Annotated in this window: 114 protein-coding genes, 1 riboswitch and 2 other annotated features (2 of these 117 only partly in view); of the genes, 40 read left to right on the top strand and 74 right to left on the bottom strand. The window is 52.0% G+C overall.

What is annotated here, in order from left to right; genetic code table 11:
• Positions 1-833 carry the 5' portion of an ABC transporter permease gene (locus FYJ51_RS01105; protein ID WP_154502266.1) on the bottom strand. Its footprint begins 124 nt before the window's first position, so only the first 833 of its 957 coding nucleotides appear in the window; the start codon lies at positions 831-833; the stop codon falls past the left edge of the window.
• 6 nt (positions 834-839) lie between these two features.
• A complete protein-coding gene (locus FYJ51_RS01100; protein WP_205946094.1) occupies positions 840-1,880 on the bottom strand; it encodes an ABC transporter substrate-binding protein in 1,041 nt (346 codons plus the stop codon).
• Positions 1,881-2,026: 146 nt separating this feature from the next.
• Positions 2,027-2,232: a binding site (T-box leader), on the top strand.
• 39 nt (positions 2,233-2,271) lie between these two features.
• Here FYJ51_RS01100 and alaS point away from each other — a divergent pair.
• The 23 genes from alaS (at position 2,272) to FYJ51_RS00985 (ending at position 23,775) form a co-directional block, all read left to right on the top strand.
• Positions 2,272-4,917, top strand: a complete 2,646-nt coding sequence (alaS, locus tag FYJ51_RS01095; RefSeq protein WP_154502262.1) for an alanine--tRNA ligase — start codon at positions 2,272-2,274, stop codon at positions 4,915-4,917.
• Positions 4,918-5,053: 136 nt separating this feature from the next.
• Positions 5,054-5,329: an IreB family regulatory phosphoprotein gene (locus FYJ51_RS01090; protein ID WP_105304901.1), complete on the top strand. Its 276-nt coding sequence runs from the start codon at positions 5,054-5,056 to the stop codon at positions 5,327-5,329.
• Entirely contained in the window at positions 5,326-5,739 is a 414-nt protein-coding gene (ruvX, locus tag FYJ51_RS01085; RefSeq protein WP_105303767.1) for a Holliday junction resolvase RuvX, read from the top strand. Before FYJ51_RS01090 ends, ruvX begins: the two co-directional genes overlap by 4 nt.
• 52 nt (positions 5,740-5,791) lie before the next feature.
• Entirely contained in the window at positions 5,792-6,055 is a 264-nt protein-coding gene (locus FYJ51_RS01080; RefSeq protein ID WP_105303766.1) for a DUF1292 domain-containing protein, read from the top strand.
• Positions 6,042-7,151, top strand: a complete 1,110-nt coding sequence (gene mltG / locus FYJ51_RS01075) for an endolytic transglycosylase MltG (RefSeq protein ID WP_154502260.1) — start codon at positions 6,042-6,044, stop codon at positions 7,149-7,151. Before FYJ51_RS01080 ends, mltG begins: the two co-directional genes overlap by 14 nt.
• The gene (locus FYJ51_RS01070; protein WP_105303764.1) at positions 7,148-7,621 is read left to right on the top strand and encodes an NUDIX hydrolase; all 474 of its coding nucleotides are present in this window, start codon (positions 7,148-7,150) and stop codon (positions 7,619-7,621) included. The genes mltG and FYJ51_RS01070 overlap by 4 nt, the downstream gene beginning before the upstream one ends.
• The gene (gene udk, locus FYJ51_RS01065; protein ID WP_105303763.1) at positions 7,618-8,247 is read left to right on the top strand and encodes a uridine kinase; all 630 of its coding nucleotides are present in this window, start codon (positions 7,618-7,620) and stop codon (positions 8,245-8,247) included. Before FYJ51_RS01070 ends, udk begins: the two co-directional genes overlap by 4 nt.
• Before the next feature lie 30 nt (positions 8,248-8,277).
• Positions 8,278-8,751, top strand: coding sequence for a transcription elongation factor GreA (gene greA, locus FYJ51_RS01060; RefSeq protein ID WP_154502258.1), 474 nt, complete (start codon positions 8,278-8,280; stop codon positions 8,749-8,751).
• Between the two features lie 49 nt (positions 8,752-8,800).
• A complete protein-coding gene (locus tag FYJ51_RS01055; RefSeq protein WP_154502257.1) occupies positions 8,801-9,277 on the top strand; it encodes a helix-hairpin-helix domain-containing protein in 477 nt (158 codons plus the stop codon).
• A complete protein-coding gene (locus FYJ51_RS01050; RefSeq protein WP_154502256.1) occupies positions 9,274-11,187 on the top strand; it encodes a ComEC/Rec2 family competence protein in 1,914 nt (637 codons plus the stop codon). The genes FYJ51_RS01055 and FYJ51_RS01050 overlap by 4 nt, the downstream gene beginning before the upstream one ends.
• Positions 11,188-11,197: 10 nt before the next feature.
• On the top strand, positions 11,198-12,190 hold the full coding sequence (gene holA, locus FYJ51_RS01045) for a DNA polymerase III subunit delta (RefSeq protein ID WP_154502255.1): 993 nt from the start codon (positions 11,198-11,200) through the stop codon (positions 12,188-12,190).
• Positions 12,180-12,674: a DNA-deoxyinosine glycosylase gene (locus tag FYJ51_RS01040; protein WP_105303758.1), complete on the top strand. Its 495-nt coding sequence runs from the start codon at positions 12,180-12,182 to the stop codon at positions 12,672-12,674. Before holA ends, FYJ51_RS01040 begins: the two co-directional genes overlap by 11 nt.
• Positions 12,655-14,838, top strand: a complete 2,184-nt coding sequence (locus FYJ51_RS01035) for a peptidase U32 family protein (protein WP_167836520.1) — start codon at positions 12,655-12,657, stop codon at positions 14,836-14,838. Before FYJ51_RS01040 ends, FYJ51_RS01035 begins: the two co-directional genes overlap by 20 nt.
• Positions 14,825-15,217 carry a large conductance mechanosensitive channel protein MscL gene (gene mscL / locus FYJ51_RS01030; RefSeq protein ID WP_235897182.1) on the top strand — a complete coding sequence of 131 codons (393 nt, stop codon included), beginning with the start codon at positions 14,825-14,827 and terminating at the stop codon, positions 15,215-15,217. Before FYJ51_RS01035 ends, mscL begins: the two co-directional genes overlap by 14 nt.
• Positions 15,218-15,300: 83 nt before the next feature.
• Positions 15,301-18,252, top strand: coding sequence for an AAA family ATPase (locus FYJ51_RS01025; protein ID WP_154502253.1), 2,952 nt, complete (start codon positions 15,301-15,303; stop codon positions 18,250-18,252).
• Positions 18,249-19,223, top strand: coding sequence for a signal recognition particle-docking protein FtsY (gene ftsY, locus FYJ51_RS01020; RefSeq protein ID WP_154502252.1), 975 nt, complete (start codon positions 18,249-18,251; stop codon positions 19,221-19,223). The genes FYJ51_RS01025 and ftsY overlap by 4 nt, the downstream gene beginning before the upstream one ends.
• Positions 19,216-19,551 (top strand): YlxM family DNA-binding protein, encoded by a 336-nt coding sequence (gene ylxM, locus FYJ51_RS01015; protein ID WP_105303753.1) that lies wholly within the window; start codon positions 19,216-19,218, stop codon positions 19,549-19,551. Before ftsY ends, ylxM begins: the two co-directional genes overlap by 8 nt.
• Positions 19,544-20,740, top strand: coding sequence for an acetate kinase (locus FYJ51_RS01010; RefSeq protein ID WP_105303752.1), 1,197 nt, complete (start codon positions 19,544-19,546; stop codon positions 20,738-20,740). The genes ylxM and FYJ51_RS01010 overlap by 8 nt, the downstream gene beginning before the upstream one ends.
• A 1-nt stretch (position 20,741) precedes the next feature.
• Positions 20,742-21,689: a DHH family phosphoesterase gene (locus tag FYJ51_RS01005; protein ID WP_105303751.1), complete on the top strand. Its 948-nt coding sequence runs from the start codon at positions 20,742-20,744 to the stop codon at positions 21,687-21,689.
• Between the two features lie 82 nt (positions 21,690-21,771).
• The gene (locus FYJ51_RS01000) at positions 21,772-22,053 is read left to right on the top strand and encodes an HU family DNA-binding protein (RefSeq protein ID WP_105303750.1); all 282 of its coding nucleotides are present in this window, start codon (positions 21,772-21,774) and stop codon (positions 22,051-22,053) included.
• 118 nt (positions 22,054-22,171) lie between these two features.
• Positions 22,172-22,543, top strand: coding sequence for a helix-turn-helix domain-containing protein (locus FYJ51_RS00995; RefSeq protein ID WP_105303749.1), 372 nt, complete (start codon positions 22,172-22,174; stop codon positions 22,541-22,543).
• 141 nt (positions 22,544-22,684) lie between these two features.
• Complete coding sequence (locus tag FYJ51_RS00990; RefSeq protein ID WP_135358190.1) at positions 22,685-22,882, top strand: hypothetical protein; 198 nt, start codon at positions 22,685-22,687, stop codon at positions 22,880-22,882.
• A 689-nt stretch (positions 22,883-23,571) separates the two neighbouring features.
• Positions 23,572-23,775, top strand: a complete 204-nt coding sequence (locus FYJ51_RS00985) for a hypothetical protein (protein ID WP_154502250.1) — start codon at positions 23,572-23,574, stop codon at positions 23,773-23,775.
• Between the two features lie 1,175 nt (positions 23,776-24,950).
• On the opposite strand, the gene FYJ51_RS13430 is transcribed toward FYJ51_RS00985, so the two are convergent.
• Together FYJ51_RS13430 and FYJ51_RS13425 are read right to left on the bottom strand one after the other, a co-directional pair.
• Positions 24,951-25,577 (bottom strand): peptidase dimerization domain-containing protein, encoded by a 627-nt coding sequence (locus FYJ51_RS13430; RefSeq protein WP_205946093.1) that lies wholly within the window; start codon positions 25,575-25,577, stop codon positions 24,951-24,953.
• A 9-nt stretch (positions 25,578-25,586) separates the two neighbouring features.
• Positions 25,587-25,811 (bottom strand): hypothetical protein, encoded by a 225-nt coding sequence (locus tag FYJ51_RS13425; protein WP_205946092.1) that lies wholly within the window; start codon positions 25,809-25,811, stop codon positions 25,587-25,589.
• Between the two features lie 142 nt (positions 25,812-25,953).
• Here FYJ51_RS13425 and FYJ51_RS00975 point away from each other — a divergent pair, with 142 nt between their 5' ends.
• The gene (locus tag FYJ51_RS00975; RefSeq protein ID WP_154502247.1) at positions 25,954-26,355 is read left to right on the top strand and encodes a hypothetical protein; all 402 of its coding nucleotides are present in this window, start codon (positions 25,954-25,956) and stop codon (positions 26,353-26,355) included.
• A 22-nt stretch (positions 26,356-26,377) separates the two neighbouring features.
• Here the strand turns inward: FYJ51_RS00975 and FYJ51_RS00970 are convergent, their stop codons facing one another.
• Genes FYJ51_RS00970 through nusB form a run of 8 tightly spaced genes read right to left on the bottom strand, consistent with a single transcriptional unit; the run spans position 26,378 to position 34,759 of the window.
• A complete protein-coding gene (locus FYJ51_RS00970; RefSeq protein ID WP_154502245.1) occupies positions 26,378-27,322 on the bottom strand; it encodes a tyrosine-type recombinase/integrase in 945 nt (314 codons plus the stop codon).
• Positions 27,312-28,481, bottom strand: a complete 1,170-nt coding sequence (locus tag FYJ51_RS00965; protein WP_105303744.1) for a DNA polymerase IV — start codon at positions 28,479-28,481, stop codon at positions 27,312-27,314. Before FYJ51_RS00965 ends, FYJ51_RS00970 begins: the two co-directional genes overlap by 11 nt.
• A gap of 3 nt (positions 28,482-28,484) precedes the next feature.
• Entirely contained in the window at positions 28,485-30,131 is a 1,647-nt protein-coding gene (gene recN / locus FYJ51_RS00960) for a DNA repair protein RecN (RefSeq protein WP_105303743.1), read from the bottom strand.
• Complete coding sequence (dxs, locus tag FYJ51_RS00955) at positions 30,128-31,987, bottom strand: 1-deoxy-D-xylulose-5-phosphate synthase (protein WP_154502242.1); 1,860 nt, start codon at positions 31,985-31,987, stop codon at positions 30,128-30,130. Before dxs ends, recN begins: the two co-directional genes overlap by 4 nt.
• Before the next feature lie 13 nt (positions 31,988-32,000).
• Positions 32,001-32,840 (bottom strand): polyprenyl synthetase family protein, encoded by an 840-nt coding sequence (locus FYJ51_RS00950; protein ID WP_154502239.1) that lies wholly within the window; start codon positions 32,838-32,840, stop codon positions 32,001-32,003.
• Complete coding sequence (xseB, locus tag FYJ51_RS00945) at positions 32,837-33,046, bottom strand: exodeoxyribonuclease VII small subunit (protein WP_105303740.1); 210 nt, start codon at positions 33,044-33,046, stop codon at positions 32,837-32,839. Before xseB ends, FYJ51_RS00950 begins: the two co-directional genes overlap by 4 nt.
• Positions 33,021-34,385 (bottom strand): exodeoxyribonuclease VII large subunit, encoded by a 1,365-nt coding sequence (gene xseA / locus FYJ51_RS00940; RefSeq protein WP_154502236.1) that lies wholly within the window; start codon positions 34,383-34,385, stop codon positions 33,021-33,023. Before xseA ends, xseB begins: the two co-directional genes overlap by 26 nt.
• Positions 34,382-34,759, bottom strand: coding sequence for a transcription antitermination factor NusB (gene nusB, locus FYJ51_RS00935; protein WP_105303738.1), 378 nt, complete (start codon positions 34,757-34,759; stop codon positions 34,382-34,384). Before nusB ends, xseA begins: the two co-directional genes overlap by 4 nt.
• Before the next feature lie 113 nt (positions 34,760-34,872).
• On the opposite strand from nusB, the gene FYJ51_RS00930 reads away from it, so the two are divergent.
• Positions 34,873-35,436 carry a DUF5662 family protein gene (locus FYJ51_RS00930; protein ID WP_205946091.1) on the top strand — a complete coding sequence of 188 codons (564 nt, stop codon included), beginning with the start codon at positions 34,873-34,875 and terminating at the stop codon, positions 35,434-35,436.
• Here the strand turns inward: FYJ51_RS00930 and FYJ51_RS00925 are convergent.
• The 7 genes from FYJ51_RS00925 to FYJ51_RS00895 form a co-directional block, all read right to left on the bottom strand.
• Positions 35,433-36,416, bottom strand: a complete 984-nt coding sequence (locus tag FYJ51_RS00925) for an ABC transporter ATP-binding protein (protein WP_154502233.1) — start codon at positions 36,414-36,416, stop codon at positions 35,433-35,435. The two genes, FYJ51_RS00930 and FYJ51_RS00925, sit on opposite strands and share 4 nt — an antisense overlap.
• Positions 36,409-37,437 carry an ABC transporter ATP-binding protein gene (locus tag FYJ51_RS00920; RefSeq protein ID WP_154502231.1) on the bottom strand — a complete coding sequence of 343 codons (1,029 nt, stop codon included), beginning with the start codon at positions 37,435-37,437 and terminating at the stop codon, positions 36,409-36,411. Before FYJ51_RS00920 ends, FYJ51_RS00925 begins: the two co-directional genes overlap by 8 nt.
• Before the next feature lie 3 nt (positions 37,438-37,440).
• The gene (locus FYJ51_RS00915; protein WP_204378587.1) at positions 37,441-38,388 is read right to left on the bottom strand and encodes an ABC transporter permease; all 948 of its coding nucleotides are present in this window, start codon (positions 38,386-38,388) and stop codon (positions 37,441-37,443) included.
• Entirely contained in the window at positions 38,388-39,347 is a 960-nt protein-coding gene (locus FYJ51_RS00910) for an ABC transporter permease (RefSeq protein WP_154502228.1), read from the bottom strand. Before FYJ51_RS00910 ends, FYJ51_RS00915 begins: the two co-directional genes overlap by 1 nt.
• A 63-nt stretch (positions 39,348-39,410) precedes the next feature.
• A complete protein-coding gene (locus FYJ51_RS00905; RefSeq protein ID WP_154502225.1) occupies positions 39,411-41,174 on the bottom strand; it encodes a peptide ABC transporter substrate-binding protein in 1,764 nt (587 codons plus the stop codon).
• Between the two features lie 234 nt (positions 41,175-41,408).
• Positions 41,409-42,164, bottom strand: a complete 756-nt coding sequence (locus FYJ51_RS13845) for a CPBP family intramembrane glutamic endopeptidase (RefSeq protein WP_154502222.1) — start codon at positions 42,162-42,164, stop codon at positions 41,409-41,411.
• A 66-nt stretch (positions 42,165-42,230) separates the two neighbouring features.
• Positions 42,231-43,739, bottom strand: a complete 1,509-nt coding sequence (locus FYJ51_RS00895) for an IMP dehydrogenase (RefSeq protein WP_105303732.1) — start codon at positions 43,737-43,739, stop codon at positions 42,231-42,233.
• Positions 43,740-43,834: 95 nt separating this feature from the next.
• Between FYJ51_RS00895 and FYJ51_RS00890 the strand changes: the two genes are divergently transcribed.
• Positions 43,835-45,547, top strand: a complete 1,713-nt coding sequence (locus tag FYJ51_RS00890) for a proline--tRNA ligase (protein WP_154502219.1) — start codon at positions 43,835-43,837, stop codon at positions 45,545-45,547.
• A gap of 88 nt (positions 45,548-45,635) precedes the next feature.
• Here FYJ51_RS00890 and FYJ51_RS00885 read toward each other — a convergent pair whose 3' ends face one another.
• The 18 genes from FYJ51_RS00885 to FYJ51_RS00800 form a co-directional block, all read right to left on the bottom strand.
• Positions 45,636-45,809 (bottom strand): hypothetical protein, encoded by a 174-nt coding sequence (locus FYJ51_RS00885; protein ID WP_154502216.1) that lies wholly within the window; start codon positions 45,807-45,809, stop codon positions 45,636-45,638.
• Between the two features lie 200 nt (positions 45,810-46,009).
• Complete coding sequence (locus FYJ51_RS00880; RefSeq protein WP_105303729.1) at positions 46,010-47,776, bottom strand: NADH-dependent [FeFe] hydrogenase, group A6; 1,767 nt, start codon at positions 47,774-47,776, stop codon at positions 46,010-46,012.
• 18 nt (positions 47,777-47,794) lie between these two features.
• Complete coding sequence (gene nuoF / locus FYJ51_RS00875) at positions 47,795-49,591, bottom strand: NADH-quinone oxidoreductase subunit NuoF (RefSeq protein WP_105303728.1); 1,797 nt, start codon at positions 49,589-49,591, stop codon at positions 47,795-47,797.
• Positions 49,592-49,597: 6 nt separating this feature from the next.
• Positions 49,598-49,975: a (2Fe-2S) ferredoxin domain-containing protein gene (locus tag FYJ51_RS00870; RefSeq protein WP_154502213.1), complete on the bottom strand. Its 378-nt coding sequence runs from the start codon at positions 49,973-49,975 to the stop codon at positions 49,598-49,600.
• On the bottom strand, positions 49,972-50,526 hold the full coding sequence (locus FYJ51_RS00865; RefSeq protein ID WP_205946090.1) for an ATP-binding protein: 555 nt from the start codon (positions 50,524-50,526) through the stop codon (positions 49,972-49,974). The genes FYJ51_RS00870 and FYJ51_RS00865 overlap by 4 nt, the downstream gene beginning before the upstream one ends.
• Complete coding sequence (locus FYJ51_RS00860) at positions 50,523-51,224, bottom strand: PHP domain-containing protein (protein WP_154502207.1); 702 nt, start codon at positions 51,222-51,224, stop codon at positions 50,523-50,525. The genes FYJ51_RS00865 and FYJ51_RS00860 overlap by 4 nt, the downstream gene beginning before the upstream one ends.
• Positions 51,224-51,553 carry an AraC family transcriptional regulator gene (locus FYJ51_RS00855; protein WP_154502204.1) on the bottom strand — a complete coding sequence of 110 codons (330 nt, stop codon included), beginning with the start codon at positions 51,551-51,553 and terminating at the stop codon, positions 51,224-51,226. The genes FYJ51_RS00860 and FYJ51_RS00855 overlap by 1 nt, the downstream gene beginning before the upstream one ends.
• Positions 51,531-52,739 carry a [Fe-Fe] hydrogenase large subunit C-terminal domain-containing protein gene (locus FYJ51_RS00850; protein ID WP_154502201.1) on the bottom strand — a complete coding sequence of 403 codons (1,209 nt, stop codon included), beginning with the start codon at positions 52,737-52,739 and terminating at the stop codon, positions 51,531-51,533. The genes FYJ51_RS00855 and FYJ51_RS00850 overlap by 23 nt, the downstream gene beginning before the upstream one ends.
• The gene (locus tag FYJ51_RS00845) at positions 52,736-53,164 is read right to left on the bottom strand and encodes an ATP-binding protein (RefSeq protein WP_154502198.1); all 429 of its coding nucleotides are present in this window, start codon (positions 53,162-53,164) and stop codon (positions 52,736-52,738) included. The genes FYJ51_RS00850 and FYJ51_RS00845 overlap by 4 nt, the downstream gene beginning before the upstream one ends.
• Positions 53,161-53,517, bottom strand: coding sequence for a hypothetical protein (locus FYJ51_RS00840; protein WP_105303721.1), 357 nt, complete (start codon positions 53,515-53,517; stop codon positions 53,161-53,163). The genes FYJ51_RS00845 and FYJ51_RS00840 overlap by 4 nt, the downstream gene beginning before the upstream one ends.
• Positions 53,518-53,529: 12 nt before the next feature.
• The gene (locus tag FYJ51_RS00835) at positions 53,530-54,018 is read right to left on the bottom strand and encodes an NADH-quinone oxidoreductase subunit NuoE family protein (RefSeq protein ID WP_105303720.1); all 489 of its coding nucleotides are present in this window, start codon (positions 54,016-54,018) and stop codon (positions 53,530-53,532) included.
• A gap of 238 nt (positions 54,019-54,256) precedes the next feature.
• A complete protein-coding gene (locus tag FYJ51_RS00830) occupies positions 54,257-54,508 on the bottom strand; it encodes a TM1266 family iron-only hydrogenase system putative regulator (RefSeq protein ID WP_154502195.1) in 252 nt (83 codons plus the stop codon).
• 5 nt (positions 54,509-54,513) lie between these two features.
• Entirely contained in the window at positions 54,514-56,286 is a 1,773-nt protein-coding gene (gene thrS, locus FYJ51_RS00825) for a threonine--tRNA ligase (RefSeq protein ID WP_154502192.1), read from the bottom strand.
• A gap of 270 nt (positions 56,287-56,556) precedes the next feature.
• On the bottom strand, positions 56,557-58,059 hold the full coding sequence (gene glpK / locus FYJ51_RS00820; RefSeq protein WP_154502189.1) for a glycerol kinase GlpK: 1,503 nt from the start codon (positions 58,057-58,059) through the stop codon (positions 56,557-56,559).
• A gap of 168 nt (positions 58,060-58,227) precedes the next feature.
• Positions 58,228-61,062, bottom strand: coding sequence for a pyruvate, phosphate dikinase (gene ppdK, locus FYJ51_RS00815; RefSeq protein WP_154502186.1), 2,835 nt, complete (start codon positions 61,060-61,062; stop codon positions 58,228-58,230).
• Between the two features lie 212 nt (positions 61,063-61,274).
• Entirely contained in the window at positions 61,275-62,222 is a 948-nt protein-coding gene (locus FYJ51_RS00810; RefSeq protein ID WP_105303716.1) for an alpha/beta hydrolase, read from the bottom strand.
• A gap of 58 nt (positions 62,223-62,280) precedes the next feature.
• Positions 62,281-64,893, bottom strand: coding sequence for a valine--tRNA ligase (locus FYJ51_RS00805; protein WP_154502183.1), 2,613 nt, complete (start codon positions 64,891-64,893; stop codon positions 62,281-62,283).
• 216 nt (positions 64,894-65,109) lie between these two features.
• The gene (locus FYJ51_RS00800; protein WP_154502180.1) at positions 65,110-65,829 is read right to left on the bottom strand and encodes a hypothetical protein; all 720 of its coding nucleotides are present in this window, start codon (positions 65,827-65,829) and stop codon (positions 65,110-65,112) included.
• An 85-nt stretch (positions 65,830-65,914) separates the two neighbouring features.
• Between FYJ51_RS00800 and FYJ51_RS00795 the strand changes: the two genes are divergently transcribed.
• A complete protein-coding gene (locus tag FYJ51_RS00795; protein ID WP_154502177.1) occupies positions 65,915-66,478 on the top strand; it encodes an SOS response-associated peptidase family protein in 564 nt (187 codons plus the stop codon).
• Here the strand turns inward: FYJ51_RS00795 and ruvB are convergent.
• The 6 genes from ruvB to rplU form a co-directional block, all read right to left on the bottom strand.
• Positions 66,475-67,497 carry a Holliday junction branch migration DNA helicase RuvB gene (gene ruvB / locus FYJ51_RS00790; protein WP_105303711.1) on the bottom strand — a complete coding sequence of 341 codons (1,023 nt, stop codon included), beginning with the start codon at positions 67,495-67,497 and terminating at the stop codon, positions 66,475-66,477. The two genes, FYJ51_RS00795 and ruvB, sit on opposite strands and share 4 nt — an antisense overlap.
• Before the next feature lie 11 nt (positions 67,498-67,508).
• Positions 67,509-68,096: a Holliday junction branch migration protein RuvA gene (ruvA, locus tag FYJ51_RS00785; RefSeq protein ID WP_105303710.1), complete on the bottom strand. Its 588-nt coding sequence runs from the start codon at positions 68,094-68,096 to the stop codon at positions 67,509-67,511.
• Between the two features lie 8 nt (positions 68,097-68,104).
• The gene (obgE, locus tag FYJ51_RS00780) at positions 68,105-69,376 is read right to left on the bottom strand and encodes a GTPase ObgE (RefSeq protein WP_154502174.1); all 1,272 of its coding nucleotides are present in this window, start codon (positions 69,374-69,376) and stop codon (positions 68,105-68,107) included.
• Between the two features lie 121 nt (positions 69,377-69,497).
• Positions 69,498-69,782: a 50S ribosomal protein L27 gene (rpmA, locus tag FYJ51_RS00775; protein WP_105303708.1), complete on the bottom strand. Its 285-nt coding sequence runs from the start codon at positions 69,780-69,782 to the stop codon at positions 69,498-69,500.
• A 4-nt stretch (positions 69,783-69,786) separates the two neighbouring features.
• Positions 69,787-70,098, bottom strand: coding sequence for a ribosomal-processing cysteine protease Prp (locus FYJ51_RS00770; RefSeq protein WP_154502171.1), 312 nt, complete (start codon positions 70,096-70,098; stop codon positions 69,787-69,789).
• Position 70,099: 1 nt separating this feature from the next.
• The gene (gene rplU / locus FYJ51_RS00765; RefSeq protein WP_105303706.1) at positions 70,100-70,411 is read right to left on the bottom strand and encodes a 50S ribosomal protein L21; all 312 of its coding nucleotides are present in this window, start codon (positions 70,409-70,411) and stop codon (positions 70,100-70,102) included.
• Positions 70,412-70,638: 227 nt separating this feature from the next.
• Between rplU and FYJ51_RS00760 the strand changes: the two genes are divergently transcribed.
• Complete coding sequence (locus tag FYJ51_RS00760; protein WP_205946089.1) at positions 70,639-72,060, top strand: aminotransferase class I/II-fold pyridoxal phosphate-dependent enzyme; 1,422 nt, start codon at positions 70,639-70,641, stop codon at positions 72,058-72,060.
• Positions 72,061-72,093: 33 nt separating this feature from the next.
• Here FYJ51_RS00760 and scfB read toward each other — a convergent pair whose 3' ends face one another.
• Positions 72,094-73,548 (bottom strand): thioether cross-link-forming SCIFF peptide maturase, encoded by a 1,455-nt coding sequence (scfB, locus tag FYJ51_RS00755; protein ID WP_105303704.1) that lies wholly within the window; start codon positions 73,546-73,548, stop codon positions 72,094-72,096.
• Between the two features lie 80 nt (positions 73,549-73,628).
• Positions 73,629-73,775: a six-cysteine ranthipeptide SCIFF gene (gene scfA, locus FYJ51_RS00750; protein WP_105303703.1), complete on the bottom strand. Its 147-nt coding sequence runs from the start codon at positions 73,773-73,775 to the stop codon at positions 73,629-73,631.
• 282 nt (positions 73,776-74,057) lie between these two features.
• Between scfA and FYJ51_RS00745 the strand changes: the two genes are divergently transcribed.
• The gene (locus tag FYJ51_RS00745; RefSeq protein WP_105303702.1) at positions 74,058-74,315 is read left to right on the top strand and encodes a hypothetical protein; all 258 of its coding nucleotides are present in this window, start codon (positions 74,058-74,060) and stop codon (positions 74,313-74,315) included.
• 208 nt (positions 74,316-74,523) lie between these two features.
• Positions 74,524-75,549, top strand: a complete 1,026-nt coding sequence (locus FYJ51_RS00740; protein WP_154502165.1) for an IS1/IS1595 family N-terminal zinc-binding domain-containing protein — start codon at positions 74,524-74,526, stop codon at positions 75,547-75,549.
• A 45-nt stretch (positions 75,550-75,594) separates the two neighbouring features.
• Here FYJ51_RS00740 and FYJ51_RS00735 read toward each other — a convergent pair whose 3' ends face one another.
• Genes FYJ51_RS00735 through FYJ51_RS00720 form a run of 4 tightly spaced genes read right to left on the bottom strand, consistent with a single transcriptional unit; the run spans position 75,595 to position 81,474 of the window.
• Entirely contained in the window at positions 75,595-76,257 is a 663-nt protein-coding gene (locus FYJ51_RS00735; RefSeq protein WP_205946088.1) for a tRNA1(Val) (adenine(37)-N6)-methyltransferase, read from the bottom strand.
• Entirely contained in the window at positions 76,247-77,734 is a 1,488-nt protein-coding gene (locus tag FYJ51_RS00730; RefSeq protein WP_154502159.1) for a sensor histidine kinase, read from the bottom strand. The genes FYJ51_RS00735 and FYJ51_RS00730 overlap by 11 nt, the downstream gene beginning before the upstream one ends.
• A complete protein-coding gene (locus FYJ51_RS00725) occupies positions 77,724-78,392 on the bottom strand; it encodes a response regulator transcription factor (protein ID WP_105303699.1) in 669 nt (222 codons plus the stop codon). Before FYJ51_RS00725 ends, FYJ51_RS00730 begins: the two co-directional genes overlap by 11 nt.
• Positions 78,370-81,474, bottom strand: a complete 3,105-nt coding sequence (locus FYJ51_RS00720; protein WP_154502156.1) for a DNA polymerase III subunit alpha — start codon at positions 81,472-81,474, stop codon at positions 78,370-78,372. The genes FYJ51_RS00725 and FYJ51_RS00720 overlap by 23 nt, the downstream gene beginning before the upstream one ends.
• A gap of 78 nt (positions 81,475-81,552) precedes the next feature.
• On the opposite strand from FYJ51_RS00720, the gene FYJ51_RS00715 reads away from it, so the two are divergent.
• Positions 81,553-82,401: a DegV family protein gene (locus tag FYJ51_RS00715; protein ID WP_205946087.1), complete on the top strand. Its 849-nt coding sequence runs from the start codon at positions 81,553-81,555 to the stop codon at positions 82,399-82,401.
• A gap of 66 nt (positions 82,402-82,467) precedes the next feature.
• On the opposite strand, the gene FYJ51_RS00710 is transcribed toward FYJ51_RS00715, so the two are convergent.
• The 6 genes from FYJ51_RS00710 to efp all read right to left on the bottom strand — a co-directional run bounded on the left by FYJ51_RS00710 (position 82,468) and on the right by efp (position 87,935).
• Complete coding sequence (locus FYJ51_RS00710) at positions 82,468-83,463, bottom strand: NAD(P)H-dependent glycerol-3-phosphate dehydrogenase (RefSeq protein ID WP_154502150.1); 996 nt, start codon at positions 83,461-83,463, stop codon at positions 82,468-82,470.
• Positions 83,460-84,776: a ribosome biogenesis GTPase Der gene (der, locus tag FYJ51_RS00705; protein ID WP_154502147.1), complete on the bottom strand. Its 1,317-nt coding sequence runs from the start codon at positions 84,774-84,776 to the stop codon at positions 83,460-83,462. Before der ends, FYJ51_RS00710 begins: the two co-directional genes overlap by 4 nt.
• A complete protein-coding gene (cmk, locus tag FYJ51_RS00700; protein ID WP_154502145.1) occupies positions 84,773-85,450 on the bottom strand; it encodes a (d)CMP kinase in 678 nt (225 codons plus the stop codon). Before cmk ends, der begins: the two co-directional genes overlap by 4 nt.
• Positions 85,450-86,406 carry a hypothetical protein gene (locus FYJ51_RS00695; protein ID WP_154502142.1) on the bottom strand — a complete coding sequence of 319 codons (957 nt, stop codon included), beginning with the start codon at positions 86,404-86,406 and terminating at the stop codon, positions 85,450-85,452. The genes cmk and FYJ51_RS00695 overlap by 1 nt, the downstream gene beginning before the upstream one ends.
• A gap of 101 nt (positions 86,407-86,507) precedes the next feature.
• Complete coding sequence (locus tag FYJ51_RS00690; protein WP_154502139.1) at positions 86,508-87,125, bottom strand: ECF transporter S component; 618 nt, start codon at positions 87,123-87,125, stop codon at positions 86,508-86,510.
• An 89-nt stretch (positions 87,126-87,214) separates the two neighbouring features.
• Positions 87,215-87,333: riboswitch (FMN riboswitch) on the bottom strand.
• A 44-nt stretch (positions 87,334-87,377) separates the two neighbouring features.
• Entirely contained in the window at positions 87,378-87,935 is a 558-nt protein-coding gene (efp, locus tag FYJ51_RS00685) for an elongation factor P (protein WP_105303693.1), read from the bottom strand.
• A gap of 118 nt (positions 87,936-88,053) precedes the next feature.
• Here efp and FYJ51_RS00680 point away from each other — a divergent pair, with 118 nt between their 5' ends.
• Genes FYJ51_RS00680 through FYJ51_RS00655 form a run of 7 tightly spaced genes read left to right on the top strand, consistent with a single transcriptional unit; the run spans position 88,054 to position 91,568 of the window.
• On the top strand, positions 88,054-89,031 hold the full coding sequence (locus tag FYJ51_RS00680; protein ID WP_205946086.1) for an ATPase, T2SS/T4P/T4SS family: 978 nt from the start codon (positions 88,054-88,056) through the stop codon (positions 89,029-89,031).
• A complete protein-coding gene (locus FYJ51_RS00675; RefSeq protein ID WP_205946085.1) occupies positions 89,024-89,998 on the top strand; it encodes a type II secretion system F family protein in 975 nt (324 codons plus the stop codon). Before FYJ51_RS00680 ends, FYJ51_RS00675 begins: the two co-directional genes overlap by 8 nt.
• 20 nt (positions 89,999-90,018) lie before the next feature.
• Entirely contained in the window at positions 90,019-90,327 is a 309-nt protein-coding gene (gene comGC, locus FYJ51_RS00670) for a competence type IV pilus major pilin ComGC (RefSeq protein WP_105303690.1), read from the top strand.
• Positions 90,278-90,634, top strand: coding sequence for a pilus assembly FimT family protein (locus FYJ51_RS00665; protein WP_205946084.1), 357 nt, complete (start codon positions 90,278-90,280; stop codon positions 90,632-90,634). The genes comGC and FYJ51_RS00665 overlap by 50 nt, the downstream gene beginning before the upstream one ends.
• A complete protein-coding gene (locus FYJ51_RS13420; protein ID WP_205946083.1) occupies positions 90,573-90,854 on the top strand; it encodes a hypothetical protein in 282 nt (93 codons plus the stop codon). The genes FYJ51_RS00665 and FYJ51_RS13420 overlap by 62 nt, the downstream gene beginning before the upstream one ends.
• Positions 90,800-91,207 (top strand): ComGF family competence protein, encoded by a 408-nt coding sequence (locus FYJ51_RS00660; protein WP_105303688.1) that lies wholly within the window; start codon positions 90,800-90,802, stop codon positions 91,205-91,207. The genes FYJ51_RS13420 and FYJ51_RS00660 overlap by 55 nt, the downstream gene beginning before the upstream one ends.
• Positions 91,200-91,568 carry a hypothetical protein gene (locus FYJ51_RS00655; RefSeq protein ID WP_105303687.1) on the top strand — a complete coding sequence of 123 codons (369 nt, stop codon included), beginning with the start codon at positions 91,200-91,202 and terminating at the stop codon, positions 91,566-91,568. Before FYJ51_RS00660 ends, FYJ51_RS00655 begins: the two co-directional genes overlap by 8 nt.
• Positions 91,569-91,586: 18 nt before the next feature.
• Here FYJ51_RS00655 and FYJ51_RS00650 read toward each other — a convergent pair whose 3' ends face one another.
• From FYJ51_RS00650 to rpmG, 5 genes are all read right to left on the bottom strand, one after another.
• Entirely contained in the window at positions 91,587-92,033 is a 447-nt protein-coding gene (locus FYJ51_RS00650) for a winged helix-turn-helix transcriptional regulator (RefSeq protein WP_154502127.1), read from the bottom strand.
• 96 nt (positions 92,034-92,129) lie between these two features.
• On the bottom strand, positions 92,130-93,941 hold the full coding sequence (locus FYJ51_RS00645) for an FAD-dependent oxidoreductase (RefSeq protein WP_105303685.1): 1,812 nt from the start codon (positions 93,939-93,941) through the stop codon (positions 92,130-92,132).
• A gap of 177 nt (positions 93,942-94,118) precedes the next feature.
• Positions 94,119-94,718: an MBL fold metallo-hydrolase gene (locus tag FYJ51_RS00640; protein WP_154502124.1), complete on the bottom strand. Its 600-nt coding sequence runs from the start codon at positions 94,716-94,718 to the stop codon at positions 94,119-94,121.
• A gap of 150 nt (positions 94,719-94,868) precedes the next feature.
• A complete protein-coding gene (locus tag FYJ51_RS00635) occupies positions 94,869-96,350 on the bottom strand; it encodes an IS1182 family transposase (protein WP_154502342.1) in 1,482 nt (493 codons plus the stop codon).
• Positions 96,351-96,572: 222 nt separating this feature from the next.
• Positions 96,573-96,725, bottom strand: coding sequence for a 50S ribosomal protein L33 (rpmG, locus tag FYJ51_RS00630; protein ID WP_105303683.1), 153 nt, complete (start codon positions 96,723-96,725; stop codon positions 96,573-96,575).
• A 188-nt stretch (positions 96,726-96,913) separates the two neighbouring features.
• On the opposite strand from rpmG, the gene ispG reads away from it, so the two are divergent.
• Positions 96,914-97,984, top strand: coding sequence for a flavodoxin-dependent (E)-4-hydroxy-3-methylbut-2-enyl-diphosphate synthase (gene ispG, locus FYJ51_RS00625; RefSeq protein ID WP_154502121.1), 1,071 nt, complete (start codon positions 96,914-96,916; stop codon positions 97,982-97,984).
• 273 nt (positions 97,985-98,257) lie between these two features.
• On the opposite strand, the gene FYJ51_RS00620 is transcribed toward ispG, so the two are convergent.
• A complete protein-coding gene (locus FYJ51_RS00620) occupies positions 98,258-99,184 on the bottom strand; it encodes a deoxyribonuclease IV (protein ID WP_408022615.1) in 927 nt (308 codons plus the stop codon).
• Positions 99,156-100,526 carry a DEAD/DEAH box helicase gene (locus tag FYJ51_RS00615; RefSeq protein WP_105303680.1) on the bottom strand — a complete coding sequence of 457 codons (1,371 nt, stop codon included), beginning with the start codon at positions 100,524-100,526 and terminating at the stop codon, positions 99,156-99,158. The genes FYJ51_RS00620 and FYJ51_RS00615 overlap by 29 nt, the downstream gene beginning before the upstream one ends.
• A gap of 58 nt (positions 100,527-100,584) precedes the next feature.
• On the opposite strand from FYJ51_RS00615, the gene ispH reads away from it, so the two are divergent.
• On the top strand, positions 100,585-101,493 hold the full coding sequence (gene ispH, locus FYJ51_RS00610; RefSeq protein ID WP_105303679.1) for a 4-hydroxy-3-methylbut-2-enyl diphosphate reductase: 909 nt from the start codon (positions 100,585-100,587) through the stop codon (positions 101,491-101,493).
• Here the strand turns inward: ispH and FYJ51_RS00605 are convergent.
• From FYJ51_RS00605 to pnp, 12 genes are all read right to left on the bottom strand, one after another.
• Positions 101,439-102,167 carry a pseudouridine synthase gene (locus FYJ51_RS00605; RefSeq protein WP_328597257.1) on the bottom strand — a complete coding sequence of 243 codons (729 nt, stop codon included), beginning with the start codon at positions 102,165-102,167 and terminating at the stop codon, positions 101,439-101,441. The genes ispH and FYJ51_RS00605 overlap by 55 nt on opposite strands.
• On the bottom strand, positions 102,164-103,813 hold the full coding sequence (locus tag FYJ51_RS00600; RefSeq protein ID WP_154502118.1) for an oligosaccharide flippase family protein: 1,650 nt from the start codon (positions 103,811-103,813) through the stop codon (positions 102,164-102,166). Before FYJ51_RS00600 ends, FYJ51_RS00605 begins: the two co-directional genes overlap by 4 nt.
• A 3-nt stretch (positions 103,814-103,816) precedes the next feature.
• Positions 103,817-104,368, bottom strand: a complete 552-nt coding sequence (locus FYJ51_RS00595; RefSeq protein WP_154502115.1) for a hypothetical protein — start codon at positions 104,366-104,368, stop codon at positions 103,817-103,819.
• Positions 104,369-104,461: 93 nt separating this feature from the next.
• Complete coding sequence (gene tyrS / locus FYJ51_RS00590; RefSeq protein WP_154502112.1) at positions 104,462-105,709, bottom strand: tyrosine--tRNA ligase; 1,248 nt, start codon at positions 105,707-105,709, stop codon at positions 104,462-104,464.
• Positions 105,710-105,755: 46 nt separating this feature from the next.
• Positions 105,756-105,963: a binding site (T-box leader), on the bottom strand.
• A gap of 25 nt (positions 105,964-105,988) precedes the next feature.
• Complete coding sequence (locus FYJ51_RS00585) at positions 105,989-106,981, bottom strand: LacI family DNA-binding transcriptional regulator (RefSeq protein WP_105303674.1); 993 nt, start codon at positions 106,979-106,981, stop codon at positions 105,989-105,991.
• Between the two features lie 12 nt (positions 106,982-106,993).
• Positions 106,994-107,692: a hypothetical protein gene (locus FYJ51_RS00580; RefSeq protein ID WP_105303673.1), complete on the bottom strand. Its 699-nt coding sequence runs from the start codon at positions 107,690-107,692 to the stop codon at positions 106,994-106,996.
• Positions 107,685-108,092, bottom strand: coding sequence for a hypothetical protein (locus FYJ51_RS00575; protein WP_105303672.1), 408 nt, complete (start codon positions 108,090-108,092; stop codon positions 107,685-107,687). The genes FYJ51_RS00580 and FYJ51_RS00575 overlap by 8 nt, the downstream gene beginning before the upstream one ends.
• A 90-nt stretch (positions 108,093-108,182) precedes the next feature.
• Entirely contained in the window at positions 108,183-109,496 is a 1,314-nt protein-coding gene (murC, locus tag FYJ51_RS00570; protein WP_154502109.1) for a UDP-N-acetylmuramate--L-alanine ligase, read from the bottom strand.
• Entirely contained in the window at positions 109,493-110,392 is a 900-nt protein-coding gene (locus FYJ51_RS00565) for a hypothetical protein (RefSeq protein ID WP_154502106.1), read from the bottom strand. Before FYJ51_RS00565 ends, murC begins: the two co-directional genes overlap by 4 nt.
• A 67-nt stretch (positions 110,393-110,459) precedes the next feature.
• Positions 110,460-111,296, bottom strand: a complete 837-nt coding sequence (locus FYJ51_RS00560; protein ID WP_154502103.1) for a hypothetical protein — start codon at positions 111,294-111,296, stop codon at positions 110,460-110,462.
• Entirely contained in the window at positions 111,289-111,948 is a 660-nt protein-coding gene (gene trmB, locus FYJ51_RS00555) for a tRNA (guanosine(46)-N7)-methyltransferase TrmB (protein WP_328597256.1), read from the bottom strand. Before trmB ends, FYJ51_RS00560 begins: the two co-directional genes overlap by 8 nt.
• Positions 111,949-112,026: 78 nt before the next feature.
• Positions 112,027-114,240, bottom strand: partial view of a polyribonucleotide nucleotidyltransferase gene (gene pnp / locus FYJ51_RS00550; RefSeq protein WP_154502339.1) — the 3' portion only. The gene runs 18 nt beyond the window's last position; only the last 2,214 of its 2,232 coding nucleotides appear in the window; the start codon falls outside the window, past its right edge — the gene reads right to left on this strand; its stop codon occupies positions 112,027-112,029.

Raw genomic sequence — 114,240 nt, 5'->3', positions numbered from 1 at the left:
GGAAGCTTCATCCAGAGGACTAAGACGACGACCAGGTAGTAGATAACCCCGCCCAGCACAATCAGCAGAAGCCTGAACCCGAAGTTGAACTTTTTCGGATTCACTGCTGCCGCAATGACTTCGCCGATGATGACTGCCGCAAGACCGATGACGATTGCGCCGCGGCCCATGTTGATATCAGAGAATCCCTGGAACTGAGCCATCAGTCCGCCAGAGAACGCAACAAGGCCATTCGAGAGGGCAAGGCCGATGACTTTCATCGCATTGATGGAAATGCCCTGGGCTTTTGCCATCTCGGGGTTGCAGCCGGTTGCACGCATGGCAGAACCATGTTCCGTGCCGAAGTACCAGTAGAGCACAGCAACCAGGATCACACTCAGAATGACGCCGATCAGGATTGCCGAAGGAACCTCTCTCGAGGTCACGGCCAGATCATACTGATCCACGCTCAGCGCTTTGTTGGCTGACATGCCCATGATCGCAAGGTTGATGGAATACAAGGCAAACTGGGTCAGGATTCCGGAGAGAATTCCCGGAATGCCAAGAGCCGTATGCAGCAGTCCGGTAACCAGACCAGCCGCAATTCCGGCCGCAAATGCCACGAGCATCGCTGCCCATGGGTTCCATCCCGCCAGTATCAGCATGACCGTGACGGCACCGCCGGTCGTGAACGCGCCGTCAACCGTCATATCCGCAAAATCCAGCATCCGGAACGTGATGTAGACGCCGAGTGCCATAATGCCCCAGATCAGACCCTGGGCAATGCCTGCCGGCATCGAAGCCAGCAGCTTGGCGGGATCCAGAGCAGGATAAACAGTTACAAGAGGAGCCATTCCGAATCAGCCCTCGTAAGCAGTGTAATCATCCGGAACCGTGATTCCGTATGCTTCGCAGCGATCTGCTGCATATTTCTTGACCGGGTTCTGATAGTATTCAATCGGCATCGTGCTGATATCGGATTCTCCCGTCAGGATCCTGACTGCCATCTTTCCGGTCGTAACGCCGAGTTCATAGTAGTCAATCGTCAGGGAAGCAATTCCGCAGCCGCTCATGATTCCTTCTTCCCCAGCGATGATCGGGGTCTTGGATTCCGAAGCGACGTTGTTGATGGATTCTGCGCAGGAAGCAGCGGTATTGTCAGTCGGAATATAGAGGGCATCATTCTCCGAGCAGGCAGATCTGGTCACGGATGCGACATCGTTGGAGTCCGTGAAAGTGTAGATCGTTACCVTCTTGCCAGCAGCTTCCAGAGCCTTCTGGACAACGTTTGCCTGATAGACGGAGTTTGCTTCAGCCGAGCAGTAGAGGATGCCGATCTTCGTCGCATCCGGAAGCAGTTCATCAAACATTGCGGCCTGCTGATCCAGAGGTGCCAGATCAGAAGTACCGGAAATATTGCCGCCGACGGTTCCGCTGAAATCGGAAATGCCGAGTGCTGTTCCGTATTCGGTGACAGAAGTTCCGAGAATCGGAATCGTATTGGTTGCGGCAGCTGCTGCCTGCAGGGCAGGGGTCGCATTGGCCATGATCAGATCGACGCCTTCGGTGACGAACTGGTTGGCAATGGTCGTGCAGGTTGCCGAATCGCCGGCTGCGTTCTGCACATCGAACGTGACTGCATCTTCGCCGAGTTCCGCTTTGACTTCATCCTGGAAGCCCTTGGTAGCCGCATCGAGAGCCTCATGCTGAACAAGCTGAACGATACCGATCGTATACGTTTTCCCAGTCGTGTCTGCAGCTGCTGCCGAAGCAGAAGCTGCAGGTGCTTCAGAAGCTGCAGCAGAAGCAACTGCGGCAGTGGCGGAGGAGGCGGAAGAACCGCATCCAGCAAGGCTCGTACAGAGTACGGAGCTCAGTAATGCTGCTGTAAATTTCTTCATAGTTTTCATTCCCCTTACTGTAATTTCTTACAATATATGAAATATATTGCATCCTATGCATTTCGTCAATCGAAAAGTCCTGGGAACTGCCTGGTTTCCGGCATGATTTCTGCTTTCTTTGAAAATCGTTTCGTGATAGGATATGCAGGAACTCAGTGAAGAAGACAAGTAATATGCGCAGGTCCTAAGAAGAGAGAAAGCGGTCGGTGGAAGCTTTCAGGGAGGCGGATACGAAGCTGCTTCGGAGAGGCATCCAATCCATGCCGCGGGATCGGCGTTATGATCAGAATCAAGTGCATGTTCCTTCCTGGAACATGAATCAGGATGGTACCGCGTGAAGAGCGTTCCTGCAGAGATTTCTGCAGGTTTTTTATTTCATCAGGAGGAAGATATGAGCGAAACAAAAAAAGTACCGACGGGAAATCAGGTGCGTCAGATGTTCCTGGATTTCTTTGCCCAGAAGGGATTCCAGGTTGAGCCGAGTGCCAGCCTGATCCCGCACAATGATCCGACGCTGCTCTGGATCAATGCAGGGGTTTCTACCCTGAAGAAGTATTTTGACGGAACTGAGAAACCGAAGTGCAACCGCATCGTCAATGCCCAGAAATGCATTCGCACGAATGACATTGAGAATGTCGGCCGTACTTCCAGACATCTGACGATGTTCGAGATGCTCGGCGATTTCTCGATCGGAGACTTCTTCAAGAAAGAAGCGATTCCGTGGGCATGGGAATTTTTGACCTCGAAAGACTGGATCGGATTCGATCCGGAGCGTCTGTATGTCACGGTCTATCCGGATGATCAGGAAGCGTATGACATCTGGGTGAAAACCGGCATGAATCCGAAGCATATCCATAAGTCCATGGATAACTTCTGGGAAATCGGCAGAGGACCTGGCGGACCGGATACCGAGATCTATTACGACCGCGGCGAGAAGTATGATCCGGATCATATCGGAGAGAAGCTGTTCTTCGAAGACATCGACAATGACCGTTACATCGAAGTATGGAACATCGTCTTCTCACAGTATGACTGCCGTCCTGGCGAAGTTCCGCGTACCGAGTACAAGGAGCTGCCGCAGAAGAACATCGATACCGGCATGGGCCTGGAACGTCTGGTATGCCTTGTGCAGGACAAGGAAACCAACTTCGATACCGACCTCTTCATGCCGATCATCGAAGCAGCCGAAAAATTCGCAAAGCATCCGTATTCCGATCCGGAATACAAGATGGCTTACCGGGTCATCGCTGACCATATCCGTACAGTGACATTCGCGATTGCGGATGGTGCGATGTTCTCAAATGAAGGCAGAGGCTATGTGCTCCGCAGAGTGCTGCGCAGAGCCGTGCGCTATGGCATCAAGCTCGGCATTGAAGGCTCGTTCATGTACAAGCTCGTGCAGGTAGCTGCTGATGCCATGAAGGACTACTACGGCTATGTCGAAGAGAAGGTTCCGCTGATTGAGAAGCTCGTGAAGAACGAAGAAGAGTCCTTCCACCGCACGCTTGCCAATGGCGAGACGCTGCTGCAGGAAGCTCTGAAGGAACATGCAGACACGAAGAACCTGCCGGGTGAAGTCGTATTCCGTCTCTATGATACGTACGGCTATCCGAAAGAGCTGACGGCTGAAATTGCAGAAGATGCCGGCTATACGGTAGACGAAGCGGGCTTCGACAAAGAGATGGCAGCCCAGAAGCAGCGGGCAAGAGATGCGCGCGGCGAGCTGCAGTCCATGCATGGTCAGTCCGAGGATCTGATGGACTTCATTGAAGAATCTGAGTTTACCGGCTACACGGATCGTACCTGCAAGGGCAAGGTCATCGGCCTGTTCCGCAATGGCGTGAAGGTAGATGAACTCGAAGGAGAGGGTGATGTCATTCTCTCCAGTACCTGCTTCTATGCAGAATCCGGCGGCCAGTGCGCAGATACCGGAAAGATCTGGAATGATCTGTTCCACGCCGATGTCACCGATGTGAAGAAAGCACCGCACAAGCAGCCGCTGCATCACATCGAGAATGTCGAAGGAACGCTGCACCTCGGCGATGAGGTAGAAGGTGCCTATGACTATGAAGCACGTCAGAAGACTCGTGCGAACCACAGCTCCCTGCATCTGCTGCAGGCAGCATTGAGAGAGGTGCTCGGCAGCCATATTGCTCAGGCTGGTTCCTACAACTGCCCGGATTATGCCCGTTTCGACTTCACGCATTTCGAGAAGCCGACGGCTGAGCAGCTGAAGAAGGTCGAAGAGATCGTCAACGAGAAGATCCAGGAAGATATTCCGGTTACCACAGAAGTGCTGCCGATCGAGGAAGCCCGCAAGACCGGTGCTACGGCACTGTTTGATGAGAAGTACGGAGACTTCGTAAGAGTTGTTTCCATGGGTGATTTCTCCAAGGAATTCTGCGGCGGCACGCATGTATCGAATACCGGCGATCTCGGCGTGTTCCGGATCATCAGCGAAGAGTCCGTCGGTTCCGGCATCCGCCGTATTACGTGCGAGACGAAGATGAAGGCATATGAAGACTTCCGCAGAGAACAGGATTACCTCGATGATACAGCAGCGATCCTGAAGATGAAGAACTGGGAAGGCCTGCAGGAGCGCATTCAGAAGCTGCTTGATGAGAATGCCGAGCTGAAGAAGGAAGTGGCTGCTGAGAAGCAGAAAGCAATGCTGGCGGATGCCGATGCACAGCTTTCGAAGAAGGAATCCATCTCCGGTCTGGAAGTTCTGATCCTGAAGCAGAAGGATATGGAAACCGGCGGAATGAAGGACTATGCCGAGGCGCTACGCAACAAGATGCAGAATGGCATCGTGTTCCTGGCCAATGAAGGTGCTGGCAAAGTGACATTTGTCTGTGCCTGCAGCAAGGCTGCAATTGCCAAGGGCCTCAAGGCCGGCGATCTCGTGAAGGCGGCTGCTCAGCTGACCGGCGGCAATGGCGGCGGACGTCCGGACATGGCTCAGGCTGGCGGCAGAGATGTTTCGAAGCTCGATGCTGCGATTGAAGAAGTACGCAAGAGAATTCAGAACGCCTGAGAGAAAACAGAAGATCAGAAAGGGAAGCGAAGCAATTCGCTTCCCTTTCTGCGTTGGTACCCTCTCCGGAAGCGTTGTTTTCGGATATACTTTTCGTGTCTTTTGCTCTAAAATGAGGAAGAGCGAGGTGATTCCCATGACAAAGAATGATATTTCTCCGACAGTCAGTTTTGATGCAGATCAGATCCGGCGTGAAAATATCCGTCAGGTGCTGCTTCTGGTGCAGGAGGCACTCGAAGAGAGGGGATACAATGCGATCAACCAGCTGGCTGGCTATCTGATTTCTAATGATCCTGCTTATATTTCCAGCCATAAGAATGCCCGCAGCATCATCCAGTCGGTGGAGCGGCATGAAATCATTGAAGAGCTGGTCCGTTTCTATCTGGAAGAAAACGGAAAGAACAAGGAATGAAGTATCTCGGACTGGATCTCGGCAGTGTTACCTGCGGGGTCTCGCGAAGCGAAACGGGCTTCATTGCTGAAACGGTTGAGACGATCCGGTTTCATCCGGATGACTACGATCAGGCCCTCGACAGGATCCTCTCGGTGATTGAGCGGGAAAAGCCGGATATCATCGTCTTAGGGTATCCGCTGCTGGAGAATGGCGATGCTGGCGAACGGGCCCAGATCTGCGAGATTTTCGGAAAGCAGCTCGAGAAAGAATCCGGCATTCCGGTGAAGCTTCAGGATGAGCGTAATACGACCAAGGATTCCGAAGCGATCCTGCTGGAGGCAGATGTATCCCGGAAAAAGCGGAAAAAAGTGATTGACCAGATGGCGGCAGTGCGGATTCTGCAGTATTATCTTGATGCGAATCAGTAAGCAGGCGATGCACCGCCGCCTTTTACGTGATGAAGATACCAGGAGGTAAGGCATGCTGGAAGATGATAAGCGTCTGTTTCTGACAGATGAAGACGGGATTGAACATGAGATGGAGATCGTTCTGACATTTGACAAGAGCGAGACCCGTCACTTTGTTCTGTTCACCGATCCGGATGATGAAAGCGGAACCGTCTATGCCTACAGCTATGAGGCTGATGGCACGATGGAAGAAGTCACCGATCCGGAGGAGATCGAGATGTGCGAGGAAGTGCTCGGAGCCTTCCAGAAAGAAGAAGAGGAAGATGGCGAAGCATAAATCGTCAGGAAAGCGCAGAAAGAAGAGAAGACTCAGAGTCGGCAGACTGATTGTCCTGATCCTGATTCTTTTCATGCTGGTGCTCGGCGGGGTCTATGCAGGCTACCGTTCTTCCCTGAAACCGGTCAGCAGCACCGGGGAAGATGTCGTGTTCACCGTGAATGCCGGAGAATCTCTGAAGACGGTCTCTGAGAATCTGCAAAGCGAGAAACTGGTGCGCAATGCGCTGTTTGCAGCTTTCTTTGCTAAGACGAACAATCTCTCCGATGTCAAAGCAGGGGATTATACGCTGAATCCTTCCATGAGTGTCGATGAGATCTTCACGACCCTCAATGATGCGACTGCCGCCATTGCGGATGAAGACAGCGTCACAATCATCGAAGGCGACTGGACGAAGAATGTCGCCCAGAAGATTGCCGAGAAGACGCAGGTATCGGCAGATGATCTGCTGGCATTGTGGAATGATTCGGATTATCTGCATTCGCTGATGGACAAGTATCCGTTTCTGACCGAAGACATCTTCAATGCTGATATCCGTCATAATCTCGAAGGCTATCTCTGCCCGGATACGTATACGTTCTACCGGACGGAGACCGATCCGAAGGTGATCACCGAGAAGATCCTCGATCAGACCCTGGCGGTCTATAACAAATATGCCGATGGGATTGCGTCCAATTCTTATGGTCTCACAATCCATCAGATCTACACGCTCGCTTCGATTGTGCAGTATGAGTCCGGCAATCCGGAAGATATGGCCAAGATTGCCCAGGTGTTCTACAACCGCCTGCAGGATGGCATGGCTCTGCAGAGTTCCGTGACCGTCTGCTATGCGCTGGATGCGGACAGCGGCGAAGACTGGAAACAGTGCGAGTACAATCCGGATGTCGACAGTCCGTACAATACGTATCTCCATACCGGCCTGCCGCCGGGACCGATCGTGAATCCGGGTGAGGATGCGATCCAGGCAGTTCTGAATCCGAACACGGATTATGTCGGCTACTACTATTTCATGGCAGATGTGGATACGGGAACGGTCTACTATGCCAGGACGCTGGAAGAACATAATGCCAATGTGGCATTATACGGGAAAGCATGAAGTGCTCGAGCTGCTGCTATCTGATGGAGAATCACCGCTGGCTGATGCTGTACCGCAACCGCAAGCCGCATGATGTCAATGCCGGCAAGTGGATCGGCGTAGGCGGAAAGCTGGAACCAGGCGAGACCATGCGGCAGTGCGCGCTGCGGGAAATCAAGGAAGAGACCGGGCTTCTGGCAGAAGATCTCAGATACCGGGGAACGGTCTGGTTCTTCTATGAAGGAACAGAGCCAGAGAAGATCTGGCTCTATACCGGAGAAGAGTTTTCCGGAACTCTGAAGGATTGCGACGAAGGAATGCTTGCATGGATCCCGGAAGAAGAATTATCATCGCTCTCACTCTGGGAAGGAGATCGGATCTTTCTGAAGAAGCTGATGGAACAGAATTCCGGCATCTTCTCCCTGGAACTGCATTATGATAGATATGGAACACTTCTAGGCTGGAAGGAAAGAGAGGCAGAACAGGAATGAAGCCGATCATCATCGGAATCGCCGGAGGCAGCGCTTCCGGAAAAACGAGCATCGCACTCAAGATCAAGGATCAGTTCTCGGATCAGAAATCCGTTCTGATCATCCGCCAGGATGACTATTATAAAGACCAGAGCGATAAGCCGATGGAAGAGCGGGTCAAGACGAACTACGACCATCCGTTTGCGTTCGACAACGATCTTCTGCTTCAGCAGATGAATGATCTGATCGCAGGCAGACCGGTAGAGAAGCCGACCTATGACTTCGTGCATCATACACGGGCTGATGTCACGGAAACATGCTATCCGGCAGATGTCATCGTGCTGGAAGGTCTGTTCGTGCTGGAAGATCCGAAGCTGCGCGAAATCGAGAACATCAAGATCTTCGTGGATACGGCTGCCGATATCCGCTTCATCCGCAGGCTGATCCGCGATGTCAAGGAACGCGGAAGAACGCTTGACTCCGTCGTGAATCAGTATGTGAATACCGTTCGGGTCATGCATGATTCGTTCATCGAACCAAGCAAGCGGTATGCGGATCTGATCATTCCGGAAGGCGGCGAAAACACCGTAGCGATCGATCTTCTGAACACAAAAATCAGTAGCATCATTCATCACACCGAGTTATAATGTCAGCGCAGAAAATTCCAGGAGGTCAGAATGGCAGAGAACGAAAATAAGATTTATGTCACGGAAGAGGGCCTGAAGAAACTTCAGGATGAATACGAAAACCTAGTCCATGTCGTACGTGAAGAAGTCAAGGCAGAACTGAAGGAAGCGCGCTCTCTCGGTGACCTTTCCGAAAACGCTGACTATGATGCGGCACGAGATAAGCAGGCTCAGGTTGAAGCCAGAATCGCTGATCTCGAAGGCATGCTGAAGAATTATGAGATCATCAACACGAAGGGCGGTTCCCGTCAGGTCAGAATCGGTTCTACCGTCAAACTTCAGTTCCAGGATACGAAGGAAGAAGCGACTTATACGATCGTCGGTTCTACCGAAGCAGATCCGCTGAATGGCAAGCTTTCCAATGAGACTCCTCTTGCAAAGGCAATCATGGACAAGAAGGCTGGTCAGTCGGCAGAAGTCAACGTCAAGAAGCCGTATACCGTCATGATCGTTTCGATCAGCTGACAGGGAATAGAGAGCTTACAGAACTATAAGACAGGCGGAGGGTTTCTCAATGAAACAGCTGCTTGTCTTTTTTGTGCTTCTGGCAGCACTGATTCCGGGCCATCTTGATCCGATCCGCATCAGCAGTCTGAAGAAGCAGGAAATCACGGTTACCGTCCGGGGAGAAGTGAACGAACCAGGCGATCTGAAGCTGGCTCCGTATTCGACCGTGCAGGATGCTCTCAACGAAGCCGGTCTGAAGGAAGATGCTGATCTCGGTGCGCTGAATCCGAACACCATTCTGAGCGACCATGATGTGCTTGATATCCCTGCAAAGAAATCCGAAGCAGAACAGCCGCTCATCTCGATCAACACAGCAGATGCCGATACGCTCTGCACGGTTCCCGGCATCGGACCGAAAACCGCGGAGCAGATCGTGAAGTACCGGAACGAAAACGGCTTGTTTTCCTCACTGGAAGACCTGCAGAGCGTCAAGGGCATAGGGCCTTCCAAGTATGAGAAGATGAAGCCCTATCTGAAGCTATGAAGCAGCTTTGCAAGTCGGCGCTGACGCTTTCCGTCCTGACAGCAGCAGCTGCCTTTCTGAAAGACAGCTGTCCCTGGTTCATCCTGGTGCTATGCCTGCTGATCTGGCGGAAACGTACTCAGGATCATTCCTGGATCTATGTGCTTCCTGTTCTGATCCTGGTTCTGATTCCGCGCTATGACAGAAAGATGCCTGCCTGGCATACCGGAACTGTCCGGGCGGTGAAGACGCACTACGCCATCGTCCAGAACGGAAATTCGAAGCTGATCGTGAATACTGATGCAGACCTGATCCTTGATTCGAAAATTTCCTTTACCGGCACTCCGCAGCTTCTGGAAGGAACCGGAGGATTCTATTCCTATGACTTTCCGGCTGCCTGCAGAAGGCAGGGGATCTATTATTCGCTGATCTCGGATTCACCAGCCGTGATTCAGGAAAGCAGAAGCCTCCGGGGTCTGGTTCAGAAGAAAGTGCTGGCCATCGAGGATTCCGGAAAGCAGGCCACGCTGCTGCGCATCTTATTCGGCATCCGCAGCGATCAGAAAACGTTTGAAAGCTTTCTCGAAGATACCGGCATTTCTTCCGCGGCAATGCTGTCGCTGCTTTCTATGCTGCTCGGTTTTTTCCTGTTTCCGGAAGAAAAGGATCAGCTGCTGACAGCAGCTGCGTTCGCTTCTGCAGTCTTCTGGCATTTCCCGTATCTTCTGACTCAGCGGCTGATCCTGAGACTTCTGAAGCTTTTCAGAATCCCGTACCGGGAGCGTCTCGGAATCGGTCTGACCCTGAGCATCCTTCTGAATCCATCTGCGGTGCATTCCGCTTCGTTTCTGATTCCGGCAGTCTTTGCGTATGCGTCCTGTCTTTCCGAGCATCCGAAGCAGAGCAGCTTTCTGGCAGGAATGATGATGCAGTCGTGTCTCTTCCATAACGTGAATCCGCTGCAGATGATTCTGCTTAAGAAGCTGTTTCCGCTGCTTGGTGTCTTCCGCATTCTTGCATGGATCGAGCTGCTGACCGGATGGAACCTCTTATGGATCCTTGATCCATTCGATCATGTGCTGAGTTTTCTGAAGATCGCCGATCTTCCCGGCTCGATGCTCGGAGCAGGGCTTCTGCTGTATCTGCTGGCAGCGGCTGTGCTGAAACATCTTCCGCATCCGCGCATGCTTCTCTCGATCCTGTTTCTCTGCTTTCAGATCACCGGTCTGTTCCATCCCTTTGCGGAAGTTTCCTTTCTCAATGTCGGACAGGGGGATTCGATCCTGATCCGGGAAAGTCTGAATCGATGCAATGTGCTGATCGATACCGGAAAGCCTTCTGCCTGGAAAGCAGTCTCTGCTTCGCTGGAAGGAAGAGGCATACGCCGTCTGGATACGTTATTCATCTCGCATCCGGATGAAGATCATAATGGCAATCAGGAACTGATCACGGATACCTATCATCCCAGAAATGTCATAACCGGCCATCATGGTCTCACCGCATGCAGGAACCTCGAGTTTCTCGATCTCAATGAACTGCAGGAGACAGATGAGAACCGCAGCAGCCAGGTGCTGTATCTGAAGCTGAATGGACTGAATTATCTCTTCATGGGCGATGCTGATCAGATTGCGGAACAGGAGATTCTGAAACACTATGATGCCCTGGATTGCGATGTACTGAAGCTTTCTCATCATGGCTCGAAAACCGGAAGTTCGGAAGCATTCCTCAATCAGGCAAAGCCTTTGCTTGCAATCATCTCTGCCGGTTCGTATTCCATCTATCATCATCCTCATCCGGATACCATCCAGAAGCTTCTGGCCAGGCGGATTCCGTTTCTGAATACGCGGACTGCCGGAGAGATCCGGATCCTGTGTCTCGGAAGGTTCAATGTGGTTCTGACGAGCGGCGGCTTGTTCGGAATCCTGCTATAATCTTCGTGACATGATCTATCTTCTTGAAGGAACAGAAACATATCAGCTGGATCAGAAGAAACGCCAGCTTCTGAAAAAAGGAAAGACAGAAGGGGAGAATATCATCGACCTCGACGCTTCTTCCAGAACTTTTTCGCTGGAAGGTGCGCTGAATCAATGCAGCACGATCTCGTTATTCGCAGACCGCCGAGCAGTGATCCTGAGCGATCCGTATTTTCTGAAGAGCGGAACAAGAGCTGCCGGAAAGAAGAAAACAGGGAAAGACAATTCCGATCTGCTGGAAGCGTACTGCACCGCGCCGAACCCAGATACAGATCTCTATCTGATCTGCCGGGGCTTTTCGCCGGATCGCAGAACGAAAGAACTGAAAGTGCTGGAAGCACATGAGAATGAATCAGTGCTGATCTTCCGGTTTCTGAAGCTTTCTCCGCGGGAGCTGAATCAGCGGATCAGCGAGGAACTCCGGAAGAAAGGATATCAGCTGACAGACGATGCGCTGGCTGAGCTGAAAGAGCGGATCAGCGACAGCTATACGGAATTTCTGAAGACGCTCGACAAGATGGATCTCTACGGGAAAAAACAGCTGAACCGGAAAGATATCGAACATCTGGTCAGCCTGAATCCGGATACGAATATCTGGAAGCTCGGAGATTGTTTCCTATCCCAGGATGCGGCAGGAACCTTCCGGGCGCTTGATACGATGAAGGCCTCCGGCTATCAGGATGTGAGAAGAATCCTGCCGGTGTTTGCGTCCAGGATCCGGAAGATCTATTCCGTGGTCAGATGCTATGAATGCGGGCTTTCCTATGAAGAGATCCGCAAGGTTACCGGGAACTATTATCCCGATAAAGATCTCGGCCTTGCAAGGGGCAGAAGCAGTGCCTATTTCCTGCGGCTGCTGTCGGAACTGGCTGATCTCGATCAGAGCGGAAAGCGTGGGGAAACAGATCCGTCTATGGAGTTTGATCTGTTCCTGTTGAGGAATCTGAATCATGGTGCATAAGCAGGAAAAAGTCACGCATCCGTTTCCGCCCCTCTGTGATTCAGAGTCCCGGGTGCTGATTCTCGGTTCGTTTCCTTCGGCAGTCTCCAGAGAGCAGGGCTTCTATTACGCCAATCGCACGAACCGCTTCTGGCCGGTGCTGTCAGAAGTATTTGAAGAAGAGATCACTGATCGGGCAGAGTTCTGCCACAGGCATCATCTAGCGCTCTGGGATGTGATTGCATCCTGCACGATTTCCGGCAGCAGCGATGCTTCGATTCATGACGCCGTTCCTAATCCGATTGCAGATCTCGTAAAAGACCTTCCGGTGAAGAAGATCTTCACGACCGGAAAGCTTGCATATCGCCTGTATGAGCGCTATATCGACTGCGGAATTGAAGTGATCGGACTGCCGAGCACGAGCAGTGCCAATGCCAGGATGTCCCTGGAAGACCTTGTTTCAGAATACAGAAAGATCAGAATCTATGCAGAACAGAAAAATTGAACTGCTGGCTCCGGCTGGCAATATGGATGCGCTGAAGGCTGCGGTGGCAGCCGGGTGCGATGCGGTATATCTCGGCAGCACGCTGTTCTCCGCCCGGGCGTTTGCGGGCAATTTCGATCATGATCAGATGATCGAAGCGATCAGGTACTGTCATGATCGCGATGTGCGCGTCTATGTCACGATGAACACGCTGCTGTATGAAACAGAAATCGACAATGCCATGAAAGAAGCGGGCTTCCTGTATGAGCAGGGAGCAGATGCGCTGCTCGTGCAGGACTTCGGCTTGTTCCATCGGCTGCGGATCGAATATCCGGACTTCGAGCTGCACTGCAGCACGCAGATGCATATTCATAATCCTGCCGGATGCGAGTTCATGAAGAAGATGGGCGCTGCCCGGGCAGTCGTTGCCAGAGAGACGCCGATTGAAGTCGTGAAGGAATGCGTGAAGACCGGAATCGACATCGAAGTATTTGCATATGGTGCCATCTGCATCTCCTACAGCGGCCAGTGCCTGATGTCTTCCGCCATCAAGCATCGTTCCGGCAACCGCGGCATGTGCGCCCAGCTCTGCCGGCTCCGCTATGCGCCGGTCAGAGATGGCATTGCAAAGAAAGATCCGGAGGGAGAATATCTGCTTTCTCCGAAGGATCTCAATGTTATCGATAAGATTCCGGAACTCATTGAAGCAGGGGTATGCTCGCTGAAGATCGAAGGAAGAATGAAGCGGCCGGAGTATGTATGGCTGGTGACCAGGACGTTCCGGGAAGCGATTGATGCCTATTATGAAGGCAGAGTATACAAGGTTTCTGAGGAACGGCTGAGACAGCTGATGCTGATGTTCAACCGCGGTTTCTCGGAAGGACATCTGTTCCATGCGGACATGGATGACCGCATGAGCCACTACCGTCCGAATCATCGCGGTGTGGAAATCGGCAGAGTGCTGAAGTATGAGAATAACCGCGTGCAGGTGAAGCTCAGTGCTCCGCTCTACCAGCATGATGGTCTCCGCATTCTGAATGAACCGCATGATACGGGCCTCACCGCAGTGAGGATCTGGAAGAAGGATCTGCTCGTAAATGAGGCAGCTGCCGGGGATGTGGTCTGGCTGGAGTGCAAGTCGCTTCCTCATCCAAGACGCAATCAGCCACTGCAGAAGACCAGTGATTCGCGCTTGCTGGATCTGATTGCGGAAAAGATTCATGATCAGCAGAAGCTCTGCCCGGTTTCGCTGTCATATGAAGCAGAGATCGGAAAGCCGCTGAAGCTGACTGCTTCAGATGGGCGCGGAAATACTGTTTCTGCCTGCTCTGAGCAGATCATTGAAGCTGCTGAGAAAGCGCCGCTGGCAGAAGAAAAACTGAAGAGCAATCTTGCCAAGGCAGGAGAGTTTCCCTATATGCTGTCGGTGTCAGGAACCATGAACGGAAAGATCTTCCTGCCGGTTTCGGTGCTGAATGAGACCAGAAGAAAGGTTCTGAGCAGGCTGCAGGAACAGCGTTTCCATCTGCAGAACAGAGCTGGCCATCAGCCTTATGCCTTCCATCTGGAAGATCCGCATGCCCATACGTATGATCTGCTCGTGGAAGGAGCAGAAGGGATGGAGCTGCCTGAAAACTGCCTTGCGCTGAATGCGAAAAATGAACTTCCGGTTGTCTCGGAAACGGAACATGATAAACTGAAGCTGATTTCCGGTGTGATCCGGGAACCGGGAGCTCTGAATCAGGATCTCAGCCATGTGATCGCAGGCATGAATCTGAATTGCTGCAACTCCTATAGTCTTGCGTTTCTTCTGAATGTTCCCGGGGTTGATTCTGCCATCTTCTCGTCAGAATGCACGAGCGCCGAGATTGAGCGGATTCTCAAGGCTGCAGAAGCCCGCTTCGGATTTGTTCCGGTGACCTACCGGCTGGTATACGGGAGAAGGACTCTGATGTATATCAAGCAGGGATTCATGAACGCGATGCCGGAGTATATGAAAGACATGGAGGGGAGAATCTACCCTCTGTTCCGGAATGGCGATACCGTCGAAGTACTGGAGCCTGAGCCGTACTGCTCAGATAACCCGTACTGCAGCGGCAGCTATGTGATCCTCCGGGAAGAGCCGGAAGAAAAGAAAAAGGAGATTATCAGAGAAGCGTATGAAGAAATTCATGAAAGAGTTTAAGGATTTCGCCTTGAAGGGGAATGTCATGGATATGGCAGTCGGCGTGATCATCGGCGCTGCTTTCCAGAGCATCGTGACATCCCTGACGGAAAACATCATCAATCCGATCATCGGTCTTCTGTTCCAGGTGGATTTCAGCCAGGTGGTCATTCACATGGGCAGTGTGGATCTCGGTATCGGTGCCTTCATTTCGGCAGTGATCAACTTCTTCCTGCTCGCACTCGTTCTCTTCATCATCGTGAAGTCGATCAACAAGCTGAACAGTTCTCTGGAAAAAGAGAAGGAAGCAGCTCCTGCTCCATCGCCAGTCAAGAGCGATGAGACCAAGGCTCTGGAAGAAATCATCACCCTGCTGAAGGAACAGCAGAATAACCAGTGAACAGATGCGGCGCAATGCCGCATTGTTCTTTGATCCGAAAAGCCTTTTTGCTATAATTTGATACGGACTTTTAAGGAGATTGAATGTTTTTAAAACGGATTGAAATGCAGGGATTCAAGTCGTTCGCTGACCGGACGGTGATTACCTTTGAGCATCCGATTACCGGCATCGTCGGCCCGAACGGATGCGGCAAGTCGAATATCACCGATGCGGTCCGGTGGGTGCTCGGCGAACAGAGTGCCCGCTCGATGCGCGGCGAGAAAATGAATGATGTCATCTTCTCAGGCTCAGCCGATCGGAAAATGCTGAATATGGCGGAAGTCACGCTGGTCTTCGGAAACGAGAACCACATTCTGAATTCCGATCAGCAGGAACTTGAAGTAACCCGGCGTTTATACAGAGATTCCGGCGATGCGGAGTATCTCATCAACCGCAATAAGGTGAGACTGCGCGATGTCGTGGATCTTTTCATGGATACAGGTCTTGGCAAAGACAGCCTGAGCATCATCTCGCAGGGCAATGTCATCCGCTTTGCCGAAGAAAAGCCTGCTGAACGCCGCGGCATCTTTGAAGAAGCTGCCGGGGTTGCCAAATACAAGAAGCGCAAGCTGGAGTCTCTGTCCAGACTGGAGCGCACGAAAGAGAATCTGGACCGCTGCCAGGATATTCTGGCAGAACTCGAGAAACAAGTCAGTCCGCTGCGCAGACAAGCACGCAAAGCAGAAATCTATCGGGAGAAGAAGAAGCGTCTCGAGGAGATCGAGATCACGGTACTCGTTCAGGATATTGATGAACTGAATGCCCAGGTCGAAGATGCGAAGAAGACGCTCTTTGATATTGAATCGAGGTCTGCAATCAGCCAGACGCAGATCCAGGTTTCCGAGACGCAGATTGCCGAGCAGAAAAAAGAGACTTCCCGTCTGGACCGCGAGATCAGTGCGTTGCAGGAGGAGCTGATGAAGGTCGTAGATGCGATCACATCGCTCGAAGCCCGCAAGACGGAGATGGATGAGCGGCGCAAGTATATCATCGAAACCGGCAGCCGCGAGGAGAAAGCAAAAGAGACGAGAGACCTTTTAGCTTCGGCTAAGCAGGAATATGAAGACCGCAAGCAGCGTCTCGATGCGATCAGCCGGGAAATGCAGCTGGACAGCGAGAAGCTGAGACAGCTTGCTCAGAATACGTTTGACCGCAAGTCCGAATATGAACAAGCCATGGGCATGCTGAGATCTCTGCAGAGCCAGCAGGCTTATCTCGAGAACATGCTGAAGGATCCGTTTTCTTCGATGCGGCAGGCCGGAACGAAAGCAGTCATGGACAACCGCAATGCTCTGCATGGCATTCTCGGGGTAGTCGGTCAGGAGATTCATGCGAATGCCGGCTATGAGAATGCAATCAGCGAAGCGCTCGGCGGCGCGATGTACAACATCGTGACTGCAGATGAGCAGGCAGCCAGAGATGCGATCCGTTTTCTGAAGCGCAACAGCTCCGGCCGGGCAACCTTCCTGCCGCTGAATGTGCTGAACCCGCGCTATCTGTCTGAAGAAGCCAAGGTCATCTGCAGCAGCACGAAAGGGTATCTCGGAACGGCAAGCCAGTTTGTGACCTGCGATCCGAAGTTCCAGCCGATCGTGAATGCACTTCTGAACAATGTTCTGGTCGTCGATTCCATGGAGACCGGAAATGAGCTGTCTGCCCTCACGCGGCGTCAGTACAATATCGTGACCACCGACGGCGAAATCATTCACCGGGGCGGTTCCATGACCGGCGGCCGTCTGAAGCACAATACGACTCCGATCACGATTCAGCGCGAAGCAGCTGATATCAGGCAGAAGATCGACAGTCAGACTGCCAGAGCCGAGCTTGCCAGAAAAGCTGCTGAGAAGTCAGAAAGCGATCAGAAGGCTGTCACGGAACGCCTGCAGGCAAATCGTGTCAAGGCCGCTTCGCTTGAACCGGTGGTTGATGCAAAGCAGGCGAAGTACGAGAAGCTGAAGAATGATCTGGCTCTGCTGGAACCGCAGGCTGCTGCCGATCAGCAGCCTGGAGAAGAGCAGCAGGATGATACGGTCACCAGGCTCAACCAGGCTTACAGCCGCAGAGATGAGATCACTTCTGAGATCCGCACGAAGCGTGAGCAGCGGCAGACGCTCAATGCCGAAATCGAGCGCCGGGATCAGCAGCTGAAGCAGATGAGAAAGGACCAGGAGCGGTTTACCGCTTCTGCCAATGCGATCAAGGTTGATCAGGGACGGATCGAGACGAAGATCGAGAACAGCCTGCAGCGGTTGGCCAGCGAGTATCAGCTGACGTATGAATTTGCCAAGACGAAGGTCAGCGATACGAAAGTTGAAAATGCAAGGGAAGAAGTGCTGCAGCTGCGTTCGGATATCGAGCATCTCGGCAATGTCAACATGGAAGCGCCAGAGCAGTTCCAGGAAGTCAATGACCGCTATGAATTCCTGAAGAAGCAGATTGAAGAACTGACGCAGAGCCGCGATAAGATTCTCGCTGCCATCGATGAGATGGATACGGTGATGACGAAGCAGTTCCAGGAAACCTTCGATGCAGTCAACAAAGCATTCAATGAGATCTTCCGCGGTCTGTACGGCGGCGGCAAAGCGAAGCTGGTTCTGGAAGATCCTTCGGATATTCTGAATACCGGCATTGATATTGATGCTCAGCCTCCGGGAAAGGCCGTGCAGAACAACATGCTGTTCTCAGGCGGTGAAAAGGCACTGATTGCATTGTGCGTGCTGTTTGCCATCCTGAAGGTGAAGCCGGTGCCGCTGGTCATCCTCGATGAAGTCGAAGCAGCCCTCGACCAGAGCAATGTCGAGCGGTTTGCGCAGTATCTTCATAACTATACCGATCAGACGCAGTTCATCGTCGTCACGCATCGGCCGGGAACCATGGAGAACTGTGATTTGCTGTATGGGGTCACGATGCAGCATCAGGGTGTTTCGCAGATGCTGAAGGTAGAACTGAAAGAAGCAGTTGATTTCGCAGATCAGAACAAGGAGGAAACGAAATGAGTTTCTTCGATTCACTGAAAGGAATCTTTTCCAGCAAGGAAAAAGAAGAAAAAGCGGTATATCTCAGCGGATTCAAGAAGTCCAGCGATTCATTCAGCGGTTCGCTGAATCAGCTGAAATACCACTACAAGGGAATCAATGATGACTTCCTCGAGCAGCTCACCATCGTGCTGCTGGAGAGCGATGTCGGCATTGAACTGGCAGACTATATCTGCGAACAGCTGAGGAACTATGCAAAGAACTACACGAAGCTGACCTTCCGCTGGGCGATGGAATTCGTTGTCAAGACGATGCGCGATATCTATGAAGAGACGCCGGATCAGCCGCCAGTCTATAACGAGAGTGGTCCGACGGTGATCTTCCTGGAAGGGGTCAATGGGTCTGGCAAGACGACAACGGCTGCCAAGCTTGCAAGCATGTATCAGAAACAGGGAAAGAAGACTGCTTTCGTTGCGGCAGATACATTCCGGGCAGGAGCAATCGACCAGCTTGCTGAATGGGGCGAGAGGCTGAATGTTCCAGTCGTCAAAGGCAGAGAAAACGGCGATCCGAGTGCAGCAATTGTCGACGGTACCAGATATGCGAAGGAACATGGCATCGATATCCTGCTCTGCGATACGGCCGGACGTCTGCAGAACAAAGCCGGTCTCATGGCTGAGCTTTCCAAGATGAACCGGGTTGCGGGCAGAGAGATCGAAGGTGCTCCGCATGATACATGGCTGGTGCTCGATGCAACAACCGGACAGAATGGTCTGCATCAGGCCGAGGTCTTCAATGAGGCGACAAACCTGACCGGGCTGATTCTGACGAAGATGGATGGCACCGCCAAAGGCGGCATCATCATCTCGATCAAGCATAAGCTGAAGCTGCCGGTGCTGTATATCGGGCTCGGCGAGAAGCCGGAGGATCTGCGTCCGTTTGATCTGGATTCGTATCTCTACAGCATTTCCGAAGGTCTGCAGGATGCTTGATAAGATTCAGATGAATACGCTGCTGGATTTCTACGGGGGTCTTTTGACTCCGAAGCAGCAGGAGATCTGCCGGTTCTATTACCGGGAGGATCTGTCGCTGACGGAGATTGCAGAACTGCAGCAGGTATCCAGGGCAGCAGTGCATGACAGCATCCGCCGCTGCGAGAAGGAACTGACTCACTATGAGGAGGTTCTGAAGCAGGCGGCTCTCTGGCAGAAGAGAAAAAAACTGTATGATGAAATCGAACATGCACAGAATCGGGAAGAGATTATCCATCTTCTGAATCTGTGCCGGGAAACTGAAGCTGAAGGAGGAAATTATGACTAAAGTTATTGCAGTAAATTCAGGCTCATCTTCATTGAAATTCCAGCTGTTTGACATGCCGTCCGAGACGGTGCTCACATCCGGCCAGGCAGAGCGCATCGGCCAGGATCTGGGTGCGTTCACGATCAAGGTAAACGGAGAAAAGGTCAAGAAGACCCTGCCGCTTCCGGATCATAAGACCGCAGTAGATCTGCTGCTGAAGTCTCTGGTGGAATATCACATCGTCGACTCACTCGAGGAAATCAAGGGTGCCGGCCACCGGATTGTCCAGGGTGGTGCATACTTTGATGGCTCTGTTGTCGTCAATGATGATGTGGTCGAGAAGGTAGATGAGCTCTCTGAACTCGCTCCGCTTCATAACCCAGCTCATCTGGTCTGCTACAAGGCATTCAAGGAAGCTCTGCCGCATATCGGCCACGTTTTCGTCTTCGATACTGCATTCCATACCACCATGGGTCCGGAAGCGTTCCTGTTCCCGGTTCCGTATGACTGGTATACCCAGTACAAGATCCGCCGCTATGGTGCACATGGCACTTCGCACTACTATGTCAGCAGAAGATGTGCAGAACTGATGGGAATGGATATCAACCACATGAATCTCATCACCTGCCATCTGGGCAATGGTGCTTCGATCACGGCAATCCGCGATGGCAAGTGCATCAATACTTCCATGGGCCTGACCCCGCTTGGAGGAATCATGATGGGGACCCGTTCCGGCGATATCGATCCGACGGTCGTGTTCTACATGATGAAGAAGCTGAACCTGACTCCGGATCAGATGGATACGATTCTGAACAAGCGTTCCGGCATGCTGGGTGTTTCCGGCATCTCCAGCGATGCGCGTGATATTCAGGCAGCAGTCGAACAGGGCAATGAGCGGGCTATTCTGACCACAGAGCTCTATACCAACCGTGTCATCAATGTGGTCGGCGGCTATTATATGGAACTCGGTCATACGGATGCCATGGTATTCACGGCAGGTCTTGGCGAGAATGACAGCCATACCAGAGAGAGAATCCTGAAGCATCTGGAAGAAGGCATGGGCCTCTCCATCGACTATGAGAAGAATGCTCAGGTTCATGGCACGGAAGCTCTGATTTCCAAGCCGGATTCCAAGGTTGCGGTATGGGTGATCCCGACGAACGAAGAGCTCGTCATCGCCCGTGATACAGTCCGTCTCTTAGGTCTCTGAAATGTTCGGAACACTGCTGAAAGACATTGAGGAAGCAGAAATCATCACGATCTTCCGGCATGAGAATCCCGACTGCGATGCATTCGGGTCCCAGTACGGTCTGAAGAACTGGATTGCGGACAACTGGCCAAGCAAACAGGTACATGCCTGCGGAACGCAATCCTGCGGCAATGGCATCTGGCCGGCTCTGGAATCTGTCTCCGATGACACGATCCGGAACAGCCTCGTGATTGTCCTTGATACGGCAAATCAGGAACGCGTCGATGATCAGCGCTATAGCACTGGAAAGAAGATCATCAAGATCGATCATCATCCCGAACGCGATCCGTTCGGAAATGAGCAGTATGTGTATCCTCAGATGGCTGCAACCTGCGAGATTCTTTCGGAATTCTTCCATCAGTGCAGCGATCAGAACGTTTCGAAGCAGACTGCTTCATTTCTCTACAAAGGACTGCTGACCGATACGCTGCGTTTCACGACTTCAAACACGTCTCAGCATACGATGGAAATGGCTGCGTTCCTGACTGGATTCGGTCTTGATATTCCTTCCCTGAACCGGGAGCTCTTTGATGAAGAACTCTGGGAATTCCGCTACCGGAATATGCTGGCGGAGAACATGCAGATGATGGGAGATCATTTTGTCTACTGCATCGTTCCGGAAAAAACCATGCAGGAATGGAATGTCTCTGCTTCCAGAACCAGATCGTTTGTCACGGTATTCGGCAATGTGAGACCGTTTCAGGTCTGGGCAATCTTCACGGAAAAAACCGAAAACGGAATCACGCGGTATGACGGTTCACTGAGATCGAAGACCGTGCGCATCAATGATCTTGCTGAGCAGTACGGAGGCGGCGGTCACCCTAATGCCAGCGGGGTGAAGAATCTGGATGAAAAAATGCTGAAAACCCTTCTGGAAAGCCTTTTTCAAAAAGCTGAACAAGCGTTCTGAATCCGTCTTAACGACAATTGTCAAGTATTGAAATCGCTATTTAACGTGTTAGTATAAATTACGCAATATGGAGGTTAATTCAATGGAAACAGTCAACAAAAAGACCATCACTGAAACCGTCGCTGAAAAGCACAATCTGACAAAGAAAGAAGCAGCTGAGATTGTCGATCTCGTATTCGACACGATGGCTGAAGCACTGAAAGACGGCGGAAGAGTTGATATTTCCGGATTCGGAAAGTTCGAAGTCAAGACCAGAGCTGCACGTACCGGCATCAACCCGCAGACCAAAGAAGCAATTGAAATTCCGGCTTCCAAGATTCCTGGATTCAAGGCATCTAAGGGGCTCAAGGATCTGGTTCGCTAATTGGGTTCGAGTAATAAGGCACTTTGATGAGTGTCTTATTTTTTTTGATGCGAAGTGCAAAATTTAATTATTGCATTAATTGTCGTGCAGAATTTAATTTCTGCATTATAATAATCTTATGAAACAGACTTCATTTTCCATCACGATTTATGATGCAGGAACGGAAGAATATCACAACGCGGAAGAGATGCTGGAGAAAGTCGGCGTAAGGATGGAAGCAATCTACCCGGATGATCGTGAACATCCTGCTTATCTGAAGCTCACGATTGATCCCGCTGCTTATCAGAAAGCAATGAGCCGCAATGCCGGAAGAAAGCAGAAAGCAGTTATGATCAATGGAGAATTCCGGGAGATCAGCGTTGCCGAAGTACGTCAGATGATTCATGAGAAAGGGGCGGATGAAACTGCTGCCTATCTTGGCATCAGCCGCAGGACCATGTACAACCGGCTGAAGGAAGCAGAAGAGATTCATAACGATACCATCTTCTGAAAAGGTGAAGCACTGTGATTTTCGGAATCTATGCTATTATGAAAATGACCTTGTGGTATTGGATTCCTCCAGGCATCGTAATATATTGATCAGCTCTTGATTCAAAGCACAGAAATGATCAGAAAAGGAAAGCAGAACCCTATGTATCCGGATCCTAAGATTGACCAGAAAAACGCAATCACGAAGAATGAAGCATTCCAGAAAGAATATGACTCCGGAGTAAATCAGAAACAGGAAACAGATCCTGCGGACTTCAGACAGGGCCAGAGAGACAAGAAAGTGCTTGCAATTGTCCTTGCAGTAATTGCAGTACTGATGATTCTTTCCTGGATCTTCTGACTTTGGACTACACACAGAAAATCTGATTCCAGGGAAGGCAATAGGGAGAAGAAAGATGAACGTTGCAAGATATAAGAATGGTGACAGAACTGTCTTCCTGCATGAAGCAGGCACAATATTTAACTGACTCCATTTTTTGCTTCAGACAGGAACGAGTCAGGATAGATTGATCGAATGAAGACGATTCCGAACGATCTTTTCTTCCTGTTCAGGATAAGCAGAGAAACGCATCACGATGAAATCTATCTGCATGGAGGATTATGTAATGGAGATCATCATCATTCTGGCTGCCATAGTACTGGATGCCATCTATTTCCGTTCCAAGGGCAGACACCTGGATCGCATGAATAATAACTATAAGAAAAGCTCAGAAGAATAGGAAGTACAGACCTGCCGGATTCGCTCAGGAGTATAAAAAATCAGAATTCTCTATAAAGGCTGATGAAATTGCAGCATAAGGCAGTCGCCTGACATGTGGCTGTAAAGAAAATGATTACTTTTTCTGATAGCAGGACTGCAGTCAGAGCAGAGGAGAGGCAGAACCATCATGAACCGCTTCAAAAAAAAAATCATGTCCGAATTGCGGAGCTGAGCTGAACCAGACTGTTAAGAAAGGTCTGCCAGATGGAAAATACATCTGTCCGGCTTGTCATAAAACATACACTCAGAAACAGAACTGGTTCCGAAACATGGTATATCTGTTTGTGGTTCTCAAGCTGCTGGATTTCATTTCAAGAGATCTGGCAGGGGCGCTGCCATTTGCGCAGAACCAGGAGATCACATCCTTCATCATAGAAGCCGCATTAGCAATCATCATCGGCTTGATTCACGCAAAGAATATCGGCATTCTCAGAAAACTCGGGCTGAAAAGGCTTGCTGAAATAGATCCGTAGGAAAAAGCGGAGAATGAGAATTCTGCTTCGTGATTCTTTTCACATTACCAAAATTGATGCTAGGGGACAGGAACTGAAAAAGTCATTTACCTGAAGACCATTCCAGCAATCATCGAACACTGACTGGTTCAGGCGTGTGCAGCTGAACCGGTCAAAATATCTCACAAATCATTCCTGCCAAGAACGAACCAACAGGAAAGCCCGGAAGCAATGCAATATCACTGACACCAATGTATGCAGAGAACTGTGAATCAGGCATGGTTCATACAGAAAGCTGACGATCTGGGCTGCCGATGAAGAATCATAGTTCTATGCACACTCAGCAGTACCAAAAAACATCTGCTGATCCTGCAATTCCAGAAACTCGGAAAAGTCTGCATCCGCAAAGGACTTATAGAATCGGCTGATTTCGCAGCTGATGCAGAAGGACGCTTGTCATCTTGTATTTCTTGCCCGAAAATGATCCGCTGTGTCGGGATCCAGAAATCTTCAGTTGGCTAGTAAATGATATAGGAACATTCCAGTTATGATAGCGAAGTCTGTTAATTACAGAACTTCGCATAATGTATATTATGCAATATTTTTAGATTGGTTTCGAATTGAGTATTTTCCAAATCTATCTTCATCTTGAGCGCCCATATACCAGATTGATATTCCGGATCAATTCATAATCTGATCTGGAATAGATCCGATCGATTCAGCTTCAGAAAATCTGAATTCTCAATTACTGAGACAGGGGCGCAGGAGATATTTCTGGTCAGCAGAGCAGAATGAGTCATGAAAAGAGAATCCGTGCTTCATGAAAGGGGGCTGGTACCCCTTTATCCCCCTCCCTGCTTCTTACCTGCAGGTTCTGATCAGAGAGAATTCTGAACCGGAAAGCCGGATGGGTTCTCTGTTGATACCGAACAGTTTTCCTTCTTTCTGATGCGCCACATTATATCTGTGTTCTTCTTTCATACGCCTGAAAAGCTCAGGATTCTGGATCAGGTCCAGTGCGGTATCAGCCAGAACTTCTGGGCTGAGCGGAATCATTGCCATTCCTTTCTTAGATGCTGATGCTTTGACCATGTCTGGAGATTGCCCTGCAATCTTATGATCCGTGATGCTCAAGGATGGCTTAATCGTAGGAACCACCTGAGAGATATTGCCGACATCGCTGCTGCGGCCATGACTTAGAAGGACTGTGGCTTGCTATGAAGACCAAGCAGATTCAGATTCTTTTCATAGAGCCGATCAAGGCCAGGGGTCAACACCATTTTATCATACTGATCATGAAGCGTATCCATCGCTGCTGCCCGGGTATCATATTTCGACTTCGTAAAATCCGGAATCACATTGGGTGCAGTTCCGCCATCGGTGATGATGCTATGGATTCTCACATCCGGAGTCAGCTGCTGACGCAATACGCAAAGACCGTTATAGACAAGGATCTGTGCATCCAGCGCATTTTTTACGTTTTCCGGGCATCCTGCCGCATGAGCAGCCAGCCCATGAAATTCAATGTCCATCGGCGCACAGCCGAGAGTCCTGGAGGAAAGCATATTCTCAGCACTTGTTCCAGGATGAATGCACAGGGCAGCCTCAACGTTTTTCAGATATCCTTCTCTGACAAAACTCCCCTTTGCTVATCTATTCTGACCCCCTTCTTCTCCTGGCGTTCCGTATACTCGTACTTCTCCTCCGGTTTCTCCGATCACCTGCAGCAAGGCTACTCCAGCCAGGGCAGAAGCCGCCCCGAAGAGATTATGCCCGCAGCCATGTCCGAGCCCTGCCAGTGCATCATATTCCGCCAGGAACACAATGACCGGTCATTCCTCGGGAAAACGCTTTCTTGCCGCAAAACCAGTCCGATGCCTGGCTGCCGGCAGGTCAATCTCAAATTCTTTTTCTTTCAGTTGTTCACTCAGCAGCTTTGACGCAAGAAACTCAAAATCAGAACCCTCCGGGTGTTCATGAATCTCCATGGAGATTTTCTGATATTTCTTCTGATGTGAAACCATGAATTCATGGATCGTAGTGCGAGGATCAATCATGCTAGTTCTCCTTTTCGGTCTACTGTTTCAGCATGGATCAGTCATTTCCAGTTCAGCAACGATGCGCATGGACAATCCGGTCGGTTTCGATTCCAGAACCAGGCAAGTCGGGTTATAATATCTCTCAGTTGGAGGAAACGTGATGGATAAGAAGACAGCGTGGAAAACAAGACGTGCAGTAATCTATGGTGCATACTGTCTGATGATTGCGCTGATCACGCTTCTTGCCTATCTTTATCTCCGCAGCAATCCCGCTGCAGCTGCAAATCGTTCCGATTTCTTCTACCGGATGTTCCGCTACTGCCTGATCATCTTTGCAGTGACGGTTCCGTTTCTGAGCATCATCGGGTTCATCAGCGGTCTTCAGGGAATGCATCGCCATCAGGGAAAGCTGAAGTACCGGATCTTCGGAATTGCTTCCTGCGGACTCTTTGCTGCATTGACGGTCTACATGATCTGCTGCATTGCAGTTCCGCTGCTGACCGATTACAAGCATGTACTGAAACTGGATCTGGTCAGCCTGCTGATGGAATGGCTGTTATGAAAAGTGAGATGCGATCTGCATCTCATTTCTGTTTCTTCTGCTTTTTCCATGGTTTAACTACAATGTCCCCGAGATCTTCATTCAGCTCGCCGGGATGATGTTCATCATAGCTCTTGCGGAGGGTTTCATTGCCGGTATGCGTATAGATCTGAGTCGTGGAGATGGAACTATGTCCGAGCATCTCCTGAATGGAGCGCAGATCTGCTCCCCCTTCCAGCATATGCGTCGCGTAGCTGTGACGCAGTTTGTGGGGAGTGAGTTTTTTCTTAAAACCCAGTTCTGTTTTCTTCCTGCGCATGATTTCTTCAACTGACTGAGTCGTGACTTTGTTTCCCAGCCGGTTCACGAAGAACAGATTGGATTTCTTCTTTTCATACAGCGGTCTTACTGTATCCCGGTAATGCTTCAGAATCGGAATGCTGCCATGGGGAATCGGAACGATCCGTTCTTTATTTCCTTTTCCTTCTACCCTCACAAACCCGGTTTCCAGATCTACCCGGTTCAAGGTAAGTCCGACGGCTTCAGAAACCCGCAATCCGCAGGAATAGATGATTTCCAGAATTGCATGATACAGGCACTGACGAGGATCCGAATCATCAAAGCTCCCAAGCAGAGTTCTGATTTCTTCTACGGTCCCGTAAACCGGAAGCTTTCCCGGACCGCGATGAACTTCCAGGCTGACGGAAGGATCCGGTGTTTCATAGAGAAACGAAAGATAATGATGAAATGAACGGATGCTCGATGCCATCCGGGCAATCGAAGAAGGCGCTTTCTGCTGAGCCTGCTGGGTGATGAAGGATTCTACCAGTGCCGGTGTGATGTCTTCAGTGTCGCTGACTCCCTGCTCGTTCAGAAAATTCAGATAAAGCTCCAGGTCCTGAAGGTAAGAACTGACTGTACGCGGACTCTTGCCTTCATTCATCGTGAGTTCTACCCGATAGCGTTCCAGAGCCCGTTCAGTCTTCATGGTGCTCCTTCAGAAGCGCACTTGCCCGCTTCAGCCGCAGGCCGCCAAGTTCTTCATTCAGATCGCTGAGGATGCTAGCAGTCGCTTCTTTCTCCGATTCTTCCAGATTGAAGAGATTTCTGTCTTCCTGTTCTGAATGGAATTCGCTTAAGGTAAGTCCGAGCAGACGGACCGGATCCTGTTCCCAGTTTTCATTGAACAGACGGATTCCCTGCTCAAACAGATCATCCGCTTTCCAGATCGGATGATCAACATGCATGGAGCGATCCGCATTGGAGAAATCCGAATAGCGGATCCGGATCGATACCAGCGAACCTGTCTTCCTCACTTCGGCAAGTCGTTTCGAAAGCCTTCGGGACAGTGTGCGCATCATTCCGCGCAGCTCATCATAGTCAGTGACATCTTCGAGGAACGTTTCACTGACGCCCATGGACTTCGGATCCGTTTCCAGTTCGATCTGCCGATCATCATGCCCATTAGCCCTTGCAATCATCTGTTCGGTATTCTTTCCGAAAATCCCCCGCAGCTGTTCCGGATCCTTCCATTGTGCAAGGTCTCCGATCGTGCGGATGCCGAGTTCTTCCAGGAAAGGCAGTGTCTTCTTTCCGACCCCGCGCATATCAGCAATCTTCAGAGGCCAGAGCTTCTGCGGAACTTCGCGGATACGCAGTACGGTGATTCCCATCGGCTTCTTCATATCTGAAGCCATCTTGGCAAGAAAAAGATTCGGACCGATGCCGATCGAACATGGCAGTCCGAGTTCATCTCTCACCCGATGCTGCAGCTGAAACGCCAGATCCAGAGGACGCGGAAAGCGGAAAATGGCATCGGTCATATCGGCATAGCATTCATCAATGCTTGCCTGTTCCACGATGGACGTATAGCTTCTGACAATTGCGATGAACTCATTGCTCAGCTCTTCATAGTAATTAAAATGAGGTGCCACGACGACCAGATCGCGGCAGAGGTTCTTCGCCTCTGCAATCGGCATTGCACTGTGCACCCCATAGGCTCTTGCTTCATAGCTGGCTGTGGAAACCACGCTGCGGCGCGTCTGTCCGGAAACGGCCAGAGGCTTTCCTCTCAGCGTCGGATCCAGCAGACACTCCGCATTGGCATAGAAGGCATTCAGATCAATATGAAAGTATACCCTCGACATTCATTACTCCTGACTGGACCGGTAGAGTTCTCTGGCAGCAGCTCTGGAAGCCTCCGTGACTTTGCCGCTGGAAATCAATGCCAGCTGCTCGATGAATTCTTTCTGCTTCAGCGGGGTCACATGCGTATGCGTCCGACCAGAAGATTCTTCCTTGGACACCAGATATGCATGCTTCGCACAAGCCGCAACGGGAGCAAGATGCGTCACACTGAATACCTGGCAGTCCTCTGAGATCGCCCTCATCTTCTTTCCGATCGCGTTTGCAACCGGACCGCTGACTCCGGTATCGATCTCATCAAAGATCACTGTCTGAATGCCCTGCAGCTTCGAGAAGATCTGCTTCAGCCCAAGCATCAGCCGGCTCAGTTCCCCGCCGCTGGCAGTCCTGGAAAGAGGCTTGAGGTCTTCACCCTGATTCATGGAAATCAGAAATTCCACCCGATCCATTCCGGATGCAGATGGCTTTGCCTGGACAATCTCCGTATGGAAGCGGGCATTCGGCAGCACAAGATCCTTCAGATTTGCCGCAACTAAAGAATCAAGAGAAGGAGCCCCTTTCTTCCGGAGCTTTGACAGCTGTATTGCTGCCTTCTCATAGACTGCATACGCATCATGGATCTTCGTTTCCATCTTCTCCAGATATTCTTTCCGATGGGAAATCCGCTCCACCTGTTCTTCCAGTTCTTTCTTCTTTTCGAGAATATCGGGAATCGTGCGTCCGTATTTCCGCTTCATCTTCTGGATCGTGAACAGGCGTTCTTCCATCTCATTGACATCGTCTTCGGAGAGATCCATGTCTTCGAGACTCTTCCGGAGCGTATCGATGGCATCATTCAGATTGTAATAGCTGTCGCTGATCTCCGTCTTGGCGACAGTAAGCACATCGCTGTCCTCCAGTCCCTGCACAGAGCGATTCAGTTCATACAGCGGCTCGCTGACTGAATTATCAAACAGATCCAGGATGCCATTCAGCTTATCAAACGAAGCTTTGACCGCCTTGTACTGCTTCTCCTTAGCAAGCAGTTCTTCTTCCTCTCCTTCCGAAAGCTTCGCTTCCTCGATCTCGGAGATCTCAAAATTGAAATACTCCAGATCATTCTCATTGTAGGTTTCTGTCAGCGCCGCATCACGTTCCTTTACGAGCCTGTCGTAGACAGAAAAAGAATCCGCGACTTGCTTCAGCAGCGATGAATCATTCAGATAATGATCCAGGAGATGGATATGAGAACTCACATTCAGCAGATACTGACTGTCGCGCTGACCGTGAATATCAATTTCATTCTGAAGAACTTCCTTCAGAAGCGAAAGCGTCGCAATGCGATGATCAATCCGGACTGTGCTCTTGCCGCCCGAAGTGATCTCTCTCGTGAAGGTCACTTCATCCTGTTCCACCTCAAAACCGGCATCCGCGAGAACTTCACATGCATGCGAATCCCGGCTGAGATCAAACGTTCCTTCGACAATTGCTTTCTCTGCTCCTTTCGAAACCAGAGAAGCACTTGCACGGTCTGCTTTCAGAAGACTGATCGCATCAATCAGGATTGATTTGCCGGCTCCGGTTTCTCCGATGAATGCGCTGAAGCCATCATCGAAATCCAGATTCAGTTCATCAATCAGGACAAAATTCCGAATATACAGGTGTCTGATCATAACAACTCCATCAGTTTCTCATAGAGCGAATTCAGGTCGATCCCTTCATCTCTGCGCAGAAGATTCACAGCCCCTTGCTGCACATACTCATCTCCGATTCCCATCCTGGTGAGATTCATCGTCTGATGGCTGTCGCACAGATACTCGAGAATCGAAGCCGCCAGCCCCGATTCCTTCATATCAGTTTCAAACACGATCACCGGAATTCCACGCTTAGCGAACTGGTCAATACATGCAGTATCAATCGGCTTGAAGAATCTGCAGTTCACAACAGTGACCGGAAGATCGTTGACCTGGATCTTGCTGAGAATCCGATCCACATCAGGGCCATATGCAAATACCGCAGCCTTATTTTCCGGAGCATCATGGAAGACGCTCCAGCTGCCGACCCGGATCAGTTCTGCCGGCGGCAGCTGACGGCAGCTGATCTCCCCGCGCGGATAGCGAATCGCAAACGGATGCGAAGACGCAAACGCCGTCTTCAGCAGAGACCTGGCTTCGGCAGCGTCTTTAGGCTGCGCGAGGATCAAGTTCGGAATCGGTTTCAGGAAACCGATATCAAAGACTCCATGGTGGGTCTCGCCATCTTCACCGACCAGTCCGGCCCGATCAATGCCGATCACTACCGGCAGATCCTGCCGGCAGATATCATGATTGATCTCATCATAAGCGCGCTGCAGGAAAGAACTGTAGACTGCCATGAACGGATGCATTCCTGAAGTCGCCAGACCAGCCGCAAATGTTGCGGTATGTTCTTCGGCAATGCCGCAGTCAAACGAGCGCTCCGGATATTTGGCGAAGAATTCATTCAGGGCGCTGCCATTGATCATGGCCGGTGTCAGCGCAACGATCGAATCATCTTTGTCAGCTAGCTCTGTCACAGTATCCGCAATCAGTGCAGACCAGGACTTGAAGCCGGCCGGCGTTTCATGAAGCTGCTTGCCGGTATTGATATCGAACGGACCGACGCCATGCCATACGCCTTTGCGGTCTTTCTCGCATGGTGCATAGCCCCTGCCCTTCTGGGTGATCACATGGACGACCACCGGTCCGCCATGTTCTCTGGCAACAGTCAGCACCCGAATCAGATCCCGGATATTGTGTCCGTCGACCGGACCCATGTATTCCAGATTGAATTCTCCGAAGATGCCCTGATCCACCAGAGAGTTCTTGACGGAATCCTTGAAGTTCTTCATGCCATGATACATGACTTTGCCGAACTCGCTCTGATTCAGGCCGACCTTCATATTATTCTTGAATTCGTTGTAGCTTCTGCCTGCCCGGAGCCTTGCAAAGCCTCTCGTCATAGCACCTACATTGCGGGAGATGGACATATTGTTGTCATTGAAGACAATCACCATATCCCGGTGCTCTGAACCGATCTCATTGAGTGCTTCCATCGCCAGCCCAGACCCCAGCGCACCATCGCCGATGACCGGAACGATGCTGTAATGATCATGATGAAGATCTCTGGCCACAGCCATGCCTAAAGCAGCACTGAGACTCGTGCTCGAATGTCCTGCTTCCCAGACATCATGCTCGCTTTCCCGGCGTTTCTCAAAGCCGGAGATGCCGCCATACTGACGCAGAGTCGGGAATTCTGCTGCTCTCCCGGTCAGAATCTTATGCGTATAGCACTGATGGCCGACATCGAAGAAGATCTTGTCTGCCGGAGAATGAAACACATAATGGAGCGCAATGGTCAGCTCGACGACTCCGAGATTGCTGGCCAGATGCCCTCCTGTTTTTGAAATATTCTCGATAAGAAATGTCCTGATCTGTGCAGCAAGTTCATTCAGTTCGCTGACACTCATGTCTTTCAGGAATTCAGGATTCTGAATCTTCGTAAGATCCATAGAAAAAGCACTCCTACTTTCTGCGCTTCTGCATCCCCTCTAGCCGTCTGATCAGCGCATCGGACTCAAATTCTGACATCTGACGGATCTGCTCCATACTGCTTGCATAAAGCTGATTCATCAGATTCTCAGCCTGCTCCATCCCCAGAAGAGAGACTGATGTCACTTTCTCATTGCGGGCATCAGAATTGCTCTTGCCGAGCTCTTCTGCTGTTTCCGTAGCATCCATGATGTCATCCTGCACCTGGAATGCAAGGCCGATGGTATCACCGACCTTATGCCATGCCTCTATTGTAGCATCATCCCGGCCGGATATCACTGCGGCGATCATGAATGGCGCCGAAAACAGGCACCCCGTCTTATAGCGATGAACCTTTCTGAGATCTTCCCACCCGTGGACCTGATCCTCTTCGGTCGTATCGAGGCACTGTCCGTAAACCATTCCGGAAGGCCCTGCCATCCGGCTCAGGATGCCGATCGAACGCACGACGCGGTCTGCCGGCTCCCTGCTTTCTGCAGCAACCTCAAATGCATAAGTCAATAGGCCATCGCCAGCTAGAATTGCCGTTGCCTCATCAAATTGCTTATGGCAGCTCGGCTTGCCTCTGCGCAGGTCATCATTGTCCATCGCCGGAAGATCATCATGAATCAGCGAATACGTCTGAATCAGTTCCAGCGCGATTGCAAATTCATTGCCACGCTCCGGATTCAGCCCGTAGCCGGCCAGCGTATCATAAAGAAACATCGGGCGAAGACGCTTGCCTCCGCTCATCAGAGAATATTCCATCGCATCTCTGGTGCGGCTAGGAGTCACGCGCTGAATCGCCTGTTCCAGCAGTTCTTCGAAGTTCATTGTGCTTCCCCTGAGGTCTTTCCGCTGAGTTCTTCGACCTTCTTCTCAAACGAAGAAAGCTGAGTCTGGCAGCTTTTCACGAGATTCAGTCCTTCCTCAAACAGGGCGATGGTTTCTTCCAGGGGTTTCTCATTGTTTTCCAGCTGGCTGACAATTTCTTCCAGCCTTGCCATAGACTGCTCAAATGTCATTTCCTTCTTTGCCATGATCGATCTCCTTTTCTGATACAGCTTCGACGGTTCCCCGGAAACTGCCTGTTCCAAGCAGCACGCTGACTTCATCACCAGGTGCTAATTCTTCTGCAGACCGGACTGCTTTCTGATCTTTCATTGTGATGCTATAGCCGCGGCGCAGCACTTTCAGCGGACTGTATGCATCTAACAGAGATGCATCGCGGTTCAGACGTTCTCTCTGCACGACTGCATCTGCTTTAGCAGCATGATTCAGATTCTGAGACGTCTCCTGAAGCTTCAGCTGAGCATAGGAAATCCTCTGTCCGGCTGCCAGAACCAGAGCATGGCGGCTGTCTTCCAGCGACTGATTCAGGCGGTAGGATACCGTATTCAGAAGTCTGCGGAATTCGAGCGACAGCGTATTCAGCCGCAGCTGAGGCTCGGTATATAAACGCATCGGATTCCGGAAGACCGGAGACTCCGACAGTGAATCAAGAGCTTTCTGCTCCTTGTTCATGCGATGATTCATATCCACGATCAGCCTGGAGCGAAGCGAGGAAAGAGACGCTTCCACTTCGCGGATGTCAGGACTGCAGCGTTCTGCGGCACCAGTCGGAGTAGGAGCCCTCAGATCGGAGACGAAGTCTGCGATCGTGAAATCCACTTCATGACCGACGCCGGTGATGATCGGGGTATTCAGCTGATAGATCGTTCTGGCAAGCCGTTCATCATTGAACGACCAGAGATCCTCAATGGAGCCTCCGCCTCTGACGAGCAGAATCACATCAAACCCCATCGTGTCTGCCTTCTTCAGTGCATCGATGATCTGAGCAGCACTTTCCGTTCCCTGCACAAGCACCGGGAACTCAGCAATCGAGGCAATCGGCCATCTTCTGCCAAGCGTGTTCAGCACATCTGCACGGGCTGCCGTATTCTTTCCGGTAACTAATGCAATGCGCATCGGATAAGGCGGAATCGGCTTCTTGTGGGACTCATCAAATAATCCTTCTTCAGCAAGCTTTGCCTTGAGGGCTTCATACTGCAGAAACAGATCGCCGATCCCGGCTGGCTTCATGCCGGTGACCAGCAGCTGCATCTCGCCTCTGCCCTCATAGACTGAGACATCTGCCTGCACGATGACCTTGTCCCCGTCTTTCGGCATCCAGGTCATGCGCCGGTTCGCACCTGCAAACATGACGCAGCGCATCTGCGCACCGGCATCCTTGATCGAAAAGTACCAGTGTCCGCTGCGATAGGCACTGAAGTTCGAGATCTCGCCTTCAACCAGGATTCCCTGGATCAGAGCATCGTTTTCAAGCTTGCTTTTCAGGTAGCGGACCAGGGCGGTGACAGTTACCGTCCTCTGGCTCATATGCGGTCAAGCACTCCGTTGATCAGCTTGAATGAATCCGGATCGCAGTATTTCTTGGCAAGCCGGACATATTCATCGATGATCACGGCAGCTTCGATCTGCTTGAGATCAAATTCGGCACATCCGCAGAGCAGGATTGCCTGCTCCAGATATCCGAGGCGATCAAACGTCCATCCTTCCAGCACCCGATCGATATAGCCGTGATAGCGGTCGGTATTGGCAATGGCAGTATGGATCACATCAGAAATATAAGGATCTTCAGAAAGTGCTCCCTCGGGAAAGTTATCCTGGATCAGTTCATCCGGGTCTCTGGGAACGATAAGATTCTGATAGACCGTGATCATTGCTTTTTCTCTATTTTCGTGACGGTTCATGGATTCCTCCGGGGTTTATTCTATCATAATGACCGCTTTTTCTGTGAGGTTCTGAACCATTTGCGAGAGATCAATTGCAAGTGATTCAGAGAGAGAATTAAAATATCCGTTGTATGAACGAAGCGAAGAAGAACATGTCTTTCTGGCAGAGATTCACAGGCCATCTGAAAACTGTGCATCACCATCGTGCCCTGGTGCGGAAGTACTGCTTTGCGTGCGGCCTGTACTGGCAGGGACTCACCCATGATCTCTCGAAATACAGCCCGACGGAGTTCATTCCTTCCGTGCACTATTACCAGGGGTGGAGAAGCCCGTATCCGGTCGAGAAGAAAGAAAAAGGATACTCGATGGGATGGCTGCACCATAAAGGCAGAAACCCTCACCACTGGGAATACTGGTATGACACGATCAACGGCGTATGGCAGCCGGTGAAGATGCCGTACCGCTATCTGATCGAAAGCATCTGCGACCGGATCGCTGCAAGCCGCACGTATCACAAAGACGCCTATAAGAGCTCGGATGCGCTGAACTATTTCCTTCAGCATCATGGCGATCAGTACATGCATCCGGAAACGGCGAAGGAAATGGAAAAGATCCTGCGCATGGTAGCCGAGAATGGCGAGGAAGATACGTTCCGGAAAATCCGCCAGTCATTAAAAGAACACCGCGAAGTCTAGCGATGTTCTTTTGCTTCTTCCAGGAAACATGCCGTCCAGTGTCCCGGTTCATGTTCTTTCAGCTGCGGTTCTTCCTTCCGGCAGCGATCCGTCGCAAACGGACATCTTCCGGCAAACCGGCAGTGCTCCGGCGGATCGATCGGGCTCGGCACTTCCCCTTCAAGACGAATCCGCTTCTTTCTGCGTTCTGCTTCGGCTTCCGGATCCGGTACCGGAACTGCCGACATCAGCGCCTGCGTATACGGATGCCGGGGATCAGAATACAGTTCTTCCGAACTGGCAAGTTCCACGATCCTCCCGAGGTACATGACTGCTACCCGATCAGAGATATGACGAACCATCGAAAGATCATGCGCTACGAACAGATAGCTGAGATGCAGTTCCTTCTGCAGTCTCTGCAGCATGTTCACGACCTGAGCCTGGATGCTCACATCCAGAGCGGAGATCGGTTCATCGAGAATCAGCAGTTTCGGATTCACCGCAAGGGCTCTGGCGATGCCGATGCGCTGCCGCTGGCCGCCGGAGAATTCATGGATGAAGCGGTTAGCATGTTCAGCATTCAGGTCCACCATTTCCAGCAGTTCATAGATTCGCTTCGTGCGCTCTGCTTTTGAAGAGACCATATGATGGATATCCAGACCTTCTGCAATGATATCGCTGACGGTCATGCGGGGATCCAGCGAAGCATACGGATCCTGGAACACCATCTGTGCTTCCTTGCGGAACTGCATCAGTTCTTCCCCTTTCAGCTTCGCGGTATCTTTTCCACGGTACAGCACCTGCCCGGCGGTCGGCTGATACATGCCGATCAGCGTTCTGGCACAGGTCGTCTTCCCGCAGCCGCTTTCGCCAACCAGTCCGAGGGTTTCCCCGGCGTGAATCTGAAACGACACGTCATCCACCGCATGAAGTTCATGTCCCTTTCCCGCCGGAAAGTATTTCTTCAGATTCTTCACTTCCAGCACGACTTCTTCAGACATGGAATTCCTCCTTCACGAACGGTGCATCGTCCGGCGTTTTCTCCAGGGCATACAGCCAGCAGGATGCTTCGTGATCCTGCTCAAACCGGTAGACCGGAGGCTGCCTCTTCAGACATGCCTGCATGCAGTACTGGCAGCGGGTGCAGAAACCGCACCCGGCTGGCGGATTAAGCAGATCAGGCGGAGTGCCGGCAATGGCTGTCAGCTCGCCGCCGCGATCCTGATCGAGACGAGGCACTGCACTCAGCAGCGCATTCGTATACGGATGGCGCGGATGATGAAAGATTTCATGGGCAGAACCATGCTCGACGATCTTGCCTGCATACATGACCGCAATGCGGTCAGCGATGCTTGCTACGACGCCGAGATCATGCGTGATCAGAATCACGCTCGTGCCATTTTCTTTCTGCAGATCACGGATCAGATCAATGATCTGAGACTGAATCGTCACATCGAGTGCTGTCGTCGGTTCATCGGCAACCAGCAGCTTCGGCTTGTTGGCAAATGCAATTGCGATCATGACCCGCTGACGCATGCCTCCGGACAGCTGGTGCGGATACTGTTTCACCCGCTGTTCCGGCTGCGAGATGCCGACTTTTCGCAGCAGATCGACTGCTTCCTTCTCTGCTGCTTTCTTTGATATCCGGTTATGATGACGCAGTGTTTCGATAATCTGATCGCCGATGGTCATCGTCGGATTCAGTGAAGCCATCGCATCCTGGAATACGATAGCGGCGTCGCCGCCATGGTATGCCTGCATGCGCTTCTCTGAGAACTTGAGAATATCCTGTCCTTCAAAGAGAATATGGCTTTCCGGATCGATGATGCCAGGGCGGTGAGTCAGCCCCATTACGGTTCTGGCGGTGACGGATTTCCCGCATCCGGATTCGCCGACGATCGCAAGCGTCTCGCCCTGGTTCAGATTAAAGCTGACGCCGCGGACTGCCTGCACGATTCCGGCCGGGGTGCGGAAGCTGACTTTCAGGTTCTGAACCTGAAGGAGTACAGAGTTCTCACTCATGGCTTATCCCTGCCTTTCTTCGGTACGCGGATCCAGCGCATCGCGCAATCCATCGCCAAGCAGATTGAAGGCCAGCACGATGATGCACAGCGCCAGGCACGGGAAGATCAGCTGCCATGGATAGAACTGCATCTTCGTCTTGCCATCGGAAATCAGCACGCCTAGCGAAATCACATCGCCCGATAATCCCATGCCGAGGAACGAGAGAGATGCTTCCGTGAAAATATAGCTCGGAATGCTGGAGCAGAGATCCAGGATCAGAATGCCGATCGTATTCGGAAGCAGATGCTGACGGATCACCCTGTTCGCAGAAGCTCCTAATAGCTGAGCTGCCTGCACGTATTCCGATTCTCTTAACTGCATGATCTGGCCTCTGACTGTTCTGGCGGTAGAGCACCAGGAAGTGATGCACATCGCAACCAGAAGGCCGCCGGTATTCTTGCCAATGACCATCATGATCAGCAGCGTGATCAGCAGATACGGAAACGAATCGATGACTTCGATGATGCGCATCATCACCGCATCGACTTTGCCGCCGAAGTACGCCATGATGCCGCCGTATGCACTTCCGACCAGAAGCTGAATCGCAGAACATACCAATGCGACCAGGATGGAAAGACGAGCACCAATCCAGACTCTGCTCCAGAGATCCCGGCCCAGTCCGTCAGTTCCGAACCAGTAGGTGCTGTCCGGCGCAAGGTTCTTTGCTTTGGCATTGATGCTGAGGTATTCTGCACCGCTCATGCCCGGTCCGAAGATGACAAGCACCAGCATGACCAGAAGCAGAATCATTGCAAAGACTGCTACCGGGTTATGAAACAGACGGCGTCTGGCACCCTGCCAGAAGGTCTCTACGGGTCTAGCGATCTGTTCCCGGTTCTTCTGCGCCTGAGCGGTCCGGACGGTTTCTTCCGGAGAGAGGACAGGCATCGTTCCATCTGCTGCAATCATCAGTGCTTTCCTCCTTCCAGACGGATTCTCGGATCAACAACCGTATAGAGAATATCGGTAATGAACACGACAAAGATATAAAGTGCGGCGATGATGACCGTCTCCCCCATCACGATCGGCACATCCTGGGCTGCAACTGCATTGACATAATAGAGACCGAGTCCCGGGATCGAGAAAACACTCTCGATGAAGAAGCTCCCGGTGATGCACATGGCAACACTCATCGGCAGACGGGTGATGATTGGAATCATCGAGTTTCTGAGCACGTGGTGCATGATGACTTCCCTGCGGCTGAGTCCTTTGGATTCTGCCGTGAGCACGTATTCCTGATTCATGACATCGAGCATCGAAGTCTTGAGGAGTCTGGAATAGCTGGCGATATAGCCGAAACAGCCGGCCAGAGTCGGCAGGACCGTATACTTCCATCCGGAAGTCCAGACATGCGTGCTCGGCCAGCCGATGACTGGAAACCATTTCAGTTTCGCGGCAAAGACCGCCTGCAGCAATAGTGCAAACACCAGGCTCGGCACCGAGATCAGCAGAATGCTCAGCACAACCACGAAGTAGTCCCAGAAAGTTCCCTTCTTTGCTGCCGCAAGAATGCCGAGCAGAATTCCGACGCTAACTCCCAGAATCATCTGCTGCAAGCCGAGTCTTGCACTGACCGGTCCTTTCTCGGCAATGATGGACTGGACGGTTTCTCCCTGGTAGATGATGGATTCTCCGAAGTCGCCATGGGCAAGTCCTTTCATCGTGATGACATAGCGTTCCATGACCGGCTTGTCCAGTCCGTATTTCTCATACATGCGTTCTGCTACCTGCTCCGGCAGCTTGTCAACCCGGGCACTTAATGCATCGCCAGGCGTCAGGGCAAGCAGGAAGAAGGTTGCTGTCGCAATCAGAAACAAGGTCAGAATCGAGGTCAGAAATCGCTTGAGTATATATTTGGCAAATTTCATGAAATCTCCTAAGTAAAACGAAGGAAGACAGAAACCACCAGTTCCTGTCTTCCGCAAACAGAATCAATGCTTGACGATATAAGCTCTCGAGAACTCAACATCTGCACCGAACAGCGGGAAACTGAGTCCCTTCACATAGCTCTGTGCATAGATCTGCGCATTCTCGAAATACAGCGGGCATACACCAGCCTGATCCATCAGAATCTTCTCTGCCTGCGTGAACAGATCAGCGCGTTTGCTTTCATCCAGGCTGGAATCTGCCTGTTCCATCAGCGCATCATAATCTGCGTTGCTGAAACCGCCCATGAACTTTCCGTAAGGACTTGTGGAAGTGAAGAGATCCAGGAAGTTTGCCGGATCATCATAGTCCGCATACCAGCCCATGACATAGAAATCATACTGATAGCTGTCACGCGCAGCCTTCCAGGTAGACACATCCGGATACGTTTCCACATCCAGCGTCACACCGAGCTTATCAGCGAGCTGCTGCTTAAACCACTCATTCTCATTTGCGGTGAGCGTCGTGGAGTCGTATACAATCGTGGTCAATGTGACATCTTCCGGAGTTCCGGAAACGCCGGCTTCTTCCATGCCTTCCTGGAACAGTGCCTTCAGAGCATCCGGATCACTGGCAAGCTTCTGATCTTCATCGCTCAAGAGAAGATCACCGGCAATCGAACGGTATTCCTGACCATTGACCGTGATGCCATTCGGAACGAGGCCATAAGCCGGAGTCGACAGACCATCCTGGAACATCTCATTGAATTCCTCACGGTCGAAGGCAAGCATGATGGCCTTGCGGACCTTGGCATTGAGCATCAGTCCGGAAGGACCGCCGTTTCCTTCTTCATGCATGTCAAAAGAAATATACGAAGAAGACGGAGTATCGCTGACGATGTGCTGGAACGAACCGTCATCGACCAGAGACTGCCACTGATCAACATATTCCAGATCGGTCAGCTTCAGCACATCGACCTGCTGTGATTCCATCAGCTGTGCCTGGGTAGCAGTTTCATCAACCACACGCAGATTGACCTGAGTGAGCTTGACATTGTCCTTGTCCCAGTACTGGTCATTCTTCGTCAGGGTCATGGAGTTCTCCAGCACACGGTCCGAAATCACGAACGGTCCGTTGAAGACATGCAGCGTATAATCATTCGTCCAGTCCTTGCCAGCTGCTTCGGCTGCATCGATCAGATCCTTGCGGATCGGATACATGGGCACCATGCCGACTTTCTTGATGAAGGAAGGATCCGGAGCAGCCAGGAATGCAACCAGGGTGTAATCATCCGGTGCAGATACCTGAACATCTTCAGCAGAGCCAGTTCCTTCATAGTATTCCTCTGCACCGGCGATTCCGGATGCCAGGAAGTAATACGGAAATGCATTTTCAGCCGTCAGAAGACGGATCCAGGAATCCACATAGTTCTGAGCAGTGACCGGCTGGCCATCGCTCCATTTGGCGTTCTCACGCAGATGGAACGTATAAGTCAGATTGTCATCGCTGATCTCATAGCTTGTGCAGCCGGCATTCTCGGTCTGGTCCACGCCATTCTCATCCGTGAATGTCCGGAACAGTCCTTCCTGTACTTCGGTCAGTACCTGCATCTCATTGGAGTTGCGGGCATCATTGACATCGAGCAGGCTGAGATCGGTATAAACCAGATTCAGAACCTGTTCATCAGCGAGTTCTTCACTGCCATCTGCTGCCGATGCAGAAGCACCAGCAGTCGAGGCTGCAGTTTCCGCCGTGGAAGAATTTCCTCCGCAGGCGGTTAATGCGAGGGCAATGGCAGTGGCGAGCACGGCACCGAAAACCTTTTTCATAATCTCCTTCTCCTCCAGGATTTACTTCATTTCATATACAAAAAAAGGAAGCTTCATTCCACTTCCTGACAGAGTGCTGTTCAATCATTTCAAAAACAAGAGCAGATTCTGTCAGTATTCCAGATCACTCTTGCAACAGCACTTCATGGTTCTTCCTCCCTTTGCTTGCAAGGATCATACTTCCGCCTCTTCGAGATGTCAACTGAAACAATTTCTTGTCCTGACTCCGGAAAATCATTCCGGAAGCGCATCTTCCAATAGAAACAGGTAGCATAGCGAAAGCACGCCCAGCGGCAGAAATACTTCCAGATACAGCAGAAACGGACCGGAAGAAACTGCCCCTTCVCCAAGCTCCGGCTGCAGATCGATCAGGATATGCGCAATGATCGGCAGCGTGAGAGAACCGGAGATCGCACGCAGGGAATAGAGGGCAAGGCCGATCATGCATGCATAGAAAACCTGGATCCAGACCTGCGCAGCATTATCACCATGGAGATTGCTCAGATGCAGCAGTCCGAACAGCAGCGAGGTCAGAATCCCGGTAAGCAGGATCGGATATCTGCACTTCGAAGTCCAGCAATGAATCGCATCGGCTGCGTATCCCCGGACCATGGTTTCTTCAAATGTCCCGGCAGCCCCTGCTAATAGAACCACTCTGAATACAGCATGCATGTCTTCCTGAAACAATGCTGCAAGATTGCCTGGCACATCCATAATCACGATCAGATAGCAGAAATAGAAAACCGCCAGGAATACCGCTGTCCAGATGGGCACGGCTTTCCAGGATCCCTGCTTCAGAAGCGGCTTCGGCATGGAGAAAAGATACAGGATCAGACACAGGATTGCATACAGGAATCTGCCGATGGCATAGGCATCGGTCCCGAATCTCTGATCGAGAAACATGCTGAGCATCCCGTATCCGAAAAAGGCTGAGGAAAAGATCAGAATGGGTTTCCAGATCTGCTTATGAGAATGCTTCTTTTCTGTCACTGTTTCCTTCCTTTCCAGATCAGAAAAAAGAACACAGGCAGCCGTTCTGCCTGTGCGTCGTTCTGATTACTTGTTGAATGAAGTATCCTTGTGCTTGACCATGACGTCGTGAGCTCCGCCTTCGACAATCGAGGTTGCAGAGACGAGCGTGAGTCTTGCCTTGCGCTGCAGCTCCGGAATATCAAGGGCTCCGCAGTTGCACATCGTGGATTTGATCTTGGAGGTCGTCATCAGCACATTATCATGCAGGAAGCCGGCATACGGAACATAGGAATCGACGCCTTCCTCAAAGGAGAGCTTCCTGCCCTGGCCGAGATCATATCTGCCCCAGTTGCGGGCCCGGTTGGAACCTTCGCCCCAGTATTCCTTGACATAGGAACCATTGATCATCAGCTTCTCGCCAGGTGCTTCTTCAAAGCGGGAGAAATAGCGTCCCAGCATGACGAAGTCTGCACCCATAGCAAGTGCAAGGATGATGTGGTAGTCGTATACGATGCCGCCGTCGGAGCAGATCGGAATATAAGTGCCGGTCTTCTCGAAGTACGCATCTCTTGCCTTGGCAACTTCCTGAACTGCAGTTGCCTGGCCTCTGCCGATGCCTTTGGTCTCGCGGGTGATGCAGATACTGCCGCCGCCGATGCCGATCTTGATGAAGTCTGCGCCTGCATCAGCGAGATAGTTGAATCCATCCGGATCAACGACATTGCCAGCCCCGATCTTGACGGAATCGCCATAATGCTCGCGGATCCAGTGAATGGTCTTTGCCTGCCAGCAGGTATAGCCGTCGGAAGAATCGATGACCAGAATATCAACGCCCGCATTGAGCAGAGCCGGAACACGTTCCTCATAGTCGCGGGTATTGATGCCGGCGCCGACCATGAAGCGCTTCTCATGATCCAGCAGTTCATTCGGATGAGCCTTATGGCTCTCATAGTCCTTGCGGAAAACGAGATAGGCAAGATGATCGTTTTCATCGACCAGCGGGAGCGTGTTGAGCTTGTGCTCCCAGATCAGATCGTTGCAGGTGCTCAGGTTGTCAGTAGAACGGCCGACAATCAGCTTCTCGCGCGGGGTCATGAATTCTTTTACCTTCGCATCGAGACTGACATGTCCGATCCGGTAGTCGCGGCTCGTGATCATGCCTAAGAGCTTGCCGTTTGCAGTGCCATCTTCCGTGACTGCCATCGTGCTGTGTCCGGTCTTGTCGAGCAGTTCCAGCATTTCCGCAATCGTGGTATCCGGCGTGACATTGGAATCAGATGGCACATAGCCTGCTTTATAATTCTTGACCCGGGCAACCATGGCCGCCTGATCAGCAATCGGCTGAGAGCCGAAGATGAAGGAGATGCCGCCTTCCTTGGCTAAGGCAATGGCAAGACGGTCGCCGGAAACGGACTGCATGACCGCTGATACCATCGGGATATTCAGCGAGATGGAAGGTTCCTCCCCCTTTCTGAATTTCACCAACGGGGTTTTCAGAGATACATTCTGAGGAATATTCTGTTCTTCGGTCAGACCTGGTACCAGAAGATATTCACTGAATGTATGAGATGCTTCCTGATAATAAGTAGCCATGCAGATTCTTTTTCCTCCCTAGTTTATTTGGAACATTATAACTCACAACTTCATTCTGTAAATGATATAATCAGACCCGATAAAGAGGACATTTTATGAGATTGAAGAACAGTTTCTTCTACACCCTGAGAGAGGATGTAAAAGACGAAGATTCCATCAGCGGGAACCTTCTTGTAAGAGCAGGATATATCCGCAAGAGCTCTGCAGGAGTATATATGCAGATGCCGCTGGGCTTCCGCGTCATCAGCAAGATCGAGGCAATCATCCGCGATGAGATGGACCGCACCGGCTGCCAGGAGCTCCTGATGCCGGCATTGATTCCGGAGGAAGTCTATGTAGCTTCCGGTAGACGGGCAGGCTTCGGCAAGGATATGTTCACGCTGAAAGACCGCAAAGGCATGCCATACTGCTTAGGCCCGACGCATGAAGAACTGTTTGCGGCAGCTGCGAAGATGCAGATCCGTTCCTACAAGGATATGCCTTTCTCGCTGTATCAGATCGAGACGAAGTTCCGCGATGAGCCGCGGCCTCGCTATGGTCTGGTCCGGGTCAGAGAGTTTGCGATGAAGGATGCCTATACCTTCGACAAAGATGAGGCCGGACTCGATGCAGCGTATGCAAAGCAGTTCCAGGCTTACAAGAACATCATGGACCGCCTGCATCTGAACTATAAGATCGTCCGGGCAGATACCGGCGTCATGGGCGGACTGCTCTCCGAGGAATTCCAGGCAGTTACCCCGCTGGGCGAGGATATCCTCGTGCTTTGCGACAGCTGCGATTTCTCCAGCAACATCGAAGTCGCTCAGTGCGTTCCTGAAAAACCGGCAGAGCAGGAAGCCGAACTCGAGAAAGAGCTCATCGAGACGCCCAACAGCCGAACCATCGAAGAAGTCGTCAGCTTCCTGCATAAGGACGTAAAGAAGTTCGTGAAGACACTGATCTACAATGTCGACGGAAAGCCGGTCGCAGTCATGGTGCGCGGCGACCGCGATGTGAATGAAGTCAAGCTCCGCAAGCTCTATCAGGCAGACAGCGTCGAGCTGGCTGATCCGGAAATGGTAAAGGAAGCTACCGGTGCGGATATCGGCTTTGCCGGTCCGATCGGCATCCGCTGCGAGCTCGTTGCGGATCCGGAAGTCACCTATATGCAGAATTTCGTCGTCGGCGCAAATAAGACCGGCTACCACTACACGAATGTGAACCAGAAAGACTTCAAGGCAGATAAGGTTGCTGATGTGAGAAATATCATGGAAGGCGATATCTGCCCAAAGTGCGGCGGCAGGATTCATTTCGCGCATGGGATTGAATGCGGCAACACCTTCAAGCTCGGCACGAAGTATTCCAAGGCGATGGATCTTCAGTATCTCGATGCAGAGAATAAGCTTCAGTATGTCTGGATGGGAAGCTACGGCATCGGCCCGGGCCGCTGCATGGCTGCGCTGGTGGAGCAGAATCATGATGACAATGGCATTGCCTGGCCAGCAGACATCGCTCCGTATGCGGCAGCGATCGTCATCATCTCCACGAAGGATGAAGTTCAGAACCAGGTAGCAGATCAGCTTTATCAGGAGCTGCAGGATCTCGGCGTCGATACGATCCTCGATGATCGCGATGCCCGCCCTGGCGTCAAATTCAAGGACATGGATCTGATCGGCATTCCGTTCCGGATCACGGTCGGCCGCGGTGCGAAAGACGGAATCGTGGAATTCAAGCCGAGAAATGGAGAAGCAGAAGAGCTTCCGGTCGACGCTGCGGCGAAGAAAGTCAAGGAACTTCTCGAAGCAAGCCGCGTGAAAGTCCAGCATTGATTCGATTCAGGCAGAGGAAAATCTCCTCTGCTTTCTTTATGCCCTTTCCGATTTCTGTTTCTTATCATGAAGTCAGAATGGATGATAGTCAGGAAGAAGAAACATTCTGAAACTGCTGGCAGAACATCCCGAAGCCCTGCTGAAAGCAGCGCCCGGAGAGATTCCATGTGGTACCGTATTCACCGATGCAAGGATCTTGAATATGTTTACCGGAAAAGTTCTGGATGAAGATGAGTATGGATGCCAAGGTTTCATCGCTCATGCGGAATATGATCATCCTGAGACCATCGATGTCCCGATGAAAGAGACTGTCGACTGCGGCACTTGCTCTAATGGCTGCACTGGAAATCAAGATGTCTGATCTCGGCATGATCGATCCTGCAGCTCAGGAATTTGCTCCGGTTTTTCATCAGAAAAGTCCGCCCTGCAATAATACAGAGCGGACAGGAGAACGAGTAATAGTCAATCGCTGAAGATGTGGAAACGCTGTTTCGGCGTATAGGTCGTATGGAGCAGTTCCTCAGCCAGCTCGCTGCCTGGCGCACCGAGGAAGTCTTCATAAGCTTTCTGGATCTGCGGGTTATCGGAGCTGACCCGGACCTCGCAGGAAGCGTCTTCATCATAGAGAGCCTTCATGCGGAGTTCCTTGTAGCCATAGCCGAGCTTGCCATTTTTGACAGAAGCAGGAACGATGGACTGGCCGCCGCCATTCAGGCATCCGCCCGGGCAGCCCATGACTTCGATAAAGGTATACTTGGAAGTGCCGTTCTTCACTTCTTCCAGAAGCGGCTTTGCGGCAGTCATGCTGGAAGTGATGGCGATCCAGAGCTTCGTTCCGCCAAGTTCTACCTGTGCTTCCTTGACTCCGGCCATGCCGCGGCATTCCATGAAGTCCACTTTCTCAAGCTTATGTCCGTCCAGTTTCTGCTTGACGGTACGGAGAGCTGCTTCCATGACACCTCCGGTTGCACCGAAGATAACGCCGGCACCCGAGTACTCGCCCATGAGGTCCTGGTCGAATTCCTCATCCGGGAGTTCATTGAAGTCAATGCCGAAAAGCTTGATCAGTCTTCCGCATTCTCTGGTAGTCAGGACTGCATCGACATCCGGATATTCCTGCGTCATGCATTCCGGACGATGAATCTCGGATTTCTTTGCCGTGCATGGCATGATGGACACGACATAGATATCCTTCGGATTCACGTTATGCTTCTTTGCCCAGTAGCTCTTGATCATCGCGCCCATCATCATATGCGGAGACTTTGCCGTCGAAAGATGCGGCAGCAGTTCCGGATATTCGTATTCAATGTAGCGGATCCAGCCAGGCGAGCAGGAAGTGAACATCGGCAGCACGCCGCCATGACTCAGGCGTTCCAGCAGCTCATTGCCTTCTTCCATGATCGTGAGGTCGGCAGCGAAGTTCGTATCATAGACACGGTCGAATCCGCATCTTCTGAGCGCAGCCGTCATCTTGCCGGTGACTCTGGTTCCGATCGGAAGCCCGAACTCTTCACCCAGCGATGCTCTTACTGCCGGTGCAGTCTGCACGATGACGATCTTCTCCGGATCATTCAGAGCATTCACGACATCGGTGATATTCTCTTTTTCCGTCAATGCGCCAGTCGGGCAGTTGATGACGCACTGGCCGCACTGCATGCAGTCTACATCCTTCATGCTCTTGCCGTAGACCGGGGCGACAATCGTATTGAAGCCGCGGTTTTCCAGGCCGAGGATGCCGAGTCCCTGAACCTTGCGGCAGGTCTCGATGCACCGCTCGCAAAGCACGCACTTGGTCGTATCGCGGACGATTCCGTAAGAGAAATCATCATAAGAAGGCTTGGTGTGCGCTCCTTCGAATTTGTCTGTACGGATGCCAAGTTCCTCTGCCAGAGTCTGCAGTTCGCAATTCTGGTTGCGCTTGCAGGACAGGCAGTTCTTGCTGTGGTTGGACATGATCAGCTCAACCGTATTTCGCCGGCCCGCAAGAGCCCGTTCGCTATTGGTCCAGACTTCCATGCCTTCGCTGACCGGGGTCGTGCATGCACTTAAGAGCGAACGTGCTTTCTTGACTTCAACCAGGCAGACACGGCAGTTTCCGGACTTGTTGATATTTCTCAGATAGCAGAGCGTAGGAATCTTGATGCCGGCATTGCGTGCGGCTTCCAGAACCGTCTGACCTGCTTCTGCTGTGACGTTGCGGTTATTGATCTTCAGATGTACTTCAGTCATTGTCAGGGTTCTCCTTTCCTAGGACCGTTCCACTGCACCGAACCGGCAGACGGTCATGCAGGTACCGCACTTGATGCACTTGGACGGATCGATCCGGAATGCTTCTTTGCCAGCGACGCCGGTAATTGCGCCGACCGGGCAGTTCCTTGCACACATGGAGCACTTGCGGCAGTTGTCCGGGTTGATCTTGTACGTAAGCAGAGCCTTGCAGACACCAGCCGGGCAGCGCTTCTCCTTAATATGAGCTTCATATTCACCGCGGAAATGCTTCAGCGTGGAAAGAATCGGGTTCGGTGCTGTCTGACCAAGACCGCAGAGCGCAGTGTCCTTGATCTCGTAGCAGAGCTTCTCCATTTCGTCCAGCATCTCCATGGTGCCTTCGCCCTTAGTGATCTTCGTCAGCATCTCCAGCAGGCGCTTCGTGCCGACCCGGCACGGCGTGCACTTTCCGCAGGATTCATCGACGATGAATTCCATGTAGAATCTGGCAACATCAACCATGCAGTTGTCTTCATCGAGGACGATCATGCCGCCGGATCCCATCATGGAACCAGCCTGGATCAGAGATTCATAATCAATCGGAGTATCCAGCTCTTTTTCCGTCAGGCATCCTCCGGAAGGACCGCCGGTCTGAACGGCTTTGAATTCCTTGTTGTTCGGGCAGCCTCCGCCGATCTCATAGATAATCTCACGGAGCGTCGTTCCCATCGGTACTTCGACAAGTCCGGTATTCCTGATCTTGCCGCCGAGTGCGAAGACCTTGGTTCCTTTGGACTTTTCCGTACCGATGGAAGCGTACCAGTCAGCACCCTTGTTGATGATCTGCGGAACGTTAGCAAGCGTCTCGACATTGTTGATGCTGGTCGGCTTGCCCCAGACACCGGAAACAGCCGGGAATGGCGGTTTCGGACGCGGCATTCCTCTCTGGCCTTCAATGCTGGCAATCAGTGCGGTCTCTTCGCCGCAGACGAATGCGCCTGCACCAAGACGGATCTCGATATCGAAATTGAAGCCGGATCCGAAGATATTCTTGCCGAGCAGGTTCAGATCTTCTGCCTGTTTGATGGCAATCTTCAGACGATGGACGGCAATCGGATATTCTGCACGGACATAGATATAGCCCTTCTGTGCTCCGACAGCATAAGCCATGATAGCCATGCCTTCGATGACCGCATTCGGATCTCCTTCAAGAATGGAACGATCCATGAATGCGCCAGGGTCTCCTTCATCCGCGTTGCAGATGACATATTTCTCCGTACCTGGAGCATCCTTCTCGAACTGCCACTTCACGCCCGTCGGGAAGCCTGCTCCGCCTCTTCCGCGCAGGCCGGACTTCTTCATGACATCGATGACTTCCTGAGGCGTCATCGTGGTCACTGCCTTGCCCAGTGCCTCATAGCCGTCCATGGCAATGTATTCGGTGATATCTTCCGGATTGATCTTGCCGCAGTTGCGCAGGGCAATGCGTTCCTGCTTCTTGTAGAAGTTGATCTTGTCGATTTCAAGAATCTTCTCATGCGTCTCACGGTCTTCATCGCTGAGTTCGAGATCCTTGACGACTCTTCCTTTGTAGAGATGCTCGGAGACGATGCGCTCGACATCCTCCGGCTTCACATGGGAATAGAATACCTTGTCCGGGTAAATGGCGACAATCGGTCCCTTCTGGCATAAGCCGAAGCAGCCGGTCTTTACGACCTTCACTTCATCCTGCAGTCCGAATTTCTGAATCTGTTCAATGAAATTATCATAGATTTTTCCGGACTGGCTTGCTGTGCAGCCGGTACCTGCGCAGCAGAGTACATTCGTACGGATCATATACGATCAAGCCTCCTGTGCCTTCTTTGCGGCATCAACCGTATATTCTTCTACGATGTGCCCCTTGCCGATGTGTTCTGCGAGAACCTTCGCTGCCTTCTCAGGTGTCATATGGACATAGGTGGTATGCTCGCCATCCTTGCCATACACTTCGACGATCGGCTCATAGACGCACATGCCGATACATCCGGTCTGCGTGACCACGCAGTCGTAGCTGTGCTCTGCAGTCTCTTCAACCAGACGCTTGAGCACCGGTCTTGCGCCGGCAGCGATTCCGCAGGTAGCCATGCCCACCACCACGCGATAGCTCTTCTCACTGTCTCGCATCTCGACCTTCTTTAAAGCAGCTTCTCTCATTTTCTTGAGATCTTCCAGACTCTTCATTCGTTCTCCTCCTTGATCTGCTTTATTTCTTCGCTGATGTATTCTTTCATCCAGAGAAGCACTTCAGGCGTCTGCAGGGGCACACCTGCCAGCTGTTTCCTGACCTCTCCGGATTCAAAGACAAACTCCTTTTCATCGGTACTGAAGCGCAATACGTAATCGATGGAATCATCTGCTGAGATGCAGTCCATCATCATCTCTCCGAGATCTCCCATCTCCGGAGTATCAATGCAGTCTCTCTGCACAGAAGCAGTGATGATCGTTCCTTTTCCGACTTCGCTCTGAATGTCAAATGCTCCATTGCACTGCTCCGTCATCCCTTTCAGAAATGCAACTCCCATGCCGACTTTTCTGGTCTTCCGGGTGGTCGTGAACGGATCCGATACCCTTGCGGCTAATTCCGGACTCATTCCCTTTCCATCATCCTGAACCGTGATCTCAATTACGTTATCTTTCCGGCTTTCACGAATCTTCACGAGAATATGCCTGGCACCAGCCTGGATGCTGTTCATGAGAATCTCAAGAATCTGCATTGCCAGATCCTGCATCATAGCCGTTTCCTCCAGAGACTTTCCAGCGTTTCTTCTGACATCTGATGTTCCCGTTCCGAGATATCGACCAGCCGATGAGCATCGCTGTCGATCAGCCAGATCGTATCTTCCTCCTTCATCCATGGATGCAGGGACAGGACTTCTTCTTTCTCCTTCTCGTTTCTGATTTCCAGCGCATCATAATCCAGATCTTCCGGAATGAATCCGAGCTGGTTCATGATGCTGTTTTCTCTGCCCATCACATGCGCAGGCACCGCAATTCCGGAACATGCATGAATCGCATCGATGCATTCCTCCAGTGCGGCATTCAGGGAAACTAGCAGCAACCGTTCCTCGATGCCGATCAGCTCATCCATCCCGTTTAGGATTTTCTCGCTTCCGAAGTAGTCCGGATCATTCGGTACCGATGGCATCACGGTATCAATCCAGGCCTGCAGCTTCTGACTGTCTTCCAGGTTCCTGAAGAGCGCCAGGATATGCACTTCTTCCATGCTCTGCAATTCTGCTCCATATAGAAGACGGATCCCGGTCTGCTGTGCGGCATCTTTCATACCGGGCTGCTGGCGGCAGGAATTATGATCGCTGACCGCGATCAGATCCAGTCCTTTCAGCAGCGCCATGTTGCAGATGTTGTTCGGAGTCATCTCCTCTTCTGCACATGGAGACAGGCAGCTGTGGATATGCAGGTCGTAGTACATCAGAGCAGCTTCGAGAGCGTGACGGCAGTCTCATAAACCGGCATGCCGCTTTCCAGAATCACGATGTTCTCTTCTTCTGCCTTGGCGACGAGATCTTCCGGAACGGAAGCACCATCGGCAATGATGATGCAGGAGAATTCCCTGAGCGCAGCCACGGCAATGATGTTGCGATGTACCTGGACGGTGATCCAGGCCTGGCCGGGCTGGCCTCTTCCCATCACCCAGCTGAGCAGATCGCCGGCATATCCGCCGGTGATGTTCCGTGACAGATCAAGGTCCGGATTGTCATTCTTCCAGCCGGTTCTGTCAAGGAGTTCCCTGATGGTCATGTGCACCCTCCTTCATCGCTGCACGGATTCTGCAGTCATCGAGTGTCTTGTTTCCTTTGGCGATTTCCTCGGCCATGATCCGGCATGTCTGCATGCCGCATGCACTGCAGTCATAGCCAGGCAGTCTCTCGAGCTGTTCGTTGACTTTCTGGAAGAATGCCATCTTCTCGGAGAACGTTCTCTGATCTTCGCTCGTGCGGCATACGCTGTCGCTGTACAGATCATCGAGCGGAATCTCTGAGATCGGCTTCTCTCCATCGGACGTCAGCTCATAGATGTTGTTCCGGGTCAGAAAGCTGTTGCCCCAGAGCAGATGGCCGCCGATACAGCCATTGAAGCATGGAAACAGGTAAAGCAGACGATACGTATTCAGCTGTCCGAATTCTTCGAGGGACAGCACGGAATTGATTTTCTCGAAGCCATCGGCAATCAGATATTCCGGTTTCTGAGCCATGGCTGCAGGGTTGCAGGACTGCAGTCCCTCTCTGGAAAACAGGACTTCGTCTCTGCCTTTCTTCATGTTCTGGCGGATTTTCGGAAAGATATCGACAATTGCCAGCGCATGATCGGTTTCATATTCGAAGTTGCCGTATGGGTATTTTGCCAGGGCAAGCTTTGCTTCGCATTCGCAGCAGCTGAAGATTCCGACCCGGCCATGATTCTGATGCATCTTCCGGATCATTTTCGCAGCCGCTTCGCTCGGATAGATCAGCGGTGCCAGATTGTCCAGCAGCATCGGATAGACGGTTTCGATCAGACGGTTGACGACCGGACAGAATGAAGCGATGACGCTCTGATTGCCGAACTCTTCAGACAGCATCTTCGTTTCATGCATGATCTGTCCTTCGACCGGCGAGATGTCGACGACTTCGTCGAATCCGAGCATCCGGATGGCGTGGAACAGATCTTCGGCTTCTTCTCTTGAGCGGCAGGAATTGGTCAGGGCCGATGGCACCATGCATACCGTATAATCGTAGGAACGGATATCTTCCAGCGTGCTTCCCTGGGCAAGCAGGCCTTTATTATGGCAGCTGCGGATACACCTTCCGCAGTTGATGCAGCGGTCGGGGTTCACGAGGATCCTTCCCTGCTCCATCGACAGCGCACTGGTCGGACACGACTTCACGCATTTCAGACATTTCACGCACCGGGACAAGGTGTAAGTGACAACGGTTTTTGCTTTCATGAGGTCTGATGGAAGCGGAGCTTCAGAATGGTTCCAGCAGGCGATGTCTGAATATCAAACCGATCGGAAACCCGCTTGATATTCGGCAGTCCCATGCCGGCGCCGAAGCCGAGCTCTCTCGCTTTCTCGCTGGCAGTTGACCAGCCAGGCGTCATGGCTTTTTCGAGATCCGGAATTCCCGGACCTGGATCAGCAAAGCAGAGAGAAACGGTCCCATCATCCATGACATCCATGGTGATCTTTCCGCCATAGGCATGGATGATCATGTTGATCTCTGCTTCATAGCTGGCCACGGCAATCCTTCTCAGCACTCTGGGAGGATAGCCGATCTGGCTCAGCGTCTGCTTGATATGGCTGCTGGCCTCCCCGGCGTTTGCATAGTCATCCTGAACCACCTGATATTCCTGGTGAAGAACTGAGGTCATATGCCGTGCAGTCCTTTCTCATAGAGGATGCCGCACGTCTCATACATCGTGAGATCGGTGGAAAAGAGACTGATATTCATCTCATCAGCGATGGACAGGTCGAGATCGGAAAGATGCTTTCCGCGTACAATGATCACGAGGTTCACATCCAGCATCTCGGCCGTGCGCAGCACCTGCGCATTGCAGAGGCCCGTGATCAGCACGGTGCTCTCCGGAGACTTCTGAATCATCGCTAGGGCATCGCTCATCAGATCGGTCGCAAAAGCAGCAGAATACTCCTTCTCCTTCCAGCCGGCATCAGCCGTATGGAGGGTAACTGCATGGACCGCACCAGTGATCTCGTCTGCCCGCATATATCTGTTTCCTCAGGCAGCAGATTCCGCAGAACGGATCCTGCCGACTTCTTCGTCCAGCCGAGCAATCGTGCACTGCCCGATGGTCTTTCCGTCAATCACGCATACCGGAGCAAGGCCGCACGCACCTAAGCACCTGGTCGCATCAAGTGAGAACATCCCGTCTTCCGAAGTCTTGTTGATCGCAGCTCCCGTCAGCTTCATCGCTTCATCAATCAGCGCCTGGCTTCCCTTGACATAGCATGCAGTACCGAGGCATACATTGATGACATGCTTGCCTTTCGGCTGAGTGGTGAACTGTGCATAGAAACATACAACCCCGTAGATGTCGGCAACACTCTGATTCGTGGCCGCAGCGATTTTCTCCATCGCCTCAAACGGGATATACCCTAGGGAATCCTGCACTTCATGCAGCATGACGATGGCCGGTCCCGGCTCGCCGCGATGACGCTCGACGATCTGATCGATTGCTTTCAGGCTCTCCTGATTCAAACGTTCCATTATTCTGGACACTCCCTTCTTTTCGGAATCTGATGATGATTCAGTGTGCATTTTTCAGATTCTGAAGCACCTGTGATTATTATACTTAAATCTGATTTTGAATACCATACACCTGAGAGGAGATTTTGCAGACATTCAGAATATTTCACAATCTTAGCAGGGGACGTTCTGAGTCTTTGCACTCATGCATGCATAGAAAAAAGGTGCTCCTGGAAAGAGACACCTTCAGTCAATTGAATCAGGATTTGGAATATGCGGTGCGGACGGTCAGACCTTCGATCGCTCCCAGCTTTCCGGTCAGTGCGGAAATGCGGTCATTCGGCGCATCCACTGCTACGCTGATCAGCGAAAGATTCTTCTTCGGATACGGAATACCCATGCGGCCGATGATGCAGTCGCCGTATTCATGCAGGATTTCATTCAGCCGGGAAACGCAGTCGCGGTCCTCGACGATAATCGCGATCACAGCGATGCGATTAGCTTCTGCCATGCGGATCAAAGTCCTTTCGAAGCAATCTCTTCCGCAGCTTTGCTGCAGAATTCATCGAAGCTCATCTTCACCGCATCCTTGGAACCATAGCGGCGTACGGTTACTGCATGGTCATTGACTTCGCCTTCGCCGACCACGATCTCAACCGGAATCTTGCTCGTCTGTGCTTCGCGGACACGGTAGCCAAGCTTCTCGTTGCGGGAATCGACGGAAACACGCATGCCTCTTGCCTTGAGCTGACGTTCAATCTCTTCGGCATACTTCAGCTGGCTCTCAGACTCTCCGGAAACCGGAAGAATCACGACCTGCTTCGGGGCCAGCCAGAGCGGAAGAACACCCTTCGTCTCTTCAAGCAGGAAGGCAATGAAACGATCGAGGGAACCGAGAATTGCACGGTGAATGACGACCGGACGCTTCTTCGTGCCATCGCTGTCGACATATTCGAGTTCGAACCGCTCCGGAAGCTGATAGTCGAGCTGGATCGTGGAAAGCGTCACATCATGGCCGATGGCACTGCGGACCTGAACATCGATCTTCGGTCCGTAGAAGGCTGCTTCGCCCTTGGCTTCATAGTACTTGACGCCCATCTCCTTCAGCACTTCGCGCAGTTCCGTCTCGCTGCGCTCCCAGAGCTCATCATTGCCGAAGTACTTGGCAGCATTGTCCAGATCTCTGAGGGACAGGCGGAAGCTGTATTCCTTGAAGCCGAAGTCTTTGTAGACATCAAGAATCAGCTTTGTCACTGCCTTGATCTCAGAACCAATCTGGTCCGGGCGGCAGAAGATATGAGAATCATTCTGTGTGAAGGCACGAGCCCTCTCGATGCCCGTCAGGGCCCCGGATGCCTCGAAGCGGAAGTCATTTGCAATCTCAGCGATTCTGACTGGCAGATCGCGGTAGGAATGCAGAGTGTTCTTGTAGATCATCATATGCTCCGGGCAGTTCATCGGACGAAGCACATATGCATTATCCGGGTCTCTGCGATCCTGCATGGCCGGGAACATATCATCCTTGTAATGATCCCAGTGGCCGGAGATCTTATACAGCTTGACGTTGGCAACAGACGGCGTCATGACATGGATATAGCCCTGATCGAGTTCCTTGTCCATGATGTAATCGGACAGAATTCTGCGGACCGTGAAGCCATTCGGCAGATACATCGGCAGACCCGCACCGACCACATCCGAGAACATGAACATCTGCAGTTCCTTGCCAAGCTTGCGGTGATCTCTTGCTTTCGCATCTTCGAGTTCTGCCAGATACGCATCCAGTTCTTCCTGAGTCGGGAAGCAGACGCCGTAGATTCTCTGCAGAACCTTGTTATGCTCATCGCCCTTCCAGTATGCACCGGAATGCTTCAGAAGCTTGAAATAGCGGCACATCTTCGTATTGTCGACATGCGGGCCGCGGCAGAGATCGGTGTAATCTCCCTGCGTATAGCAGGAGATGACCTGCTCGTTCTCATCCATGCGATTGATCAGATCGAGCTTGTACGGATCATCCTTGAACATCTCGAGAGCTTCCGCCTTCGTGATTTCATGACGTACAATCTTCTTGCCATCCTTGGCAAGCTTCTTCATCTCTTTCTCGATTCTCGGCAGATCTTCATCGCGGATCACGTCATCGCCGAGGTCCATATCATAATAGAATCCTTCTTCGACTACCGGTCCGACCCAGAACTTTGCCTGCGGATACAGATGCTTCACGGCCTGTGCCATCAGATGGGCACAGCTGTGATTGAGAACATGGAGTTTCTCATCTTCCTTGAAATTGATCATCGTAATCTCCTTTATAAAAGAAAAGCGTCCCTCATACGAAGGACGCTGAACGAGCGCGGTACCACCTTGTTTCCCGGACTTTCTCCGGACTCCTCATTAACCCTTTAACGCAGGATAGCGGGATCCGATTGAGGACCTGCTCCCAGGCGGTAAATTCTGTGCTCCTCAGTTTCCTCTCATCAGCCGGAAACCTTTCTGATCCGAGCGCTCAGAACTGTTGTCCTGTTCATCGCATTTGTGACTTTGTTATACAGCGAGTCTCAGAATCTGTCAATCTTCTGCCGGAAACATCCTGGCAGCCTGAACCGCTTTCTGCCAGCGAGCATACAGATGCTCCGACTCTTTTGCGGTCATCTGCGGCGAATAAACCATGCGGTTCTTCTTCGATTCTGCCGTCAGCTCTTCCGGACTCTTCCAGAACCCGACGCCAAGTCCCGCCAGATGAGCAGCTCCCATGGCAGTCGTCTCAATATTGCCAGGCCGCTGCACTTCGCACTGCAAGAGATCACTCTGGAACTGCATCAGGTAGTTGTTCGCACTGGCGCCGCCGTCGACCTTCAGATACGGGATCTTCCGGCCGCAGTCATGTTCCATGGAATCCAGCACGTCTCTGGTCTGATAAGCGAGAGATTCCAGAGTTGCTTTCGTGATATCGGCCTTTGTCGTTCCTCTCGTGATGCCGAACAATGCACCACGGCAGCGGTCATCCCAGTACGGAGCACCGAGTCCGACAAATGCCGGCACAAGGATGACGCCGGAATTCTTCGAAGCAGCCTGAGCAAGTTCTTCCGACTGAGAAGATTTCTCGAAAAACTCCATCTGATCTCTTAACCACTGAATCGCAGAACCGGCAACGAATACCGATCCTTCGAGGGCATATGTAATCTCTCCCTGATAGCCCCAGGCAATCGTCGTGACGAGCCCATGTTCGCTGCGGTGCGGAACGGATCCGGTATTCATCAATAAGAAGCATCCGGTTCCGTAGGTATTCTTGACGCTTCCTTCTTCAAAGCAGTTCTGGCCGAACAGGGCGGCCTGCTGATCGCCTGCGACCCCGGCAATCGGAACTTCCTGACCGAAGAAATGATACGGTGCCGTCACTGCGAATACGCCGCTGCTGTCCTTGACCTCCGGCAGCATCTCCATCGGGATATTCAGAATCTGACACAGTTCTTCATCCCACCTCTTCTCGAAGATGTTATAAAGCAAGGTGCGGCTGGCATTGGAATAATCCGTGACATGTGCTTTCATGCCAGACAGGCAGTAGATCAGCCAGGAATCAATGGTTCCGGCATACAGTTTCCCCTGTTCGGCAAGTTTCTGTGCCCCTGGCACCTGATCAAGCATCNAGCGGATCTTCGTCGCGGAGAAATACGGATCGATGCGAAGTCCGGTCTTCGAACGGAACAGTTCTTCATATCCCTGTTTCTTCAGGGAATCGCAGATGTCTGCCGTCTGGCGCGACTGCCAGACGATGGCATTGCAGATGGGAAGACCAGTTTCCTTATTCCAGATGACAGTCGTTTCACGCTGATTTGTAATGCCGATACCGGCGACCTGAGAGGGCTGAATGCCGGATTTCTGCAGGCAGCTTGCCATAACTGAAAGGACTGACAGCCAGATTTCATTAGCATCATGCTCGACCCATCCGGGATGCCGGAAGTACTGCGTGAATTCCTTCTGGGCACTGGAAATGATCCTGCTTTCATGATCGAAGAGTACCGCCCGAGAACTGGTAGTTCCCTGGTCAATGGCCATAATGTATTGTTCCATGAATTGCTCCTTTGCCATGCATGCAGAACAGATGCATGGCTGCTTACTATCTCCAATATACGAAATCAGACCTGCAAAATCAAGCTCGCCCCAAACAAGAAAAAAGGCCGGAAGCCTCATGATGTCCGAAACATCAGAAGCTTCTCAGCCTTCATAGAATCAGAGTGATTACTTTGCCTTGCGGCCGGACTTTCTGCCAGCGGTCTTCTTCGCTGCCGTCTTCTTAGCAGCAGTCTTCTTCGCTGCAGTCTTCTTTGCGGCAGGCTTCTTGCCAGCAGTCTTCTTCGCCGTGGCCTTCTTCGCTGCGGTCTTCCTCACAGCCTTCTTAGCAGGCTTTGCTGCAGCCTTCTCAGCCTTCTTGGCAGCGTCGACGCGGATCGCAGCCTGTGCAGCAGCCAGACGAGCCAGCGGGACACGGTACGGAGAGCAGGATACATAGTCCAGGTTCAGTGTCTGGAAGAACTGGATGGAAACCGGATCACCGCCATGTTCACCGCAGACACCCAGATGGATATCCGGGCGAGTAGCACGGCCATGTTCAGCAGCCCAGCGGACCAGCTTGCCGACCCCATTCACATCGATGTGAGCGAACGGATCGCTTTCATAGATGTGCTTGTCATAGTAATCCTTGAGGAACTTGCCAGCATCATCTCGGGAGAAGCCGAAGGTCATCTGGGTCAGATCGTTTGTTCCGAAGGAGAAGAACTCAGCGGTCTCAGCAAGTTCGCCGGCATTGATAGCGCCGCGCGGAACTTCGATCATCGTGCCGATGTGATAGTTCATCTTGACCTTGGCAGCAGCGATCGTCTCATCAGCAGTCTTGCGGATGATGTCAGCTACATAATCAAGTTCTTTCTTCTCGCCGACCAGCGGAACCATGATTTCCGGCTCCAGGTGCCATGTGCGATGCTTCTTGTTGATGGCAATGGCAGCGTTGATGATTGCTCTTGTCTGCATGACGCCGATTTCCGGATAAGTGACATCCAGACGGCATCCGCGGTGGCCCATCATCGGGTTGAATTCCTTGAGAGCAACGTCAGCTGCCTGAACGTCTTCGACTGTGATGCCCATCTTGTCAGCGACTTCCTTGATTGCTTCCGGAGTCTGCGGCAGGAATTCATGCAGAGGCGGATCAAGCAGACGTACAGTGACGCTGCGGCCCTTCATCGCTTCGAAGATTCCTTCGAAGTCTTCCGTCTGATACGGCTCGAGGAGATCCAGTGCCTTCTTGCGCTGTTCCGGAGTCGTGGATACACAGAGCATGCGGATTGCTTCGATACGCTCCTTGGAGTTGAAGAACATGTGCTCCGTACGGACAAGGCCAACACCTTCTGCACCGAACTCAACTGCTCTTGCAGCATCTTCCGGAGTATCAGCATTCGTGCGGATCTTCATTGTGCGGCGCTCATCCGCCCACTTCATGAACTTCGCGAAGTTTCCGGAAATCGTAGCCGGAACACTCTTGACTTCACCGCGGTATACGAGACCCGTATTGCCATCGACGGAGATGATGTCGCCTTCCTTGAAGACTTCCCCATTGACCGTGAACTGCTTGTTCTCTTCATCAACCTTGATGTCACCGCATCCGGATACGCAGCATGCACCCATGCCGCGGGCAACGACTGCAGCGTGGCTGGTCATGCCGCCGCGGACAGTGACGATTGCCTGGGAGACGTGCATCCCGGCGATATCTTCCGGAGAAGTTTCAAGACGGACGAGGACAACCTTCTTGCCAGCAGCTGCCTGCTCTTCTGCTTCCTTGGCGGTAAACACGATTGCGCCGCAGCCAGCGCCCGGAGCAGCAGCGAGGCCCTTGGCAATGACATCCTTTGCCTTATTCTTGAGATCTGCTTTATCAAACGTCGGATGCAGCAGGTCATCGAGTTGCTTCGGCTCTACCATGAGCAGAGCTTCATCCTTCGTGATGAGCTTCTCGTTGACCATGTCAACTGCGATCTTCAGAGCAGCATTGGCAGTACGCTTGCCGTTGCGGCACTGCAGCATGAACAGCTTGCCATGTTCAATCGTGAACTCCATATCCTGCAGATCATGATAATGATGCTCGAGCAGCTTGGAGATTCTTGCGAATTCCTTGTAAGCAGCCGGCATCGTTTTCTTCAGATGATCGATCGGCTCCGGAGTGCGGACACCAGCAACGACGTCTTCGCCCTGTGCGTTCATCAGGAACTCACCGAACAGCTTGTTCTCGCCAGTTGCAGGATTGCGGGAGAATGCGACACCAGTGCCGCAGTCATTGCCCATGTTCCCGAATACCATTTCCATGACGGAAACTGCAGTTCCCCAGTCATCCGGGATATCGTTCATGCGGCGGTAGTAGATTGCACGCTCATTGTTCCAGGAACGGAACACTGCCATGATGGCACGGTTCAGCTGAACGATCGGATCCTGCGGGAAATCTTCTCCCAGGTTCTTCTTGTAGAATTCCTTGAACTCCTTGGTGAGTTCAACCATATCATCCGCATCGAGCTCGACATCCTGCTTGACGCCCTTCTTTTCCTTCATGGCATCAATCAGCTCTTCGAACTTAGCCTTGCTGAGGCCCATGACGACATCGCCGAACATCTGGATGAAACGGCGGTAGGAGTCATAAGCGAAACGCTTGTTCTGAGTCTTCTCTTCAACGACCTGAACGACTTCATCATTCATGCCCAGGTTCAGAATCGTATCCATCATGCCAGGCATGGATGCACGCGCACCGGAACGGACCGAAACGAGCAGCGGGTTCTTCTTGTCGCCCAGCTTCTTGCCAGTCGTCTTCTGGAGCCATGCAGTATACTTGTCGATCTGCTTCTGGATCTCCGGAGCGATGGTCTCGTTGTCGTGATAATACTGAATGCAGGCTTCCGTCGTGATCGTGAATCCGGACGGAACCGGCAGACCGATGTTGCTCATCTCAGCAAGGTTCGCACCTTTGCCGCCGAGGAGCTCACGCATCTTTCCGTTGCCTTCTGAAAACTTGTAGACGTACTTCTTAACAGCCATAAAGCCTCCCTTTAAAGTATGAAAACTATTGATTTCACAGTTGTGATTATAAAACATGTGAATTTAATAAACAAGGCAATGAGAGCGATTTCTGTATGCGTTCACAGTGATTTCAGATTCCCTTCAGGCATCTGATTCCGTGTTCCGGTAACCATGCATGCATGAATTGCCGCTCTGCCGGCATAAGAAAGAGGGCATTTCTGCCCTCACGATTATTCAGGAATGAAACGATCGACGAAATTCCAGACAGTTTCCCAGTACTCCGGCTGACGGAATGCTTCGGCATGTCCGCACGGGAACGTATGAATCTCTTTCTCCGATCCGCAGGCGCTGTAGCATTCATGAACCATCTGCGGCGGAACCGCCTGATCCATCTCGCCATGCAGGAACAGCATCGGCACATGTGCCGCTCTGAGCTGACGCTTCGTGTCGATATCATAGAACGAGAAATGCAGGAACTGCTTCACATAGAAATCAACGCACGGCATGAACGGTCTGGATGGGATCTTCATGCCCTGATCAGTCGCATAAATGAGTTCTTCCTTGAGATCGGAATAGCCGCTGTCTTCAATCGCACACTTCACGTTGTCCGGCAGATAATCGCCAGCCGCGTTCATGACGGAAGAAGCCCCCATGGAAACTCCGAACAGCACGATCTGTGCTTCCGGATCGAAGCTGGTGAGATAGCCGATCCAGCTGATCAGATCATAATGCTCCGGCCAGCCGAGCCCTGTATAGGTTCCTCCAGAAAGACCGCAGCCTCTGCTGTCCGGCATCATCAGGTTGTATCCCTTCCCGGATGCTTTCTCTGCATAGGAAAGCATATCCTTAGCACAGGAATGATAGCCGTGTGCGAAGATCATCCACTTGTGACTTTCCGGATGCGTGGTCAGACGCATCGCATGGAGCGTCACGCCGTCATAGCTCTGAATTGTGTCATCACTGCGTTTTGCGGACTCCAGGAACTTCGTGTTCTCTCCCTGCTCCGTCTGGTCCGGACTGATGGAATTGCCAGGCAGCTTGTAGCGGGAATGGCCCAGGTCGAATGCTTCCCGGAAGATGTAGTAGGCGGTTCCGGCATAGGCTGCCGTCCCGACCGCCGCAGCTGCGCCGATGGTCTTCAGGACCGGATGATCGTTCTTCTTCTCATTTCTGCTCATGTTCTTGCAAACCTCCGATGATAGAAACTGGATTTCTTTCGTCAGTATAACACAGCTTTCAGGAATTCAGCGCAGCGAGACGTTCCTTGACAAGCGCAAGCTGCTTTTCGTAGTCGGCCTGCTTCTTCTGCTCGAGTTCCACTTTCTCTTTCGGAGCTTTGGCAAGGAATCCTGCATTCGACAGGATTCCGGCAGAACGCTTCAGCTCCCCTTCCAGGCGCTTCACTTCGGCATTGAGCTTTGCCTTCTCCTTTTCCGGATCCAGGAGTTCGGAACTCGGAATATAGAAGGAACCATTCGGAACCGTCTGCACGGACAGATCGCCGCTCAGGGATTCCACCCAGGTCGTCTTTGCCATGCGTTCCATCATCGCTGCCTGGTTGGCATCGACCGGAATCACATTGCCATCGAGATCGCGGATCATGACATCGAGATGTGCCGACGGCTTGAGATCGCTGGCAGTCTTGATCTCACGTATCTTCGCGATAATCGAGATGATGCGGTCCATCGATGCAAGATTGCTCTCCGGAAGATCGCGGATCGGCTTCGGCCAGGATTCCAGGCAGATGCTTTCTTTCTCATGCGGCATCTTCAGATAGATCTCTTCGGTCACAAATGGCATAAATGGATGCAGTAGACGGACAATCGCATTCAGCGTCACGAGCAGCGTGCTCTGAGCTGCCTTGCGGACATGCTCATCCTCGCTGGACAGCGATGCTTTGGACATCTCGATGTACCAGCTGCAGAAGTCGTCCCAGACAAAGCTGTACAGCTCATTTCCGACCAGGGCGAATTCATACTTCTCCATGTTCTCGGTGACATGCAACAGCACCAGATTCAGCTTGTTCAGGATCCATGCATCAGAAGCACTGAGATTGCTGAGATCGATGTCTTCCATCGTCATGCCTTCCGGCAGATTCATCAGCACGAAGCGGGAAGCGTTCCAGATCTTGTTGATGAAGTTCCAGGCAGCTTCGACTTTCTCCGGGATATAGCGCATATCCTGGCCAGGCGTGCTGTTTGTGGTCAGGAAGAAGCGCAGCGAATCGACCCCGTACTGATCGATGACTTTCATCGGATCAATTCCGTTGCCGAGCGACTTTGACATCTTTCTGCCCTGGCTGTCGCGGATCAGACCATGGATCAGAACGTCCTTGAACGGACGCTGCTTCGTGAAGTGGCGGGCCTGGAAGGCCATGCGGGCAACCCAGAAGAAGATGATGTCATAGCCGGTGACCATCGTGCTGGTCGGATAATAGCGTTCATAGTCCGGCGTATCTTCCGGCCATCCCAGGGTAGCGAATGGCCAGAGTGCACTCGAGAACCAGGTATCGAGCACATCTTCATCCTGGGTCCAGTTCTCCGGATCCTTCGGATCTTCTTCGCCGACATACGTTTCGCCAGTCTGCTTGTTATACCATGCAGGGATGCGGTGGCCCCACCAGAGCTGACGGGAGATGCACCAATCTTCGATGTTCTCGAGCCATTGCGTAAAGACCTTCTCGAAGCGTTCCGGATAGAAGCTGATCTTCTGGTCCGGATCCTGCTGATTCTTCAGCACGTCATCGGCGAGCGGCTTCATCTTCACGAACCACTGCTGAGACAGATACGGCTCGACAACGCAATGCGTGCGCTCGGAATGGCCGACATTATGCATGATGTCTTCGATCTTGATCAGGTTTCCTTCTCTTCTGATCTTCTCGATGACGGCAGTTCTTGCCGCATAGCGGTCCATGCCCTTGAATTCGCCGCAGAGTTCATTCATCGTGCCGTCCGGATTCATGCAGATAGGCTTCGGAAGATTGTGGCGTTCCGCAATTGCGAAGTCATTCGGATCATGGGCAGGCGTGCACTTCATGATGGCGGTGCCGAAGTCCATGTCGATATAATCATCGCCGATGATCGGCAGTTCCTGTCCGTTTGCCGGGTTGATCGTATGCTTTCCGATCAGGTGCTGGTAGCGCTTGTCGTTCGGGTTCACGACGACGCACACATCGCCGAACATCGTCTCCGGACGGGTGGTCGCAACATGGAATTCCTCGCCGGTCTCAACGACCTTGTAGCGCATGTAGTACATCTTGCCGGGATCATCCTGATAGTAGACCTCGATGTTGCTGAGGGCAGTGCGGGCTTCCGGATCCCAGTTGATGATCCGCCAGCCGCGGTAGATCAGACCTTCGTTGTACAGGGTCACGAACACATGGCGGACTGCTTTGTTGAAACCTTCATCCATCGTGAAACGCTCACGGCTGTAGTCCAGGCTGTTGCCCAGCTTTGCCCACTGCTTGCGGATGGTGGACGCATATTCTTCTTTCCATTCCCAAGCTCTTTCCAGGAACTTCTCCCGGCCGATGTCGTAGCGGGAAACGCCTTCGGACTTCAGGCGTTCATCTACTTTTGCCTGGGTTGCGATGCCGGCATGATCCATGCCCGGCAGATAGAGCATGTCATAGCCCTGCATGCGCTTGTAGCGGGCAATGATGTCCTGGAGCGTGTTGTCCCAGGCATGGCCGATATGCAGGATGCCGGTCACATTGGGAGGCGGGATCACGATCGTGAACGGGTCTTTCGACTTGTCACCGGCGGTGAAGTATCCTTCCTTCACCCAGTGATCATACTTTCCTTCCTCCACTGCCTTGTGGTCGTACTTCGGTGCGAGATTCTCTTTCATACTAAATCCTCCGAACATAAATAAAGCGTCCCTCAACTGAAGGACGCTGACGTCTGCGTGGTACCACCTTGCTTGCTTCTCGAACTGCGTAACGTGCATATCCCGGTTTCTCTTACTGACGCATTTCAGAGAAACAGCTCCCGGATGACTTCGCCTCTTCCTGCATGCACTTCCTTCTCATCCCCCGGAAGCTCGCTTTCCATGCGGCGGAAGAACCTACTTGTTCCGCTCTTTGCTGCCTGTATTATACCTGTGCCTCCTGCGCTTTTCAATTTGTTTTTCAGAAGGTACCGTTTCTTCTTGTTCCAGCGCTTCGTTTTCTGCTTTCAGCACGGCCAGCCGTTCTGCCAGCGCCTTCTGCTCGGCGGCTTTCTGCTTTGCCTCTTCCTCTGCTGCGAATTCTTCCGGCGTGATCAGGGTCACTTGAGAAAGATCAATGGACTCCTGAACCTCAGCAGGTTTCTGTTCGGCTGGTTTCTTCTCCGGTGTCTTCTTCCGCTTCTTCGGTTTCTGCCGTTTCTTCTTTTCTTCAGCTGCAGTTTTCTCCTGCTCAGAAACTGCCGGCATCAGGGCAGTATCATCAATGCCGTTCTTCTTCTCCATCTCTCTCAGCATGCGAGTTTCAGGTTCTTCCCGGGGAGTGCCTGGCTTTCTTGGCTCTATGTCTTCTGCACCATTGTCCGGCACGAGAAAGTCTTCGCGGAACCAGCGTTCTTTCATGTCCTGATTGATGATGTGAGAGGTAAGTTTCTCATCTGCCAGCAGCAGCACGATCACTGCAGCCAGATATGCATAAGGGVAGACTTCCAGAATCATGAACACGATATCGACCAGGAGATACCCGATCGCAAATAATCCGAGATATAAGAACAGCACAGCCGCAAAATATCTGCGCTTCATGCGGCCAAGCTGGCTGCGGGGATTCTTTTTCTGCATGTGCTCATTTTATCCTAACGTATTTTTCCCTTCAATCCCGGGTTCCGGATGCACTTCTGTTTGAGGTCTGCTGTAAACTGAACGTATGTGTGGAAGATATCAGTTCTATGATCAGCGCAATGAAGAACTGCGCAGGATGATCGACACCGTGAAGCAGCAGATGCCGGAGCCAAAGTTCCGGAAGCTTTCGCTTTCCGAAGTGTTCCCCGGCCAGACGGTGCTCTCGGAAATATATGATCCATCACAGATGAAATTCCGGGTATGCACGATGACCTGGGGCTATCCGGGAAAAGGAAAGCTCATCATCAACGGCAGATCGGAAACCGCAGATTCTTCCATGTTCTTTGCCGGTTCTTCCCGGTGCATCATTCCGGCTTCCGGATACTATGAATGGACGAAGAACCCCCGGCAGAAGTATTACATCACCAGCAGAGAAGGCATGGCATATCTCGGCGCCTTCTGCCGCAGAGAAGCAGACGGCTGGCGGTTCGTGATCCTGACCGAAGCGGCTGCCGGATACCAGAAAGAGATTCATGACCGCATGCCGCTGATGTTCTCAAAAGAAGATGCGAAGAACTGGCTGAAAAGCAGAGACTATAAAGGGATGCTGAATGCATCCCTGAAGGACCGTATGGCTGTGCCGGTCTAGAATAAGGTTTCCTGCTGGCCTGACATTCTGATGCCGAGGTGCTGATAGGCTTTTTCGGTTGCCTGACGGCCTCTTGACGTGCGGTTGATGAAGCCGATCTGAATCAGATACGGTTCATAGACATCTTCAAGCGTCGTGGTCTCTTCGCTGATGGAATTGGCCAGTGCTTCCAGTCCGACCGGACCGCCATGGAAACGTTCGATGATGCCGCGGAGATAGCGGATATCCACTTCATCGAGACCGAGCGTGTCGATATGGAGCCGATCAAGAGACTCCTGGGCGATCTGTTCGGAGATGACGCCATTGTTCAGCACCTGCGCAAAGTCGCGGATCCGTCTCAGCAGACGATTGGCAATGCGGGGCGTTCCTCTGGAACGGCGGGCAATTTCCGAAACGGCGGCGTCTTCAATGTCGACATTGAAGACTCTCGCTGAACGGCGGATGATCTGGCCGAGCTGCTCGTTCGTGTAATAGTCAAGCTTTGACACGATGCCGAAGCGATCCCGGAGCGGTGCGCTCAGATCGCCGGCTCTTGTCGTGGCCCCGACGAGCGTGAACGGCGGCAGATCCAGCCGCACGCTTCTCGAGGCACCTTCGCCTCCGCCGACCATGACATCGATGCAGAAGTCTTCCATGGCCGGATACAGGATTTCCTCGACGGGCTTGGGCAGTCGATGAATCTCATCGATGAACAGCACATCGCCAGGTTCCAGCACCGACAGGATCGAGGCAAGATCCCCGCCTTTGACAATGCTCGGGCCGCTAGCCGTGACAACATGGGTATGCATCTCATTAGCGAGAATATACGCAAGCGTCGTCTTGCCAAGTCCCGGCGGACCATAAAGCAGCACATGGTCCAGCGACTCATTGCGCTGCAGGGCCGCCTGGATGAATACCTTGAGATTCTTCTTCAGATCATCCTGGCCGATATATTCGTCCAGGGTTTTCGGGCGGATGCTTTCTTCTTCCTCGCCTGCTTCTGCTTCCGCAGACATCAGGCGTTCGGTTTCTTCAGACATGCGTGACCTCCTCAGCGATTCTTCCGCAGGAACTGCAGGCCGATGCGGAGATATTCCTCCGTCGTCTTTCCCGGTTCCTTGGACATATAATCCGCGGCGGCGCTGATCTCATTCGGACGGAAGCCGAAGTTCGCAAGTCCTTCGCAGGCTTCCTGAATCGGCAGCGGCATCGCTGCTCCCCTATCCGGAGATTTCTTCGTTTCCGCAGGCACAAGCTTGCCCTTGAGATCGAGCACGATCTGGCTGGCAGTCTTGGCGCCGATGCCGGGCAGCTTCTTCAGTTCTGCAACATTGCCGGTTTCAATCGCCTTGATGATTGAAGCATAGTCCTTCTTTGCCAGCATGTTCATAGCCGTGCGGGGTCCGAGTCCCTTGACCTTGATCAGGCGCAGGAACAGTTCTTTCTCCTCGCGGCTGGAAAAGCCGAACAGGCTCAGTTCCTGTTCGGTGTAATGCAGATAGGTATAGACTTTCACCTCCTCATTCAGATGAATCTGATCGATATGAGGATAAAAGATCTGCCAGCCCATGCCGTCATGATTCAATACGATGCTGTCGGCATTGTAGCTGTCGATGATTCCGTCAATGAATGCGATCATGCGTTCTCCTAATCTCTGAAGTCCATGATATAGCTGCCGACGATGACCTGGTCGCCATTCTCGGCACCAGCATCTCTGAGCGCTTTATCAATGCCCATCTTCTGCAGCGTCGCAGCAAAGGCATAGGTATCTTCTTCTTTGTTGAAATCCACCGTATCAGCCAGCCGGTCGACTTGGTCGCTCTGCACTTTCCACTTCCGGTTGCCGAGATTGATGATCTCGAAGTCCGGACGTTTCGGAGTATAGCGATATACGACGACTTCTTCTTTCGGCGTGTTCTCCGCTTCCTCTTTTCTTGCTTCAGAGATCGCATCCATCGCTGCATAGAGCACCGCATCCAGACCTTCATGCTTCATCGTGCTCGTCTCATAGATCTTCAGATCCGGATGAGCTGCCTTGAACTTCTTCAGGTTCTCAGAAGCCCCTTCAGCATCCATCTTGTTGGCAACGATGATCTGCGGCCTCTTTGCAAGCTCCCCATCATAGGACGCAAGTTCCTGGTTAATGATCACGTAATCCTCCAGCGGATCACGCTCCTCGCCGCTCATGTCAAGCACATGAATCAGCACCCGGCAGCGGCGGATATGCCTCAGGAACTCGTCGCCGAGTCCCTTCCCTTCGGCAGCACCTTCAATCAGACCCGGCATATCTGCCAGGACGAAAGATCTGCCGTCTTTCAGATTCACGACTCCGATATTCGGCTCCAGCGTTGTGAAAGGGTATGCGGCAATCTGCGGACGGGCTGCTGTCACAACAGATAAGAACGTGGACTTTCCGACCGAAGGAAATCCGATCAGGCCCGCATCTGCCAGAAGTCTCAGTTCCAGCTGAAGCTCGAAGCTCTGGCCGGTTTCGCCAGGCTGGGCATATTCCGGTGCATCATTTCTGGCCGTTGCGAAATGTGCATTGCCAAGACCGCCTTTTCCGCCTTTGGCAATGAGCACGATCTGATGAGGCTTCACGAGATCGGCCATCAGATCGCCATTCTTCGCATTGCGCACCATCGTGCCAAGCGGTACTTTGATGATCACATCATCGCCATCTGCACCATGCATCTTCTTGATGAGACCAGGGGCACCATTTCCTGCTTTCACCGATTTCGTATAACGCAGTTTTGTCAGGGTAGTCTCATTGGTATCTACTTCAATATAGACGTTTCCGCCTTTGCCGCCGTCGCCGCCGAACGGGCCGCCGTTGGCATAGAATTTCTCATGTCTCCAGGCAACGCAGCCCTTGCCGCCGTCGCCTGCCTTCACGCGGATTCTGATCAGGTCAATCATTCTGTCAGGCCTCCTCTATCCCGTATTATACAGGTTTTCTTTCAAATTCCCTGCGGTTCCTCTTTCCCCGCAAAAAAGAGAGCATCGCTGCTCTCTTCCATGATTGCTTCAGACGCCAAGCTCATGCCTGCGGATAAACCGAGACCTGCTTCTTGTCTTTGCCGAGACGCTCGTACTTCACGACACCGGAAGCCGTAGCGAACAGCGTATCGTCGCCGCCTCTGCCTACGTTCTTGCCCGGGTAGATCTTCGTGCCTCTCTGGCGGTAGATGATGGAACCTGCAGAGCAGTACTGTCCATCTGCAACCTTTGCACCGAGTCTGCGGCCTGCAGAATCACGGCCGTTCTTTGTGGAAGAAACACCTTTCTTCGATGCAAAGAACTGAATATCAAGTGTGAACTTCATGGAATTACACCTCCGTTTTTTCAATTCTGACGTACTTCTGATTTGTTTCTTCGATTGTCTGCAGCTGGATGAGACCGGTCTTCAGAATCGTTTCTGTCGTCTGATCCGGTGTCACCGTGCGGATTTCAATCAGATTGTCTTCCAGCTTCAGATCTGCATCGGAGCCTAAGAGATCCAGTGCATTCAGAAGCCCGAAAGAGACTGCGCTGACTGCTGCACACACCAGATCTTCTCCTTTCTCAGCCGATCCGGAATGTCCGGTCACTGAGAGAGATAGAATCTCAGATCCATGCAGAGAAGCGCGGATGCGGATCATCTCAGCCCTCGATTGCTTCGATGGTCAGCTTGGTATACGGCTGACGGTGACCCTGACGAGCGCGGGTAGAACCCTTCTTAGCCTTGTACTTGAAGATGCGGATCTTCTTTTCCTTGCCCTGCTTTTCTACCTTTGCCGTAACCTTTGCACCCTCTACATACGGAGTGCCGATCTTGGTTGCTGCATCGCTGATGAGGCAGACCTTGTCGAAGACAACTTCGGATCCCGGCTCTGCATCGAGCTTCTCAACATAGATGACCTGATCCTTTTCTACCTTTACCTGCTTACCGCCTGTTTCGATAATTGCGTACATTCAATACACCTCCTGTCATTATCTTAAGACGCGCCATGGAGGGGACGTTTCCGTGCTTGACCCTGTTCTGAGCGGTTACAGACCTCCGGCAAGAGGACTGATAACAGCAGTATATTAGCAGGTTCAGTTCTCCCGGTCAATGAAAAAGTCAATGAAAGCAGGATAGAATGCGCCCTTCTGCAGGATTCCATCTTCTGCCTCTGTTTATCCTTTATAATACTCCCTGTATGAAGAAGATCACGAACTATCCCAGCGGATATCTGGAATTCCAGCTGCAGAAATATTCAGAAAGCGGTCAGATCCCTTTCCATATGCCAGGCCATAAGCGGCAGGTTTCTTCCACGCATGCGATTGATTTTTCGCTGGACTTCACGGAAGTTCCGGGAACGGATGATCTGCACCACGCTTCCGGAATTCTGAAAGACGCCATGTCCCGGACTGCTGATCTGTATGATTCTGAGCATACCTGGTATCTCGTCAACGGCAGCACGTGCGGCAACCTGGCCGGTATCTTTGCGATGACCAAAGAAGGCGGCGAAGTGATCGCTGCCCGCAACTGCCATCGATCGGTCTATCATGCCATGCAGTTAAGAAATCTGAAGGTTCACTGGATCATGCCTGCCTATCTTCCGGAGTATGAGATCTATGGCTCGGTTTCTCCTTCTGACGTGAAGAAGGCCCTGGAGACTTATCCGGAATCGGAGGCGGTCATTCTGACCAGTCCGACTTATGAAGGCGTGCTCAGCGATATCCATGCCATTGCAGAGATTGCGCACAGCCATCGCATTCCCCTGTTTGTCGATGAAGCCCATGGAGCCCATCTGTTCCTGAAGGGATTTCCGCAGGGAGCAGTGAAGGCGGGTGCAGATGTCGTCGTGCAGAGTCCGCATAAGACGCTCTTCAGTGCGACGCAGAGCGCCTGGATGCACCTGGACGGAGCCCTCGTAAAAGCAGAAGAGATCGAGAAGCAGCTCGGCATCTTCGAGACTTCTTCTCCTTCCTATCCGCTGATGATGAGTCTCGACGGATGCACTGCGATGTGGGCTGCTGAGAAGAAGGAATATGCGAAAACCTGGCTCCAGAATATTCATCTCTTTGAAGACCTGACGTCTTCCCTGAAGCACATCCGGATTCTCCAGCATCCTGCTATCCAAGATCAGCTTGGCATCTTTGCCTATGATCCCGGCAAGATTCTGATCCAGACACCGGTTAGCGGCGCAGAATTTCTGACATATCTCCACGATGCTTATCACTGCACCCTGGAAATGGCAGAAGGTCATCATGTGCTGGCCATGACCAGCGCTGCTGATGACCCGGAAGATCTCAGAATTCTTGCAGAGGCTCTGAACGAAGCCGATGGAAAGATGGAAGACCCGAGAAGGTTCGATCCCCTGCCGATCACCCTTCCGGAAGCACGCATGAGCATTCATGATGCGATTGAAGCAGAACATGACACCATTCCTCTGCAGGAATCAAAGGGCAGAACAGCTGGGGAGTATCTCTTTCTCTATCCGCCCGGAATTCCGCTGATCGTGCCCGGTGAAATCATTTCTGAAGATCAGCTAAGCATGCTTGAAGAAAAAGCCGAAGAAAGATATGAAATCAGGTCCAGCGAATCGGAACCGGGGTTCATAAAAACATGCCGATGAAGGCATGTTTTCTTCTGAAATCGGATAATGCTTTCAGCATCTTGCGGAAGGTTCGCAGTTCTCTTCGCAGTCTTCGCTGCATGAGGAGGTTTCTGCTTTCTTCTTTGCTGATCTGATCTGCGGATCCATAGCTTCTGCAACCTTGATCATGATCGCGCACTCAATCCGCTTGCGGAAGATTCTGCATCCGTAATCATAGGTACCATGAATGTCGCCGGTCGCATGATAGGCATTGGCAGCGCAGCCGCCGGAGCAGTACAGCTTCGCCCAGCAGTTCGCACAGTCGGGACGGGCATAGACATTGCACTGGCGGAATTCCTCGCGCAGAGCCTGATTCGTGATGCCATGATAGATATCGCCGAGGCGGTATGCCTCATCGCCGACGAACTGATGGCATGGATAAAGATCGCCCCAGGCAGTGACGGCGACATATTCCGTTCCGGAACCGCATCCGGAGATGCGCTTGTAGATGCATGGTCCGTGCTCGAGGTTGATCATGTAGTGATAGAACACGATCGGGTGTCCTTCCTTCTCCCTGCGGATCATATCCTTGGCAAGGATCTCATACTGATCAAACAGGACCGGGAGATCTTCTTCGGTCAAAGCTGAGGGGCTGGACGGATCGGTGACAACCGGTTCCATCGAAAGCTCATCGAAGCCGAGATCATCTGCCATATGGAAGATATCTTTCGTGAAGTCCGTATTGTAGTGCGTGAACGTGCCGCGCATATAGTAATTCTGATCTCCGCGGGCTTTCACGAATTTCTGGAAGTTCGGGACAATCCGGTCATAGCTTCCCTTTCCGCTTGCATCGACGCGGAAGCGGTCATTGACTTCCTTGCGTCCATCAAGCGAAAGCACGACGTTATAGCATTCCTTGTTAGCCCATTCGATGACTTCATCGTTCAGATTGACGCCGTTGGTTGTCAGCGTGAAGCGAAAGTTCTTGTTCTTTTCCTTCTCGATGCTGCGGGCATAAGCTACCAGCTGTCTGCAGACATCGAAGTTGACGAGAGGTTCGCCGCCGAAGAAGTCCACTTCCAGATTTCTTCTTGTACCGGAATGTTCAACGAGGAAGTCGAGTGCACGTTTTCCGGTCTCGAAGTCCATCAGTCCGGATTTGCCATGGAATTTTCCCTGGGAAGCAAAGCAGTAGGAACAGTTCAGATTGCACGTATGGGCAACGAGCAGGCACATGGCTTTGATCACGTCGCTGCGATTCTTGAGAGCCGGCGCGAGACTGCTGAACGAGTCTTCCGTGAAGAGCTTGCCCGCCTTGATCAGGCTGTCAATATCGGAAAAGATTTCATCGGCATCTGCATCGCTGAGATGATATTTCTCCTGAATGATCTTCGCTGCGTCTGCCTGGTTCTTTCCCTGATCAAGCATGGCGATAGCATCATAGGTTGCATCATCGGTCACATGGACGCTTGCACTGTAGGTATCCAGGACGATGTTGTAGCCATTCATTTTATACTGGTGGATCATGTTTCCCTCCCTATCAGCAAAGAACCGGAACGCTGTTCAGTGTTCCGGTCGCCTGCTGGTTCTGTTTCAGAATATCCTGATTAAGCCTGCTTGTTTTCACAGCTCTGGTTAGCAATGCCGCAGCTTGTCTTGCAGGCACTCTGGCAGGAAGTCTGGCATTCGCCGCATCCGCCCTTTTCAGCGCTGTTCTTCATGTCGCGGGTATCTAATGTCACAATGTGCTTCATATGATCTCCTCCTTCTCTGAATCATACTGCTGAATCAACCGCAGAAGATCAGAATCCCTTCCGCGCAGAGCGTAGGCGTTCTGAAATCTTATCAATATCTTATTAGCGGGTCATGCAGTTGTCAAGAAACACCAAGGATCCAGGTTATTCCTGAAAACACGCAGATATGCTTGTCATTTCACGGAATCTGTATATTTCCCTCCGTTACTTCAGAGAGTAAAGTAAGGAATTGTAAAAGGTACCGGGAAGTGCCTGAAAGAACAGAAGAAGGAGAGCAGAACTATGATGAAATCCAAGTATGGCATCAACCTCGCAGAAGATGAACAGCCGTTCTATTTTGCCTGGGACGCAGACAAGAAGCACATTCAGCTGATTGACAACGGTGTACGTGTTCAGGAGTTCATTGACGGCAAATGGGTCGACGTCGAGAATGAAACCCTCGGCCGCTGGGATCAGAAGGATATCACGAAGGAAGAATTCGACAAGGTCACAGGCGGCGTGATGCCAGATGTTGATCCGAAGGATGTCATCCCGCTCTGAGTTTTCTGAGAATGACACGATGCAGCGAAAGCTGCATTTTTTTATAAAATCGTCATTTGCACCAGGGTGGTAAATTCCCGTCAGTCTTCTGGAAATAGACTATAATTCCTATGTCCGAGAAAGCGACATCAGGAAGTTTCCAGGAACCGATTGGCGCTGACTTGGCGGTTTCGTCATTCGGCTCCTGGAAGCTCCAAACCGCCAACAAATGAATCATGATGATAAGGATGCGTGGGGTCATTCCCTGCGTACGCTTTCATGGGATAAAGACCCGGATATTTCGAAATCCCAGAAGCTGATTTCAGATACCGTGCATGAATGGTATGATGCAAAGCATCCTCCTGTCCGAAGATCTGAAGTTCAGTTTCTGAACTCTCTTCCAGTCAGTCATTGCCTGATCTGCGGATCCGAGCATTTTATCAGGTACGGCTTCTATAAAGACGGAACAAAGTGCTATCGCTGTATAAGCTGCGGCCATAAGTTCAGTGTTCTTACAGGGACAATCTTTCAGGATCGGAAGATTCCGATTTCAGAGTGGATTGAATATCTTCTTTATCTGTTTGAATTCCATTCCATCAGAACTGCAGCACGCGATAACAGAAATGCAGAGAGCACAGGCAGATACTGGTTAATCAAGGTATTTGCTGTACTTGAAGGAATACAGTCTGAGGTAATGCTGGAAGGAAACATCTACTTTGACGAGATGTTCTTTCCGGTAATCAAGCACGAAACAGAAATCGTGGATGGGAAGAAGCTAAGAGGCATTTCTCGTAACAAAATCTGTGTCGCAGCTGCTTATGATGATCATGGGCATATGTATCTGGCCGTAGAGGGAACCTCAAAGCCATCCAGAAAGACAACATGGGAAGCTCTCGGAAAACATATCAAGCGTGGATCAAAACTGATTCATGATGGAGATAATTCGCAGGGAATACTTGTCGAACGACTCCATCTGACAGAAGAAGTGCATACTACGAGTGAGACCAAAGGATTATCGGACAAAGACAATCCTCTTGATCCGATTAACAATCTGCATTCACTGGCAAAGCAATATATGCGTGCACATGGCGGTTATGACAGGGACAATCTTCAGGACTGGATGAATCTGATCTGGTTTGTTCTGTCAGAGCCTAGTAATCGATATGAGAAGGTCGACCTTTTCATCAGACGGGCAATAATGTCTCCACATGTGGTGAAATTCAGAGATGCGATGTCAAAAAAGTCCGCTGATTAAGCCTATTGGCACCACCCTGCTGCAAATACGGATTTTTTTTTATTTTCAGAAGCTTGTTCTGTCATCCAGCCATGCGGGTGATTCAATGGAGAGCTGCGGAGCAGTTCCCTTGCGGAATTCCAGCAGAACCGTTCTTGCCCTGCCGCCGGCATGATCATAGGCAATCCGCATCCTGGAAGGATGGAAATGATTTCCTTCCGCAAGCCGGAACAGTTCGGGCAGGCGCTCGGAGCGATGGACGAGAAAGAATGTGCCATGGTCTCTGGTCAGCCTTGATGCATGGAGAAACAGATCTTCCAGCGGAAGAAAGGATTCGTGTCTGGCGGCAGAGCGGATCGGATCCTCATTCTTCAGATCCGGATCTGCGGTCCGGAAATATGGCGGATTGGAAATCACGACATCAAACGGATCATGCTGATAGTCCTGAACTCGCACGGCGCTCAGCTCTGCATGCATGCCGGCATGCTTCAGATTCTCTGAAGCAGCTTCGAGGACTTCCGGAAAAAGATCGATGCCATAAAGAGCTGAGGGCTCATGCATGCCGGCATACATCAGCAATGCGCCGGTATGCGTGCCGATATCGAGGACCGTGTCTTTATGGCGGATCTTCAGAAAGCGGCCGAGCAGTTCCGTATCGCTGTTCATGTGATACATGCCTTCAGGCTGAATCAGCGAATAGGGAGTTCCTGGCAGGTAGTCAGGCTTCATGGGCTGGCTCCTCCAGGTCTTCCGGCTCATGCGGCTGAGGCAGTTCGAACCAGAACATCGAGCCTTTTCCGACTTCTGATACCACGCCATAGCGGGCATGATGCGTATCGAGGATTGCCTTGACAATTGCCAGTCCGAGACCAGTGCTGGTCATCGAGCGGCTGAAGGAACGGCTGCTCTTCTGGTAGCGGTCCCAGATATACGGAAGCTCTTCTTTCGAGATGCCTTCGCCTTCATCGATGACTTCGACCCTGGCAGTTTCTTCATCCGAGAGACGCCATGCCTTGATCGTGATGGTCTTTCCCTCCGAACTATGCTTGATCGCATTGGACAGGAAGTTATGGATGACCTGCGTGATCTTGATCTCATCGCCGTATACGATCAGGCTCTCGGGAATATCGGTGACGACATTCAGCTTGCCTTCTTCAATCATGACCTGATTGAGCTTGACGACATTGAGAATCACCTGGGACAGATCGAAATTCGACTGCTTCAGAACATAGTTGCCGGACTGCATCTTCGACAGCTCACTCATATCGACCACCAGCTTGTTCAGATAATCTGCTTCCTCGATGATGACATCGAGATGCTCCGTGCGCTTAGCCGGGTTGTCGCCGGATACATCGCGGACCATCTCGGCATAAGCACGGATGCTGGTGAGCGGCGTCTTGATATCATGCGAAACGTTGGCAATCAGGTCCTTGCGGAGCTCATCGATCTTCGAGAGTTTCTCGGTAGCGCCATTCAGGGTTTCGGCAAGATCTTTCGTCTCCGTGAAGCGGCCGCCGTTGAACTTGACGCTGTAGTCTGCTTTGGCCAGACGGTCGGCGGATTTGCGGATGTTCACGATCGGCTTGGTCAGGCGGCTGGAGATGAAGATCGAGATGATCGAAGCGACGATGATCACGAAGAACGTATACAGCAGATACTGCTGGCTGAAGAAGTTCACGATGGAGTCTACCGGCTCCAGCGGAGAATTGACGAACAGATACAGGTTCAGAAGATTGGAGCTGATCTTCTTTCCGTAGACGACCATTTCCTGGCTTGTCCGGTTGTTCGTGAGATTCAGCGAGACTTCTCCGTTATTCTCATTGACCAGATTCTTCAGGGCATTGCCATCGCGGAAATTGATGCTGGCAGACGTGCTGCTGGAGCTGGACGCATGAAAAACACAGCCTGAACCCAGGCTGTCAGCGTCATAGATCATCCTTCCTTCTTCATTGTAGATCGCTACGCACACATTGTTGTCCACCGTGACCTGGAATGCTCTGGAAACGGCCGAAGAACTGCCGTTCTGATTCACGATGTAATCTGCGATCTGCGTGCTGATCTCTCGGACGGTCGCCGCCTTGTTGTTGCGGTAGTACGGCTTGATCAGAAGAACCTGAAGCGTGCCGAGCAGCCCCATGACGATCACTGCGAATAAGACGAATGACATCCAGATATTGAATGTGATTCCGTGTCTGTCAAGCTTCAAATTTGTATCCCATACCTCTCACTGTGACAATATGATCGCGATAGGGACCAAGGTTGTGGCGCAGCATCTTGATATGCGTATCCACTGTCCGGTCATCCCCGAAATAATCATAGTTCCATACTTCTTCCAGCAGCTGATTGCGGCTGATGGCCATGTTCTTATGGCTCACCATATACAGCAGAAGATCAATCTCCTTCGGCGTCAGGTTCGCTTTCTGCCCATCGACCGTCACGCTTCTTCCGCCCACATCAATCACGAGGCCGCCGTTGTCGAGCCGCAGCACTTCTGTCTCATTCTTGCGGGAGCGGTCAAGCACGACTTTGACTCTGGCCATAAGCTCCTTAGGCGAAAAGGGTTTCACGACATAATCATCCACGCCCAGTTCAAACCCGAACAGCTTGTCATATTCTTCCTGTCTCGCACTCAGCATGATGACCGGAATATTCCGGATCTTCTTGATCTGCTTGCAGGCGCTGAATCCGTCAAGTTTCGGCATCATGATATCCAGTATCACGCAGTCATAATCCTTTTCGCGGATCATGTCGATTGCCTGCATCCCGTCTTCGGCTTCGTCTGCCTCGTATCCATTCAGCAATGCATATTCCCGGATGACTTCCCGGATATTCTTCTCATCATCAACGATCAGTAGTTTTGCCATAGTTCAGAGATCCTCCGGAAGATTTCTGCTGCAGAAAGGAGATGCGTTCTGCAATGCAGGAATCATCTTGTGCTATTTTACCATGAATCAGAATGTACGCACCCTTCGCGAGCTGATTCTGCACCTTGGAATACAGGCGCGGCATGACTGCCATATCCATCTCTCCGGTTTCATCGCTCACCTTCAGGAATGCCATCATGTCTCCGCGTCTGGTCCGGTAAGGGCGGACTCCGGCTACCTGCACGAAGGTATCAAACTCGCCTGGCGTGCCGCGGACGGAGATGATCGAAGGCAGTGTAATTCCTGCCTGCTTCCGGACATTGACAATCGGATGCGGACCAAGCGAAAAGCCCAGGGCGCTGATCTCCCGTTCCCTGATCTCTTCCGGAACATCTTTTCTGCGTACCGGAACAGGCTTCGAGACTAACGACATGTTCAGAACCATCTGTCCGTTTTTCTGCACCTGCACGAGTTCAGCATAATTCAGCGCATCATCCAGAGCAGTGCGCATGGTCGTCCGGCTCAATCCGAAACAGTCAAGTGCCCCGGCATCGATCATCGTCTCCATGGAACCGCGGTCGATGCGGAGCAGAGAAATTCTTGCGATGAAGTCGAAGAAGTCCTCGAACTGCCCCTTTTCCCGCTCTTCTCTGATCAGGCGGGCAGTATTTCTGCCGATGCCCTTGATGATGGAAAGCGGAAACAGCAGTCTTCCCGGAAGCTCCCGGCAGGTTTCATTGCTGTACATCACATTCGGTGCTTCGACCTGAATATTTCTTCTTCTGCATTCATCCGCGTAGCGGGCTGTCTTGTCCGAATCGCCGATCACAGAATCAAACAATGCGCAGTAGAAATGCAGCGGATATTCTGCCTTGAGCCAGGCTTCCTGATAGGCAATCAGAGCATATGCGACCGCATGCGATTTATTGAAGCCGTAGCCGCCGAACTTCTGAATCAAGGCAAAGAGCGATTCGGCTTCCTGCTCGGTGTGTCCTTTCTTCTTTGCCCCGCGGATAAATTCCTGCTTCAGCGCAGCCAGTTCGGATTCTTTCTTCTTGGACATCGCCTTGCGCAGCACGTCTGCCCTTGCCAGAGAGAAGCCGGCATAGACTTCAGCCGTCAGCATCGCCTGTTCCTGATAGATCATGACGCCATACGTCTCTTTCAGAATCGGCTCGAGTTCCAAAGCAGGATAATGGATATTCTCCGGATTCCTCCGGTTCTCGACATACATCGGAATGCTGTCCTTGGAAGCCGGACGGAACAGTGCAAGCGAAGCGGTGATGTCTTCAAAGCGCACCGGCCGGATCTTTCTCAGCAATGCTTTCATACCTTCCGATTCGACCTGGAAAACCCCGAGCGTATCCGCATTGCGGAATACCTGATAAGCCCGGTCATCATCCAGCGGAATCTCATTCAGGCTGAACGACGGATCTTCTTCCCGGACCTTCTTCACGATCTGCTGAATCGTCGTGAGATTCCGGTTTCCGAGAAAGTCCATCTTGATCAGGCCGCGGGCTTCCAGATAGTCCTTGTCATACTGGCTCGTCTTCATATCGCTGTCGACTTTCATCGTCGGAATCACTTCATTCAGCGGCAGCGAAGACATGATGATGCCGGCCGCATGGATGCTCGTATGGCGAGGCAGTCCCTCCAGCTTTGCAGCGATGCAAAACAGGTTCTGGTATTTTTCTTCGGCCTTTACGATTTCCCGCAGGCGGTTATTTTCGGTCAGCGCCTGCTTCAGCGTGATGCCGGGACGATTGGGAATCAGGCGGCTGACGAGATCGATATCCCGCTGATTCATGGCAAGCACTTTGCCGACATCCCGGATCACCTGCTTCGCCCCGAGGGTTCCGAACGTCACGATGTTGGCAATATGGTCATCCCCGTATTTCTTCCGGACATAATCAATGACATCCTGTCTCCGGTTATCCTGGATATCCGTGTCGATATCCGGCATGGATACCCGGTCCGGATTCAGGAATCGTTCAAACAGCAGGTTCCAGCGGATCGGATCAATCATCGTGATGCCGAGGCTGTACGCAACTAAAGAGCCGCAGGCACTGCCTCTGCCCGGACCGACGAAGATGCCTTCTTTCCGGGCATCCCGGATAAAGTCCCAGACAATCAGAAAATAATCTTCGAAATGCATCTTCAGAATCACATCGAGCTCATAGCGCAGCCGGTCATAATAGACCTTATTCTCTGCGCCGTTCAGCCGTTTCTTCAGTCCTGCCAGACAGAGCTGGGTCAGATACTGACCGCTCGTGACACCTTCCGGCACCGGAAACTGCGGAAGACTCGTCTTCTCCAGTTCCAGATCGGCATGGCATCTGGACGCAAGTTCATCGGTGCGTTCCAGTTCCTCTAGCGGATACCGTTCCTCCATCTGTGCTCTGGAAAGATAGGAACGTCCGGTAATCATCGGAAACGAGCGATCCTGGATCGTCCGGTTCTCCTTGATTCCTTTCAGAATCCGGCACAGCTGGGCATCGGATTCTCCGGCATAGAAAATCTTGTTCATCGCAACGGTGCGGATCGAGAGACTTCTGCAGAGTTCCCGCAGCAGTTCATTCTTGATCTTCCAGAGCGAAGATTCCTGATAGGAAATCGCCACATCAAACTCCGGCAGCTCTGCTTTCATCTGCTTCAGGATTTCCAGAGTCCCTTCCCGGTTTCCGGCTATGAGCTCAGAATCCGCAGCCCCGCCCTCGCCATAGGCGATCAGGATATTATGTTCTGCATAGCGATTCAGATCTGCAATGGAAATGGGCTTTCCGGTTTCCATGAGCTGGCTGGAGCATTCCATCAGATGATGAATGCCGATCCGATCTTCCGCCAGCAGGAGAAACGGAACCGTCATGCCATGATAGTCCGTATCGGCCTCCAGACCATAGATCGGCCGGATGCCTTCTTTCGCGCAGGCCGCAGAAAAAGCCGGGAATCCGAACAGGACATTATGGTCAGTCAGCGCAGCATACTGATAGCCCTCTGCCTTCGCTAATGCCGGAATTTCGGAAACCCGCAGCGTGCTTTCGAGCAGCGTGCAGCAGCTTCTTGTAAACAGGTGTACCGTCATCAAGCTCATTCTACCATTTTGCAAATGGATTTACATTTTACTCGCAGACGGTTAGTATTTCAGAAAGAGGTTATGCTCATGAAGATCGCATATATCACAGACAGTGGCAGCGGAAAATCCATCGCAGAATTTGCGAAAGATGGAATTATCAGTGTTCCTCTGCAGATCACCGACGGCACTCTCACCTATCAGGACATGGAAACTCTGAACAAGAATGATGTCGTAAAACTGCTGGAACAGAAGAAAGTCCTCTCGACCTCCCAGCCTTCCCCGGGTCTGATCGAAGAATGCTTCACCTCTCTGAAAGAACAGGGAACCGATCTCGTCATTGCCVTTCCGATCTGCAACGGCCTTTCTGGCACCGGCTCAACCATGAGTGCCATGGCCCGCAGCATGGATCTGCCGATCATCGTCGTCGACACCTACAGTGCCAACGTCATCGAAGACTATCTTGTTCATGCGATCAAGAATGCCTATGACCATGGTGCTTCCGACATGGATGTCAGACTGCTCACAGAGCGGGTCATCGACAGCTGCGAGACGATCGTGATCCCGCAGGATCTCAAGCACTTGGCAAGAAGCGGCCGGCTCACGAACAGCGCCGCCCGCCTGGCAAATCTATTGCGCATCACGCCGATCCTGCATCTGAACAAGGAAACCGGCGGCCGCATCGATACGTATGACAAAGTCATCTCCTTCCGCAAAGCCATGAAGCGCGTCATCGAGCATATGAAGGAAAAGCCGATCGATGAAACATGGTCCATCACGATTGCACACACCAATGCCATCGCAGATGCCGAACTTTTCTATCACCAGATTTCCGAAGCCTTCCCGACCGCAGACATCCAGATCACGCAGGTCTGCAATGTCGTCAGTGCCCAGGCAGGCTTAGGATGCGTATGCCTGCAGTACTTCCAGAAAGCCTGAACACAATTATTAAAAGACACCCGCAGCTTATGCAGAATTCTCTGCACATCCTGCGGGTGTTTCAATTCATGCTTCTTCGCTCTTGAGATCTCTTCTCATCAGATCATCAATCGCATCGGATGGCCTCTTGCCGGCAAACAGGACCTGGTATACCTGGTCCGTGATCGGCATCGAGATGCCTCTCTTTTCTGCCTCTTCATGCACGATGCGGCAGGCAGAGATTCCTTCAACCGTCTTCGTATTCGTCTCGAGGAACGACTTGGCGTCGCCTGCTTTTCCGATTGCATAGCCGGCCATGAAGTTGCGGGAATGGCGGGACGTGCAGGTGACGATCAGGTCTCCCACGCCATCCAGACCGAGATACGTATCTTTCTTTCCGCCGAGCGCAATGCCGAACCGGGACATCTCAGCAAGTCCTCTGGTCATCAGAGCTGCTCTTGCATTATCGCCCTGGCCGATGCCTTCGAGAATGCCGGCAGCGATTGCCATGATATTCTTGACGGCTACTCCGATCTCTGCTCCGATGACATCGGTATTCCGGTATACCCGGAAATAGTGATTGGAGAAGAGCTCCTGGACCTGCTCGGCAGCGGCTTCATCTTCGCTGACCGCATTGATTGCCGTTAACATCCTCAGGATGACTTCTTCGGCATGGCTCGGTCCGATCAGAGAGACCACTGCTCGGCGATCTGCAGCCGGAACGTTTTCTTCAATGACGACGCTCAGCCGCTTATGGCTGACCGGATGGAAGCCTTTTGCCACATTGATGATCAGCACCGGATGATCCAGCACTGCCACGGCTTTCTGCAGCGTTTCCTCAATTGCGATGGAAGGAACTGCCAGCAGAATCAGCTCAGCATCATGAATCACGGAAAGATCCAGGGATGCCTTCAGCTTCTCGCTGATCCGGCACTCGAAGAACTTCGAGTTATGGTGGTTCTCATTGATGTCATGCACTTCATTCGGATTGATGCCCCAGAGCACGACGTCATGGCCATTATCCGCAAGCACCTGGGCAAGGGCAGTTCCCCAGCTGCCGGTTCCGAGCACAGCGCACTTCATTCGGACACCTTCTTTCTCGCAATGATGCGGATCGGGGTTCCTTCAAAATCAAACGCAGCCCGCAGCTGATTCTCGAGAAAGCGCTGATACGTGAAATGCAGCAGCTTCGGATCATTGCACGAGAACACGAAAGTCGGAGGCTGCGCGCTGACCTGGGTCGCATAGTAGATGCGGAACCGCTTGCCATTGCGGGCCGGTGCCGGAGTGGTCACCTGGGTATCCGCAATCACTTCATTCAGCACATTCGTCGCGATGCGGCGGGTGCTGTTCTCATATACCTTCTCCACCATCGGCAGGATCGAATTCACCCGCTGATGCGTCAGAGCAGAGACAAATACGATCGGTGCATACGAGAGATAGACGAACTGCTTGCGGACTTCCTCCGTGAAGGTCGCCATCGTATGTTCATCTTTCGTGACTGCATCCCATTTGTTCACGACGATGATGACCGGCTTGCCTGCTTCGCTTGCATAGCCTGCTACATGTTTGTCCTGCTCGCGGATGCCGAGTTCCCCATCCAGCACGAACAATGCCACATCGCAGCGCTCAATCGCTTCCATCGCTCTCAGCACTGCATACTTCTCGATGGACTCATAGACTTTGCCGCGCTTGCGGATGCCCGCCGTATCGACAATCACGAACGGCTTTCCGTCATAGCGGAACGGCGTATCGACTGCATCTCTGGTCGTGCCCTGCTCATCGGCGACGATGGCCCGGTCTTCATTCAGAATCGCATTGACCAGAGAAGATTTGCCGACATTCGGTTCACCGATCACGGCGATCCGGATGCCTTCCTGGGTTTCTTCCTCTTCCTTCTCCGGAATCTCCTTCATGCATGCGTCCAGCAGATCGCCGATGCCGATGCCATGGACACCGGAAACCGCAATCGGATCTCCGAGTCCGAGCGCATAGAATTCATAGATGCTCGCAATGCGGGAATTGTCATCCACTTTGTTGACGGCCAGGACAACCGGCTTATGGCTGCGCTGCAGCAGACCGGCAATATATTTGTCATCATCGGTCAGACCCGTCTTGCCGGAGCATACCATGACGATCACATCTGCTTCTTCGATGGCTATGGACACCTGAGCCCGGATTTCTTCCTGATACGGCTGATCTTCCAGCTGGATGCCGCCGGTATCAATCACCCGGAACTCTCTTCCGAGCCATTCGCCTTTTGCATAGATACGGTCTCTGGTCACGCCTGGCGTATCTTCGACAATCGAGATTCTCGATCCGGCCAGACGGTTAAAAATCGTCGACTTCCCCACATTCGGCCGGCCGACGATTGCAATGACTCCTGTATGTTTCATGCGTGTTCCTCCTTCAGGAAAGGTTCTGCCATCTTCAGGATCGCATCTGCGGTTTCCTGAATCGAGAGATCTGAAGTATCCAGCACAATCGCATCATCCGCCTTCTTCAGCGGCGAAGACTTCCGGTGCGTATCCTGATAATCCCTTTCCTCGATTTCCTTCTCCACGGTTGCCAGATCAGATTCGGAAATCGCTTCTTCCTGATTCTGACGCAGCCGGCGCAATGCGCGGGCATGCGGGCTTGCCGTCATGAATACTTTGACCTCTGCCTGCGGCAGGACCACGGTGCCGATATCGCGGCCATCCATGATGAAGCCGCCTGCTTCTGCCATCTTCTGCTGACGGGCAACGAGTTCTTTCCGCACTCCGCTCAGCGAAGCCACCTTCGAAGCAGTCATCGATACCTCATCCGCCCGGATCGCATGGCTGACATCCGTTCCGTCAAGAATCACTGTTCCGGCGGGAGTCAGCTCGATCTCGGTTTCCTTCAGCATGTTCACGAGCGCTGCTTCATCCGAAAGGTCAATGCCCTGCTGCAGTGCCTTATATGCCGTGCAGCGGTACATCGCTCCGGTATCGAGATGCACATAGCCCAGCTTTCCGGCCAGGATCTTGGCGATGGAGCTCTTGCCGGCCGCACTCGGTCCGTCAATCGCAATGTTGATCTTCTTCATCAGATGATTCCCCTCGACATCAGAACCCAGTAGATCACGACGCCTAATACCACAACCAGTGCGACGATCAGAACAATCAGAACGATATTCAGCACCCGGTTGGTATGCTTCATCTTGTCGCTGACTTCCGTGAGATTGTCTTCATAATCATCCAGCTGAGCCCGCATCTGCGTCGTCTCATTCAGCAGCTGCTGACGGGCAGTGCGGTCTGCTTCCAGATGATCTCTCGTATTGTCATAACGATCATTGTTCCGCACAGCTGATGGAGCTGGGGAAGAAGGCTGCTGATTCTTCTGGGCATTGCGGATCAGGTTCTGAACCTCTGCCGCAATATCCTCTCTCGTCATCGTGCGGGTATCGCTCAGCGGCGGATTGGCATCATCGGAAAGATAGTCCTCGAAGTCGCTGTCATCCTTCTTCTGGAACGGAATATCCGAAGTCTCCTGCTTCTTCACCGGCTGGGAAGCTGCAGCTGCCTTCGATACGGCGGCCGCATCAAACGGCTGCTGCGCAGGTTCAGACGGATAAGGCTTCGACGGAGCCTGATTCCGGTTCATATTCAGAGACTTCAGGATGTTGAGATCCGTGTTCTGGCTGTAGGCATTGCCCTGGTCCACGTTGTACTGCTTGGCTTCACGGATATATTCATTCAGATATTCGTTATTGAACGCATGCGTGTAATTCTCGTTGCTGTTGAGAAAAGAAGGCTCTGCCGGAGTTTCTGCAGGCTTGGCCGCAGGCTGGGAAACCGGTTCCTGCCTTCTTCTGGCATGGATCGGATCATGATCTGCAGCCGGTGATGCCGGTTCTTCGGGCGCATTGAAATTGCTCGAGTCGATCCGGTTCAGACGCTTCTCATAGCTGCTGAGATCGCGCGTGCTGACACTCGTCTCTGCATCGCTCTGCAGACGGCTGCGGAGTTCTTCATATTTCTGGGTGCGTGAATACTTTGCCATAATTGTTCCTCGTTCAGACAGTCCCCATTATACCATCGAAAAAAGGCCTGTTGCAGGCATTTCACGGCAAGCAGCAGACCCTCATGATCAGAAGCTTTTTCTTAACGATGAAGCAGCGGCGAAACGTGCTTGTACAGCAATGAGGTGATGACCGAGGTCAGCACACCCTTGATCAGGTTGAACGGAATCACGCAGATGATGCAGAGACTCAGCACATCCGTGATCCTTCCGTTGATCGCACTGCCCATGCCGATGATCGCATCCAGCGGATAGCCGGCAAAGCGGACAAACGCAGGAATCAGCACGAGCCAGTTGAGCAGGACGCCGGCGATGATCATGCATACCGTGCCAAGTGCCATTCCCTTCATTGCAGTCGTGCGGCTCTTATGACGTGCATACAGAATCGATGCCGGTACGCAGAGTGCGCATCCGATCAGGAAGTTGGCAAGCTCGCCGATGCCCATCGTGACCGTTCCGCTGAACAGCAGGTTCAGCAGAACCTTGATTGCCTCGATGGCGACAGCTGCCGCAGGTCCCATCGTGAAGCCGCCGATCAGGACTGCCACTTCCGAGAAGTCCAGCTTGTAGAAGCTCGGTGCAATCGGCAGCGGGAATTCGATGAGCATCAGCACATACGCAATCGCGGAGAGGATGGCAATGCGCGTGATGTTCCGGGTCGTGAGAAGTTTCTTTGAAGCAGTGGTTGCTGAAGCTGACATGATGGTTTTATCCTCCTCCTGCCCCCGGACAATAAAACCGGAGGCCATCAAAGATAAACCTCCGGGATATGGAAAGAATATGGAATGTGATAACGACTCTTCCATCCAGACTTTACTGTCGCCGCTGGAATTTCACCAGCTCTGACTGCCATGCAGTTTCGCGGGGTTTACCGCCGGTCAGGAATTTCACCCTGCCCTGAGTTTTATCAATTACAATATTATGCAATCCTCTGAATAATGCAAGAAGTGTGATCAGGCGCGCCCGGAATATTTTCCGTCTGCCGTGGAGACGATCACCGTATCACCCTTGGTGACAAAGAGCGGAACCTTGATCTCAAGTCCGGTCTCCAGCGTTGCATTCTTCGATGCGGACGTAGCGGTGTTGCCCTTGACTGCTTCTTCGCAATCTGTCACGAGCAGTTCGACCTTATCCGGCAGGTCGACGCCGAGGATCTCTCCGTCATAGACCTGGATGTTGACCATCTGGGACTCCTTCAGAAACTGCTTCTCCCAGTGCAGGCGCTCTTCCGGAATTTCGATCTGTTCATAGTTCTCCGTATCCATGAATACAAGAGACGTTCCGTCATTATAGAGATACTGCATCTCTCTGCGGTCAATGTGTGCTTCTTCAACACGGTCGGAACCGATGAGTCCGAGTTCCTTGACGACGCCGGTGCGCGGGCTGCGTACTTTGACTGCAACCTTCATCTTGGCCATGGCCGTCTTGTTGCGGTCCACGGTGATTGCCTGATAAAGTTCCCCTTCCCAGATAAAGCAGGTTCCGGGTTTGATTTCTGTTGACTGAATCATATTTTCGTGCTGCTTCCTTTCTCAATGAACAGTTTCATTTTATCGGATGACCCCCGTTTGTCAACGAAACCGGGGAATCGCCCTGCTTCATGGATACAGGGATAGCAGGAGGCAGGAAATGGAAGAAGAGCTGAAGCGGATCCTGGCCATTGCTCTGAAGCATCACGTGACTGACATTCATCTCAACCTGATGGAAGATGACCGGCTCCGCATCGAGATGAGAGTGGATGGCGTGATCCGCAAAGTCCGAAGCGCGGAAGAAGATGGAAGATTCTTCCGCTATCTGATGTACCGGGCGAATCTGGACCTGAGCAATTCGATGATACCGCAGACCGGACGCTTTGAAACCGAAGTAGACGGAAAGAAGCTTGCTCTGAGATTTGCACTGGTCAGCAGCTACCACGTGACGTGCGGAGTCATCCGCATCCTGAACAGCCATGGAGCAATCACCACGGACATGCTGAGTTCGGATCCGGAGCAGAATGCCTATTTCAGATCCATCTGCACCCATCGCAGCGGCCTCTTCGTATTCAGCGGTCCGACTGGATCCGGCAAGACGACGACGCTGTATACGATTCTCAATGAAGTCACGGGCAAGAAGATCTTCTCCCTCGAAGATCCGGTTGAGATCTACTCGGAGAAATATGTGCAGCTGTCAGTAAATGACAAGGCACATCTGTCGTATGCGGACGGCATCCGTCAGCTGATGCGCCATGATCCCGATATCGTCATGATCGGAGAGATCCGCGATGAGCCGGCTGCCCAGATGGCAGTGAGATGCGCTCTGACCGGGCACCTGGTCGTCACCAGCCTGCATGCAGGTTCCTGCATCAGCGCGATTGACCGATTGCTGGATCTCGGCGTGGCGAAGCTGCAGCTGCAGGATGTGCTCCGCAGCATCTCGTGCCAGCGGCTTTATGCTTCAGATCATGGGAAGAAGATCGGCGTCTATGAACTCATGGACCGGAAGGAGGTGGATTACTATTTCACTCATCAGCACACCAGCCCGTCGTTCCGCACCCTCCAGGAACAGATTCTCCTGGCTGCAGAACGAGGTGCAGTTTCCCTGGCAGAAGCGTCGCAGGATCTTGATTGACCGCGAAGACTGCCAGGGCATTCAGAAACTCATGGAGAGAGGCTTCACGCTCCAGGAAAGCATGGAGCTGCTCTCCTCGAGGAAAAGTTCCGAAGCATTCGCTGCCATCCGGAAAAGACTTGAAGATGGCGAAGAAGCAGCCAGCTTCTTCCAGGACTACTGTCCGAAAGACTACCGCGGCTATTTCAGCGGCTTCCTGCAGACGCTTTCTTTCCGGGAATGCCTCAGTCTTTCGATCGCCATTGCCGAAGGAGACCGGAAAGAGAAAGAAGCGATCCAAAGGAAGCTGTTCTATCCCTGCGCGATGCTGGTGGCGGTCATTGCCGGCATCTTCCTGTTCACCGAATTCTGCTTTCCGCCGCTCTTATCGATGGTGAAGAGCTTCCATGGCGATACGGAACAGTACGTGCTTATTCAGAAGGTTCTGAAGAATGCCTGCATGATTCTTGCGATCATCCTTGCAGTTCTTGCGGCAATGGTCCTCTCGTTTCTGCCTGAAGCTCGTCAGAAACAGGGATATCAGCTCCTGCAGAAGCTCCTTCCGGATTCGCTGCTCGTCCAGTATGTGAGCATGGACTTCATCCGCTTCTTCCATCAGTGTCTTTCCAGAAACATTCCGACGAGAAGATCCCTGCACCTCCTGGAAACCATCTCTCATAAGCCAGTCATCCGCTTCTTAGCAGAAGAGATCGAGAAAGGACTGCTGGAAGGAAATCCCCTGGAACAGGCAGTTGATCTCCCCTGCCTGGATCCTGCTTTGGCAAGATTCATGAAACTTGCCGTGTATTCCGGAAATGCGGAAGAGATGCTGAAAGGATATCTCGAGATGTCCGAAGAAAAAGGAAGGCTCAGAATCGCCCGGATCACGCGGACGATCCAGGCGGCGAGCTATGCCTGCATCGGCATCGTGCTGATCCTGATCTATCAGATCCTGATGATGCCCCTGCAGATTCTGACGCAGATCTGACGATCACAGAAAGGAAGAATATGAAGAAACTCAGAAACCATGAAGGCTTTACCCTGCTGGAAATGGTCATCGTCGTGACCATCATCTCCATCCTGTTCCTGCTCACCGTTCCCAACATCCAGAAAACGCTGACAGTCGTTGATGACAAAGGCTGCCAGGCGCTGACGAAGACCGTGGACAGCGCGATTCTGCAGTATCGTCTCGAAACGGGAGAAAATCCCGGCAGCGTCAATGATCTGATTGCGGCAGATCTATTGAGTGAAGATCAGGTAACGTGCGATGGCGGCAGGACGATCTCGATCCAGAACGGCCGGGCTATCAGCAACTAGCGGCTTTGCGCTGGCAGAGCTGTTAGTGTCGATTCTGATCATGGCAGTTCTGATGCGCATGGCGGGTTCGCTGCATGCGTTTCACAGCGAACAGCGCCTCTCCTTTGCGGATCAGTATCTGCGCTGTCAGAGCGAAGCACTTCTGAGAGGAGCCTATGTCACCTATGCCGATGAACAAGGAAACACACGGCCGGAGATCCGTTTCAACGGCCAGGGCAACATCAACCGGGCAAGGGCCATCACCTTTGAAGACAGCAGCGAAGAGCTGGTCATCGAGCTCGGTCCCGGCAGGCTGCTGGAACACTAGCGGATTCCTCCTGACGGATGCGCTCGTCTCGCTTGCGGTCACTGCCCTGCTGACGATCCTGCTCTATGCATGCATGAATGCCGGAGCTGTAAACCATGATCTGATCCGGTCGGAATCCATGCATTCCGAAGAAGTATGCCACGAAATTCTGAAAGGAGTCCCGCCATGCGTGATCTGCACCATAGAACCGGAGGCTACATCCTCGAGCAGTCCCTTCTGACTCTGTATCTCTGTGCATTGCTCGTACCGGTTCTGGTCAGCTGCTGCGGAGTCCTGGTCAGAGCGTCAGAGCGCCCGGATACCTTCCAGGATGAGATTGCCCTTGCTCAGATCCGCCATATTCTGAATGTCTCAGACGAGATCCGCATCGAAGGAGATACGCTCTTCCTGAACTATCATGACCGGGTAAGCTCCATCAGCCTGATCAACGGAAATCTGGTCATGAAGCCGGGAACGATGATCCTGCTCACAGATCTGGAAGACGTATCATTCTCTCTGTCAGATGGATGCGTCATCCTTTCCTGGAAACGGGAACAGGAAGAGATCACGGAAAGGACCATCGGTCATGTCTAGAAAAGGATTCATCACGGTCTACTTTCTGGTGATCTTCCTGTTTCTGACTTCGCTGATGTCCGTGCTGATCCAGAATGAGCAGAACCGGACGAGAGTCATGATCAATGCCGAGCGGGCCAATGTGCTTGTGTCAGAAGAAGCGCCGATGATTGCTTACGTGAAATGCTGTCTGAAGAATCACCGCATGATCGATGAAACGGAATCCTCCGCAGGAGTCACGTTCCGTCTCTCCTGGGGCAGAGACTCTCTGGAAGCAGAGATGCTGTCGCCGGATACGGAGGTGCTGAGGATCAGCTTCTCTCCTGAGAATCTGACGGTATACGACTATGAAGTGCTGCGAAATGAAAAGGAGGCTCCGTGAAGAGTCTCCTCTGCTATTTCAATGGTTTTCCTTCATAGCTTCTGCCTGGGCGCTGATGATGGAAGCTGCTTCTTCTTCGGAAACCGCATTCTTCTCTGCCCAGGCATCCACATCGGCATCCGAGCACGTCCAGGTGCGCTTCTGCGCATTGAAGAATACTTCACCCCAGCGGTACATGGCTACGACGATCGGACATAAGGTCTTCCCATAGGGAGTCAGCTCATATTCCGTCGTGACCGGAACCGTCGGATAGACAGTCTTCGAGATGAGCCCATCGGAAATCATCTCCTTCAGCTGCTGGGAAAGCATCTTTCCGGAAGCCTGCGGAATGTCTTTCTTCAGCTGGCTGAATCGTTTTCTGCCTTCCATCAGATGGAACAGGATGCTGACTTTGTATTTTCCGCCGATCAGTTCCTGCGTCACCTGCAGAGGACAATTCATCTGCTCAACATCATTCTGGTTCATATCAGGCCCCCTCACCGCTCTCACAGCATCATACCAGATATAGCAAAAGGAAGTGCAGATCTGTTCTGAACTTCCTTTGTGCTTTTATAGAATCGATTACTGCTGAATCTCAGCAACTGCCTGTTCCGCTGCGATTCTTCCGGCTGTGGTATAAAGACCCAGCGAGAAGCCGCCGAAGTAGTAGTCGCCGAACAGCTGTGCGGTTGCGGTCTCTCCTGCTGCAAACACATTCGGGATGACGTTTCCGTCCGCATCCAGGACGTGCTGCTGCTCATCGACAATCGCACCGCCGATCGTTCCCCAGGAGCCGATCCGCTGATAGACTGCATAGAAGCCGCCGTCTTCCGGATAAGCTTTCAGATACTGAGCATCCTTGCCGAACTCATCATCTTTCCCGGCTGCGCATGCGCTGTTGTAATCCTCAACGGTCTGCTTCAGCGTACCAGCATCGACCCCGAGCTTGCCGGCAAGTTCTTCCAGAGAATCCGCATGAACGACTGCCTTGACATCATCGTCTGCCGCAAACTCCTTGACCTTGGCAAAGTAGTCATCATCGTAGCCGATCGTGTTGTCATCATCAATCAGGAACCAGTAGGAGCTGGATGCATGATCGATCATTTTCTTGTTCAGAATCGTTGCAGTTGCAGGTGCTTCATTCGTAAACCGCTTTCCTTCGGAATCGATCAGAAGAGCCATGCCGTTGGACGGGGTATTGGACCAGTCATTATGGAACTCATCCGCATAGTCCGGCTGCGAAGACTTGATGTAGATATCTTCAGAAGACATCTGGGCACCGATCTGCTGCAGCATGTTCATGCCGTCGCCCGTGGAACCGATCTGCGTCTTCTCATGGACATCGATGCCGGTGCTCTTTTCCGGAACCATCGAAGTATTCCAGGAAGCACCGCCGCAGGCAACGATGATCTTCTTTGCACTGATCGTGAAGCTGCCCGTATCATTGTGCACCTTCGCACCGGTCACTGCGCCATCGCTGTCCGTCACCAGTTCATCTGCTGCGGTTCCGGTCAGAATCTTGACACCTTCTTTTTCAATTGCAGCAATCAGATCTGCGGAAAGCTGATAGCCGATCGTGAACTGCGTTCCGACATAAGTTCCGAGATCCAGATCATTATGAGCAAGACCCATATCGATCAGCTCATCCACGGTAGCCCCGGTCTGGGACATCAGATTCTTCGTGAAGTCATAGTCCGGCTGAATGGAAGAATCCGCATTGACAGTCTTATAGAAATCCAGGACCCGATCCAGCGAATCATCAAGAGAGCTGTCATTCTTTTCGCTGTCTACGGTCAGCAGCAATCCGGCTGCTTCATTGAGCGTGCCGCCGAGCACATCGAGCTTTTCGATGAGCGTGGTGCTGACGCCGGCTTTGCCTGCCTCATAAGCTGCCATGAGCCCAGCCGTGCCGCCGCCGATCACAAGCACATCCGTGCTGATATCATCGGTCGCTTCGGCTGCTTTCTCATACGGAGCTTTCCGCAGTGCATCGGCATCTCCTCCGGCCTGCGTCACAGCATCCGCCACCGCATTCTTGACAGCCATGGAGGTGAAGGTCGCACCGGAGACATTATCGACATTCAGAGTCTGCTGCGCGACGATTTCGTCCGGCAGATCTTTCAGCGCTTTGTCGCTGAGGGTCGGAGTCTCGGAGTTTTCCTTGATCTCAATACTGGAAATTGCATCATCCGTGAATGTCACATCGACACTGACGGTACCGTTGTGGCCTTCCGCACTGCCGGTATAGGTGCCAGCTTTATAAGATGCTGCAGATGCAGCTGCACTTTCTGATGGAGCAGAAGTCGCAGCTGCGGATGCAGTACCCGACGAAGAACACCCTGCCAGAGATACCGCAACCATGGAAGCTAAAAGACACGATACTAATTTCTTCATAACTTTCCCCCTATCTCTTATCCGCTATGTTAGTTCATTCTCGAACAAGAAGGAAGAAGGTACTTTTTCTTCACTCTGTTACCTCAGAGTAACTGCCTCAATATCTGAGAATCGGACACCTTCAGAATCAACACATTTCAGTTAAAAAGAAAGACACAGCTCCATTCAGGAACCGTGTCAGCGAAGATATGGATTTGTCTGTTTCTCTGCACCGAGGGTGGAATCCGGTCCATGCCCTGGCAGCACCTTCAGATCATTCGGCAGTGTTCTGAGAAGGATCAGCGACTGCAGCATATCATTATCACTGCCCGAGAAGAGATCTGTCCTTCCGATATCACCGGCAAACAGCGTATCGCCGGTAAACAGCAGATTGCGGTAGCGGATGCATACGGAGCCAGATGTATGGCCTGGCGTATGATAGATGGTCACCGGAAACGTTCCGATCGTCATCTCCCCTTCTTCCAGCAGTTTCTTTTCCGAATAAACGACTGCGCAGTAAGGCGCTGCATGTCCTTTCGGATCCGCAGTCACTAACGGAAGATCATCCGGGTGAATATAGATCGGACATGAATACTTCTCAGAGAGATCATCAGCAGCTCCGGTGTGGTCTTCATGACCATGCGTCAGCACGATCGCATCGACCGGCATTACCTTCGGAATATGCGTTGCAATCTCATCAGGAAAACGGCCTGGATCCACCAGAAGCACATGATCATGATCCTGAAGCACATAGCTGTTTTCGCCGAACAGACCGATCGGCAGAACATCCAGTTTCATGCGTGTTCAAAAAAATAAGCCGGACGGGAGGCTGCTGACAAAGTAGAGGTTGTAAACAGAATTTTGGATAAGAATCCTGACCGGTTCTGATACTGGCCAGGATTTTCTTCTTTTCAGTGGAATATCGTGAGGATCATAAAGGATTATTCCTTATCTGGTGCCCCCCTTAACGCTGGTTTCAAGTGTTTTTATCCTCTTCAGGTTCACAAGAAAGATCGATACTGCTGCCTGTATCGTCATTCCGTTCATTCCGCACGCATGGGCATTTCCATAATCGAGGGTCTGCTTCAGTTCCGCATTCTTAGCCTCGATTTTGTATCGCTCAGCATATAGTTCTCTGAATTCATCTGACTTCATGTAATCCATCTGAGCAATATGCGTATCTGATTTGATCTTTACCGAGTAGGTTTTTGACTTCGCGCCTTCCTTGTAACAGCCGTTTCGCAAAGGACAGTTTCTGCATTTCTCTACATCGAAGAAATAGGTAACTACTTTTGTATCAGAACCATTCGCTGCTTTCTCCTGACCGCCTTTGCTTTTTCTGACTGCCATATGTCCTGCCGGGCATACATACATCCCGGCATCCTTGTTGAACTCAAACTCTTTCTCCCGGCTTCCATGCAGCACATTCTCACTCAGCTTTGATGCCAGCTTGATTCCTTTTTCTGAGGTGTATTCAATATTGTCTTTCTCGGAATATGCACCATCACCAATCAGAGCGTCCACGGTTACTCCTGCGTCTTCTGCTTTCTCAATCAGATCTGCAGCCTGCTTGCCGTCATGTTTCTCTCCGGTTGTCACTGCCGCACTCACAATGACTCTGTCCGTGGTCATGGCAATATGCGTCTTATACCCGAAGAAGGAAGTGTCTGCAGTTTTGTGCCCCACTTTCGCATCCGGATCTCTGGAGAATTCAAACTGTTCACTCGTGTCTTCCACTCCTTCTTTCAGGTAATTGAGACGTTCCTGGATATCCGGTATCTTCTGAAGCCGTTCATCTGAAGCGATCAGATCCAGCAATTCCTTGCAGTATTCGATTTCATCCTCCAGAAGACCGCTGCTTTCCCGCTTCTTCGGCATTCTGTCCTTCATGGTTTCATCCGCTGCATATACAGACTTTCTCAGTTCCTTTGCTCGCCTGATCAGTTCCTCACGCGGAGAAATATGCTGGTAGAGTGCATTGGTATGAGTGGAATCGACGATGATCTTTTCATGATCATGAATGACTCCTTTCTTCTTCCCGATTTCAACAGTCTTGCCAATCAGCACATCCAGCAGGTCGGTATCCTTGAGTCTGGTTCTGCGGAATTTGGTAAGCAGGCTCGGATCAATGAATTCAGTTTCCTCAGGCCTATAGCCCAGAAAGTATTTCATTTCCATATCATACCGGACTCTTTCAATCAGATCACGATCACTGAGCTTGCGTGCGGTCTTAAGAAGCAGATATTTGAACAGCAGTACCGGATCGGCTGCGGTTCTTCCCAGGCAGATGCTGTAGTTCTTCTGAACTTCTTTTGCAACAAAAGAGAAGTCAATCGTTTCGTTCATCTGACGCCAGAAGTTATCTCCAGGGATCAGAATATCGTAGAGCCCGTTATAAGAGCCAAGATCCAACTGGGGCATATCAATCATTCTTAGCATAAAGACACCTCCGGAGTATAGTTATATTATACGCCATGCATGCATGTGTTTCAATCAAAACATGAAGAAAAAGCGCATAATCATCGCATTGATTCAGATTACGCGCTAATCGCTCTGAATTGGATATCCGTGTCCAAGCAGCTCATAGGTTAATGGGTGAGGCATAATCGGTTATTCGATAACCGCACTTTTTCAGCAGCCTCGCCGGACGGCTTATTTTTTCTCCTTATGGACAGTCTTCTTGCGGCAGACCGGGCAGTACTTCTTGATTTCCATCTTCTCGGTATGCTTGCGCTTGTTGCGGGTGCCGATATAGTTTTCTTCACCGCAGACAGAGCACTTGAAGGTAATATTCTCTCTAGCCACCTGTGATCCCTCCTGACTACAAAATTACGCAAAGACAGTATAGCATAATCAATTCACTCTGGAAAGCATTTTTTCAAACCCTCCCGGATACCCTCCCGGATACCCATGGGCAGAAACCGGAAAGATGATTTTCCATCCGGAATGAAGGACAGCCCATTATAATAGGAAGCAGGAGGCTTTTTGAATATATGAAGCGTACCGAAACCCGACCGATCATGGTCGGCAATGTGCAGATCGGCGGCCAGAACCGCTGTGTGCTGCAGTCCATGACGAATGTTCCGGCAAAAGATGTGCAGGCCACAGTGGAGCAGATCAGAAGACTGGAAGCAGGCGGATGCGAGATTGCCCGCATCGCAGTGCTTGATGAGGCGGATGCCGAAGCAATTCCTGCGATCAGAAAACAGATCTCGATTCCGATGGTCGCAGATATCCATTTCAACTACCTGCTTGCTCTGAAGGCAATGGAGGGCGGTGTCGATGCAATCCGCATCAATCCAGGCAATATCGGCAGCGAAGAACATACCAGAGCCGTCGTCGAGATGGCAAAAGAACGTCATATTCCGATCCGGATCGGCATCAATGGCGGTTCTCTGGAAAAGCAGTTTCTCGAACAGTATGGCAAGCCATGCGCAGAAGCGATGATTGCCAGTGCAGACAGACATGTGAAGATCCTGGAAGATATGGATTTCCATGATATCTGCCTGTCCTTCAAGAGCTCCAATGTGGAACTGACCATCGCAGCTTATGAAGCCGCTGCTGCCCATTACCCCTATCCGCTGCATCTCGGTGTCACAGAAGCCGGCGGATTCACGGAATCGGCCGTCAAGTCTTCCGCCGCATTAGGCACTCTCCTCCATGAAGGCATCGGCGATACGATCCGGGTTTCCGTATCCGGGCCGCCGGAAGAAGAGCTCATCATCGGCAGACAGCTCCTGAAGTGCTTCAATCTGATTGAGAATCAGCCGGATCTCATCGCCTGCCCTACCTGCGGAAGAATTCAGTATGATATGTTACCGATCGTGAAGGAAATGGAAGAATATCTCCAGTCCATTCACAGCGATATCACGGTTGCGGTCATGGGCTGTCCGGTCAATGGCATGCAGGAAGCAGCCAGAGCAGATATCGGCATTGCCGGCAGTCATGATTCCGGAATCCTGTTCCGCAATGGCAAAGTCATCAGAACCGTTCCCCAGGATCATCTGGCATCAGAGCTGAAGAAAGAAATCCAGACCATCCTGAAAGAACGCGGACAGATCTGAAACCAGCAGGAAGTCATCCGAATAGATGGCTTCCTTTCTTTTACCGCAGATTTTTCTCTTATTCACAGTTTCCAAATCCATCCCCTTGCCGGATTGCCGAGCATCTGGAAACTTTGATCAGGTAAGTCCACGATACAAAAAGGATTTTGTAGAAGAGTTCAAAGCTTCATGCAAGAAGCTCGGCGTATCTCAATCTGAAGTGATCAGAGCAGCGATGGAAGAGACCATCAGAAAAGCAGAAGACAGATAGCCAGCTGCTTTTTTCATTGCCGGTTATTTGGTTTCCGTTTCTTTCTGATTCAGTGCTTCCAGGCGTTCCGGTTCATAGACTCCCTTTCTCAGCATGTCGATCTCAATGGCATACGGAGGCCTGGAATTGATATACGGAGTTTCGAGAATCTTCGCAATAGAAGCAGTACGCGGATTCTCTGCGACGGAATGCAGAAGATCAAAGCCGATCATGCCCTGGCCGAGATTGGCGTGGCGGTCTTTATGAGCACCGCGGGGATTCTTCGAATCATTCAGATGAATCACATGCAGGCGGGAAAGGCCGAGAATGTGATCAAACGAATCAAGGATGGCATCGAAGTCAGTCAGGTCATAGCCGGCATCGCTGATATGACACGTATCCAGGCAGATGCCATAGCGTTCCGGATGGGAAAGACCGGATAGAATCTCGGCAAGCTGTTCAAAAGAAGAACCGATCTCACTGCCCTTTCCTGCCATCGTTTCCAGACAGATGGTCACCCCATCTGTCAGTTCTGAATCAATCTCATTGAGCTGGCTGATGACGGTGGAAATCCCGGTTTCCGGATCCGTGGTCGTATAGCTGCCCGGATGAAGGACCAGATAACTGGCACCGATTTCGGCAGTGCGTTTCACTTCCTGGATCAGGAACGTTCTTGCTAAGTCCATGACTTCCGGCTTGACGGAATTTGCAGGATTGATGATATACGGGGCATGGATAATCATGCGGTCCATGGGCAGATGGTTTTCAGCCATCAGAGCCTGGGCTTCCTTCACATGCATGGTGCTGATCTCTCTTCGTACGGTGTTCTGCGGAGCGCCGGTATACAGCATCAGCGCATTGGCTCCATAGCCAAGGGCTTCTTTCACGGATCCTTCCAGGAAATCCGGAGCTGTCATCTTCACATGGCAGCCGAGAATCATCTCAGTTTTCTGATCCGTATTTTTCTTCATACGCCTTCTTCCGGTACATTGCTTTCTTTTCTTCGCGGATCTTTGCACGGATGAATTCACGCTTCTTCTTCCGGTGGATCTGATCGATGGCAGCAGCCCGCTTCTTCTTGTATCCCGGCTTGACCTTGCTGTTCTTCTTGGTCATGATCATCGCGATCTGCTTTTCCATCTCATCATCCGGTTTCAGATGTTTCTGTCCATAAGGACGAAGCGTTTCTCCCTGGCCTCTGCGGAAGCGGATGTGTTCAAAGCGGATGCCGCGCTTCTGAAGGGATTTGATTGCTGCATCATCCTTTTCATGGTAAAGGGCATAGCAGATGCCGTCAGAGCCGTTTCTTCCGGTTCTGCCTGCGCGGTGGATATAGTAGTCCAGATCCTCCGGGAAGCCGCAGGAAATGACATGCGTTACCGTATCCAGATCAATGCCTCTTGCGGCAAGATCCGTGGCGACCACAAACGTATTCAGCGACTGCTCGATGCTGCGCATCGCCTGCTTGCGTTTTCTGCTTTCCATATCGCCATGGAGTTCCGTGACATCGAGTTTCTGTTCCCGGAGTCCTTCTGCGATCTCATGTGCTTCATCTCTCGTATTGGCAAAGATCAGGCAGACATAAGGCTGGATTCCCGGGAGAATGGAACGGATGGTCTCAAGATACGTATGGTGATAGCAAGGTACCAGGATATGGCGGATCTTCGGATTCAGACGGGCTTCTTCGCCGATTCTGACCGTGACCGGTTCATGCATGTATTTGCGTATGAACGGCTTAAGCTGATCCGGCATCGTGGCGGAGAATGACAGCATCTGCAGGTGTTCTCCCATTCTTCCGGCAAATGCATCAATCTCGTTCAGGAATCCATATTCCAGCGTCATATCTGCTTCATCGATGACCAGCATCTCAGCCTGATCGATGCGCAGAGCTCCTTCATTCAGAAAAAGGTCTCTGATTCGTCCAGGTGTGCCGATCGCAATATGCGGCTGGGAAGCCTTGAGCTGTCTCAGATCTTTCTCACGGTCTTTGCCGCCGACATAAAGACGGATCCGGAGAGAAGGATCTGCCTTGTTCATCAGCTTTGCTTTTTCATACAGCTGGGCGGCCAGTTCTCTGGTCGGGGCCGTGATGACTGCCTGCACATGGTCAATGGAAGAATCCGTGCGCTCCATGACCGGAATCAGAAACGCATGGCTCTTGCCGGTTCCAGTACGGGAAAGACCTATGACATCCCGCCCGCTGACGGCTGCAGGAATAACCTGTTCCTGGATCGGCGTCGGCTGGGTAAAGTGATTCAATGCGATGAATTTCATCGTTCTGCTGCTCAGAGCAAAGTCTTCAAATTTCTTCATACAAACCTCTATAATAGCTTTACGGACGCATTATACCAGTTTGAAAGGAACTTTTGCTATGAAGCTGATCAGTGTCGTGCCCCGCGGCTACTGCCAGGGGGTCGTACGCGCCATCATGACGGCCGAGAAGACCGTGAAAGAACACCCGGATACTCCGATCTACATGCTCGGCATGATCGTGCATAACCGGTTTGTCGTCGCGGAATGCAAGCGGCTCGGAATCCGGTGTCTCGAGGATCCTGGCAAAACCAGACTTGAACTGCTCGATGAGATTCCGGAAAACGGAGGCATCGTCTTATTCACCGCTCATGGAGTCAGCGATGCGGTCTATCAGAAAGCAGCAGAACGACATCTGGAGATTGTCGATGCGACATGTCCGGATGTCATGAAGACGCATGACCTGGTCCGCGAACATGTGAAGCATGGCGATGTGCTGTATATCGGCAAGAAACATCATCCGGAAGCAGAGGGCGTGATCGGCATCTCTGATCGGGTGCATCTGATTTCCAGCGAGCAGGACTTAAATGAGCTCGGTCCCCTTTCCGATGTGCTGATAACGAACCAGACAACGCTGAGTCTTCTGGATACGGAAGCACTGATGCAGGCCTGCAGAAGAAAATATCCGGAGGCAGTGACTGCACCGGAAATCTGCAACGCGACGACAATCCGTCAGAAAGCCGTCATGAATCTGAAAGACACCGATGTGCTGATCGTGGTCGGAGATCCGCATTCCAACAATTCCAATCAGCTCAGAGAGATCGGTCTGAAGTCCGGAATTCCTCATGCCTATCTGATTGAGCAGGCTTCAGACCTCCGGAAGGAAATGTTTGAAGATGCAGAAACTGCCGCAGTGACCAGCGGCAGCTCTACGCCTGCTTCCCTGACCGATCAGGTCATTGAAGCAATCCGGAATTACTGTGAGACAGGTGTGCTGGAAGTGAAGTCTTCCGGAGCTCTGAGGCTCTGAAGTTCTTCTTCCGTAAGACGCCGGTATTCGCCTGGTCCTAAGGTTTCATCCAGGACCAGGTTTTTCATGCGCAGACGTTTCAGGGCAGTCACTTCATTGCCGACTGCCAGCAGCATCCGCTTGATCTCATGGTATTTTCCTTCTTTCAGGATCAGACGGATCTGATGATCGGAAACCGGGATGACTTGTGCCGGCTGGAATACCTCTCCTGACTGCAGAATCATTCCCGCTTCGATCCTTTTGCGGTCTTCCTCAGAAAGGATGTCCCGGATCGTTACAAGATATTCTTTCTCGACGTGATGTTTCGGAGAAAGCAGAGTATGGGCAAGCGGACCGTCATTCGTGATCAGCAGCAGTCCTTCGGTATCCTTATCCAGTCTCCCGCATGGAAAGAGATCTTTATATGGTTCGTCCAGAAGATCCAGGACCGTCTCGGAATCATCTCTGGTTGCGCTGACGATGCCTTTGGGCTTGTTGAGCATGAAGTAGACATACTTCTCATAGGCAAGTCTCTGATCATCGAGCATGAGTTCATCTCTTTCCGGATCTACATGCATGCCAGGATCCAAGGCAGGACTTCCATTGACCGAAACCCGGCCGGAGCGGATCAGCTGCTTCAGTTCCTTCCGGGTTCCGAGGCCAAGATCCGCCAGTGCTTTATCGAGCCGCATCATGCCCTCCCCTGACGGAAGATTCTGCGCAGAACGCCTTTTCCGGACACATGGAAGATGGCCTGCGGAATCTTCATCTGCATCGTGAGATAGAGATAGAGCAGTCCGCCGACGGCAGCATAGACTGCAAGTCCGAGCAAGGCCATCGGTCTGGAAGAAAGCGAAATATCAAAGCCGGCTAGACGCATCAGCGCAAAGGCACCGCTGACAGCAAAGCATGCCAGCAGCATCTTCACTGCCCGGAATACCGTTGCCCGATAGGAAACCTGATAGCGGTTATGAATCTTGGCAAGCGACAGATAGATGATCGCTACCGAACAGAGAATGGAAGAAGTAATTGCCCCGGTATAGCCGGTAGCACGCATCAGCGGATAGAACGTCGCGCACTTCACAGCAAAGCCGACCCCAAGATAGAAGATGCTTTCTTTTCTCAGATGCAGCGTCAGCATCATCGATGTGCAGATCGGCGTGATCGTCGTGCAGAGCGCCAGCAGCGCTTCCCATTGCATGCATACTTCCGCATAGTCCAGACGATCGGCGCCATAAAGCACGAAATAGATCGGTCTGGCCAGCGTGAAGAGTGCCCAGCAGACCGGAATGCCGATGTACAGCACCGTATCCAGGCAGGCCCGGATATTCTTTCTCAGTTCCTTGAAATTGCGCTGCTCGAGCGAGATCGTCATATACGGAACAATGCCGGAAGAGAAGCCGATGCCAAGCACCTGCGGGATGCTGGTCAGCTTATCGCAGTTGAGCTGGATGATCGTATACAGGTTTCTGGCCAGCTGATAGTCCATGCCCATGCTGGTCATCGTCGAGACGAAGAACTGCGTATTGACGAGCACCTGGGAGTTGCCGAAGATTGCCGTGATCAGATACGGGACGCCAAACGCAAACAGCTCCTTCATCAGCACTTTATGATCCACCGGACGGGTGGTCTGGTTTCTTGCGGCCCGGCGGATCGGTCCGATGTGCCTGCGGTCATAGCGAAGATAATAGAACAGCGCTCCAAGTGCACCGATGCTGGTGCCAAGGGCTGCCATATAGACGGCCCAGACCCGATCCAGTCCGAAGATGTAGATACATACCCAGCCCATCCCAAGCAAGAAACCGACTCTGACAAACTGCTCGATGACCTGGGAATCGGCATAGCTCTTGAGGTCTTTGAGTCCCTGATAGAAGCTGCGGTAGCTGTACAGAATCGGAACGAGGAACAATGCCAGAGAAAGAATGATGAACGTGATCTTCTGCTTCTGAAGATCCGCAGCAGTGGCTTCCGGTCCGAGCACGCTTGAGGAAAGCGGTCCGGATACAGCTGCGAAGATGACTGCCATCGCAAAGCCGAAGGCACTCAGAATGCCGATGCTGAGCCGGCGGACTAACATGACAGTCTTCCAGTCATCCTTGCTTGCATACTTGGCGATGATCGCTGCGACGGCATATGGAAGACCAGCCGAACAGATCTGCAGCAGTACGGAATAGTAGTTGTAGGCTGCAGAATAGTAGTCCATGTTGTTCAGCGTTGCCAGAGAGTGCAGCGGAGAAACATACAGAAGACCAACCAGCTTGGAAAGGAAAACGCCGGCAGAACTTGTCAGAGAGCCGGCTATGAAGGAAGACTTTACTTTCTTTTTTTCGTCAGATGTCATGGATCAGTTCTCCGCCTCCGGGGATGCTGAAGGATCAGGTGAGCTGGTGATGCCATCGGGAGTCAGTTCCATCTGCAGGAATTCCCGCTGCGTATTCTCGCCATTGCGGTCATCCCATTCCACGAGGATCTTCAGGCTGACCGGATTGCTCGTGCACTCGCCGCTGATGACAAGGCCTTTCACATAGCCGTCATCCGGGTTGGACTGAAATGGAATCATGCAGTATTCCGTGCTGTCGAAAATACCGATGTTCGGCATCATCTTATCTGCAGATGCCAGCGGGATATCATTCTCCACTGCCATCACGACGATGTCATACATCGCAATCTGCGGATTATCGATGACAATGTAATAGCGGTATGTCGAATCGCTCATCTCCGTCATTTCCGCACTGACGGAATAATAGAGAGAGGACTGTGCGAAGCTGCTATTTGTTTCAATGCTGGTGTAATACCCTTCATATGCCGCCTGTGCAGCAGATTCGCTCGTATCCGGAGAAGAACACCCTCCGAGCAGCAGAATTCCGCACAGGATCAGAGTTTCAAATTTCTGCATCCGATTACCTCGGTAAGCATTATATCATGCGAGCTTCTATTCAGAAACCCGGCGCAAGGCGAAAAGAAAGGCCGGAAATTCCGGCCTGGCAGCTTACTTTCTGAAATTCAGAACGAAGTAATTCTTCTTGCCCTTCTTCAGAATGCTGAATTCATGATCGAAGGCTTCTTCCGCATGAAGGACAGCAGCAGTATCAGTGATTTTCACGCCATTGAGCTGGATGGATCCCTGCTGGATCAGCGTTCTCGCATCGCGCTTCGACTTCGAGATGCCGGCACTGATCAGAGCATCGACCAGCGGCATGTTCTCTTCGACTTCCGCCTTCTCTGCATCCGCAAGGCCAGCCTTCAGCTCGGCCGGAGTCAGATCGAGAATGGAACCATGGAACAGCGTTTCCGTGATCTTCTGAGCCGTCTTCAGTCCTTCTTCGCCATGGACAATCTTCGTCAGTTCTTCGGCCAGGGCTTTCTGGGCTTCGCGCTTTTCCGGTGCTTCCTTCATGGACGCTTCCAGGGCCATGATCTCTTCCGGCGTACGGAGGGACAGACGCTTCAGGTAGTCGATGATATCGGAATCCGGCGTGTTCAGCCAGAACTGGTAGAACTCATAGGAGTTGGTCTTGGCCGGATCAAGCCAGATGTTCTTTCCTTCGGATTTGCCGAACTTCGAGCCATCCGACTTCGTGATCAGCGGCGATGTGATGCCGTAGACCGTCGCATTCTCGACCTTGCGGATCAGCTCCATGCCGCTGGTCAGATTGCCCCACTGATCAGAACCACCGATCTGGATCTCACAATGGTATTTCCGATACAGGGACAGCCAGTCGATGGACTGCAGGATCGTGTAAGAGAATTCCGTGTAGGAAATGCCGGAATCCAGACGCTTTTTGATGATGTCCTTGCTGATCATGTAGGAAACATTGAACAGCTTGCCGTAATCACGTAAGAAGTCCAGCAGATTCATGCTGCCGAGCCAGTTGTTGTTATTCTCCATGATCGCAGCGTTATCGCCGTCAAAAGAAAGGAACTTGGCAAGCTGAGTCCTGATGCATTCGGCATTGTGCAGCACTTCTTCATGAGTGAGCAGTTTGCGCTCCGTGGTCGGACGCGGATCACCTATCATACCGGTGAAGCCGCCGCATAATGCGATCGGCGTATGTCCCTGGTTCTGATACCGGCGCAGCAGGATGATCTGCTGCAGATGGCCGACATGCAGGCTGTCTGCAGTCGGGTCAAAGCCGCAGTAGATAACGGTCGGAGTCTTCAGCTTCTCCTTCAGTCCTTCATAGTCGGTCACGTCCTTGACGAGTCCTCTCCATTTCAGTTCTTCGATGAATTCCATTTCTTTTCTCCTTCCGGGCAGCCATAAATAAAGGCGCCCTTATCAATCTAAGGACGCCTGATTCAGCGCGGTACCACCTTAGTTCATGGCCAGAGCCATGCACCTTGAATCCTTTAACGCAGGAACATCACGTCCGGCCTTTTGAGACCGGAAGCTCCCGGATGTATTCGCTGCAAGCTCCGGATTCCCTTCCACCAGCCGGGAATTCTCTATGACCTTCCTCTGCAGCTACTTGTTCCGTTCATTGCCACGCAATCATAATTCAACTGCGTNTGTCTGTCAATTCTTCGTTGTCTGCCGCGGCGTGAACAGATAGCTCAGTTCAATCTCGCGGTCGATATCTGCCTGGTTCTGCAGCATCTTCGTCATAACCCGCATCGAAACGGCGCCGAGATCATACGAAGGAATCGAGAAGCTCGAGATCGTCGGCCGCATCATGGAATTGTACTTCGTATCGATGACGCAGACGACTTCCATATCTTTCGGCACTTCAATGCCATTTTCTCTTGCCGCATTCAGAATTGCCATTGCCTGGCTGTCCCGGTTGCCGATCATCACATCATACTTGTGATCCTTCAGATGCGTGCTCAGGAAGGCATAGCTCGTACGAGTTTCCGGCGGAATGCGCAGGAAGCCTCCGAAGTGAAGATCCTTTCTGCGGAATGCTTCTTCCGCTCCGCGGATCATCTGCTTGGTTGCGCACGGATTCTTGCGGTCTTCGAGAATCGCGATATCTTTCTTGCCTTCTTCCAGATATTTCATTGTCAGCTCGAAGATTGCCTTCTCGATATCGACATAGACACAGCTGACGTTCTCGCTCTTGACCCGGTTGCCGATGATGACGATCGGAATGTTGTAGTTGTTGAGCTCCTGCATCTCAGCCGTATTCAGCTTGTCATTGTAGATGACAACCCCATCAACCCGGGATTTGATGATGTCTTCGATGACATCATTGATATCCGTGATGCCGGCTGTGATCGTATGCAGCATGATGTTGTAGTTGTAGATCTTTGCCACGTCAATCAGACCATTGATGATCTGTCCGGTATAAGTGAAACTCGCTTCTGGAACCACCAGGCCGATCGTGGTCGTTTTCTGAAGGGCTAATCCCTGCGCGATCGCATTCGGTTTGTAGCCAAGCTTCTCAATTGCAGCCTGCACGCGTTCTTTCGTAGGCTCCTTGACTACATTAGATCCGTTGATCACACGGGAAACCGTAGCCAGGGAAACGCCAGCTTCTTTTGCTACGTCATAGATTGTTACACGCTTCATTGAAAGCCTCCTTTACTCGCCGGTCTTTCCGAACAGATCTTTCAGCATTTCCCCGGCCTTGTCTGCAAGCTCCTTTGACTTCCTGCCTGCTTCCTGCAGCGCATCCTGGACTTCCGGCTTTGCCATGAATTCATTCACTTTCTTTCCGGCTGTCTTTGCTCCTTCTGCCATCTTCTGTCCGGCTTCCTGAAGGTTCTTCCGGACTTCAGCCCGATTCTCTTCCGGGAATAGCTGATCCGTCTTCTGCTTCAGCGTTTCGTTGAATTCCTTCGTCCTGCTGCCGGCATCATCCAGCGTCTTCTTCACATCCGGATTCTCTTTGATATCTTCGATCTTGCCCTTGGCGGTTTCCACTGCCTTGAATGCATTCTGCTTCAGGTAATCGAGGGTCTTGCGCAGATCTTCTGAAGAAGTCAGATCGCTGGCCCGCTTCTTCATCTCATCAATCGTCTGATTTACGCTTTTCACAGTATCTTCTTTCACTTCCTCGATCTTTTCCTTCTGCTCCTTGTTCAGCTTGAAATCAGGAATATTCAGCTTGGCATCAGATTCCTGATCTGCTTTCTTCTCGTTTTCCTCGCTCAGTTCCTGGATCTTCTTCTTCAGATCTTCCACGGTCTGCTCGATGGATTCAATGGACTGACGTTCTCCCTTCGTTCCTGTTTCTTCTGCAGAAGCAGTTTCTTCCGTCTTCTTTTCTTCTTCACTCATGCGCTGTTTCCTCCTCTTTCGCTGGCTGCTGCTCTTCAGAAGCAGGTTCAGATGGTGCTTCATAAGCAGAAGTCTTCGAGCTGACAAAATCCTTCAGCTTATCGACATTCTGAGTTGCCCATTCGCCCGCATTAGCAAATGCCGCTGCTGTCTTTGCCTGAACATCATCAACAGAATGGCTCAGACGGACAACCGTATCTAACGGTGCCTGGACTTTCTCAAGACTCTCATTGGCAAGCTTGACCGTCGGATCAAGACCCTTGACGGTATCGTTTGCAGTATCAATCAGTTTCCAGGCATGCTTCAGCAAAATACAGAGATAAATCAGTGCAGCTGCTCCGAGAATCGGCAGCAGCTGCTCACATACGGTTTTCAGGTCTACCAGCAGTGCATCCAGCATAATTATTCTCCTCTTGTTGTCATGTCTGATTATAGGCTTCTCTGAAAGACTTTTCAAGAAAAATGGGAGCGCTCCCACACTCCCATTCCATCACTCATCCTGCTTTTTCACAAGATCCGCCAGCCAGTAGATATCCTTGCTTGACATAAACAGGAATACTGCCGGTTTCTCTTTGGCCAGAAGCTTTGCCCCGTTCTCATCTTCCGGAAGAACGACGGAACCAGGAATCCGCTTCTGCAGATACGTAATATCGATATCCGTGCCATCCTGCTTATCATCGATGCTGGTGAAATCGCAGAGATAGACCTTATCTGCTTTCTCAAGCGCTGAGGCAAAGTCATCTGCGAAGTACAGCACCCGGCTGGCCCGATGCGGCTTGAAGATCGCAACCAGCTTTCTATCCGGGAACCGCTTTCTGGCAGTTTCGACCGTCACCCGCACTTCCGTCGGATGATGTGCATAGTCATCGATATAGATATTGCCGCCGTGTTTCTCAACGACAAACCGCCGCTTGACGCCATGGAAGTTCGAAAGACCCTTCTCGATCACCTCCGGGCTCATGCCTTCCAGCATGCCGACGGTGATGCAGGCAAGACTGTTCAGCAGCAGATGATGCCCGACAAACGGGAAATGGAAGTGGCCGAACTTCGTGCCATGGAACAGCACATCATATTCCATGTCTTCACTGCTTTCCCGGATATTCACTGCCTGCACGTCATCCTGATCCGCTTCCCCATACCAGTAATGCGGAACCTCAGGATTCAGCTTCAGCATTCTTGCCTGAGCATCTTCTCCCCAGAGAATGATGCCCTTGCCCACCTGCATCGAGAACTGCTCATAGGCACTGCGGTAATCCGCTTCATCCCTGAAGTAGTCGACATGATCGATATCGACATTCGTGATGATCGCATAATCCGGATGATACGCCAGGAAATGGCGGCGGAATTCATCTGCTTCCAGAGCAAAGTATTCGGTATCCGCGCTGACATGGCCATCACCATCGCCGATCAGCCAGCCGGTGCTTCCTTTTTCCTGCAGCATGCATGACAGCATGCCGGTCGTGGTCGTCTTGCCATGGCTGCCGGCCGCCGCGATCGTATGATACTGCTTCGTGAACTCGCCGACGAATTCATGGTAGCGCATGCACGTGCAGGTCGGATTGGACCTGGCGGCAGCGACTTCCGGAAAATCATCAAGGAACGCATTGCCGATGATGACATGCATGCCATCCCTGATGTTGGCTGGGCTGAAATCAGAAATCTGAATACCGCGGGCATCGAGCGGATCTTCGGTGAAGAAATGCTTCGGAAGATCGCTTCCGGCTACCTCATTGCCGAGGTCCTTCAGCATGCATGCAAGAGCAGCCATGCCGGTGCCCTTGATGCCGATGAACCAGTAGTTCATCTGGTTCCTGCATCCTTCTTCGGTGCATTCACCTTGCCGAACGGCGTGATGTTCTTCGTATCCATGACGACGGTCTCATCGACATCTTCATAGCTGTCATCGGCAGCAGCGGCTGCACTCTGACGCGCAAACTCTTCATCATGGCCATTCAGGATATCATCCAGAGAGAATTCCGGAATGGAATCTTCTGCTTTTCTGGCTTCCTTCGTATAAGTGAGATTCTCCATCTCATTGGACTTCTCGACAGTCTTCTGGATCGTCGTCGGTTCAGCTTCCTTCGAGATGCCGTAGATCGGGCTGATGATCTTCGACACGTTGTTGTCATCATCCAGACCAGTGCGGAATTCCTTGGCCGTTGTCTGCATGGCATCCATGTCTTTCTCATCCACGCCGAACATCGGGGAGATGACCGGCTGGAATTCATAGACCGGAGCAGCCTTGGCAGGCTTTGCGGGCTTGGAAGGCTTCACCGCCGGCTGCGGACGGCTTGGGCGGACCGGAGCCGGTTCCGGCTTCTTCGGTTCATCATCTACCGTGATGCCGAGCGTAGTCTTCGGCTTTGCGGTTTCATGCAGAATCTCAGGGTCTGCTTCCAGCGGACGCGGAGAGGCATGCTGAACAGCCGCCGGACGGCGGAATACTTCCTGGTTCTTTTCCGGTTCGCTCTGCTTCGGCAGCGGCTGCGTCACATCGATGCGGTTCATCGTTGTAGCGGTCTGCAGCGGCTTGACCTGCGGTCTTGCCGGTTCGCTGATCGTTTCTTCCTCTTCTGGTTCCGGAGCAGCTTTGCGATGCTTGCGGCGGACAGGAGCTTCTTCTACAGCTTCTTCTTCCTCGTCTTCTTCGAGGTCATCGTCTTCTTCTTCAAATAACAGGTTCTGCAGTTTCTTGAGCATACTTGTTTCTCCTTTTGTTCTGATAAACGCAATATCATTAGTATTTTAAGTGATTTCAGCTAGGTTGTTAAGATGCACTTTCCGCTGAGGCAGAAGGTGACGCTTCCGCATCCTGCTCCTCATTTGCCCCGGTCACTTCTTCGCCATTGACCTGATCATCCGCATCGCCCTGCTGGATATTCTCGTCTTCTTCCGCATCGAAGTTGTCGCCGGCATAGTCGACGCTGCTGTCATAGCCGCTGTCTTCAAACAGTTCGGTGATCGTTCCGCTTTCCGGTGCGATATTCTGGAACAGCTCGAGCTTCTTGCGGGAATAGGAAATGGTCTGCCGCATGGAAAACGTGCTCAGCACCACGCTGTTATTCACTTCGAGTCCTCTGGCCAGCGTCAGCATCTTGCCGGCAATCTGCGCAGCCGCAAGCTCGCTTGCGGAGACTGCGAAGAATTCGGCAGTATCGCTGACGAGATACGTGAACACCTCCGACTTCAGGAGATAGATACCGACGGAGAAGCTATGTTCATTGCCATCCCGGTCCAGATAAGTTCCTTCGCTCTTGGCGAGTTCAGTTCCGCCAGTGATTGCTCCGGAAGGATCTGACTCCGACGTATAATAAGCCGCATTGATCACGGAAGGCACATTGAGATTCATGACGAACTTCGTGCCTTCAAAGCAGAATGTATTGCTGGTGAGGCTGGTGCCCATGCGGCCGACATCCGGCTCGAGATAGTACGAATAAAAGCGGTGGTTGTACTCCGCACCGAGAATCGGCTTTTCTTCCGCAGAAGCAAGCCTGTGATTCAGTTCACTCTGCAGGTCGCCCTGATAGGTCGAACACCCTGCCAGAAGAAATGCCGTCAGAACAGGCACGAGAATCTTTCTAGCGTTCACGTGTTTATTATACATGATTTCCATCCGGCAAAATCGGGATCGCAGCCAGCTGGTAGATGGGTTGATTGAGGCTCATGAAGCGGCTTTCATATTCCGTGACCGCATCTTCGGGATGCGGGTTGCGGCGGAAGTCGACGGACAGTTCCGTCAGCGTAAAGCCATTCTGCAGAAAGTACAGCACTGAATCCTCAAAGAGACCCTTGTTGTCAGTCTTCATCCGGATGATGCCCTCTTCCGAAAGTAACTGCCGGTAGACGTTCAGGAACTTCTGACTTGAAAGCCGGCGCTTATGGGTATAGGTCTTCGGCCAGGGATCGCTGAAGTTCAGATGAATCACATCGATCTCCCCGTCCGCAAACCATTCAGCCAGATGTTCCGCATCGCCGACAATCATCCGCTTGTTATGCAGATCAGGCGATTCCATTTCCAGAGCTTTGCGGCAGGCGACTCCGGCACAGCTGTGGTCTTTTTCAATGCCTACCCAGCCTTCTTCGGGATACATGGATGCCATGGCATTCAGATAGTCGCCCTTTCCCATGCCGATCTCGACATGGAGCTTCGTGCAGGAGAGCATCTGCTTCCAGGTTCCCCGGCAGGCAGAAGGATCTGCCACCGCATATTCCGGATGGGCTTCCAGATAAGGATCCGCCCATTTCTTCTTTCTCATTCGCATCGTGCATACCTCTTTCGTTTCCGGAAAAAAGAAGGCCGGATGCTATCCGGTCCTCTCTGTTACCGCTTTTCTTCAGTCTTCTTTCTTGCGGAAGACTCTGCGTTCCACGCCTTCGCCTTCATGGCGGTCATTGCCGCGGTGCTCAGTGCGGCTGAACTTCTGCGGCCGCAGCGGCTTCTTCGGCTCGACATATCCCTCCGGCTTGGGCTGGCAGGCTTTCGCGCTGACCTTGACCTTTCCGGCATCATCGACCGAGATGACCTGGACTCTGATCTTGTCGCCGGTATGCAGTGCCTTATGGATATCCTCGGTGCGCTCCCAGGCAATCTCAGAGACATGCAGCAGCGCATCGGTCTGACCGAACAGATTCACGAATGCGAAGCTGTCGCGTACTTCGGATACCGTCGCATCATAGACATCGCCGACCTTTGCTTCACGGGTGATGTCTTCGATGATGCCCTTTGCCTTATCGATCATTTCCTGATCCATATGGTAGATGGCGATCGTGCCATCTTCTTCGACATTGATCTTGACCTGGTTGCAGTCTTCAATGATCTGGTTGATCGTCTTTCCGCCGGTGCCGATCACATCGCGGATCTTGTCCGTCGGAATATGCATGATTGCGAACTTCGGTGCATACTTCGAAACATGATCGCGCGGTGCGGAAATCGTCGCTTCCATGTTGTCGAGGATTTCCATGCGTCCTTTATGAGCCTGGGCAAGTGCTTCCTTCAGAATCTCCTGGGAGATGCCGGAAACCTTGATGTCCATCTGCAGAGCCGTGATGCCCTTGCGGGTGCCGGCAACCTTGAAGTCCATATCGCCGTAATGATCTTCCATACCTTGAATATCCGTCAGGATGGAATACGTATTTCCGACCGTGATCAGGCCCATGGCAACACCCGCTACCATCGCCTTGATCGGAACACCGGCTGCCATCAGCGACATCGTGCCGGCACAGATCGAAGCCTGGGAAGAAGAACCATTGGATTCGAGAACTTCTGCAACCGTGCGGATCGTGTACGGGAATTCCTCCACGGACGGAAGCACCTGGCTCAGAGCACGTTCACCAAGGGCGCCATGACCGACTTCACGTCTGCCCGGAGAACCCATGCGGCCGACTTCGCCGACCGAGAACGGCGGGAAGTTGTACTGATGCATGAACCGTTTGGACTTCACTGGCGTCAGATCATCGACGATCTGCGCATCATCCAGCGGACCGAGCGTCGTCACTGAGAGCACCTGCGTCTCGCCGCGGGTGAACATAGCAGAACCATGCACACGTGGAAGCAGATCGACCTGAGAGTTCAGCGGGCGCAGCTCATCAAGCTTGCGTCCATCCGGACGGATCTTCTCTTCCGAGATGAGTCTGCGGACTTCGCCTGCTTCAATCTCGGCGCAGTATTCATGAGCCTGCTTTTCTGCTTTCGCCTTGGCAGCATCATTTTCCCAGTTCAGATTCTCGGATACTTCTTTTACCATCTCATCGGTGATTTCATCTATGGTGTGATAGCGTTCCAGCTTTCCTTTGATGGAAACTGCTTTCTCGATGCGCTCTTTGCCATGCTCATCAATATAAGCACGGATGTCCGGATTGATCGTGTAGAGCACGACTTCCATCTTCGGCTTTGCGCAGGCAGCGATGACTTCTTCTTCAATCTCGCACAGCTCGCGGATCGCATCATGGCCGATCTGCAGGGCTTCGAGCATCTCGTCTTCAGAGACTTCCTTCGCCCCCGCCTCAACCATGTTGATGGCTTCCTTCGTGCCGGCAACCGTCAGGCTCAGGGTTGCGCGTTCCGCCTGCTCAACCGTCGGGTTGATGACATATTCGCCATCTACCTTGCCGACGATGACCCCGGCAATCGGTCCGTTGAACGGAATATCAGAAACACAGAGAGCCAGCGAAGAGCCGAACATTGCGGTCATTTCCGGGCTGCAGTCAGGCTCAACGGAAAGCACCGTATTGACGACCTGAACCTCGTTGCGGAATCCTTCCGCAAACAGCGGACGGATCGGGCGGTCGATCAGACGTGCGGTCAGCGTTGCATGTTCCGTCGGACGGCCTTCCCGACGCAGAAAGCTCTGCGGGATCTGTCCTTCGGCATAGAATTTCTCATTATAGAGCACCGTCAGCGGGAAGAAATCTTCTGCTTTGACTTCCGTGCTGGCTGTTGCGGCGGAAAGAACCACCGTATCGTTGTAGCGGACCAGAACCGATCCGCCGGCCTGCTTTGCCATCTCACCATTTTCAACAGTGATGGTGCGGCCATGAAAATCCCAACT

The sequence above is a fragment of the Stecheria intestinalis genome (genome assembly GCF_009696165.1).
Taxonomy (GTDB): domain Bacteria; phylum Bacillota_I; class Bacilli_A; order Erysipelotrichales; family Erysipelotrichaceae; genus Bulleidia; species Bulleidia intestinalis.
The sequence above is the reverse complement of the archived record's forward strand: the minus strand, read 5'-3'. Positions and strand labels throughout refer to the sequence as shown.

Excerpts from the sequence above, each read along its gene's own strand:
- FYJ51_RS00605 (WP_328597257.1), bottom strand. The coding sequence starts at position 102,167 with ATGATGCGGCTCGATAAAGCACTGGCGGATCTTGGCCTCGGAACCCGG.
- FYJ51_RS00910 (WP_154502228.1), bottom strand. The coding sequence starts at position 39,347 with ATGAAATTTGCCAAATATATACTCAAGCGATTTCTGACCTCGATTCTG.
- xseB (WP_105303740.1), bottom strand. The coding sequence starts at position 33,046 with ATGGCAAAGAAGGAAATGACATTTGAGCAGTCTATGGCAAGGCTGGAA.
- FYJ51_RS00600 (WP_154502118.1), bottom strand. The coding sequence starts at position 103,813 with ATGACATCTGACGAAAAAAAGAAAGTAAAGTCTTCCTTCATAGCCGGC.
- FYJ51_RS00950 (WP_154502239.1), bottom strand. The coding sequence starts at position 32,840 with ATGAACTTCGAAGAACTGCTGGAACAGGCGATTCAGCGCGTGACTCCT.
- FYJ51_RS00885 (WP_154502216.1), bottom strand. The coding sequence starts at position 45,809 with ATGAGCGATGAAACCTTGGCATCCATACTCATCTTCATCCAGAACTTT.
- ppdK (WP_154502186.1), bottom strand. The coding sequence starts at position 61,062 with ATGGCTGTTAAGAAGTACGTCTACAAGTTTTCAGAAGGCAACGGAAAG.
- FYJ51_RS00845 (WP_154502198.1), bottom strand. The coding sequence starts at position 53,164 with ATGACCTCAGTTCTTCACCAGGAATATCAGGTGGTTCAGGATGACTAT.
- FYJ51_RS00795 (WP_154502177.1), top strand. The coding sequence starts at position 65,915 with ATGTGTGGAAGATATCAGTTCTATGATCAGCGCAATGAAGAACTGCGC.
- FYJ51_RS00925 (WP_154502233.1), bottom strand. The coding sequence starts at position 36,416 with ATGTCTGAAGAAGTCGTGCTGGAAGTGAAGAATCTGAAGAAATACTTT.
- FYJ51_RS00580 (WP_105303673.1), bottom strand. The coding sequence starts at position 107,692 with ATGAGTGAAGAAGAAAAGAAGACGGAAGAAACTGCTTCTGCAGAAGAA.
- FYJ51_RS01005 (WP_105303751.1), top strand. The coding sequence starts at position 20,742 with ATGTTCGGAACACTGCTGAAAGACATTGAGGAAGCAGAAATCATCACG.
- nusB (WP_105303738.1), bottom strand. The coding sequence starts at position 34,759 with ATGAACCGTCACGAAAATAGAGAAAAAGCAATGATCACGGTCTATCAG.
- comGC (WP_105303690.1), top strand. The coding sequence starts at position 90,019 with ATGAAGAAACTCAGAAACCATGAAGGCTTTACCCTGCTGGAAATGGTC.
- scfA (WP_105303703.1), bottom strand. The coding sequence starts at position 73,775 with ATGAAGCACATTGTGACATTAGATACCCGCGACATGAAGAACAGCGCT.
- ylxM (WP_105303753.1), top strand. The coding sequence starts at position 19,216 with ATGCTTGATAAGATTCAGATGAATACGCTGCTGGATTTCTACGGGGGT.
- FYJ51_RS00920 (WP_154502231.1), bottom strand. The coding sequence starts at position 37,437 with ATGAGTGAGAACTCTGTACTCCTTCAGGTTCAGAACCTGAAAGTCAGC.
- FYJ51_RS00650 (WP_154502127.1), bottom strand. The coding sequence starts at position 92,033 with ATGAACCAGAATGATGTTGAGCAGATGAATTGTCCTCTGCAGGTGACG.
- FYJ51_RS01055 (WP_154502257.1), top strand. The coding sequence starts at position 8,801 with ATGAAACAGCTGCTTGTCTTTTTTGTGCTTCTGGCAGCACTGATTCCG.
- FYJ51_RS00620 (WP_408022615.1), bottom strand. The coding sequence starts at position 99,184 with ATGAAGAAAAATACGGATCAGAAAACTGAGATGATTCTCGGCTGCCAT.
- FYJ51_RS00660 (WP_105303688.1), top strand. The coding sequence starts at position 90,800 with ATGCGTGATCTGCACCATAGAACCGGAGGCTACATCCTCGAGCAGTCC.
- FYJ51_RS00995 (WP_105303749.1), top strand. The coding sequence starts at position 22,172 with ATGAAACAGACTTCATTTTCCATCACGATTTATGATGCAGGAACGGAA.
- obgE (WP_154502174.1), bottom strand. The coding sequence starts at position 69,376 with ATGATTGACCTGATCAGAATCCGCGTGAAGGCAGGCGACGGCGGCAAG.
- xseA (WP_154502236.1), bottom strand. The coding sequence starts at position 34,385 with ATGAGCCAGAGGACGGTAACTGTCACCGCCCTGGTCCGCTACCTGAAA.
- ftsY (WP_154502252.1), top strand. The coding sequence starts at position 18,249 with ATGAGTTTCTTCGATTCACTGAAAGGAATCTTTTCCAGCAAGGAAAAA.
- efp (WP_105303693.1), bottom strand. The coding sequence starts at position 87,935 with ATGATTCAGTCAACAGAAATCAAACCCGGAACCTGCTTTATCTGGGAA.
- scfB (WP_105303704.1), bottom strand. The coding sequence starts at position 73,548 with ATGATCCACCAGTATAAAATGAATGGCTACAACATCGTCCTGGATACC.
- FYJ51_RS01070 (WP_105303764.1), top strand. The coding sequence starts at position 7,148 with ATGAAGTGCTCGAGCTGCTGCTATCTGATGGAGAATCACCGCTGGCTG.
- FYJ51_RS01050 (WP_154502256.1), top strand. The coding sequence starts at position 9,274 with ATGAAGCAGCTTTGCAAGTCGGCGCTGACGCTTTCCGTCCTGACAGCA.
- FYJ51_RS00990 (WP_135358190.1), top strand. The coding sequence starts at position 22,685 with ATGTATCCGGATCCTAAGATTGACCAGAAAAACGCAATCACGAAGAAT.
- trmB (WP_328597256.1), bottom strand. The coding sequence starts at position 111,948 with ATGAGAAAGAAGAAATGGGCGGATCCTTATCTGGAAGCCCATCCGGAA.
- FYJ51_RS00930 (WP_205946091.1), top strand. The coding sequence starts at position 34,873 with ATGAACGAAGCGAAGAAGAACATGTCTTTCTGGCAGAGATTCACAGGC.
- cmk (WP_154502145.1), bottom strand. The coding sequence starts at position 85,450 with ATGAAGAAGATCAACATTGCGATTGACGGACCGAGTGCGGCCGGCAAG.
- FYJ51_RS01035 (WP_167836520.1), top strand. The coding sequence starts at position 12,655 with ATGCAGAACAGAAAAATTGAACTGCTGGCTCCGGCTGGCAATATGGAT.
- FYJ51_RS00585 (WP_105303674.1), bottom strand. The coding sequence starts at position 106,981 with ATGAAGCGTGTAACAATCTATGACGTAGCAAAAGAAGCTGGCGTTTCC.
- FYJ51_RS00735 (WP_205946088.1), bottom strand. The coding sequence starts at position 76,257 with ATGAAGCCTGACTACCTGCCAGGAACTCCCTATTCGCTGATTCAGCCT.
- FYJ51_RS00745 (WP_105303702.1), top strand. The coding sequence starts at position 74,058 with ATGATGAAATCCAAGTATGGCATCAACCTCGCAGAAGATGAACAGCCG.
- FYJ51_RS01080 (WP_105303766.1), top strand. The coding sequence starts at position 5,792 with ATGCTGGAAGATGATAAGCGTCTGTTTCTGACAGATGAAGACGGGATT.
- FYJ51_RS00740 (WP_154502165.1), top strand. The coding sequence starts at position 74,524 with ATGAATCATGATGATAAGGATGCGTGGGGTCATTCCCTGCGTACGCTT.
- FYJ51_RS00850 (WP_154502201.1), bottom strand. The coding sequence starts at position 52,739 with ATGAAAGCAAAAACCGTTGTCACTTACACCTTGTCCCGGTGCGTGAAA.
- FYJ51_RS00915 (WP_204378587.1), bottom strand. The coding sequence starts at position 38,388 with ATGATTGCAGCAGATGGAACGATGCCTGTCCTCTCTCCGGAAGAAACC.
- FYJ51_RS00680 (WP_205946086.1), top strand. The coding sequence starts at position 88,054 with ATGGAAGAAGAGCTGAAGCGGATCCTGGCCATTGCTCTGAAGCATCAC.
- FYJ51_RS01010 (WP_105303752.1), top strand. The coding sequence starts at position 19,544 with ATGACTAAAGTTATTGCAGTAAATTCAGGCTCATCTTCATTGAAATTC.
- FYJ51_RS00645 (WP_105303685.1), bottom strand. The coding sequence starts at position 93,941 with ATGAAGAAATTAGTATCGTGTCTTTTAGCTTCCATGGTTGCGGTATCT.
- FYJ51_RS00575 (WP_105303672.1), bottom strand. The coding sequence starts at position 108,092 with ATGCTGGATGCACTGCTGGTAGACCTGAAAACCGTATGTGAGCAGCTG.
- FYJ51_RS01025 (WP_154502253.1), top strand. The coding sequence starts at position 15,301 with ATGTTTTTAAAACGGATTGAAATGCAGGGATTCAAGTCGTTCGCTGAC.
- alaS (WP_154502262.1), top strand. The coding sequence starts at position 2,272 with ATGAGCGAAACAAAAAAAGTACCGACGGGAAATCAGGTGCGTCAGATG.
- holA (WP_154502255.1), top strand. The coding sequence starts at position 11,198 with ATGATCTATCTTCTTGAAGGAACAGAAACATATCAGCTGGATCAGAAG.
- dxs (WP_154502242.1), bottom strand. The coding sequence starts at position 31,987 with ATGGATCTTACGAAGATTCAGAATCCTGAATTCCTGAAAGACATGAGT.
- FYJ51_RS00835 (WP_105303720.1), bottom strand. The coding sequence starts at position 54,018 with ATGGAACGTTTGAATCAGGAGAGCCTGAAAGCAATCGATCAGATCGTC.
- FYJ51_RS13425 (WP_205946092.1), bottom strand. The coding sequence starts at position 25,811 with ATGATTGATCCTCGCACTACGATCCATGAATTCATGGTTTCACATCAG.
- recN (WP_105303743.1), bottom strand. The coding sequence starts at position 30,131 with ATGATCAGACACCTGTATATTCGGAATTTTGTCCTGATTGATGAACTG.
- FYJ51_RS00855 (WP_154502204.1), bottom strand. The coding sequence starts at position 51,553 with ATGACCATCAGGGAACTCCTTGACAGAACCGGCTGGAAGAATGACAAT.
- FYJ51_RS00975 (WP_154502247.1), top strand. The coding sequence starts at position 25,954 with ATGGATAAGAAGACAGCGTGGAAAACAAGACGTGCAGTAATCTATGGT.
- ruvA (WP_105303710.1), bottom strand. The coding sequence starts at position 68,096 with ATGATCGCATTCATTGACGGAATCATCGACAGCTACAATGCCGACAGC.
- FYJ51_RS00860 (WP_154502207.1), bottom strand. The coding sequence starts at position 51,224 with ATGTACTACGACCTGCATATCCACAGCTGCCTGTCTCCATGTGCAGAA.
- ruvB (WP_105303711.1), bottom strand. The coding sequence starts at position 67,497 with ATGTCTGAAGAAACCGAACGCCTGATGTCTGCGGAAGCAGAAGCAGGC.
- mltG (WP_154502260.1), top strand. The coding sequence starts at position 6,042 with ATGGCGAAGCATAAATCGTCAGGAAAGCGCAGAAAGAAGAGAAGACTC.
- FYJ51_RS00965 (WP_105303744.1), bottom strand. The coding sequence starts at position 28,481 with ATGTCGAGGGTATACTTTCATATTGATCTGAATGCCTTCTATGCCAAT.
- FYJ51_RS00690 (WP_154502139.1), bottom strand. The coding sequence starts at position 87,125 with ATGTCAGCTTCAGCAACCACTGCTTCAAAGAAACTTCTCACGACCCGG.
- FYJ51_RS00805 (WP_154502183.1), bottom strand. The coding sequence starts at position 64,893 with ATGAAAGAGAATCTCGCACCGAAGTACGACCACAAGGCAGTGGAGGAA.
- FYJ51_RS00895 (WP_105303732.1), bottom strand. The coding sequence starts at position 43,739 with ATGGCTACTTATTATCAGGAAGCATCTCATACATTCAGTGAATATCTT.
- FYJ51_RS00970 (WP_154502245.1), bottom strand. The coding sequence starts at position 27,322 with ATGAAGACTGAACGGGCTCTGGAACGCTATCGGGTAGAACTCACGATG.
- FYJ51_RS00760 (WP_205946089.1), top strand. The coding sequence starts at position 70,639 with ATGAAGAAGATCACGAACTATCCCAGCGGATATCTGGAATTCCAGCTG.
- FYJ51_RS00890 (WP_154502219.1), top strand. The coding sequence starts at position 43,835 with ATGAGATTGAAGAACAGTTTCTTCTACACCCTGAGAGAGGATGTAAAA.
- FYJ51_RS00865 (WP_205946090.1), bottom strand. The coding sequence starts at position 50,526 with ATGATGCAGGATCTGGCAATGCAGATTCTTGAGATTCTCATGAACAGC.
- FYJ51_RS00635 (WP_154502342.1), bottom strand. The coding sequence starts at position 96,350 with ATGATTGATATGCCCCAGTTGGATCTTGGCTCTTATAACGGGCTCTAC.
- FYJ51_RS00840 (WP_105303721.1), bottom strand. The coding sequence starts at position 53,517 with ATGCGGGCAGACGAGATCACTGGTGCGGTCCATGCAGTTACCCTCCAT.
- rplU (WP_105303706.1), bottom strand. The coding sequence starts at position 70,411 with ATGTACGCAATTATCGAAACAGGCGGTAAGCAGGTAAAGGTAGAAAAG.
- murC (WP_154502109.1), bottom strand. The coding sequence starts at position 109,496 with ATGAACTACTGGTTCATCGGCATCAAGGGCACCGGCATGGCTGCTCTT.
- FYJ51_RS00615 (WP_105303680.1), bottom strand. The coding sequence starts at position 100,526 with ATGAAGAAATTTGAAGACTTTGCTCTGAGCAGCAGAACGATGAAATTC.
- FYJ51_RS00770 (WP_154502171.1), bottom strand. The coding sequence starts at position 70,098 with ATGATCCGCATCCGCGCTTCTCTGCATGGATCTGAGATTCTATCTCTC.
- FYJ51_RS01090 (WP_105304901.1), top strand. The coding sequence starts at position 5,054 with ATGACAAAGAATGATATTTCTCCGACAGTCAGTTTTGATGCAGATCAG.
- FYJ51_RS00830 (WP_154502195.1), bottom strand. The coding sequence starts at position 54,508 with ATGGCAGAAGCTAATCGCATCGCTGTGATCGCGATTATCGTCGAGGAC.
- ispG (WP_154502121.1), top strand. The coding sequence starts at position 96,914 with ATGAAGCGTACCGAAACCCGACCGATCATGGTCGGCAATGTGCAGATC.
- FYJ51_RS00725 (WP_105303699.1), bottom strand. The coding sequence starts at position 78,392 with ATGGCAAAACTACTGATCGTTGATGATGAGAAGAATATCCGGGAAGTC.
- FYJ51_RS00880 (WP_105303729.1), bottom strand. The coding sequence starts at position 47,776 with ATGACTGAAGTACATCTGAAGATCAATAACCGCAACGTCACAGCAGAA.
- FYJ51_RS00870 (WP_154502213.1), bottom strand. The coding sequence starts at position 49,975 with ATGAAGAGTCTGGAAGATCTCAAGAAAATGAGAGAAGCTGCTTTAAAG.
- FYJ51_RS00565 (WP_154502106.1), bottom strand. The coding sequence starts at position 110,392 with ATGCTCAAGAAACTGCAGAACCTGTTATTTGAAGAAGAAGACGATGAC.
- FYJ51_RS00810 (WP_105303716.1), bottom strand. The coding sequence starts at position 62,222 with ATGAGCAGAAATGAGAAGAAGAACGATCATCCGGTCCTGAAGACCATC.
- FYJ51_RS00640 (WP_154502124.1), bottom strand. The coding sequence starts at position 94,718 with ATGAAACTGGATGTTCTGCCGATCGGTCTGTTCGGCGAAAACAGCTAT.
- nuoF (WP_105303728.1), bottom strand. The coding sequence starts at position 49,591 with ATGATCCGTACGAATGTACTCTGCTGCGCAGGTACCGGCTGCACAGCA.
- FYJ51_RS00905 (WP_154502225.1), bottom strand. The coding sequence starts at position 41,174 with ATGAAAAAGGTTTTCGGTGCCGTGCTCGCCACTGCCATTGCCCTCGCA.
- FYJ51_RS00560 (WP_154502103.1), bottom strand. The coding sequence starts at position 111,296 with ATGTATAATAAACACGTGAACGCTAGAAAGATTCTCGTGCCTGTTCTG.
- thrS (WP_154502192.1), bottom strand. The coding sequence starts at position 56,286 with ATGATCAATTTCAAGGAAGATGAGAAACTCCATGTTCTCAATCACAGC.
- ispH (WP_105303679.1), top strand. The coding sequence starts at position 100,585 with ATGAAGCTGATCAGTGTCGTGCCCCGCGGCTACTGCCAGGGGGTCGTA.
- greA (WP_154502258.1), top strand. The coding sequence starts at position 8,278 with ATGGCAGAGAACGAAAATAAGATTTATGTCACGGAAGAGGGCCTGAAG.
- FYJ51_RS01000 (WP_105303750.1), top strand. The coding sequence starts at position 21,772 with ATGGAAACAGTCAACAAAAAGACCATCACTGAAACCGTCGCTGAAAAG.
- tyrS (WP_154502112.1), bottom strand. The coding sequence starts at position 105,709 with ATGGAATTCATCGAAGAACTGAAATGGAGAGGACTCGTCAAGGACGTG.
- FYJ51_RS00985 (WP_154502250.1), top strand. The coding sequence starts at position 23,572 with ATGGTATATCTGTTTGTGGTTCTCAAGCTGCTGGATTTCATTTCAAGA.
- FYJ51_RS00595 (WP_154502115.1), bottom strand. The coding sequence starts at position 104,368 with ATGCAGAAATTTGAAACTCTGATCCTGTGCGGAATTCTGCTGCTCGGA.
- FYJ51_RS00710 (WP_154502150.1), bottom strand. The coding sequence starts at position 83,463 with ATGAAGTGCGCTGTGCTCGGAACCGGCAGCTGGGGAACTGCCCTTGCC.
- ruvX (WP_105303767.1), top strand. The coding sequence starts at position 5,326 with ATGAAGTATCTCGGACTGGATCTCGGCAGTGTTACCTGCGGGGTCTCG.
- FYJ51_RS00720 (WP_154502156.1), bottom strand. The coding sequence starts at position 81,474 with ATGACGGTACACCTGTTTACAAGAAGCTGCTGCACGCTGCTCGAAAGC.
- der (WP_154502147.1), bottom strand. The coding sequence starts at position 84,776 with ATGAAACATACAGGAGTCATTGCAATCGTCGGCCGGCCGAATGTGGGG.
- FYJ51_RS00695 (WP_154502142.1), bottom strand. The coding sequence starts at position 86,406 with ATGGCAAAGTATTCACGCACCCAGAAATATGAAGAACTCCGCAGCCGT.
- FYJ51_RS00665 (WP_205946084.1), top strand. The coding sequence starts at position 90,278 with ATGGCGGCAGGACGATCTCGATCCAGAACGGCCGGGCTATCAGCAACT.
- rpmA (WP_105303708.1), bottom strand. The coding sequence starts at position 69,782 with ATGAAGTTCACACTTGATATTCAGTTCTTTGCATCGAAGAAAGGTGTT.
- mscL (WP_235897182.1), top strand. The coding sequence starts at position 14,825 with ATGAAAGAGTTTAAGGATTTCGCCTTGAAGGGGAATGTCATGGATATG.
- FYJ51_RS00655 (WP_105303687.1), top strand. The coding sequence starts at position 91,200 with ATGTCTAGAAAAGGATTCATCACGGTCTACTTTCTGGTGATCTTCCTG.
- FYJ51_RS01040 (WP_105303758.1), top strand. The coding sequence starts at position 12,180 with ATGGTGCATAAGCAGGAAAAAGTCACGCATCCGTTTCCGCCCCTCTGT.
- udk (WP_105303763.1), top strand. The coding sequence starts at position 7,618 with ATGAAGCCGATCATCATCGGAATCGCCGGAGGCAGCGCTTCCGGAAAA.